Origin of the sequence: Oceanicaulis sp. MMSF_3324, from assembly GCF_030733545.1 — a bacterium.
Lineage (GTDB): Bacteria > Pseudomonadota > Alphaproteobacteria > Caulobacterales > Maricaulaceae > Oceanicaulis.
The window spans coordinates 57,035-168,826 of sequence record NZ_JASHIU010000001.1; the positions used below are offsets into that span (position 1 = coordinate 57,035).

At 64.1% G+C, this 111,792-nt stretch carries 112 protein-coding genes and 4 tRNA genes (2 of these 116 only partly in view); 58 read left to right on the forward strand and 58 right to left on the reverse strand.

Features of this window, described 5'->3' with window-relative positions:
* Positions 1 to 116, forward strand: partial view of a GNAT family N-acetyltransferase gene (locus RBA95_RS00260; protein WP_306014765.1) — the end only. The gene continues 340 nt to the left of window position 1, outside the view; only the last 116 of its 456 coding nucleotides appear in the window; the start codon falls outside the window, past its left edge; it ends in the stop codon at positions 114 to 116.
* Here the strand turns inward: RBA95_RS00260 and RBA95_RS00265 are convergent.
* The 5 genes from RBA95_RS00265 to hutI form a co-directional block, all read right to left on the reverse strand.
* Positions 105 to 1,460 (reverse strand): dicarboxylate/amino acid:cation symporter, encoded by a 1,356-nt coding sequence (locus RBA95_RS00265; protein WP_306014766.1) that lies wholly within the window; start codon positions 1,458 to 1,460, stop codon positions 105 to 107. The genes RBA95_RS00260 and RBA95_RS00265 overlap by 12 nt on opposite strands.
* 69 nt (positions 1,461 to 1,529) lie before the next feature.
* The gene (gene hutG, locus RBA95_RS00270) at positions 1,530 to 2,477 is read right to left on the reverse strand and encodes a formimidoylglutamase (RefSeq protein WP_306014767.1); all 948 of its coding nucleotides are present in this window, start codon (positions 2,475 to 2,477) and stop codon (positions 1,530 to 1,532) included.
* 9 nt (positions 2,478 to 2,486) lie between these two features.
* Complete coding sequence (gene hutU / locus RBA95_RS00275; protein WP_306014768.1) at positions 2,487 to 4,154, reverse strand: urocanate hydratase; 1,668 nt, start codon at positions 4,152 to 4,154, stop codon at positions 2,487 to 2,489.
* Positions 4,126 to 5,682, reverse strand: a complete 1,557-nt coding sequence (gene hutH / locus RBA95_RS00280) for a histidine ammonia-lyase (RefSeq protein WP_306014769.1) — start codon at positions 5,680 to 5,682, stop codon at positions 4,126 to 4,128. Before hutH ends, hutU begins: the two co-directional genes overlap by 29 nt.
* Positions 5,676 to 6,869, reverse strand: a complete 1,194-nt coding sequence (gene hutI, locus RBA95_RS00285) for an imidazolonepropionase (protein ID WP_306014770.1) — start codon at positions 6,867 to 6,869, stop codon at positions 5,676 to 5,678. Before hutI ends, hutH begins: the two co-directional genes overlap by 7 nt.
* Before the next feature lie 96 nt (positions 6,870 to 6,965).
* Between hutI and RBA95_RS00290 the strand changes: the two genes are divergently transcribed.
* Positions 6,966 to 7,658 carry a GntR family transcriptional regulator gene (locus tag RBA95_RS00290; RefSeq protein WP_306014771.1) on the forward strand — a complete coding sequence of 231 codons (693 nt, stop codon included), beginning with the start codon at positions 6,966 to 6,968 and terminating at the stop codon, positions 7,656 to 7,658.
* A 75-nt stretch (positions 7,659 to 7,733) separates the two neighbouring features.
* On the opposite strand, the gene RBA95_RS00295 is transcribed toward RBA95_RS00290, so the two are convergent.
* The 3 genes from RBA95_RS00295 to RBA95_RS00305 are packed head-to-tail and all read right to left on the reverse strand — an operon-like array spanning position 7,734 to position 13,615.
* A complete protein-coding gene (locus RBA95_RS00295; protein ID WP_306014772.1) occupies positions 7,734 to 9,149 on the reverse strand; it encodes an efflux transporter outer membrane subunit in 1,416 nt (471 codons plus the stop codon).
* The gene (locus RBA95_RS00300) at positions 9,146 to 12,379 is read right to left on the reverse strand and encodes an efflux RND transporter permease subunit (protein ID WP_306014773.1); all 3,234 of its coding nucleotides are present in this window, start codon (positions 12,377 to 12,379) and stop codon (positions 9,146 to 9,148) included. Before RBA95_RS00300 ends, RBA95_RS00295 begins: the two co-directional genes overlap by 4 nt.
* A 51-nt stretch (positions 12,380 to 12,430) precedes the next feature.
* Entirely contained in the window at positions 12,431 to 13,615 is a 1,185-nt protein-coding gene (locus tag RBA95_RS00305; RefSeq protein ID WP_306014774.1) for an efflux RND transporter periplasmic adaptor subunit, read from the reverse strand.
* Positions 13,616 to 13,743: 128 nt separating this feature from the next.
* Between RBA95_RS00305 and RBA95_RS00310 the strand changes: the two genes are divergently transcribed.
* The gene (locus RBA95_RS00310; protein WP_306014775.1) at positions 13,744 to 14,316 is read left to right on the forward strand and encodes a TetR/AcrR family transcriptional regulator; all 573 of its coding nucleotides are present in this window, start codon (positions 13,744 to 13,746) and stop codon (positions 14,314 to 14,316) included.
* 30 nt (positions 14,317 to 14,346) lie between these two features.
* On the opposite strand, the gene RBA95_RS00315 is transcribed toward RBA95_RS00310, so the two are convergent.
* From RBA95_RS00315 to RBA95_RS00325, 3 genes are all read right to left on the reverse strand, one after another.
* A complete protein-coding gene (locus RBA95_RS00315; protein WP_306014776.1) occupies positions 14,347 to 16,293 on the reverse strand; it encodes a BCCT family transporter in 1,947 nt (648 codons plus the stop codon).
* A gap of 15 nt (positions 16,294 to 16,308) precedes the next feature.
* Positions 16,309 to 18,333, reverse strand: a complete 2,025-nt coding sequence (locus RBA95_RS00320; protein ID WP_306014777.1) for a tetratricopeptide repeat-containing sulfotransferase family protein — start codon at positions 18,331 to 18,333, stop codon at positions 16,309 to 16,311.
* A 93-nt stretch (positions 18,334 to 18,426) separates the two neighbouring features.
* Positions 18,427 to 21,045, reverse strand: coding sequence for a TonB-dependent receptor (locus RBA95_RS00325; protein ID WP_306014778.1), 2,619 nt, complete (start codon positions 21,043 to 21,045; stop codon positions 18,427 to 18,429).
* 356 nt (positions 21,046 to 21,401) lie between these two features.
* Between RBA95_RS00325 and RBA95_RS00330 the strand changes: the two genes are divergently transcribed.
* The 5 genes from RBA95_RS00330 (at position 21,402) to RBA95_RS00350 (ending at position 27,802) form a co-directional block, all read left to right on the forward strand.
* Positions 21,402 to 22,340, forward strand: coding sequence for a rhodanese-related sulfurtransferase (locus tag RBA95_RS00330; RefSeq protein ID WP_306014779.1), 939 nt, complete (start codon positions 21,402 to 21,404; stop codon positions 22,338 to 22,340).
* Complete coding sequence (locus RBA95_RS00335; protein WP_306014780.1) at positions 22,333 to 22,965, forward strand: glutathione S-transferase; 633 nt, start codon at positions 22,333 to 22,335, stop codon at positions 22,963 to 22,965. The genes RBA95_RS00330 and RBA95_RS00335 overlap by 8 nt, the downstream gene beginning before the upstream one ends.
* 64 nt (positions 22,966 to 23,029) lie before the next feature.
* Complete coding sequence (locus RBA95_RS00340; RefSeq protein WP_306014781.1) at positions 23,030 to 23,233, forward strand: TIGR03643 family protein; 204 nt, start codon at positions 23,030 to 23,032, stop codon at positions 23,231 to 23,233.
* A gap of 79 nt (positions 23,234 to 23,312) precedes the next feature.
* Complete coding sequence (locus RBA95_RS00345; protein ID WP_306014782.1) at positions 23,313 to 23,492, forward strand: hypothetical protein; 180 nt, start codon at positions 23,313 to 23,315, stop codon at positions 23,490 to 23,492.
* A gap of 305 nt (positions 23,493 to 23,797) precedes the next feature.
* Positions 23,798 to 27,802, forward strand: coding sequence for a hypothetical protein (locus RBA95_RS00350; RefSeq protein ID WP_306014783.1), 4,005 nt, complete (start codon positions 23,798 to 23,800; stop codon positions 27,800 to 27,802).
* Positions 27,803 to 27,840: 38 nt separating this feature from the next.
* Here RBA95_RS00350 and RBA95_RS00355 read toward each other — a convergent pair whose 3' ends face one another.
* The 5 genes from RBA95_RS00355 to RBA95_RS00375 all read right to left on the reverse strand — a co-directional run bounded on the left by RBA95_RS00355 (position 27,841) and on the right by RBA95_RS00375 (position 32,863).
* The gene (locus tag RBA95_RS00355; protein WP_306014784.1) at positions 27,841 to 28,947 is read right to left on the reverse strand and encodes a lipocalin-like domain-containing protein; all 1,107 of its coding nucleotides are present in this window, start codon (positions 28,945 to 28,947) and stop codon (positions 27,841 to 27,843) included.
* Between the two features lie 2 nt (positions 28,948 to 28,949).
* Entirely contained in the window at positions 28,950 to 31,358 is a 2,409-nt protein-coding gene (locus tag RBA95_RS00360) for an ABC transporter permease (RefSeq protein ID WP_371933570.1), read from the reverse strand.
* Positions 31,358 to 32,014 carry an ABC transporter ATP-binding protein gene (locus tag RBA95_RS00365; protein WP_306014786.1) on the reverse strand — a complete coding sequence of 219 codons (657 nt, stop codon included), beginning with the start codon at positions 32,012 to 32,014 and terminating at the stop codon, positions 31,358 to 31,360. The genes RBA95_RS00360 and RBA95_RS00365 overlap by 1 nt, the downstream gene beginning before the upstream one ends.
* A gap of 63 nt (positions 32,015 to 32,077) precedes the next feature.
* Positions 32,078 to 32,596, reverse strand: coding sequence for an energy transducer TonB (locus tag RBA95_RS00370; protein WP_306014788.1), 519 nt, complete (start codon positions 32,594 to 32,596; stop codon positions 32,078 to 32,080).
* 177 nt (positions 32,597 to 32,773) lie between these two features.
* A tRNA-Ser gene (locus RBA95_RS00375) sits at positions 32,774 to 32,863 on the reverse strand.
* Positions 32,864 to 33,051: 188 nt separating this feature from the next.
* On the opposite strand from RBA95_RS00375, the gene RBA95_RS00380 reads away from it, so the two are divergent.
* Entirely contained in the window at positions 33,052 to 33,735 is a 684-nt protein-coding gene (locus RBA95_RS00380) for a tellurite resistance TerB family protein (protein ID WP_306014789.1), read from the forward strand.
* Here the strand turns inward: RBA95_RS00380 and RBA95_RS00385 are convergent.
* A complete protein-coding gene (locus tag RBA95_RS00385; RefSeq protein ID WP_306014790.1) occupies positions 33,732 to 34,601 on the reverse strand; it encodes a LysR substrate-binding domain-containing protein in 870 nt (289 codons plus the stop codon). The two genes, RBA95_RS00380 and RBA95_RS00385, sit on opposite strands and share 4 nt — an antisense overlap.
* Positions 34,602 to 34,741: 140 nt before the next feature.
* On the opposite strand from RBA95_RS00385, the gene RBA95_RS00390 reads away from it, so the two are divergent.
* Positions 34,742 to 36,229, forward strand: a complete 1,488-nt coding sequence (locus RBA95_RS00390) for an NADP-dependent isocitrate dehydrogenase (RefSeq protein ID WP_306014791.1) — start codon at positions 34,742 to 34,744, stop codon at positions 36,227 to 36,229.
* 72 nt (positions 36,230 to 36,301) lie between these two features.
* On the opposite strand, the gene RBA95_RS00395 is transcribed toward RBA95_RS00390, so the two are convergent.
* The 3 genes from RBA95_RS00395 to rlmN form a co-directional block, all read right to left on the reverse strand.
* Positions 36,302 to 37,633 (reverse strand): RsmB/NOP family class I SAM-dependent RNA methyltransferase, encoded by a 1,332-nt coding sequence (locus tag RBA95_RS00395; RefSeq protein WP_306014792.1) that lies wholly within the window; start codon positions 37,631 to 37,633, stop codon positions 36,302 to 36,304.
* Positions 37,634 to 37,692: 59 nt separating this feature from the next.
* Positions 37,693 to 38,433, reverse strand: coding sequence for a 2OG-Fe(II) oxygenase family protein (locus tag RBA95_RS00400; protein ID WP_306014793.1), 741 nt, complete (start codon positions 38,431 to 38,433; stop codon positions 37,693 to 37,695).
* 84 nt (positions 38,434 to 38,517) lie between these two features.
* Entirely contained in the window at positions 38,518 to 39,708 is a 1,191-nt protein-coding gene (gene rlmN / locus RBA95_RS00405; protein ID WP_306014794.1) for a 23S rRNA (adenine(2503)-C(2))-methyltransferase RlmN, read from the reverse strand.
* 50 nt (positions 39,709 to 39,758) lie between these two features.
* Between rlmN and RBA95_RS00410 the strand changes: the two genes are divergently transcribed.
* Positions 39,759 to 40,556, forward strand: a complete 798-nt coding sequence (locus RBA95_RS00410; RefSeq protein ID WP_306014795.1) for a DUF6065 family protein — start codon at positions 39,759 to 39,761, stop codon at positions 40,554 to 40,556.
* A gap of 3 nt (positions 40,557 to 40,559) precedes the next feature.
* On the opposite strand, the gene RBA95_RS00415 is transcribed toward RBA95_RS00410, so the two are convergent.
* Positions 40,560 to 41,354 (reverse strand): sterol desaturase family protein, encoded by a 795-nt coding sequence (locus tag RBA95_RS00415; protein WP_306014796.1) that lies wholly within the window; start codon positions 41,352 to 41,354, stop codon positions 40,560 to 40,562.
* 90 nt (positions 41,355 to 41,444) lie between these two features.
* Here RBA95_RS00415 and RBA95_RS00420 point away from each other — a divergent pair, with 90 nt between their 5' ends.
* The gene (locus RBA95_RS00420; protein WP_306014797.1) at positions 41,445 to 42,314 is read left to right on the forward strand and encodes a LysR family transcriptional regulator; all 870 of its coding nucleotides are present in this window, start codon (positions 41,445 to 41,447) and stop codon (positions 42,312 to 42,314) included.
* Here RBA95_RS00420 and RBA95_RS00425 read toward each other — a convergent pair.
* Complete coding sequence (locus RBA95_RS00425; protein WP_306014798.1) at positions 42,311 to 42,820, reverse strand: invasion associated locus B family protein; 510 nt, start codon at positions 42,818 to 42,820, stop codon at positions 42,311 to 42,313. The two genes, RBA95_RS00420 and RBA95_RS00425, sit on opposite strands and share 4 nt — an antisense overlap.
* Before the next feature lie 167 nt (positions 42,821 to 42,987).
* Here RBA95_RS00425 and RBA95_RS00430 point away from each other — a divergent pair, with 167 nt between their 5' ends.
* The 3 genes from RBA95_RS00430 to RBA95_RS00440 all read left to right on the forward strand — a co-directional run bounded on the left by RBA95_RS00430 (position 42,988) and on the right by RBA95_RS00440 (position 45,701).
* On the forward strand, positions 42,988 to 43,569 hold the full coding sequence (locus RBA95_RS00430) for a sigma-70 family RNA polymerase sigma factor (protein ID WP_306014799.1): 582 nt from the start codon (positions 42,988 to 42,990) through the stop codon (positions 43,567 to 43,569).
* Between the two features lie 103 nt (positions 43,570 to 43,672).
* Positions 43,673 to 44,371 carry a ChrR family anti-sigma-E factor gene (locus tag RBA95_RS00435; RefSeq protein ID WP_306014800.1) on the forward strand — a complete coding sequence of 233 codons (699 nt, stop codon included), beginning with the start codon at positions 43,673 to 43,675 and terminating at the stop codon, positions 44,369 to 44,371.
* A gap of 58 nt (positions 44,372 to 44,429) precedes the next feature.
* Positions 44,430 to 45,701, forward strand: coding sequence for a UbiH/UbiF/VisC/COQ6 family ubiquinone biosynthesis hydroxylase (locus RBA95_RS00440; protein WP_306014801.1), 1,272 nt, complete (start codon positions 44,430 to 44,432; stop codon positions 45,699 to 45,701).
* 19 nt (positions 45,702 to 45,720) lie between these two features.
* Here RBA95_RS00440 and RBA95_RS00445 read toward each other — a convergent pair whose 3' ends face one another.
* The 4 genes from RBA95_RS00445 to RBA95_RS00460 all read right to left on the reverse strand — a co-directional run bounded on the left by RBA95_RS00445 (position 45,721) and on the right by RBA95_RS00460 (position 47,364).
* Complete coding sequence (locus RBA95_RS00445) at positions 45,721 to 46,242, reverse strand: RNA methyltransferase (protein ID WP_306014802.1); 522 nt, start codon at positions 46,240 to 46,242, stop codon at positions 45,721 to 45,723.
* A gap of 106 nt (positions 46,243 to 46,348) precedes the next feature.
* Positions 46,349 to 46,582 (reverse strand): DUF1150 family protein, encoded by a 234-nt coding sequence (locus tag RBA95_RS00450; RefSeq protein WP_306014803.1) that lies wholly within the window; start codon positions 46,580 to 46,582, stop codon positions 46,349 to 46,351.
* Positions 46,583 to 46,708: 126 nt separating this feature from the next.
* A tRNA-Ala gene (locus RBA95_RS00455) sits at positions 46,709 to 46,784 on the reverse strand.
* Between the two features lie 124 nt (positions 46,785 to 46,908).
* Positions 46,909 to 47,364, reverse strand: a complete 456-nt coding sequence (locus RBA95_RS00460; protein WP_306014804.1) for a TIGR02300 family protein — start codon at positions 47,362 to 47,364, stop codon at positions 46,909 to 46,911.
* 118 nt (positions 47,365 to 47,482) lie between these two features.
* Between RBA95_RS00460 and aroA the strand changes: the two genes are divergently transcribed.
* The 11 genes from aroA to RBA95_RS00515 all read left to right on the forward strand — a co-directional run bounded on the left by aroA (position 47,483) and on the right by RBA95_RS00515 (position 58,114).
* Positions 47,483 to 48,832 (forward strand): 3-phosphoshikimate 1-carboxyvinyltransferase, encoded by a 1,350-nt coding sequence (aroA, locus tag RBA95_RS00465; RefSeq protein ID WP_306014805.1) that lies wholly within the window; start codon positions 47,483 to 47,485, stop codon positions 48,830 to 48,832.
* 333 nt (positions 48,833 to 49,165) lie between these two features.
* Positions 49,166 to 50,863, forward strand: coding sequence for a 30S ribosomal protein S1 (rpsA, locus tag RBA95_RS00470; RefSeq protein WP_306014806.1), 1,698 nt, complete (start codon positions 49,166 to 49,168; stop codon positions 50,861 to 50,863).
* 150 nt (positions 50,864 to 51,013) lie between these two features.
* Positions 51,014 to 51,298 (forward strand): integration host factor subunit beta, encoded by a 285-nt coding sequence (locus tag RBA95_RS00475; protein WP_306014807.1) that lies wholly within the window; start codon positions 51,014 to 51,016, stop codon positions 51,296 to 51,298.
* Positions 51,299 to 51,375: 77 nt separating this feature from the next.
* Positions 51,376 to 52,230, forward strand: coding sequence for a putative metalloprotease CJM1_0395 family protein (locus RBA95_RS00480; protein WP_306014808.1), 855 nt, complete (start codon positions 51,376 to 51,378; stop codon positions 52,228 to 52,230).
* Positions 52,231 to 52,285: 55 nt separating this feature from the next.
* Positions 52,286 to 52,936 (forward strand): phosphoribosylanthranilate isomerase, encoded by a 651-nt coding sequence (locus RBA95_RS00485; RefSeq protein ID WP_306014809.1) that lies wholly within the window; start codon positions 52,286 to 52,288, stop codon positions 52,934 to 52,936.
* A 100-nt stretch (positions 52,937 to 53,036) separates the two neighbouring features.
* Positions 53,037 to 54,248 (forward strand): tryptophan synthase subunit beta, encoded by a 1,212-nt coding sequence (gene trpB / locus RBA95_RS00490; RefSeq protein ID WP_306014810.1) that lies wholly within the window; start codon positions 53,037 to 53,039, stop codon positions 54,246 to 54,248.
* Complete coding sequence (locus RBA95_RS00495; RefSeq protein WP_306014811.1) at positions 54,245 to 54,682, forward strand: hypothetical protein; 438 nt, start codon at positions 54,245 to 54,247, stop codon at positions 54,680 to 54,682. The genes trpB and RBA95_RS00495 overlap by 4 nt, the downstream gene beginning before the upstream one ends.
* Positions 54,673 to 55,470, forward strand: coding sequence for a tryptophan synthase subunit alpha (gene trpA, locus RBA95_RS00500; protein ID WP_371933571.1), 798 nt, complete (start codon positions 54,673 to 54,675; stop codon positions 55,468 to 55,470). The genes RBA95_RS00495 and trpA overlap by 10 nt, the downstream gene beginning before the upstream one ends.
* A 53-nt stretch (positions 55,471 to 55,523) precedes the next feature.
* The gene (gene accD / locus RBA95_RS00505) at positions 55,524 to 56,402 is read left to right on the forward strand and encodes an acetyl-CoA carboxylase, carboxyltransferase subunit beta (protein WP_306014813.1); all 879 of its coding nucleotides are present in this window, start codon (positions 55,524 to 55,526) and stop codon (positions 56,400 to 56,402) included.
* 13 nt (positions 56,403 to 56,415) lie between these two features.
* Positions 56,416 to 57,738, forward strand: a complete 1,323-nt coding sequence (locus tag RBA95_RS00510) for a folylpolyglutamate synthase/dihydrofolate synthase family protein (protein ID WP_306014815.1) — start codon at positions 56,416 to 56,418, stop codon at positions 57,736 to 57,738.
* Between the two features lie 103 nt (positions 57,739 to 57,841).
* Positions 57,842 to 58,114, forward strand: a complete 273-nt coding sequence (locus RBA95_RS00515) for a DUF2061 domain-containing protein (RefSeq protein ID WP_306014816.1) — start codon at positions 57,842 to 57,844, stop codon at positions 58,112 to 58,114.
* Here the strand turns inward: RBA95_RS00515 and RBA95_RS00520 are convergent.
* From RBA95_RS00520 to RBA95_RS00530, 3 genes are all read right to left on the reverse strand, one after another.
* The gene (locus RBA95_RS00520) at positions 58,083 to 58,526 is read right to left on the reverse strand and encodes a thermonuclease family protein (protein WP_306014817.1); all 444 of its coding nucleotides are present in this window, start codon (positions 58,524 to 58,526) and stop codon (positions 58,083 to 58,085) included. The genes RBA95_RS00515 and RBA95_RS00520 overlap by 32 nt on opposite strands.
* Positions 58,527 to 58,633: 107 nt before the next feature.
* Positions 58,634 to 58,966: a hypothetical protein gene (locus RBA95_RS00525; RefSeq protein WP_306014818.1), complete on the reverse strand. Its 333-nt coding sequence runs from the start codon at positions 58,964 to 58,966 to the stop codon at positions 58,634 to 58,636.
* 50 nt (positions 58,967 to 59,016) lie between these two features.
* On the reverse strand, positions 59,017 to 59,220 hold the full coding sequence (locus RBA95_RS00530) for a DUF1674 domain-containing protein (RefSeq protein WP_306014819.1): 204 nt from the start codon (positions 59,218 to 59,220) through the stop codon (positions 59,017 to 59,019).
* A 76-nt stretch (positions 59,221 to 59,296) separates the two neighbouring features.
* On the opposite strand from RBA95_RS00530, the gene htpX reads away from it, so the two are divergent.
* From htpX to RBA95_RS00560, 6 genes are all read left to right on the forward strand, one after another.
* The gene (gene htpX, locus RBA95_RS00535; RefSeq protein WP_306014820.1) at positions 59,297 to 60,250 is read left to right on the forward strand and encodes a zinc metalloprotease HtpX; all 954 of its coding nucleotides are present in this window, start codon (positions 59,297 to 59,299) and stop codon (positions 60,248 to 60,250) included.
* A 75-nt stretch (positions 60,251 to 60,325) separates the two neighbouring features.
* Entirely contained in the window at positions 60,326 to 60,661 is a 336-nt protein-coding gene (locus RBA95_RS00540) for a hypothetical protein (RefSeq protein ID WP_306014821.1), read from the forward strand.
* Positions 60,658 to 62,118, forward strand: coding sequence for a methyl-accepting chemotaxis protein (locus RBA95_RS00545; RefSeq protein WP_306014822.1), 1,461 nt, complete (start codon positions 60,658 to 60,660; stop codon positions 62,116 to 62,118). The genes RBA95_RS00540 and RBA95_RS00545 overlap by 4 nt, the downstream gene beginning before the upstream one ends.
* 116 nt (positions 62,119 to 62,234) lie before the next feature.
* Positions 62,235 to 62,831, forward strand: coding sequence for a phage tail protein (locus RBA95_RS00550; protein ID WP_306014823.1), 597 nt, complete (start codon positions 62,235 to 62,237; stop codon positions 62,829 to 62,831).
* A gap of 18 nt (positions 62,832 to 62,849) precedes the next feature.
* Complete coding sequence (locus RBA95_RS00555; protein ID WP_306014824.1) at positions 62,850 to 63,131, forward strand: hypothetical protein; 282 nt, start codon at positions 62,850 to 62,852, stop codon at positions 63,129 to 63,131.
* 71 nt (positions 63,132 to 63,202) lie between these two features.
* Complete coding sequence (locus RBA95_RS00560; protein WP_306014825.1) at positions 63,203 to 63,769, forward strand: GNAT family N-acetyltransferase; 567 nt, start codon at positions 63,203 to 63,205, stop codon at positions 63,767 to 63,769.
* On the opposite strand, the gene RBA95_RS00565 is transcribed toward RBA95_RS00560, so the two are convergent.
* The 4 genes from RBA95_RS00565 to RBA95_RS00580 form a co-directional block, all read right to left on the reverse strand.
* A complete protein-coding gene (locus RBA95_RS00565) occupies positions 63,766 to 64,248 on the reverse strand; it encodes a hypothetical protein (protein WP_306014826.1) in 483 nt (160 codons plus the stop codon). The genes RBA95_RS00560 and RBA95_RS00565 overlap by 4 nt on opposite strands.
* A gap of 85 nt (positions 64,249 to 64,333) precedes the next feature.
* The gene (locus RBA95_RS00570; RefSeq protein ID WP_306014827.1) at positions 64,334 to 65,491 is read right to left on the reverse strand and encodes an SO2930 family diheme c-type cytochrome; all 1,158 of its coding nucleotides are present in this window, start codon (positions 65,489 to 65,491) and stop codon (positions 64,334 to 64,336) included.
* Positions 65,488 to 66,720 (reverse strand): parallel beta-helix domain-containing protein, encoded by a 1,233-nt coding sequence (locus RBA95_RS00575; RefSeq protein ID WP_306014828.1) that lies wholly within the window; start codon positions 66,718 to 66,720, stop codon positions 65,488 to 65,490. Before RBA95_RS00575 ends, RBA95_RS00570 begins: the two co-directional genes overlap by 4 nt.
* 20 nt (positions 66,721 to 66,740) lie before the next feature.
* Entirely contained in the window at positions 66,741 to 69,167 is a 2,427-nt protein-coding gene (locus RBA95_RS00580; RefSeq protein WP_306014829.1) for a TonB-dependent receptor, read from the reverse strand.
* 130 nt (positions 69,168 to 69,297) lie between these two features.
* Here RBA95_RS00580 and RBA95_RS00585 point away from each other — a divergent pair, with 130 nt between their 5' ends.
* Entirely contained in the window at positions 69,298 to 69,987 is a 690-nt protein-coding gene (locus tag RBA95_RS00585) for a TetR/AcrR family transcriptional regulator (protein ID WP_306014830.1), read from the forward strand.
* A gap of 6 nt (positions 69,988 to 69,993) precedes the next feature.
* Here the strand turns inward: RBA95_RS00585 and RBA95_RS00590 are convergent, their stop codons facing one another.
* Positions 69,994 to 70,659: a hypothetical protein gene (locus tag RBA95_RS00590; RefSeq protein ID WP_306014831.1), complete on the reverse strand. Its 666-nt coding sequence runs from the start codon at positions 70,657 to 70,659 to the stop codon at positions 69,994 to 69,996.
* Positions 70,660 to 70,786: 127 nt separating this feature from the next.
* On the reverse strand, positions 70,787 to 71,617 hold the full coding sequence (locus RBA95_RS00595; protein ID WP_306014832.1) for a LytTR family DNA-binding domain-containing protein: 831 nt from the start codon (positions 71,615 to 71,617) through the stop codon (positions 70,787 to 70,789).
* Between the two features lie 101 nt (positions 71,618 to 71,718).
* Here RBA95_RS00595 and RBA95_RS00600 point away from each other — a divergent pair, with 101 nt between their 5' ends.
* Positions 71,719 to 72,249, forward strand: a complete 531-nt coding sequence (locus RBA95_RS00600) for a DUF4440 domain-containing protein (protein ID WP_306014833.1) — start codon at positions 71,719 to 71,721, stop codon at positions 72,247 to 72,249.
* 13 nt (positions 72,250 to 72,262) lie between these two features.
* On the opposite strand, the gene acs is transcribed toward RBA95_RS00600, so the two are convergent.
* The gene (gene acs / locus RBA95_RS00605) at positions 72,263 to 74,212 is read right to left on the reverse strand and encodes an acetate--CoA ligase (RefSeq protein ID WP_306014834.1); all 1,950 of its coding nucleotides are present in this window, start codon (positions 74,210 to 74,212) and stop codon (positions 72,263 to 72,265) included.
* A 151-nt stretch (positions 74,213 to 74,363) separates the two neighbouring features.
* Here acs and RBA95_RS00610 point away from each other — a divergent pair, with 151 nt between their 5' ends.
* Together RBA95_RS00610 and RBA95_RS00615 are read left to right on the forward strand one after the other, a co-directional pair.
* Positions 74,364 to 75,101, forward strand: coding sequence for a creatininase family protein (locus RBA95_RS00610; protein WP_306014835.1), 738 nt, complete (start codon positions 74,364 to 74,366; stop codon positions 75,099 to 75,101).
* 94 nt (positions 75,102 to 75,195) lie between these two features.
* Positions 75,196 to 75,768, forward strand: coding sequence for a hypothetical protein (locus RBA95_RS00615; protein ID WP_306014836.1), 573 nt, complete (start codon positions 75,196 to 75,198; stop codon positions 75,766 to 75,768).
* Positions 75,769 to 75,783: 15 nt separating this feature from the next.
* On the opposite strand, the gene RBA95_RS00620 is transcribed toward RBA95_RS00615, so the two are convergent.
* From RBA95_RS00620 to tsaD, 4 genes are read right to left on the reverse strand one after another with little or no spacing between them, the layout of a single operon-like run.
* Entirely contained in the window at positions 75,784 to 76,134 is a 351-nt protein-coding gene (locus RBA95_RS00620; protein WP_306014837.1) for a Rieske (2Fe-2S) protein, read from the reverse strand.
* Positions 76,135 to 76,425 (reverse strand): YciI family protein, encoded by a 291-nt coding sequence (locus tag RBA95_RS00625; protein WP_306014838.1) that lies wholly within the window; start codon positions 76,423 to 76,425, stop codon positions 76,135 to 76,137.
* A gap of 15 nt (positions 76,426 to 76,440) precedes the next feature.
* Entirely contained in the window at positions 76,441 to 77,442 is a 1,002-nt protein-coding gene (locus tag RBA95_RS00630) for an NAD(P)H-dependent glycerol-3-phosphate dehydrogenase (protein WP_306014839.1), read from the reverse strand.
* Positions 77,443 to 77,463: 21 nt separating this feature from the next.
* Positions 77,464 to 78,558, reverse strand: a complete 1,095-nt coding sequence (gene tsaD, locus RBA95_RS00635) for a tRNA (adenosine(37)-N6)-threonylcarbamoyltransferase complex transferase subunit TsaD (protein ID WP_371933572.1) — start codon at positions 78,556 to 78,558, stop codon at positions 77,464 to 77,466.
* Between the two features lie 160 nt (positions 78,559 to 78,718).
* On the opposite strand from tsaD, the gene hemC reads away from it, so the two are divergent.
* From hemC to RBA95_RS00665, 6 genes are all read left to right on the forward strand, one after another.
* Complete coding sequence (gene hemC / locus RBA95_RS00640; protein ID WP_371933573.1) at positions 78,719 to 79,666, forward strand: hydroxymethylbilane synthase; 948 nt, start codon at positions 78,719 to 78,721, stop codon at positions 79,664 to 79,666.
* A gap of 3 nt (positions 79,667 to 79,669) precedes the next feature.
* Complete coding sequence (locus RBA95_RS00645) at positions 79,670 to 80,395, forward strand: uroporphyrinogen-III synthase (RefSeq protein WP_306014842.1); 726 nt, start codon at positions 79,670 to 79,672, stop codon at positions 80,393 to 80,395.
* 68 nt (positions 80,396 to 80,463) lie between these two features.
* Positions 80,464 to 81,720: a hypothetical protein gene (locus RBA95_RS00650; protein ID WP_306014843.1), complete on the forward strand. Its 1,257-nt coding sequence runs from the start codon at positions 80,464 to 80,466 to the stop codon at positions 81,718 to 81,720.
* A 3-nt stretch (positions 81,721 to 81,723) separates the two neighbouring features.
* Positions 81,724 to 83,187 carry a heme biosynthesis protein HemY gene (locus RBA95_RS00655; protein WP_306014844.1) on the forward strand — a complete coding sequence of 488 codons (1,464 nt, stop codon included), beginning with the start codon at positions 81,724 to 81,726 and terminating at the stop codon, positions 83,185 to 83,187.
* A gap of 15 nt (positions 83,188 to 83,202) precedes the next feature.
* The gene (gene udk / locus RBA95_RS00660; RefSeq protein ID WP_306014845.1) at positions 83,203 to 83,880 is read left to right on the forward strand and encodes a uridine kinase; all 678 of its coding nucleotides are present in this window, start codon (positions 83,203 to 83,205) and stop codon (positions 83,878 to 83,880) included.
* A gap of 90 nt (positions 83,881 to 83,970) precedes the next feature.
* Positions 83,971 to 84,046, forward strand: a tRNA-Thr gene (locus RBA95_RS00665).
* A 116-nt stretch (positions 84,047 to 84,162) separates the two neighbouring features.
* On the opposite strand, the gene RBA95_RS00670 is transcribed toward RBA95_RS00665, so the two are convergent.
* On the reverse strand, positions 84,163 to 86,220 hold the full coding sequence (locus RBA95_RS00670) for a GAF domain-containing hybrid sensor histidine kinase/response regulator (protein WP_306014846.1): 2,058 nt from the start codon (positions 86,218 to 86,220) through the stop codon (positions 84,163 to 84,165).
* Positions 86,221 to 86,410: 190 nt separating this feature from the next.
* Here RBA95_RS00670 and RBA95_RS00675 point away from each other — a divergent pair, with 190 nt between their 5' ends.
* The 6 genes from RBA95_RS00675 to RBA95_RS00700 all read left to right on the forward strand — a co-directional run bounded on the left by RBA95_RS00675 (position 86,411) and on the right by RBA95_RS00700 (position 91,928).
* Positions 86,411 to 87,172, forward strand: coding sequence for a cysteine hydrolase (locus tag RBA95_RS00675; protein WP_306014847.1), 762 nt, complete (start codon positions 86,411 to 86,413; stop codon positions 87,170 to 87,172).
* A gap of 116 nt (positions 87,173 to 87,288) precedes the next feature.
* The gene (locus tag RBA95_RS00680; RefSeq protein ID WP_306014848.1) at positions 87,289 to 87,699 is read left to right on the forward strand and encodes a nuclear transport factor 2 family protein; all 411 of its coding nucleotides are present in this window, start codon (positions 87,289 to 87,291) and stop codon (positions 87,697 to 87,699) included.
* Positions 87,700 to 87,728: 29 nt separating this feature from the next.
* Entirely contained in the window at positions 87,729 to 88,391 is a 663-nt protein-coding gene (locus tag RBA95_RS00685) for a hypothetical protein (RefSeq protein ID WP_306014849.1), read from the forward strand.
* A 19-nt stretch (positions 88,392 to 88,410) separates the two neighbouring features.
* A complete protein-coding gene (locus tag RBA95_RS00690; RefSeq protein WP_306014851.1) occupies positions 88,411 to 89,760 on the forward strand; it encodes an NAD(P)/FAD-dependent oxidoreductase in 1,350 nt (449 codons plus the stop codon).
* A 24-nt stretch (positions 89,761 to 89,784) separates the two neighbouring features.
* Positions 89,785 to 91,311 (forward strand): PAS domain S-box protein, encoded by a 1,527-nt coding sequence (locus tag RBA95_RS00695; RefSeq protein WP_306014852.1) that lies wholly within the window; start codon positions 89,785 to 89,787, stop codon positions 91,309 to 91,311.
* Positions 91,308 to 91,928, forward strand: coding sequence for a response regulator transcription factor (locus RBA95_RS00700; RefSeq protein ID WP_306014853.1), 621 nt, complete (start codon positions 91,308 to 91,310; stop codon positions 91,926 to 91,928). The genes RBA95_RS00695 and RBA95_RS00700 overlap by 4 nt, the downstream gene beginning before the upstream one ends.
* Position 91,929: 1 nt before the next feature.
* Here the strand turns inward: RBA95_RS00700 and RBA95_RS00705 are convergent, their stop codons facing one another.
* The 7 genes from RBA95_RS00705 to RBA95_RS00735 all read right to left on the reverse strand — a co-directional run bounded on the left by RBA95_RS00705 (position 91,930) and on the right by RBA95_RS00735 (position 96,414).
* On the reverse strand, positions 91,930 to 92,349 hold the full coding sequence (locus tag RBA95_RS00705; protein WP_306014854.1) for a DUF1330 domain-containing protein: 420 nt from the start codon (positions 92,347 to 92,349) through the stop codon (positions 91,930 to 91,932).
* Positions 92,350 to 92,411: 62 nt separating this feature from the next.
* Positions 92,412 to 93,167, reverse strand: coding sequence for an SDR family NAD(P)-dependent oxidoreductase (locus tag RBA95_RS00710; RefSeq protein WP_306014855.1), 756 nt, complete (start codon positions 93,165 to 93,167; stop codon positions 92,412 to 92,414).
* A 59-nt stretch (positions 93,168 to 93,226) separates the two neighbouring features.
* Positions 93,227 to 93,673, reverse strand: coding sequence for a response regulator (locus tag RBA95_RS00715; protein WP_306014856.1), 447 nt, complete (start codon positions 93,671 to 93,673; stop codon positions 93,227 to 93,229).
* A 50-nt stretch (positions 93,674 to 93,723) separates the two neighbouring features.
* A complete protein-coding gene (gene folD, locus RBA95_RS00720) occupies positions 93,724 to 94,656 on the reverse strand; it encodes a bifunctional methylenetetrahydrofolate dehydrogenase/methenyltetrahydrofolate cyclohydrolase FolD (RefSeq protein WP_306014857.1) in 933 nt (310 codons plus the stop codon).
* Positions 94,653 to 94,973 (reverse strand): DUF167 domain-containing protein, encoded by a 321-nt coding sequence (locus tag RBA95_RS00725; protein ID WP_306014858.1) that lies wholly within the window; start codon positions 94,971 to 94,973, stop codon positions 94,653 to 94,655. The genes folD and RBA95_RS00725 overlap by 4 nt, the downstream gene beginning before the upstream one ends.
* A 4-nt stretch (positions 94,974 to 94,977) precedes the next feature.
* Positions 94,978 to 95,292, reverse strand: coding sequence for a YggT family protein (locus RBA95_RS00730; RefSeq protein ID WP_306014859.1), 315 nt, complete (start codon positions 95,290 to 95,292; stop codon positions 94,978 to 94,980).
* An 87-nt stretch (positions 95,293 to 95,379) separates the two neighbouring features.
* Positions 95,380 to 96,414: an ATP-binding protein gene (locus RBA95_RS00735; protein ID WP_306014860.1), complete on the reverse strand. Its 1,035-nt coding sequence runs from the start codon at positions 96,412 to 96,414 to the stop codon at positions 95,380 to 95,382.
* A gap of 180 nt (positions 96,415 to 96,594) precedes the next feature.
* Here RBA95_RS00735 and RBA95_RS00740 point away from each other — a divergent pair.
* Positions 96,595 to 96,670, forward strand: a tRNA-Ala gene (locus tag RBA95_RS00740).
* 73 nt (positions 96,671 to 96,743) lie between these two features.
* Here the strand turns inward: RBA95_RS00740 and RBA95_RS00745 are convergent.
* Entirely contained in the window at positions 96,744 to 97,562 is an 819-nt protein-coding gene (locus RBA95_RS00745; RefSeq protein WP_306014861.1) for a MipA/OmpV family protein, read from the reverse strand.
* 104 nt (positions 97,563 to 97,666) lie between these two features.
* Between RBA95_RS00745 and RBA95_RS00750 the strand changes: the two genes are divergently transcribed.
* Positions 97,667 to 98,128, forward strand: coding sequence for a hypothetical protein (locus RBA95_RS00750; RefSeq protein WP_306014862.1), 462 nt, complete (start codon positions 97,667 to 97,669; stop codon positions 98,126 to 98,128).
* A gap of 10 nt (positions 98,129 to 98,138) precedes the next feature.
* Here RBA95_RS00750 and RBA95_RS00755 read toward each other — a convergent pair whose 3' ends face one another.
* Entirely contained in the window at positions 98,139 to 98,438 is a 300-nt protein-coding gene (locus RBA95_RS00755; RefSeq protein ID WP_371933563.1) for a 4a-hydroxytetrahydrobiopterin dehydratase, read from the reverse strand.
* A 132-nt stretch (positions 98,439 to 98,570) separates the two neighbouring features.
* Between RBA95_RS00755 and RBA95_RS00760 the strand changes: the two genes are divergently transcribed.
* A complete protein-coding gene (locus RBA95_RS00760; RefSeq protein ID WP_306014864.1) occupies positions 98,571 to 98,843 on the forward strand; it encodes a histidine kinase in 273 nt (90 codons plus the stop codon).
* Here the strand turns inward: RBA95_RS00760 and queG are convergent.
* The 3 genes from queG to RBA95_RS00775 are packed head-to-tail and all read right to left on the reverse strand — an operon-like array spanning position 98,840 to position 101,650.
* Entirely contained in the window at positions 98,840 to 99,958 is a 1,119-nt protein-coding gene (gene queG, locus RBA95_RS00765) for a tRNA epoxyqueuosine(34) reductase QueG (RefSeq protein WP_306014865.1), read from the reverse strand. The two genes, RBA95_RS00760 and queG, sit on opposite strands and share 4 nt — an antisense overlap.
* 2 nt (positions 99,959 to 99,960) lie before the next feature.
* A complete protein-coding gene (locus RBA95_RS00770; RefSeq protein ID WP_306014866.1) occupies positions 99,961 to 100,638 on the reverse strand; it encodes a glutathione S-transferase family protein in 678 nt (225 codons plus the stop codon).
* 31 nt (positions 100,639 to 100,669) lie between these two features.
* The gene (locus RBA95_RS00775; RefSeq protein WP_306014867.1) at positions 100,670 to 101,650 is read right to left on the reverse strand and encodes a cation diffusion facilitator family transporter; all 981 of its coding nucleotides are present in this window, start codon (positions 101,648 to 101,650) and stop codon (positions 100,670 to 100,672) included.
* A gap of 99 nt (positions 101,651 to 101,749) precedes the next feature.
* Here RBA95_RS00775 and RBA95_RS00780 point away from each other — a divergent pair, with 99 nt between their 5' ends.
* Positions 101,750 to 102,550 carry an undecaprenyl-diphosphate phosphatase gene (locus RBA95_RS00780; RefSeq protein ID WP_306014868.1) on the forward strand — a complete coding sequence of 267 codons (801 nt, stop codon included), beginning with the start codon at positions 101,750 to 101,752 and terminating at the stop codon, positions 102,548 to 102,550.
* A 3-nt stretch (positions 102,551 to 102,553) separates the two neighbouring features.
* Here the strand turns inward: RBA95_RS00780 and RBA95_RS00785 are convergent, their stop codons facing one another.
* Complete coding sequence (locus RBA95_RS00785; protein ID WP_306014869.1) at positions 102,554 to 103,297, reverse strand: outer-membrane lipoprotein carrier protein LolA; 744 nt, start codon at positions 103,295 to 103,297, stop codon at positions 102,554 to 102,556.
* 144 nt (positions 103,298 to 103,441) lie between these two features.
* On the opposite strand from RBA95_RS00785, the gene RBA95_RS00790 reads away from it, so the two are divergent.
* From RBA95_RS00790 to RBA95_RS00815, 6 genes are all read left to right on the forward strand, one after another.
* On the forward strand, positions 103,442 to 104,230 hold the full coding sequence (locus RBA95_RS00790; RefSeq protein ID WP_306014870.1) for a thioesterase family protein: 789 nt from the start codon (positions 103,442 to 103,444) through the stop codon (positions 104,228 to 104,230).
* A gap of 46 nt (positions 104,231 to 104,276) precedes the next feature.
* A complete protein-coding gene (locus RBA95_RS00795; protein WP_306014871.1) occupies positions 104,277 to 104,843 on the forward strand; it encodes a DUF2244 domain-containing protein in 567 nt (188 codons plus the stop codon).
* A gap of 22 nt (positions 104,844 to 104,865) precedes the next feature.
* Complete coding sequence (locus RBA95_RS00800; protein ID WP_306014872.1) at positions 104,866 to 105,738, forward strand: methylated-DNA--[protein]-cysteine S-methyltransferase; 873 nt, start codon at positions 104,866 to 104,868, stop codon at positions 105,736 to 105,738.
* Between the two features lie 9 nt (positions 105,739 to 105,747).
* On the forward strand, positions 105,748 to 106,305 hold the full coding sequence (locus RBA95_RS00805; RefSeq protein ID WP_306014873.1) for a hypothetical protein: 558 nt from the start codon (positions 105,748 to 105,750) through the stop codon (positions 106,303 to 106,305).
* A 20-nt stretch (positions 106,306 to 106,325) separates the two neighbouring features.
* On the forward strand, positions 106,326 to 106,790 hold the full coding sequence (locus RBA95_RS00810; protein WP_306014874.1) for a VOC family protein: 465 nt from the start codon (positions 106,326 to 106,328) through the stop codon (positions 106,788 to 106,790).
* 102 nt (positions 106,791 to 106,892) lie between these two features.
* Entirely contained in the window at positions 106,893 to 107,198 is a 306-nt protein-coding gene (locus RBA95_RS00815; RefSeq protein ID WP_306014875.1) for a hypothetical protein, read from the forward strand.
* Between the two features lie 2 nt (positions 107,199 to 107,200).
* Here RBA95_RS00815 and RBA95_RS00820 read toward each other — a convergent pair whose 3' ends face one another.
* The 4 genes from RBA95_RS00820 to dnaK form a co-directional block, all read right to left on the reverse strand.
* Positions 107,201 to 108,250, reverse strand: coding sequence for a hypothetical protein (locus RBA95_RS00820; RefSeq protein WP_306014876.1), 1,050 nt, complete (start codon positions 108,248 to 108,250; stop codon positions 107,201 to 107,203).
* Entirely contained in the window at positions 108,243 to 109,061 is an 819-nt protein-coding gene (gene dapB / locus RBA95_RS00825) for a 4-hydroxy-tetrahydrodipicolinate reductase (RefSeq protein ID WP_306014877.1), read from the reverse strand. Before dapB ends, RBA95_RS00820 begins: the two co-directional genes overlap by 8 nt.
* 77 nt (positions 109,062 to 109,138) lie before the next feature.
* Complete coding sequence (dnaJ, locus tag RBA95_RS00830) at positions 109,139 to 110,320, reverse strand: molecular chaperone DnaJ (protein ID WP_306014878.1); 1,182 nt, start codon at positions 110,318 to 110,320, stop codon at positions 109,139 to 109,141.
* A 91-nt stretch (positions 110,321 to 110,411) separates the two neighbouring features.
* Positions 110,412 to 111,792 carry the 3' portion of a molecular chaperone DnaK gene (gene dnaK, locus RBA95_RS00835; protein WP_306014879.1) on the reverse strand. The gene runs 536 nt beyond the window's last position, so the window shows 1,381 of its 1,917 coding nt (coding positions 537-1,917); its start codon lies beyond the right edge, outside the window — the gene reads right to left on this strand; its stop codon occupies positions 110,412 to 110,414.

Here is a 111,792-nt window from a genome sequence, read left to right on the forward strand (position 1 = left end):
CGCGAGGCTGCGAGCTCGTGCAGCTGACCTCGGACAAGAGCCGGTCTGACGCCCTGCGCTTTTATGAAAGCCTGGGCTTCGTCGCCAGCCATGAAGGCTTCAAGCTAGCCCTTTGAAGGCGTGTCCGTTTCAGGCACAGCCGCCAGCGTGTCCTGTTTCACATCGTCCAGCCAGCGATCCATCACCACGCAAGCGGTCAGATCGCCGGTGACGTTCACCGCCGTGCGGCACATGTCGAGAATCCGGTCAACGCCCAGCAGGATCGCCACGCCCGCCGCCGGAATGCCCATGCCCTGAAGGATGGTGGCCAGAATGATGATGCCGACGCCGGGGGTGGACGGACTGCCAATGCTGGCGCCCACCACCGTCACCACCAGAAGCGTGAACTGGGCAGTCGTCAGATCGACCCCGAACAGCTGGGCGATGAACAGCGCAGCCACCACCTGATACAGCGCGGTGCCATCCATGTTCACCGTCGCCCCCAGCGGAATGACGAAACGGGCGATCGGCGGGGCCACGGCGAGCCGGTCTTCGGCCACGCGCAGCGACAGCGGCATCGTGGCCGCCGAGCTGGAGGTGGAGAAGGCCAGCAATTGCGCCTCGATCACCTTGCCGGCGAAGGCGATCGGATTGCGCCGCCCCAGTATGAAGACGATCACCCAATAGCTGACCAGCAAGGCGCCCAGACCGAGGATGACGGACAGGATGTAGGCCGACAGGCCCACCAGCGCGTCAAAGCCCGCGCGCATGACAAAGTCGGAAATCAGTCCCAGCACGGCAAACGGGGCGAGCCGCATGGCCCAGCCGACGATCTTCATCGCCACTTCCTGCACGGTCTGCAACAGACGGCTCAGCGGCTCGGACCGGTCTGGCCCGATGATCGACATCGCCACCCCGATGAACAAGGCGTAGACCACGATCTGGAGCATGTTCCCCGTCAGCATCGCGTTATCGATATTGGCGGGCACCAGATTGGCGATCTGGTCTGGCACCGACGCCATGGCGGCCGGCGCCTCCACAAACTCTGCCCCTTCACCGCCCGTGGCAGCGGTGAAACGCGCCCCGTCGATGAACTGGCCCGGTTTTATGGTCGTTGCGACCAGCGCGCCCAGGAGCACCGCCAGGGTGGTCGTACCGATGAAATAGGGGGCAATCCGGAACCCCACCTTGCGCAGGAAGGCCGGATCCCCGGCCGAGGTCAGCCCGAGAATGATCGAGGTGACCACCAGCGGGATCACCACCATCTGGATGACATTGAGAAAAAGCTGTCCGGGCAGGCGCAACCAGTCCGCCCAATACTCGGCGGCCTCAGGGCTTAACGAAAGCGGACCATCCGTTTGCGGCGAGAGCATGAGGCCCAGCGCGACGCCGACCCCCATCGCCACCAGGATTTGCGCCCATAATCGGGATTCGATCAGTCCGCTGATATCGCGGACTCGCAGATTGCGCCGGACATTCATGGGCGAGCTCGCAAGACCAATATCGCCATAGAGCCGCGCCCGGCCGGACCTGACAAGACCCGAACGCGTCTAGGTCGGTGCGTCCGATGCGCTCATCAACACGCGCCGCGCCAGCACGGCGGCGGTCTTCGCCGTCACGCCATCGCGATCATGGGCGGGCGACAATTCCACAAGATCGGCCAAAGCCAGCTTGGTTCTTGCGCCGTCCAATGAGGTGAGGACGAAGCTCACAATCTGTTCGATCGTGGCGAAGGGCACGCCGCGGGCGGCCGGCGCGCTGACGCCCGGCGCCTGGAAATGGCTCATCACGTCGATGTCGATGGTGAGGTAGAGATAGTCATTGCGCATCATGAGATCGGAGATGGCGGCATGGGCCGCGTGCGGATCCGCAATCAACTCATGATCGCTGACCAGGCCCACATTCCAGTCCTGCGCCCGTGTCATCAGCGCCTGGGTGTTCGCCTCCTCGGCATAACCCACGCACAGATAGTCGAACCGCTCAGGGTCCAGCGCGCGGATCTGGGCGAAGGGCGTGCCCGACGAGCCGCCCGCCTCGCCTGGAAGCCGCAGATCAAGATGAGCGTCGAGATTGAGGATGCCGATCCGCGCCTGGGGGAAGGCTTTCCTGAGCCCTGCGTATGAAGCGAAGGCGGTTTCATGCCCGCCCCCCATCACCAGAAGGCGCTCATGATCGGCAAGCGCGTCGGCAATGGCGTTCGCCAGCGTCTCCTGGCCAGCCTCCAGCGCATCCCCCTCAACTGTCACATCCCCCAGATCCGAAAACGGCGGAGCATCAACAGGCGCAGAGAGATTGGCGAGCGCCTGACGCAAGGCGGCGGGGCCGTCCTTGGCGCCGATCCGGCCTTTATTGCGTTTCACCCCCGCATCACACGCAAAGCCGATCACGGCGCGTTTTGCGCCAGGCTGGACCCGCTGGTGCAGACGGATCGCCTCGGGCCCGTCTTCAGGGTCCACGCGTCCGGTCCAGTCCGGGGCAGGCGTGCGGGTAACGCTCATGGCTGGCTCCTAAAGGATGCCGGGCAGGTTGAGCCCGGTCTCACGCGCGCAGTCGAGGGCGATCTCGTATCCGGCGTCCGCATGGCGCATGACGCCGGTGGCGGGGTCATTCCACAGCACATTGGCGAGGCGCTTGTCGGCGGCCTCGCTGCCATCGCAGCAGATCACCATGCCCGAATGCTGGGAGAAACCCATGCCCACGCCACCGCCATGGTGCAGGCTGACCCAGGTCGCGCCGCTGGCGGTATTCAGAAGCGCGTTCAGAAGCGGCCAGTCGGACACGGCGTCCGAGCCATCCTTCATGGCTTCGGTTTCGCGGTTGGGCGAGGCGACAGAGCCGGAATCAAGATGGTCCCGTCCGATCACCACCGGCGCTTTCAGCTCGCCGGTGCGGACCATTTCATTGAAGGCGAGGCCCAGGCGATGGCGCTGGCCCAGCCCTACCCAGCAGATGCGCGCGGGCAGGCCCTGAAAGCTGATGCGCTCGCGCGCCATATCGAGCCATTGATGAAGATGAGGATCATCAGGGATCAGCTCCTTCACCTTGGCGTCGGTCTTGTAGATGTCCTCAGGATCGCCCGAGAGCGCCGCCCAGCGGAACGGGCCGACGCCGCGACAAAAGAGCGGGCGAATATAGGCCGGGACGAAGCCAGGAAAGTCAAAGGCGTTGGCAACGCCCTCTTCCAGCGCCACCTGGCGGATATTGTTGCCGTAATCGAGCGTGGGCACGCCGTCAGCATGAAAGGCCAGCATGGCTTCCACATGGGTTTTCATGCTGGCGCGCGCGGCCGCCTCGACCTTTTTCGGGTCACGTTCACGCGCATCGCGCCATTGCGCCACGCTCCAGCCGGCCGGCAAATAGCCATTGACCGGGTCATGGGCGCTGGTCTGGTCGGTCAACATGTCCGGACGCACGCCGCGGGCATAGAGCTCGGGAACGATCTCGGCGGCATTGCCCAGAAGGCCCACCGATTTGGCTTCCCCCGCCTGGGTCCAGCGCTCGATCATCGCGAGCGCCTCGTCCACAGAGGTCGCTTTCTCGTCCACATAACCGGTGCGCAGGCGGAAATCGATGCGGGTCTCGTCGCATTCGATCGCGAGACAACACGCCCCCGCCATCACGGCGGCCAGCGGCTGGGCGCCGCCCATCCCCCCGAGCCCCGCCGTCAAGATCCAGCGCCCCTTGAGGTCGCCGTCATAATGCTGGCGACCGGCCTCGACGAAGGTTTCGTACGTACCCTGAACAATGCCCTGGGTGCCGATATAGATCCACGAGCCCGCGGTCATCTGGCCGTACATGGCCAGGCCCTTCTTATCGAGCTCGTTGAAATGGTCCCAATTGGCCCAATGCGGCACCAGATTGGAGTTGGCGATCAATACGCGCGGCGCATTCTCATGGGTGCGGAACACCCCGACCGGCTTGCCGGATTGTACGAGCAAGGTCTCGTCATCGTTGAGCTTTTTCAGGCTCTCGACGATTTTGTCAAAGCTGTTCCAATCCCGCGCCGCACGGCCAATGCCGCCATAGACCACAAGCTCGTCCGGGTTCTCGGCCACATCTGGGTGAAGATTGTTCATCAGCATACGGAGCGGCGCCTCGGTCAGCCAGGATTTGGCGTTGAGCTCGGTCCCGACCGGGGGGCGGACTTCACGGGCATTCTGACGGCGATCGGTCATCACAGGCTCTCCAGTCTGACGTGTTCACCCCGGCGGCCTTGAGCAGCGCGTCGCCGCGCACGAGGCGCGCGGACGCTTCCAGATCGGGGGCGAGATAACGGTCTTGCAAAAGCGGTTTGATCTCGGCGTTGAAGACCTCGATCACTGCCCGCAGCGGGGCGCTGGTCTTCAGGGGCGCGCGGAAGCGCACGCCCTCGGCGGCGCAGAACAGCTCGATGCCGAGAATGTGGAACAGGTTTGCGGTCATCCGCATCAGGCGGCGCGCGCCATGGGCGGCCATGCTGACATGGTCTTCCTGATTGGCGGAGGTGGGCGTGGAATCCGTCGAACACGGATTGGCGAGATGCTTGTTCTCGCTCATCAACGCTGCGCTGGTCACTTCCGCGATCATGAGGCCGGAATTGAGCCCCGGATCCGCGGCCAGGAAGGGCGGCAGGTCAAAGCTGAGCGTGGGATCAACCAGAAGCGCAATGCGCCGCTGGGCGATGGCGCCGATTTCCGACACGGCGAGCGCGATCATGTCCGCCGCGAACGCCACCGGTTCGGCATGGAAATTCCCGCCCGACACGATCACGCCCTCATCCGCGAGCACCAACGGATTGTCGGTCGCGGCGTTGGCTTCGCGTTCGAGCATGCGGGCGGCATTGTCCAGCATGTCCATCGCCGCGCCCACCACTTGGGGCTGGCAGCGCATGCAATATGGATCCTGAACCCGCGGGTCGTCGGTGCGATGGGACTGACGGATCTCGCTGTCTTCGAGCAAGTTTCGCATCACCCGCGCCGCTGCGATCTGGCCCGGCTGGCCCCGCAGGGTATGGATTTCCTCCAGCAAGGGCGCGGTCGAGGCCATCGCCGCATCAATGCTGAGGGCACAGGTGACCAACGCCGTCCGAGCGGCCTGACGCGCTTCGAACAGGCCCGCCAACGCGTAGGCCGTCGAGAACTGGGTGCCATTGATCAGCGCCAGCCCTTCCTTGGGGCCCAGCACCACCGGGGTCAGTCCAGCCGTCTCAAGGGCCTTGGCCCCGGACAGCACTTCACCGCGATAGCGCGCCTGCCCCTCGCCGATCATCACCGCCGCCATATGCGCGAGCGGCGCCAGATCGCCCGACGCCCCGACCGAGCCTTGCGCCGGGACCACCGGCAGAACGCCCTTGCCCAGCATGGCTTCCAGAAGATCAATCAACTCTTCGCGCACACCCGAAGCGCCCCGGCCCAGCGAGATCAGCTTGAGGCTGATCATCAGGCGGACAATGGCGTCGGGCGTTTCTTCCCCTACCCCGCAGCAATGAGACAGGATCAGATTGCGTTGCAACGCAGCGGTGTCATCCGGCGCGATGCGGATCGAGGCGAGCTTGCCGAAGCCGGTATTGACGCCATAGACAGCCTCATCGCCCAGGGCGGCGGCTTTGACCTGCTCGGCGGAACGGCGCACGCCCTTCCGGGCTGTGGGATCAAGGCGGATATCGCCGCCTTCACGCCAGATATGTTCAAGTTCGTTGAGTGTGACAGAACCGGGCGTCAGCACGCTTCGCCTCCCAGATAACGGGCATGGAGCGGGGCATCGCCCATGCGATAGGTGAGTTCAGCCGGATCGGTGACATCCCATATGGCGAGATCCGCAAGGCAGCCCGGCGCCAAGCGACCGAGATCGTCCCGCGCCAGCGCTTTTGCGGCGTTCACGGTCACGCCCTTGAGCGCCTCTTCCGGGGTCAGCCCGAAGAAGGTCGCGCTCATATTCATCGCCAGCAGGAGCGAGGTCATGGGTGAGGAGCCGGGATTGGAGTCCGTCGACACCGCCATGGGCACGCCCGCACAGCGGAAGCCCTCGATCGGCGGCTTGCGAGTTTCCTTCAGGAAGTAGAATGCGCCTGGCAGCATGACCGCCACGCTGCCCGCCTTGGCCAGGGCGGCGATATCGTCGTCCGAAATATATTCCAGATGCTCGACAGACTTGGCGCCATAGCGCGCCGCCAGCGCGGCGCCGCCCTGATCGGAGAGCTGTTCGGCATGCAGTTTCACCGGCAGGCCCAGTTCGGTGGCCGCACCAAAGACCCGTTCGATCTGGGCAGGCGTGAAGGCGATGGATTCACAAAACCCGTCCACCATATCGACGAGCCCTTCAGAGGCGGCCTCTTTCAGGGTGGGGATGCAAACGGTGTCGATATAGGCATCCGCGTCCATGCCTTTGGGGATGGCGTGAGCGCCCAGAAAGCTCGTCACGATGCGCACCGGGCGCAGCTCGCCCAGACGACGCGAGACCCGCAATTGCTTGAGCTCGGTGTCGCGATCCAGGCCATAACCGGATTTGATCTCGACCGTGGTGACGCCGTCCGCGATCAGGCGATCAAGACGCACCAGCGCCTGCTCTATCAACGTCGCCTCGCTGGCTTCCCGCGTGGCTGCGACGGTCGAGACGATGCCGCCGCCCGCCTTTGAGATCTCGGCATAGCTGGCGCCCGACTGGCGCATCTCGAACTCGCGCGCCCGGCTGCCGCCATAGACCAGATGAGTGTGGCAATCGATGAGGCCCGGCGTGACAAGCCGTCCGCCCAGCGATGTCGGCTCCAGAGCCTGATGGCGCGCGGGCAGATCCGATTGCGGACCGGCATAGAGGATCTGGTCCCCCTCCAGCACCAGGGCGCCCCGAGCGATACGGCCATAGGGCGCAGGGGCGTCAAACCCGGCAAGCACAAGATCGGTCAGCAGTTTCATGGATCGCTCATTGTCAGCTTCAATATGTCTATACATATTAAGGGGCGGGATCAAGATGGGCTTTGCTGAAACGCGAACCCGTCATAAAAGGACGCCATGCATCCTTACGAATCCATCCGCACAGAGATGTTGCGCCGTATCAATGATCAGAGCTGGCCGGCGGGGTTCACCCTGCCGCGCGAAGAGGATCTGGCCGAGGAGTTCGGCGTCGCGCGCGGCACGATCCGGCGCGCCCTCGCCAGCCTGTCAGAGGCGGGTCTGATCGAGCGCAAACGCCGTGCGGGCACACGCGTCGTCGACCGGCGCGGTCATCGCTCCACACTGACCATCCCGATCGTGCGCCATGAAATCGAGGCCCGGGGCGGTCAGTATGGCTACCGGCTGATCTGTGTGGATGAGGCCGCCGCCTCGCCGCTGGACAAGACGCTGTTTGAAGGCGCGCCCCTGCGCCATGTGCGCTGCCTGCATTTGAGCGATGATAAGCCGTTCCAGCTTGAGGACCGCCTGATCAATCTGGACGCGGTGCCCGACGCCGCCGACGAAACCTTTGACACGATCAGCCCCAATGAATGGCTGGTCCAGCGCGCCCCCTATTCCTTCATCCGCACGGGCCTGCGCGCGGAACTGGCCCATCAGATCGATCAGGACCATCTGGGACTCAAGGCGGGCGCGCCGGTCTTCGTGATCGAGCGGCAGACCCGTTTCCGCGATGCGCCGCTGACCTCGGTCCGTCTGTCGAACCGCGCGGACGAGTTCGAGATCGTCACCGAATCCGGCGACCTGCTCTAGGCCCTGAATCAAGAAGGCCGCGCTCATGGGGGGACATCCAGCGCGGCCTTCGTCACGTTTTCAATGCGCCCGGACTTATTCGTCGCCGGTTTCAGTCCAGCGACCGCCCAGAGCCATGAAAACGTCCACTTCGGAACTCGCCGCCGCCGCATCGGAATTGGCCAGCGCCGTTTCCGCATTGGCGAGGGTCCGCTCCGCGTCCAGAACCGCGATATAGCTCTCCGACCCCGCCTGATAACGGATACGCGCGAGCCGGGCGGCTTCCGCTGCGGCGTCGCGCGCCACTTCCAGTGACTGGCGGCGCTGACGCTCCGCCGCAAATACCGTCAATGCGGTCTCGGTTTCCTGAAGCGCTTCGAGCACGGCCTGATCAAAGCCCGCAAGCGCGATTTGCGCACCGGCCTCGGCCTGACGCAAACGCGCCCGGGCGGCGGCCTGGTTGGGGAAGCTCCAGGAAATGAGCGGGCCGAGCGAGACGGACAGGCTGTCCTCATCGCCCAGATCGCCAAGCTCGAACGCCGTGCTGGTGATCGAACCGCCCAGCGTCACGGACGGATAGAGCTGGGCGACGGAGACGCCCACACGCGCGGATGCGGCGTCGAGCCGGGCTTCCGCCTCGCGCACATCGGGACGACGGGCCAGAAGGCTCGCCACATCCCCGACGGCGATCGGCCCGTCCAGGCGAGGCGCGGCGTCACACGCCGGAATCACGGCGCGCATTTCAGACGGCGTGCGCCCGGTCAGGGTCGCCAGGCGAAAGACGGCGGCGTCCCGGGACGCGCGCAAGGAGGGCAATTCGGCGCGGCTGGTTTCGAGCCGGCTTTGCGCCTGCACCACATCCAGCCGCAAACCACGGCCAGCGTCGTACAGCCGCTCGGTCAGGTCGAGCGATTGTTCGGCGAGGGCCACATTGTTCTCGCCCACACTGACCAGACGCGTGCCTGCACAATAATCCGCCCAGGCGCGTGCGGTTTCACCCGCCACCAGAATGGCGGCGGCGTCACGGGCGGCTTCGGCGGCGACCACATCCTGACGGGCGGCGCGGATGGCGTTGCGCACCCGGCCGAACAGATCGACCTGCCAGCTGGTGGAGAAGCCGGCGCTGTATTGTTCGCCGTCATATCCGCCCTGGTTTTGCGGCTGCTCCACATAGCCGCCCTGAGCCGACAGCTCGGTGGAGGGCAGACGAGCGGAACGCGCTTCGCCGAGGCTGGCGCGGACCTGGTCAAGGGAAGCGACGGCCTGCGCCAGGGAATTGTTGTTCTCCAGCGCGTCCGTGATCAGCCCGTCCAGTTCCGGGCTGTCATAGAGCCGCCACCACATCGCGTCAGGCTCGGCCTGAGCAAGGGACGGCTCATCAGACGCCGAGACCAGCCCGCCGCCCAGACGTCCGTCCAGAGTGGAATCAGACAGGTCGGGCTGCCCGGTCGTGGCGCACGCGGTCAGAACCAGCGTGCTCGTCATCATGAGGGTCAGGGTTTTCAAGGTCATGAGCGACCTCCTTCCTGATCGGCGCTTTCCGCGCCGGGATCATTGTCAGACAGCCAATAGTCCGGATCGGTGGAGCCACTGGGACCTTGGGGCATCAGCCCGGACAGCCAGCGCCCCACCACGTAGAAGACCGGCGTGAACATCAGGCCGAACACGGTCACCCCGATCATGCCGGAGAATACCGCGATCCCGAGCGCTTCGCGCATTTCCGAGCCCGCCCCGTGCGAGAACGCCAGAGGCGTCACGCCGAAGATGAACGCGAAGGAGGTCATCAGGATCGGACGCAACCGCACGCGGGCGCCGGCGACAGCCGCCTCCTGCGGGCCGTTCTGATCGCGGTCTTCAGCCTGCTTGGCGAACTCGACAAGCAGGATGGCGTTTTTCGCCGCCAGCGCGATCAGCACCACAAGGCCGACCTGGGTCAGGATATTGTTGTCAGACCCGGCCAGATTGACCCCGATCATCGCCGCCAGAACGCACATGGGCACGATGAAGATCACCGCCCAGGGCAGGGTGAAGGCTTCATACTGGGCCGCCAGCACCAGGAAGACGAAGACCACGGCGAGGCCAAAGATCATCAGGCCTGAATTGCCCGCCGCCTTCTGCTGATAAGCGAGTTCGGTCCACTCATAGCTGACGCCGTCGGGCAGAACCTGATCGGCCAGGGCCTCCATGGACGCCAGGGCCTGACCGGTGGACACGCCCGGCGCCGCCTGGCCCTGCAGCTCGATGGTCGGGAACAGGTTGTGACGCACGACGCGCACAGGCCCGGAGTTCTCCTGGATCTGGGCGATCGCGGAAATCGGCACCATGCCGCCCGACGCAGACCGCACGCGCAGCTGAGCGAGGTCGGAGACGTCATTGCGGAATTCCGCATCCGCCTGCGCCATCACCCGGAAGGTCCGCCCCACAAAGTTGAAGTCATTCACATAGGTCGAGCCCATATACGCCCCCAACGTCTCGTAGACATCGGCTGGCTGAACGCCGAGCTGGAAGGCCAGCTCGCGATCCACATTCACATCGATGCGCGGGGCATTGGTGTTGAAGCTCGTGTAGACCTGCGTGACGTTCGGGTTCTCCTGAGCCGCGCCCATCATGGCGAAGGTGGCGTTCTGAAGCTCGGCATAGCTTTGCCCTTCGCGCCCCTGGATCATCATCTTGAAGCCGCCGCCATTGCCCAGGCCCTGGACCGCCGGAGGCGCGATGATGAAGGCGCCGCCTTCGGGGATCGCCATGTTGATCGTGCCCGTCAGCTGCTGGCTGAGCTGGACCGCCGACATGCCCGGATGGTGCTCGCGCTCGGCGAAATCATCGAGCCGGATGAAGATGGTGCCTGCATTGGACGCCGGTGAGAAACTGGCGCCGTCCAGGCCCACAATGGCCGCGGTGGTGCTGACCCCGTCCGTGCTCAAAAGCACGTCCTGGGCCGCCTGCATCACGGTATCGGTGCGATCGAGCGACGCGCCAGGCGGAAGCTGGATAACGCCGATCAGGAAGCCCTGATCCTGTTCGGGAATGAACCCGGTCGGGGTTTCGGCAAGCCGCCACCCCGTCATGGCCAGGAGCCCGGCATAGGCGATCAGCATCACCGTCACCAGGCGCACCAGACGTCCGGTCAGACGACCATAGCGATCCGACAGCCAGTCGAACCCGGCATTGAACTTGTTCGCCGCAAAGCGCAGCGGCGCCAGCCAGCGCGGGCCCTGCTCGTCCTCCTTGTGCGGTTTGAGGATCAGGGCGGAGAGCGCGGGTGACAGGGTGAGCGAGATGATGAGCGAGATCACCGCCGAGGTGGCCACGGCCACTGCGAACTGGCGATAGAAGATGCCCGGAATGCCCGGCACCAGCGCGGTCGGTACGAACACCGACACCAGCACCAGCGTCATCGCGATCAGCGCGCCGCTGACCTCCTTCATGGACTGGTGGGCCGCTTTCCGGGGCGACAGCCCCTCGCGCATCAGGCGTTCGACGTTCTCCACCACGATGATGGCGTCATCGACCACGATGCCCACAGCCAGCACCAGCGCGAAGAGAGATAGCGAGTTGATCGAGAAGCCCAGCGCCAGCTGAACGGCGAACACGCCGATGATGGACACCGGGATCGCCACGATCGGGATCACCGCCGCGCGCCAGTTCTGCAGGAAGATCACGATGACCAGGACGACAAGGAAGACCGCCTCGATCAGCGTGCGCTGCACCGCGGAGACCGACGCCTCGACAAATTCGGTGGGGTTGTAGGGAATGAAGTATTCCATTCCCTCGGGGAAGTCGGCGGAGGCTTCGTCCAGCGCTTCCAGCGCCGCATTGGCGGCGTCCAGCGCATTGGCGCCCGGTTGCTGAATGATGGCCATGGCCACGCCCGGATCACCGCCGAAATAGCCCTTGATGGAATAGTCTTCCTCGGCCAGCTCGATCCGCGCCACATCGCGCAGATGGGTCAGCTGGCCATTCTCGCCGCGCTTGACGATGACATTGCCGAACTCTTCGGTATTCATCAGGCGGCCCTGAACGGAAATCGCCTGCTGAAACTCGGCCGGATTGTTCTCGTCAAACGGGGGTTGGCCCAGAGAGCCGCCCGCCGCCTGGATATTCTGGCGTTGAAGCGCGGCGACCACGTCACCGGCGGTCATGTCATGCGCGGCGGCCCGATCAGGGTCGATCCAGACACGCATGGCGTAATTGCCGCCGCCAAAGGTCTGCACATTGGAAATGCCTTCCAGGCGCAGCAGTCGATCACGCAGTGTGGTGTTGGCGTAGTTTCCGAGAAAAGTCTTGTCGAGGGAGTCATCAGGCGAGATCAGCGCCGCGATCAGCAAGAAGCCCTGCGATTGCTGGTTCACCTGAACCCCGCGCAGGCGCACCTGTTCGGGCAGGCGCGGTTCGGCGCGGTTCACACGGTTCTGCACCAGCACCTGGGCCGTATCGAGATCGGTGCCGGGCTGGAAGGTGACGGTCAGGCCGACCTGGCCCGACGCGGTGGCCGAGGAGGTCATGTACAACATGCCCTCGACCCCGTTGATTTCCTGCTCCAGCGGCGCGGCGACCTGTTCAGCCAGGTCTTCGGCCGTGGCCCCGGGATAACTCGCCTGCACCTCGATGGTGGGAGGGGCGATTTCGGGATACTGCGACAAGGGCAGCGACGGATAGGCGAACAGGCCGATCAGGGTGATGAACACCGCGATCACGAGCGAAAAGATCGGCCGCTCTATGAAGAAATGTGAAAGGCGCATGTGCGGTCTTTCCAGACTTAAAGGGGGATGGGACCTGACGGGGTGCGCGCGCTATTGCGCAATGCGCGCACTGCCCGCCGGCCGGGTTTGAAGCGTGGAACCGGACTGCGCCTGCACGGGCTCGTGAGCGATCTCAGCCCCCGGACGCACCTGGACCTGGGTCCCCGGACGCAGATTCTGCAGCCCGCTGACCAGCACCGGCGTCTGGGGCGTCAGACCATGGACCACCTGAAGATTGTCCACGGCCGGGCCCAGCGTCACCGATTGCTGGGCGGCGACATCGTCTTCGCCCAGCACGAACACATAGCGACGCGTGGCGTCAGAGAAGATCACGGTCTTGGGCACCAGAAGCGCCTCATAGGGAGCGGAGCCGCGCACCCGGATCGTGCCCAGCATGCCCGGGCGGATCAGACCGTCTTCATTGTCGAATTCGGCCCGCATCAGAATCGAACCCGTGCCCGCCTCGACCGCGTTGTCGATGAAGTTCAGCACGCCGTCATGGGTGAATTCGGTCTCGTCCTGCAAACGCACCTGGACCGGCGCGCCCAGACCAGCGCCCTCTTCACGCTGATAGCGCAGGAAAATGCTTTCAGACGCATAGAAGGGGAATTGAAGCGGGTCGGTCTGCACCACGGTGATCATGGGGTCGCCCGCCGCCGAGACGAGGTCGCCGGGATCCACTGTACGCTGGGACAGGCGCCCGGAAATGGGGGAGCGGATTTCGGTATATTCCAGCTCAAGCGCCGCCGATTGCGCGTCCGCCTGCGCCGCCGCATAGGCCGCCTGCGCGGTCGCGGAGGCGGTGCGGGCCTGCTCGAGTTCTTCCTCGGAAATGGCGTCCGCTTCGCGCAAGCGCTCTGCGCGGTTGAGATCGGCCTGGGCCTGGTCCCGCGTGGCGCGCGCCTGCAGGGCGCGCCCCCGCGCGGCGTTGGCCGTCGCCTGATACGGACGCTGGTCGAGCGTGAACAGAAGATCGCCCTCTTCCACAAGAGCGCCATCTTCCACATGCACGTCTTGCAGATAGCCGCTGACGCGCGCCCGTATGGTCACCTGTTGCGGGGACTCAAAACGACCCGTGAATTCATCCCAGTCCGCCACCTCAAGGCTGAGCGGCTGGGCCGTCTGAACCACCGGTGCGGGCGGTGCGTTGTTTTCCTCGGCGGGCGCTTCGGCGCAGGCTGAAATGAAAACGAGCGCCGCAATCGCGGCGCCAGGGAGGCCTAAACGAAATGACATGGGGGAGGACCTTCCGTTATGTGCGTATTACGTCTTTTGCTTTTGTCATCGGTTGATGACATATTGTGCAGCGCACACTAGATGTCAACAGCTGAAGACATGAGAACTGTTCTCAGAAAGGTCGGAATTTGAACTGCGGTCCCATCACCAAGAATCGTAACGCGACGGAAGCCAAGATCCTGGACGCGGCGCGGCGGCTCTTCGCGCATGACAGCTACGACAATGTCGGCATTCGCGATATCGCGTCCGAGGCGGGCGTGGATTCCGCTCTTATCGGGCGCTATTTCGGATCCAAGGAAGGCCTGTTCCTCGAAGCGCTTGAAAACGGGCGCAATCATCCTGAGTTTCTGCAGGACGGGCGATCAGGCATGGCCGCCCTCGCCGCGGACATGCTGACCGATGGACCGCAAGACGACGACAAGCTCGTCGATCTCTTGATCATGCTGAACTCGGCCAGTTCCAGCAACGCCGCCTGCGCGGTGCGCGATTCCATCGAGACCCGCTTTCACAAGCCGGTGGCGGGATTACTGGAAGGCGAGCAAAGCGATCTCAGGGCGCGCCTCTTCGGCAGCGTCCTCATGGGGCTGGCGATCAGCCGCACCATCATGGGCCCTTATGGCGTACCCGAAGCGGAAGCCGCCAAGCTCAAGGAGCGCATCAGCACCATTCTGGAAGACGCCCTGGCGCCCTTCCCTGACTAAGGGACAGGCGCCAGAGCCAATTGGCGAAAGCTAGTTCACATTCACCAGATGGTGGATCCACTGGCGGTGACGCTCGTAATGGCGGATCACGTCGCGGATCACCTGCGTCTTGGAATAGCCGAAGATGCAATAGTGCTGTCCGCCCTCGGCCAGGAACACCTCACCGCGTGAGTTCTGCTGGCTGACGCTGGAGCCCGGGATCGCGGTCTCCTCATAGCTCTTCAGCTCAATCCCATAGATGAAATTGGGCTGGCCGCCATGATCGATGACAAGCCAGATCTGGTCCTCATCCTCATCGGTCTCGATGTGCGAGGTCAGGCCCTGCTTGTCCATTTCCGGAATGATGTCGGTGAAGGCCGCCCGTACATCGGTGTTCATCCATTCGCGCACATCATCAGGCTTGGGCGTGGAGAACATCAGCTTCAGACGGGTTCGCCAGGGCACGGCCGCGCCTTCGACCGGCAGCTGGGGCGCCGCACGCGCGCCGGCGCGCCGGGCGGTTTCCATGGACCAGGCCCGCAGCAGACCGATAAAGGCCAGGAAGATCACCAGGGTGAAGGGCAGCGCCGCGGCGATCGTCGCCGATTGCAGCGCGGCCAGACCACCCGTCAGAAGCAGGACGGCGGCCACGACGCCTTCCAGCACCGCCCAGAAGAAGCGCTGCCAGAGCGGCGGCGTCAGCGAACCGCCCGAAGCCAGGGTCGCTTTCACCAGCGAGCCGGAATCCGAAGACGTCACGAAGAAGGTCGTCACCAGCAAGATCGCCAGCACCGAGGTAATGGCGCTGAAGGGCAAGGTGTCGAGGAAGGCGAACAGGACCAGCGGCGTATCCCCGTCGCTGACCAGCTGGAGGATCGGATCGGCCATGCCGTTCACCGCCTGCAGCAGCGCGGAATTGCCGTAGATCGTCATCCACAGGAAGGTGAACAGGGTCGGCCCGAACAGGACGCCGAAAATGAATTCGCGGATGGTGCGGCCGCGCGAGATGCGGGCGATGAACATGCCCACGAACGGCGACCAGGAAATCCACCAGCCCCAGTAGAACAAGGTCCAGTCATTGACCCAGACGCCATCGCCATAGGCGTCCACATTGAAGGTCATGACAGCCAGCTGGTCGATATAATCGCCGATATTCTGGACATAGGCGCCGATCAGGAAGAGCGACGGTCCGGCGATGAAGACAAACAGCATCAGGCCGATCGCGAGGAACAGATTCCATTCGCTCAGGCGCTTGATGCCGGCGTCCAGCCCGGCCAGCACCGATGTGGTGGCGAGCGCCGTGATGATGGTGATCAGGACCACCTGCACGCCCGGCGAGATCGGCAGGCCGAAGAGTGTGTTCAGGCCGGCATTGATCTGGTTCACGCCATAGCCCAGCGAGGTGGCCACGCCGAACAGGGTGCCCAGGATCGCAATGACGTCGACCAGATGGCCGATCGGGCCATAGATGCGGTCGCCAATGAGCGGATAGAGCGCCGAACGGATGGTCAGGGGCAGGTTATGACGGAAGGCGAAATAGGCCAGGCTCAGGCCCACGACGGCGTAAATCGCCCAGGCGTGGATGCCCCAGTGGAAGAAGGTCAGGACCATGGCCTGTTCGGCGGCCTCGACCGTTTCGGGATCGCCCATGGGCGCTGCGAGATAGTGGGTCAGCGGCTCTGCGACCGCAAAGAACATCAGGCCAATGCCCATGCCTGCGGAGAACAGCATGGCGAACCAGCCCAGAAAGCCGTATTCGGGCTCGGAATCATCCGGACCCAGCTTGATCTGTCCCCAGTCCGACAAGGCCACGAAGATTGCGGCCACGAGGAACACCCCGACGCCGACCGAATACAGCCAGCCCGCCTTCTCGGTGATCATCACACGCAAATTCATGAAGACGGCTTCAGCCTGATCCCCCGCCAGAACCGCGTAGGCCACCCCCGCAAAAATCAGGATGGCGGCCGGTATGAAGACGGCGGGTTCAAACTTCTTCATGGGGTGGTCCTCTCGTTATGAGCAGGCGGCGATGTCGAGCTTGGCGTCACGGCGCCAGTCGTCGAGTACGGGGCCGAGCGCCTCTCGAAGCGGGTCGAGCCAGGCGTCATACGCCTTCCACTGCTCGAGCCCCTTGGTGTTGATGGGCTGGCGCACCTGCTCGGAGCTGGCGGTGCGCACTTCGCGCTTGGTCTTGTGGAACTCGACGCATCCGGGTTCGAACTCCAGCCCGCAATAGTCAAGGATACGGCGGACCTGGCCTTCCAGATCACTCACCACATCCTCGTGGATAACGCGCAGGATCTGGCCCGGGATGACCGCATCCCAGTGATCCATCAGTTCGACATACCCGCGATAATAGGCGCCGATTTCCTCAAGGCCGTAGGTGAACTCCTGGCCTTCGGCAAACAGCTGTTTGAAGCCGGACACGCAGCACGCCATGGGATGACGGCGCGCATCGATGATCTTCGCGTTGGGCAGAATTTTCTTGATCAGACCGATATGGCGGAAATTGTTCGGCATCTTGTCTGTGAAGAGGGGCGCGCCCTTGCGATGGATCGCGGTTTCTTCCAGATAGCGCCGCCCCAGCTTGTCCAGCGTTTCGGCGTCCAGCTCTGAGAGGATGCGCGGATAGCGGGTCTTGTCGCTGGCGCGCTGGCGCCCTCTCAGGGAATGGCTGATCGAGATGATGTTGGGCAGCTCCAGCGTGCCGTCCACCTGGCTGTGCGACGCCAGGATCTGCTCGAGCAGGGTCGAGCCGGCGCGCGGCAGCCCCACAATGAAGATCGGGTCCGGGGCGGGATCGCCCTTCGGCGCGGCATCGGTGAACAGCTCGGCCGTGCAGTATTTCTTCTGGGCGTCAAACTCGCGCTCGATCTGATCGGTCGTATAGCGCGTCTGGCGCGTCTTCAGCGCATTGCCCGTGCGATAGTGTTCAAACGCGGCGGCGAAATCGCCTTCATCCTCGAACGCCTTGCCCAGCGCGAAATTGAGATTGATCCGGGTCTGAAGATTCTGTCCCGGGCGCGCATCTTCAGCCAGCATGGCGGCGCGCGCCTGCGCATCGAAGCGATAGGTCTTCAGATTGGCCAGCCCGTACCAGGCGTCGCCATGGGCGGGGTCCTGCTTGCAGGCCGCTTCATAGGAGGCGATGGCGTCTTCAGACCGCCCCCAGGTCTTCAGCGCATGCCCGCGCGAGGTCAGGGTCGCCGGATCGCCCGGCGCATGGCCGAGCACAGCGTCAAATAGCTCTACGGCGCGTTCATAATCGCCGGTCTGCATCCGCTCGATGGCGAGCTGGGACAAAAAGACCGGGTTCTTGGGATCGCGATCATAAAGCGCCTGGGCTTCCTCAAGCGCTTTTTCAAATTTCTGACGCTTGCGCAAAATGCGGATGTAATCCACGCGCAGGTCGGCATTGTCCGGCTCGAACGTGACCGCGCTTTCCAGCAGGAACTCCGCGTCTTCCAGAACTCCGAGCCGCGAGCCGATCTCGGCGAGAAGCCGCATGCCCGCAACGTCCTTGGGGTGCTTGGTCAGCCAGGAGCGGCAGAGATTTTCCGCCTTCAAAAGGCGGTTCTCGTGCAGATGGTTCATGGCCGCCTGCAGGGCGGGCGGCAGCGCCTTGATCTGTTCAGCCTGCGCCTGGGCCATGCGCGCCTCGTCGGCGCGTCCCTGTGCGGCGAGGATCTGGGCCTGGGTGCTCCAGGCGGCGTGCAGCGCGGGATTGGCGCGCACGGCGGCGCGATAACTGGCGAGCGCGCGGTCCATGTCGCCGGCATCGCGGAAGAAGTGTCCGTCTTCCTGCAAGCCGCGACCAAACTCCGGGGCGACGCGCAGAAGATGGTCGAGCGTTTCGCGCGCAGCCTGTGTCTGTTTGAGATAACGCTGACAGACGGCGCGCATGTAAAGCGCATCCACCAGATCCGGCTCGCTCGCAAGGGCCGGCTCAAGAGCTTGAAGCGCCTGATCAAAAGCGCCTGACCGCATATGCGACTCCGCCTCGCGGAGAGCCTTGTTCTGGGTATCGTCAGCGGACATCACGTCTCCATAAAACACGAACCGGCGCCCCATGTTAAATGGAGCGCCGCAATCGTGAAGACGCCCGGCCTGAAAAAGGCCGGGCGTTTCAGCTTAGTAGGAAATGCCGAAGCGAATTCCATACGTCCGCGGACGCATCACGGTGACGCGTTCACGGTCATTGATGTAGTTGTTGGCCAGCTCGGCGTTCTCGTTGGTCACGTTGTCCACGTAGAACTCCGCGCTCCAGTTTTCCGAGGTGAGACCGGTGCGCAGGCCCAGAGTCGCATAGCTGTCGACCTCGGCTGCGTTGATCTCGATGATGTCCGACCGGCTGTCGCTGGAATAGATCACCTGACCTTGCACGTGGGCGGTCCAGGTGTTTTCCAGCTGCCACTCATAACGCGCACGCGCATTGAGCTGCAGGTTCGGCGCGTAGGCCAGCTCCTCGCCCGCAACCACATCGTCGGTCGGGGTCAGAACTTCGGTGATCTCGGAATCAAGCACCGAGAACGCGCCGGACATGGTCAGGCCCGGCACATCAGCCGGCGCCCAGGTGACATCGCCCTCGATGCCCATGATCTCGGCGTCGGCGGCGTTATCAGAGAAGAACAGGTTCACGATCGACGGGTCGAAGATCGTGGTCTGCAGGTCTTCCAGCTCCACGAAGAACGCGTTGCCGTTAAAGCGCAGCTGGTCTTCGAACAGGTCCAGTTTCCAGCCAAGCTCATAGTTGGTGAGTTCGTCGGAATCGATCGCAAACGGAACGGTGTAGCCGTTCGGTCCCGGAGCGCCGCCCGGACGGTTCAGCAGACCCGGACGGAAGCCTTCCGAATAGGTCGCGTAGAACAGCGTGTTCGCGGTCGGGGTCCAGGTGCCGGTCAGCTTGAAGATCATGCCGTCGGTGGCCGCAACGTCAGGCGCACGCGCCGCGTTGAAGATCTGCTGGGCCTGAGCCGCGCTGAGCGCCGGGTCGATCGCCAGGATGTCTGCGATGGACTGGCTGTCGTTATAGGTGATGTGGCGGCTGGTGTCGCAGGTGCCGCGGAAGGTGTACTGGCCATCGCCGTTGTAAAGATCGGAGATGTCGGTGCCGAACGCATTGGCGTCGGTGCCGCCCGAGTTGCAGAACGAGGCGTTCGCGCTGCCGGCCAGATCCACTTCGATGTCGTAATAGCGGGCGCCCGCCGTCACGGAGAACACACCCGGCACGAGGTCGTAGCTGGCCTCGCCGAACAGACCGAGCTGTTCGTCGGTGCGCTTGACGTCGTTGCGGAAGATCACGCCCTCCGGGAACGGACCCGGATCAGAGGTGAAGCCCGTCTGGAACGGGAAGTTCGGCGCGAACGGACCAAACGGATCCGCCTCGATCATTCCGTAATAGGTGAAGTCGTTGCGCTCTTCGATCTCCGTCTTGGAGTAGAAGCCGCCAGCCGTCACGCGGAAGCGCTCGGACTGCGGGGTGTTGAAGCGCAGCTCGTGGCTTTCAACCGTGGTGTTGGTCGTGGAGTCCACGATCGACTGCGGGCTGTAGCAGGTGCCCGACGGCGCGGCGGAACCCGGATAGGTCACAGAGCCTTCGCAGGTGTAGTACGGGAAGTACTGACCCACGAACATGTATTCGGTGTAATCGATGACCTGCTCGGAATCGCGATCGGTGAACGCGCCGGTGTAGACCACGTCCAGCATCGCCACGCGACCTTCAAGGGTCCAGGCGGCGTTGACGAAATCGTCTTCGAGATATTCGTCGCTGTAGCGGCTGACGTCATAGTCTTCCAGATCAGGGTCCTGGAAGAACACGCCGTCGGTGTCGAGCTGCTGGCTCATGCCAGAAACGGTCAGGCGCCAGTCGGCGTTGAACTCGTAACGGCCGGTCAGGCGGAAGCCCGAATAGGTCGTGTCGTTGAAATCATCTTCGACCAGGGCGGAGTTGTCAGCGTCGATGAAGGTGACGGCGGACAGATCGGCGCCGGCCTGGAAGCCGCCGCGGTTCGCGTTCACCGGCACGCCGTTCGAACGCACGGTGCCGGCGGGGCGGAAGCGTGCGGACTCAGACGTGTTGACGGTGCCCTGGACGTTATCGATGTAACCGCCCTGCTGATCCCAGAAGCCCACCAGGCGCAGCGCGAAATCTTCGCTGACCGGCAGGTTGACCATGACATCGGTGGAATAGCTTTCCTCACCGCCCTCGGTGAAGGACAGGCCGAAGTTCGCGGCGGCTTCATACACGCCCAGAACCGGCTTGTTGGTGATCATCCGCACGGTGCCGGCCTGCGAGGACGCGCCGAAGAGCGTGCCTTGCGGCCCCGGCAGGACCTCCACGCGCTCAAGGTCGACGGCGTAAACGTCAAGGTTACGACCCGGCTGTGCGAGCGGCTGTTCGTCCAGATAGAAGGCCACGTTCGGAGCCAGACCCGCCACACCGGCGGTGGTCAGGTTCGGCGTGGTCGAGGCGATGCCGCGGATGTAGATGGTGTTCTGACCCGGGCCGCTGCCGCCGGCGGTCACGCCCGGCAGCTGGACCAGATAGTCGGCGAACACGTCCACATCGAGCTCTTCCAGATCATTGGCGCCAATCGCGGAGACGGCGACCGGAATGTCCTGGGAATCCTGTTCGGTCTTGGTGGCGGTGACCACAATGCGGTCAACCTGCGCCATTGCTGCACCGCCCATCGCAACGCCCATGGCGGCGGACAACATGGTGCTGGCGAGAACTCGTTTCTTGAGACTCATCTTGAAGCGCTCTCCAATTGATTATGATTATTCCGATGTAAACAAACCATTCGCCCGTGGCCAGTCATGCTTTCGCCACAAAACTTTTGCGGTGCACCAAAATCCCTGGCTGAACGCATATTGTTTCCTCTTAACACTTTTATTACAGTGACTTGCAGAAGTATGTTGTTCAAAAACAACACCTTCCGAGCGTTTCCAGAACCTCGCATCATGGCGCCCTGCGCCACATTTATCGTTCGAACCGAAACGAGTTTTAGCCAGCCGTTCTTGTGTGAAACTTTCGTACTCTGAATTTCCAGAATCCGGCCTGCTTTCCCCCAGTACACTTGAGGGCCAGCTTTTGGCATAAGACAGCCATGTCCCAGTTCCGCGTCGCCGCCCTTTACAAGTTCACGCCGCTGCAGGCCGACAAGGCCCTGCAGGCGCACCTTCTGGACGCCTGTCAGGCCAATGACGTCATGGGCACGCTGCTGATCGCTTCAGAGGGCATCAACGGGACGATCGCCGGGTCGCCGGATGGCATCGAGGCGGTGCTGGACACGATCCGCGCCCTGCCTGGCTGCGCGGATATCGAACACAAGGATTCCTACGCCAGCGAACAGCCCTTCCTGCGTCTCAAGGTGCGCCTTAAGAAGGAAATCGTGACCCTGGGCGTGGACGGCGTGGACCCGACCCGGGCCGTGGGCGCCTATGTGGACCCAGAAGACTGGAATGACCTGATCACCTCGCCCGACGTGGTCACCATCGACACCCGGAACGCCTATGAAGTGCGGATCGGCCAGTTCAAGGGCGCGGTCGATCCGCAGACCACGAGCTTTCGCGAATTTCCCGACTGGTTCCGCAAGTTCCGGGAAACCCGCCCCAATGCGCGTATCGCCATGTATTGCACGGGCGGCATTCGCTGCGAGAAGTCCACGGCCTTTGCCCTGACCGAAGGCCTGGACGAGGTCTATCACCTCAAGGGCGGCATCCTGAAATATCTCGAGACCGTGCCTGAGAACGAAAGTCTCTGGGAAGGCGATTGCTTCGTCTTTGATCGCCGGGTCGCTGTCGGTCACGGGCTGAAGGAAGGCGATTACACGACCTGCCACGCCTGCCGCGAACCGCTCGGCCCCGAAGACCTCAAATCGGACGCCTTCACCCCCGGCGTCAGCTGTCCGCATTGCCACGACGCCCGGTCAGAGGACCAGCGCCAGCGCTATGCGGAACGCCAGCGACAGGAAGCGGCGGCTGCGGCGCGCGGCGAGCGTCATGTGGGCGCCCGGCTCGAACCCCAGCCCTCGCCCGATGACTGAGGCGCGCCCCATCCTCTATTCGTTCCGCCGTTGCCCCTATGCGATGCGCGGACGCATGGCGCTGGATGTCGCCGGGATCGAGGTGGAGCACCGCGAGATCCTGCTCAAGGACAAGCCCGATGAAATGCTGGCGGCCTCCCCCAAGGGAACCGTGCCGGTCGTCGTCCTGCCCGACGGACGCGTGCTTGAGGAAAGCCTCGACGTCATGCTCTGGGCGCTCGATCAGAATGATCCGGAAGGCTGGCTATGGCCCAATCCCGAGGACAGGGCGGAGATTGACACGCTCATCACGGCCAATGACGGGCCGTTCAAGCATCATCTCGATCGCTATAAATACGCGACGCGTTATGACGGCGCCGTGTCCAGCGAACACCGCGAGGCGGCGGTCCACCATCTTGCGTACCTGGAAGAGCGCCTGTCGTGCTCATCCCAGCTTCTGGGCGACGCGCCCTGCCTGGCGGACATCGCGCTTTTCCCGTTCATTCGCCAGTTCGCCAACACGGATCGCGACTGGTTCGACGCCCAGCCCTGGCCGAACCTCCAGCGCTGGCTGGCCGGCCATCTGGGCTCGGAGCGCTTTAACCGGATCATGCGCAAGCACCCTCTGTTCAAATCGTCCGACTGAGCAGGCGTCCGGCTTTGATTGAGGCTTTATCGGCCTAGTTCGCCTCCAAATGAGGAGGTGCGCGATGACCCCGGCGCGGATCAGCGAAGTCATTGAAATGGCATGGGCCGATGATGTCAGCTTTGACGCCATCGAGCAGGGTCTGGGCCTGTGTGAGTCTGAGGTCATCGCCCTGATGCGGCGCGAGTTGCGCCCGTCCAGTTTTCGCCTGTGGCGCAAGCGCGTCTCCGGTCGCCGCACCAAGCATCAGGGCCTGTCCGCTTCTTGAATCTGGGACGACCCGTGGACAGATCCTGAAATGTATATACATTGTATAGCCGTTGCGCAGCTCTGAACGGAGGCCGCTCATGTCCGATGAGAAAAAGACCAAGAAGAAGAAGGACAGCCAGCTCGTCATCCGGCTCCACAAGGAGGAACGGGACCAGTTCATAGCGCTGTGCGACACGCTGGATACCAGCGCCGCCAGGGAAATTCGCCAGTTCATGAAGGGGTTTGTCAAAAAGCATGCCCCCAAGGCCGACGCATGACCCGAAAGCGCGCTTTTTCGGAAAGGAGACCCGTAATGGCGTCCAAGAAAGTCAAGGAACTCAAAGCGGAAATCAAAACCCGCAAGAAGAAGATCGAGAACCAGGAGGCCAAGCTGAAAAAGGCCAAGAAGGCGCTCAAGAAAGCCGCCTGAGCCCCAGATTCAGCCGATCAAAAAAGCCCGCCAGTCTCTGGCGGGCTTTTCTGTATGCGGACCAGAACCCTCACTTCGGTTGTGAGAATGTATGCGCCTTGTTAGGTTTGCGGCTTGCCAGGTCTTCATCAGCCACACATGGGGGGAGTTGCTATGGGACAGCGCAAAGAAGTGTTGAATCTGTGTCTTGCGGGATCCGTCGCCGGGATGATGCTGGCGGGATCCGCGCTGGCGCAATCAGCGCCCCAGCAATGCGAACCCATCGAAACGCCTGCGATCGCGCACTGCTCGCCAGACGCCATGCGCGCGGCGATGAGTGATGACATCCCGGCCGGGCTCTGGCGTGACCCCGATCGCATTGTCCAATCCGGCGCCACATTTCCCGGCGGCGCCACGCTGAGCCTGACCGGCCTCATCAATGACCGGGGCGCGGCCTGCGCCTCGCCTGTGAGCCAATTGACGGCGGAAGCCCTGCTGATGTCAGGCCAGATGGATCGTGAGGACGCGGTTCAGCAAGCGACGCAACGCGCCGAGGCCTTGCGCGAACAACTCCAGGACGCAGCCCGCGAGGGCGACAGGCGGTCGCGCATTGAAGCGCTGCGCCGGGCCACCGGCATGGGGCAAGACGGAACGAGCGGCGCCCTCGGCGCCTTGCTGGGCGAGAGCGGCCAAGACCGCGATGTGGTTCTGGAGATCTACAGCCCGACCGCCTGGGGCTTTGATAATGGCGGCCTCCTGCCGCCGCGCGGCCTTGAGCATGATGGCGCGACAGGCTGGATGCCGAACGCCGGCAGCGCCCTGGTGATCCAGTTGCCCGGCACATCGGCCGACGCACTGACGCCTGGCGAAACCTATGAGGCCGTGGCCTTCGCCCCCGATACGGAGACGCGCGAGATCGGCGACACTGTGCCAACGGGGGGCGGTTTCTATTCGCGATGGCAGGGGCGCTATCACGCCTATGTCCCGCAAAACGGCCAGTCTGGCCGGGATGCCCAGAGCCAGACCCTGCTGCGTGAGATCGACACGATGCTGTCGCGGTCGTCCGGCAATCGCAGCGAACTGGCCCGTCAGGCGGCCGCCGGCGAGGCCCAGGCCTTTGAAGGTCAGACCGAGCGCGTCTCGGGGCGGCTTGAAGGCGAAGTGCATATTGAAGCGATCACCGACGGCGCCGTTTATGGCCGGATTGCCCTGGAGGGGACGGCCCGCGTCACCACTGAAGTATTCGCTCTGACCCATGCCCCGGACGGCGCGATCCGAGGCGATGAGCGGGTGGAGACACGCGAACGATCCGGCCATCTGGCGATCGAGGGACGGTTCGAGGCGCCCAATGGCGGGCGCATGGCGCGCATGACGCACACCCCGACCGCTGTGACCGCACGGGGCGGAGCGCGCACGGAAATCCTGCGCGTGGTTGCCGAAGCGCCGGGCGATAACGCCCGCAATGTTGATCCCGATGGCGCCCGATTCGAACTGGTGTTTGACCGCATCCTTGACCCCGCCAGCATTGGTTCAGAGACGGTCTGGATCGAGTATCGCGCCTATGGCGGCGATATCCGGCGCATCGATACGCGGGTGCGGGTCGATCGCGACCGCCTGCTGATCGAACCAGTAAGCGCCCTGCCCGACGGCGCCTGGCATCGCTTGCGGATGGACGGGGGCGAACAGGGCCCCGAAGGCCGGGACGGGGCCCGTCTGGCGCTGCCCTTCAGCTCACGCTTTGCCACCTTGCCCGACGACATCGAAGTGGAGACCGAAGTCTATCAGGTCGTGCGCGACGCCCCTTTGATCGCCAACAAGACGACAGCCTCGCGTCTCTACGTGGAATGGGAGCCGCCTGTTGATGTGCATGAGGACTGGCTGGTGGAAGACATCCCGGTCAACGCCTGGGCCGAAGGCGATACGGGCAGCGCGCTTTACGCAGTCCGTGAGAACGTCTTCGCGCCCCATCGCGACATGGCCACGCAGGCGGAGGAGCGGACCGGCCGCAACACGGTCAATCTGTTCGGCTGGTCTCCCGCCTATCAGCAAACCGGTCGCGTCACCGGCGTCATAGAACCGGTCGACGCCTGTGGCGTTCCCTATGAAGAAGAGCGTGACGCGCAGGATGTGGACTGGAGCCCGCTGCAACGCCATTTCAGTTTTGACTACTTCCTCGCCCGGGTCGGCGAATGGGCGCATCGCATGCCCGAGGAGGGCCGGGAGATTGCCCGCCGGACCGTGCGCAGCAGCGAGGTCTACGCAACGCAATCCTTCCCCGTCACAGGGGTCAGTGGTCATTATGCCGGCGATTACGTCCCCTCCGAGGCCTGGCAGGAGACCTATGGCGACGCCCTGCTCGCCGGCGATGAGAATGCGCGTATCCGGCTGATGCTGGAAATCTATGATCGCGTCCCCCTCATCAACGGGCCGGACCAGACGGTGGTCTTCTTCCCGCCCAGCGTGATGTCGGGCGGCAGCTCCCTGCGCGGCTGGTATGATCTGGGATCAGAGGGCGAGAACAGCTGGTTCGATCTCTGGTCCGATGAGGGACGCGACGAGGACCGCATCTATTCGCTGGGGCTCAACCCGATGGTGGAGATCGTCACGATTGCGCGCGCCGCGGACACACCCGCCCTGACCCATGAATTCGGACACGGGCTGGGTCTGGAACACCTGCCCTATGTGGAGACCACGGTCGGTCGCTCAATGGTCTGCAACAGCCCCAGCCACGAACAGGTCAACGGCATCGACGGATACCGACTGGCGCTGAACGGAACGGGCGGCGCCACGAAATCGAGCGTGTACGGCAATGCCGAACATGCCTCGATCATGCGCAGCCTGATGTTTCCCTGTGCCGGCACGAAGGCGGAGCACTTCATCCATCCGGACCAGTATGCGGCTCTGATCGAACGGTTTTCCGAACCTGTCCTGTCGCGCAATGCGCCTCGCGGGGGGACCAAATCAGGGGGTGCGCAAACCCCGTCAGCCGAGGCGGACCGGTCCCCGGCCGAGCGCGTTTTCATCCTGGCGGGCGCCATCGAAGCGAACGGAACCGTCGCCAGTATCAGTCGCATGGCGGAAACCGGGTCCATGCCGGCGGGCAGTGCGCCAGACGGCGATTTCACGGCGATCGCGTACACAGCGGACGGATCCGAGCTGGCGCGCCAATCCTTCGGCACGGTCCTGTTGCAAGAGACTGACGGCCCGTACCGGATCGCCCTGACCGCCGCCGAAGCACCCGACCGCCTTGAAATCCGTCGCGGCGACACAGTGCTGACCACCCGTACGCGCTCTTCATCCACGCCGGTCATGGAGGCCTTCGAGATCAGCGAAGTGGATGACCAGACCGTGCAGCTGGACTGGGCAGCCTCTGATTCAGATAGCGACGCCTTACACCATTATGTCCTCTACCGCAGCGGACCCGAGGCGGTATGGCGCCCTGTCGTGCTGCGCACGACAGACACCTCGGCCACGATCCGTCGCGAAGCGCTGCCCACCGGCGAGGACCCTCTTTTCCGCCTGGTCTCTAGCGATGGGTTCAACGTCGTGGAGGCGGAGCTGGACGCTAGCGCCGCCAGCCTGGCCTGGCCCGAACCCCCCGTTGAAACGCAAGGGACGGACACCCCGGCCGCACCGGACGTAAGGGCGGGGCCGCCGCGCTTCAGCCCTGACGCGCCCGCAGATAACGGCGCTCCCGCACCGACCCCGCCAAGCTCTGAGATCGAGACCAGCGAGACTTCACCCGCTGGCGAGACGGGCGCGTCGCTCGCCGTCATGCAGGGACGGCTCAGCCTCGCCGGTCAGGTCCATGAACTCAGCGTTGACCGCTGTGAGGTCAATAATGGCAATGTCCAGTTCGGCGCCAGCGCTCAGACGCCCGATGGCGGCGGCCTGCGGATTGGCGGCAGCATGGTCGATATGGGCCCGCGCGCCTTTCAGATCGTGGAAGTCCGCTCACTGAACGCTGCGGGTGATGAGACGGGCCCGGTCTGGGTCGCGATCCGCAATGGCGCAAACGGCGAATGGGTGAACGGCTTTGACGCGCCAGCGGAGGGTCCGCTCCTCTCGACCCAGGGTGATCGCCTGGTGGCTCAGGGCGCGTTTCATGAGCGCAGCGGCACACCCACCCCGGCGGGTGAGGGCCATATGGAGCTGCGATGCGACAGGCCGCTTGAATGAGGGCGCACCGTCAGCGAGCTGCGCCCCTTCGGATTGGGTCAGGGCGCCGCCGTTTCAGATGATGCATCCGTCTCATAGCCGGTCATCTCCAGATAGCCCCGGCCGCCATGGCTGCCGCGGATGCGCACAGGCCCTTCCCAATAGGCGAAGCGGGTGTCCATCCAGCTTTGGGCGTTGATCGCCTCGACCTCCACATCAAGATCGCGGGCCGGCAGTTGCACGCGCCAGCGCACCGGAACCGCGCGGCCCGCGACACGGGCGGTTTCAAGCGCCGTCATGGTCAGCGCACCGTCTTCAAATGCAGTCAGCACGCCCTGCTCGGTGATCCAGCTTGCCGAGGTGTAAACCTCGCCATCGGTTTGACGCAGCTGGAAACCCATGAGTTTGGCGCCGCTATCGAGATGCAGCGATACCCAGTCCCAGCCCAGCTGGTTCTCCGACAGGGGTTGAGAGGAATACTCCCGATCGAGCCAGGCTTGACCGCTGACCGTGACCGGACCGGATGGCAGCTCGAGCACCCCTTCCACCTCATAAAAGGGCTGGGAATAGTAATAGCTCGCCTGACCCTCAGCGGACTTGACCGAGAACCCGTCGGCGCCGTGAAACACCAGAGGCCCGGTCGCGTTCAGCTCAAGCGCATAGGCAAACGCGTCGCCGCGGGCCCGAACATTCAGGGCGGACAATGCATCCTCGCCCTCGGACAGACGTTCCGGCGCGCTCTCCAGGCTCCATTCATCAATGAAGGCTGAGAAGGGCGCGGCCTCGACACCGGCGACGCCCACCCCGCCCCGGGCCAGACGTTCGTCTGCGTAATGGGTCTCGGGCGTGGTGAGACCCGCATGTCCCATCCACAATTGCGGGGTTTGCCAGCCTTCACCGTCATGGGGCTCCAAGGCATTTCGAAACAACGTCCATTGCACGCCATAGGGCGTCCCGTCCTCACCCTCGAGCACGGCAGTCAGGTACCACCATTCGATCCGGTAGGCGGGATGGGGGCCATGATCTGCGGGAAACACAAACACGGGATCGGGCGTCGGCGCCGCAAACCCGTCCGCAGACGTGCCCAAACCTGCAAAGCCCTGCGTATGGGCGGGCCCGACACACAGGCTCCAGAGGCAAACGAGAAGGAGGCCGACACGCACCATGGCTAACGCTCCTGGGCGAAGATCTGGAGGAATTCACGCGGCGGCTTTCGCACAAGCGCCCGCGCCGGGAGCAATGCTGCAATCAGGGCGGCGAGGATGGCCAGTGCGGCCAGCCGCAGCCAGTCCATGGGAAACAGATGCAAGGGCAAGCGCCAGCCAAAGGCCTCCACATTGACAACAGCGAGCAGGGCCCAGGCCAGCACCAGCCCCACCGGCAGGGCGGCGAGCCAGGTCAGCACCGCCAGAACCCCGGCGCGCAACAGCTCCAGCCGCGCCAGATGCGCCGCGGTCAGCCCCAACGCCCAGACCGGCGCCAGCTGGGGCAGGCGCATGGAGGCGAGCGTGGTGAGGCTGGCGAACATGGCGAATGCCGCCACCGACAGCGTCAGAACATTGAGCGCCCCGGTCACCGCGAACGTGCGCTCGAACACCGACAGGGAGAACGCCTTCACACTGGCCTGATCAATGACGCCGTCAGCGGGCAGGTCGAACTGCGCGCGCAGGGCTTCCGTCAACGCCTGCGCCTCGTCCGGGTCCACACGCACGCCATAACGCAGTCGGGAGACGGTCCCGGCATACCGGTCAACCAGCCCATCCAGACCGAGAATGGCCTGGGCGTTGGGATTGCCGTAATCGGAATAGACACCCACCAGCGGCAGGGTCGCGCCTTCACCCAGGGACACCGGCTCCCCGAGCGCCAATCCCGCCCGTCTCCAGCTCTGCTCGTTCACAAGCACACCCTCTCCCGCCGCAATCTGGTCCCAGGCGTCCGGCCTAGCCGTGATGAGAGGCCAGTTCTCGCGATAGGTGGCGTGATCGACCACGCCGAACACCTCGCCGGGCTGGCCGGCGATGTCGCTGTCCGCGCTCCAGATCGGCAGAACCGCATCCGCCCGGGCCTCGAGAAAATCCCTGACGGCATCCGATTGCGCGTCATCGCGGGTCGTCACGTACAGCTCGGCGGCCAGGCGCTGATCGAGCCAGCCCTCAAAGGTCAGGCGGAAGCTCGACACCATGGTCCCCACCCCGATATTGGCCGCCAGCGCCAGCATCAGCGCCATCAGGGCCATGGACAGGCCAGGCAATTGCTGGCGCGTATCGGCCAGGAACCATTCCGCCACCGCCCCGCGGACAAGGCGCGTTGCGATATTCAGCACGCCCGCGAGCAGCGCGGGCAGCCCGATCGCCGCGCCCAGTAGCAGGCTGGCGAGCAGCGCAAACCCGGCGAGGACGCCGGAGGCCAGCTGCGGGATCAGCGCCGCCAGCGCAAACAAGGCCAGGGCTATTCCGGCCTGAAGCAGATAGCGCCGTGTAGATGCAAGCGCCCAGGCGCGCATCTGACCAGATGCCAGAAGCGGCATGGTGGCCGCCCGGCGAACCGATTGAGCGGTGGCGCCCAGCGCCCCGAGTATGGCGATGGCGAAACCCGACAGCCACCAGTCCGGTCGGACCGACAACTCTCCCGAGACAGAAGCGCCATAGAGCCCCCGCAAGGTCGCCGCCACATCCGGCAACAAGGCGCTGGCCACGCCATAGCCGAGCAAGACGCCCACCGCCCCGGCGACAAGTGCGAAGGCGAACGCTTCGATCAACAAGCTTGCGACGATGACGCGAACCGGGGTCCCGAGGGCCCTCAAGGTCCGCAGGGTCGAGCGGCGCTGCTCGAACGCCAGCCCCACCGCCGCATAGACGATAAACAGGCCCACCGCGAAAGAGAGAAAGCCGAAGGCGCTCAGGTTGAGGTGAAAACTCCCGGTGAGACGCGACACCTCGCCTGTATCGGTTGTTTCAACGCGGTCCAGCTGGGGCGCCAGCACCGCCAGGGGGGTCAGGCCCTCCCGGGCATCGGGATTGATCACAATCTGATCGATCTGATCGCCGCGATCGAGAAGGCGCGCGGCTGTGGCGATATCCGTGAGCACCTGGCCTCGCGGCAGCTGGGCGCTGGCTTGCACGGGCGGCAGGTCTGCTTGATGCGCCGCGAGCCCTTCAACGGTTTCCGGCGCTGCAAGCAAGACGCCCGGCGCGGTCAGGAAAGCCGGCCCGACGCCCTCCCCGCCGCCGACCATAGCTTGAGACGTGCTGGCACTGAGCGGCTCGACCCCGATCAGCGCGAACACAGTGTCGGCCAGCACCAGCTCGCCCTCGATCCGGGGCGAGGCGTCCCAGCCATCCCGACGCAATTGCGCCCAGACAGACCGATGGATGCGCCCCTCAGGGGCGGTCAGGCTGATAACCGATCCGCCGCCCAGCGCAGCGCTGGCTTGATCATAGCTGGCGCGCGCTTCGGCATTGATCGCCTGCACGCTGGTCCACAGCGCGGTGGCCAGACTCAACCCTATGACAAGCGTCGCCAGCTGACCCGGCTTGCGCCGCCAGTGCGACACGAGCGTGGCGAGGGCGGTTCCGATCAAGACAGCCGCCCGCCGGTCAGATGGACGCGCCGGGACAGCCGGTCGGCGGCGATCCGGGAATGGGTCGCCATGATCAGTCCGGCACCGGCGTCAGCGCACAGCTCGAGCATGAGGTCGAGCACCTGATCGCTTGTCTCCTCGTCGAGATTGCCTGTGGGCTCATCGGCCAGCAGCAAGGCGGGTCGCGCCGCGAGCGCTCGGCCCACGGCCACACGCTGTTGCTGCCCGCCGGACAATTGTTCGGGGTAGCGCTGGCGAAACGCCGCCAGGCCCAACCGGTCCGCCAGGGTGTCGATCCACTCTGCATCATGCTGACCGGCAAGGCGCGCCTGAAGCGCCAGATTCCCCTCCACAGTGAGAGAGGGAACGAGGTTGAATTGCTGGAAGACAAGGCCGACCTGATGGCGCCGGCGCAAGGCGCGCCCGGCGTCATCCAGACCGGTGACGGTCTCGCCCTTAAGCCGGATCTCGCCAGCGTCCGGTGTATCAAGCAGGCCGATCAGATGCAGAAGCGTGCTTTTGCCGGAGCCGGATTCGCCCGTTACAGCCAGGCTGGCGCCGGGCTCCAACCCAAGGCTGACCCCACGCAAGACGGGCTGACGCTCCGCCCCCTGCCCGTAGGCTTTCTCCAGTCCGTCGACCTCAATCAGCATGCCGCCCCTCTTTGGTTGATCAAAGAGATAGCTCAGCCGCGCAAAAGGGAACAGGCCGCCTGTTCAACGGATCGACGACTTACCAGACGCGCCTTCACCATTGTCGACACGGGAGTCAGGTTGTTTGGCTGGCGGGCTGTCTTCCACAGGCGCGCTGGTGTCTGACGCGCCGGGTAGATTGTAGCTGATAGGCAGGGTGGTCCACGGACTCAGGGAGCCCTCGCCCGTCCAGGGCGTGAACCGCCAGTCCCGGATCGCATCCATGGTCGAACCGCTGAACATCTCCGGAGTGCATTCGAGCTGGATGTTGGCGGCATAGCCGTTGCGATCCACCTGGAAAGTGGCGTCGCATTGCCCCCCGATCCCTTCAGTCAAAGCGCGTCTGGGAAAGTCAGGCGTGGTCGACTCGATGACTTCAGGCGACCAGGATTCCGATCCTGATGGCTGACTTGAAGTCGCTGCGCCCCAGTCCGACTGAACAGTAGAGACCAGAACAGGCTGCAAGGCCGATTGTCCGCAAGCCAGCTGCGGCCCGCCCATGAGCGCCGCCACCAGTCCTGCAAAGCCCAGCCTGTACATCATCAACGCTCCCCAGCCCGATCAGGATTGAGCGTACTCAGCCAGACCGCCGACTGTAAAGTTTGCCCGCCAAACAGGCCGAAACCGGGATGTGTTGGATGTGTGATGTTCGGACAGGACAGCCCGTAGCCGACCCCGCGGCATCATCGCAAGGTCTAGATGGACTGATACTGGGGAAAATGGCGGTGAGAGAGGGATTCGAACCCTCGAGACGGTTGCCCGCCTACACGCGTTCCAGGCGTGCGCCTTCGACCACTCGGCCACCTCACCGTGAGGCGGCGGAAAGTACCCAATCGCTGGCGTCAGTCAAGCACCCAAGGCTGCTGGATGTGCGTGAAAAAGCGGTAACGGGTGCTTGCAGAGGAATAGGCGTAATCCCAATTACTTCTGACCTCCAGCCCGCGCCCAGACGGACGGTCAGTTCTGCGCTGCGCCAGCCTCTACTTGAAAGGTCCGCCATGTTTGACGTGAACAAGATCATCACCGCCCTTCAGACCGACCCGAACGCCCAGCGCACGGCGCTGGCGGGCGGGGGCGGAGTCGCCGCCGGTTTCGCCGCTTCCATGTTGATGGGCAAGAAAGGGCGCAAGATGATGGGCAAGGCCGCCAAGTACGGCGCGGTCGCCGCCATTGGCGGTCTCGCCTATCACGCCTGGCAGAAATCCCAGCAGAACAAGCAAGGTCAGGGCGCCGCCCCGGCTGGGCAGGCCGCGCCCCTGGATGCGGACTTCACGCCCGCGCCGGACAATTCCGCCTTCCTGCCTGCCCCGACGGACGAAGCGGCTGTGGATCAGCTGGGCAAGGCGCTGGTGCGCGCGATGATCGCGGCGGCCAAGGCCGACGGGAAAGTAGACGCCGAGGAGAAGTCGGCCATTTTCGAACGCCTGAACGCGATGGATCTGAGCCCGGAAGACAAGGCCTTCGTCTTTGACGAATTGTCCGCCCCGCTTGACATCAACGCGGTCGTCGCCGCCGCCGACACGCCCGAGCACGCCGCCGAGATCTACGCCGCCTCGCTCGTCGCCATCGAGATCGATACGCCCGCCGAGCAGGCCTATCTGCAAATGCTGGCCGCACGGCTCAATCTCGACGCCGACCTGGTCAATGAAATCCACAAGGCAGCGGACGCCCAAACCGCCTAGAATCGGGCCGGCTCATCCTCCAGCGCGTGCGCCAGGTGATCGGCCAGGCGTCGCGCTGCGAGTCCGGCGTCCGCTGTCGTCAGCAATACCGCTTCCGCGTCATCCAGCGGCGGCATGCGCTCGCCTTCATCAATGGCGAGGTCCTCGGGCGCGAAATCCCGCGGCAAGACCGCCACGCCCAGACCTGCCCGCACTGCCGCCAGCGCCCCGGCGAGCGAGCCGCAGACATAGGCGGGCCGCGAACGCCCTCCGGCCCGTCCCAGCGCCTCCACCGCCCGCTTGCGGTAAATGCAGGGTTCGGGACTGACCACAAGCGCTGTCACCTCGCTCTGGTCAAAGGCCTGTGCATCCGCGCCGACCCAGACCAGGGGCTCAGACCAGACGCGCTGGCCGTCCACGGCGGCGCTCGGTTCGCGCTTGACCAGCGCCACATCCAGCCGGCCCGCGTGATACATCTTCATCAGGTTGAGCGTCAGATCACAGGTCACCTCGAGCTGAATGCCCGGATGCGCGCGGGAAAATTCCGCCAGAGCCTTGGGCAGGTGCGCCGTGGCGATGTCCTCGGGCGTGCCCAGACGGACCAGCCCTGTGGCGCCGCCATCGCGAAACGCGGACAGGGCTTCGTCATGCAGGGCCAGCATACGCTCGGCATAGCCCATCAGCCGATCCCCGGCGGGGGTCAGCGTGACGCGGCGTGCGGTCCGGCTGAACAGACGCTCGCCGGTGATCTGCTCGAGTTTCCTGATCTGGAGCGAGATGGCGGACTGGCTTCGGAACAAGAGTTCGCCCGCCCGCGTGAAGCTCTGGGACTGGGCCACCGCCACGAAGGCGCGCAGAAGGTCGAGATCGAGACGGTCCGTTTGCATTGCATGAGTTTTTCAAATGCATGCACGCATGACAATCAATTTTTCAAATCGCGGTGCGAGCCGCTAAACAGCGCCCTCACAGGGTTTCGTCCACCCGGAACCCTGTCTCGAGATACTCACGCTGGAATGAGGAAACCCGAATGAACGTCCACGTCTCCGCCTCCAAGTCCGCTTCAAAGGCGACCCGCACGCCCACCCCGATCACGGTCGCTCATGGCGACGGCATCGGTCCGGAAATCATGAAAGCCAGCCTGAAAGTGCTGGAAGCTGCGGGCGCCGCCTTGAAACCCGAACCGATCGAGATCGGCGAGCAGGTCTATCTCAAAGGTGTGAGTGCGGGGATTGAGGACAGCGCGTGGGAGTCTCTGCGTCGCACCAAGGTTTTCTACAAGGCGCCGATCACCACGCCCCAGGGCGGCGGCTTCAAGTCGCTCAATGTGACCGTCCGCAAATCGCTGGGCCTGTTCGCCAATGTGCGCCCGTGCGCCGCACTCTCCCCGTTCGTCGCGACCCGTCATCCGGACATGGATGTGGTGATCGTGCGCGAGAACGAGGAAGACCTCTATGCCGGCATCGAGCACCGCCAGACCGATGAAGTGGTGCAATGCCTGAAACTGATCTCGCGCCCCGGCTGCGAACGGATCGTGCGCTACGCCTTCGATTACGCCCGCGCCAATGGCCGCAAGAAGGTCACCTGCCTGTCCAAGGACAACATCATGAAGCTGACCGATGGTCTGTTTCACGAGGTCTTTGACGAGATCGCCAAAGAGTATCCCGACATCAAGACCGATCACTGGATCATTGATATCGGCACCGCCAAGCTCGCCGATGCGCCTGAACAGTTTGATGTGATCGTCACCTCGAACCTTTATGGCGACATCATCTCCGACGTCGCCGCCGAGATCACCGGCTCGGTGGGCCTCGGAGGCTCAGCCAATATTGGCGAGCATTGCGCCATGTTCGAAGCCATTCATGGCTCCGCCCCGATGATCGCCGGCCAGGGCGTCGCCAACCCGTCCGGTCTGCTGCTGGCAGGCGTGCAGATGCTGGTGCATATCGGCCAGGCCGATGTGGCCGAAAAGGTCCACAACGCCTGGCTCAAGACCCTTGAAGACGGGGTTCACACCGTCGACATCGCCTCCAAGGACATGACCCAGCAACAGGTGGGCACGGACGCCTTCGCCGACGCCGTGATCGCGCGCCTGGGTCAGGAGCCGGCCCATTTCACGCCGGTGCGCTACAATGCCGAAGCTGGCGGGGTCGAAATCGCGCCGTATCAGCGCCGCGAACGCCAGACCAAGACGCTGGTGGGCGTGGACGTGTTCGTCGACATGCCGACCCAGAACCCGGATGAGCTTGCCGAAGCCCTGAACGCGGCGGCCGGCGACGCCAAGCTGAGCCTGAAGATGATCACCAATCGCGGTGTGAAAGTCTGGCCGCAGGGTCTGCCCGAAACCTTCAAGACCGACCATTGGCGCTGCCGTTTCATGAGCGATGCGATCAGCAAGAACACCGAAGTGGTCGACCTTCTCGGCCGCATCGAGGCCGCCGGCATCGACTTTGTGAAGACCGAGCAGCTTTACGAATTCGACGGCAAGCCCGGCTATTCACTGGGCCAAGGTCAGTAAGGCTCCAAAGGGCATTAAAAAACCCCGGTCCGCAAAGCGGATCGGGGTTTTTCATGCTCTCAAGCAAGGCGCTCAGCCCTTCACGATCCGGGCAATGTAAAAGCCATCCAGCCCGCCGCGCTCAGACCACATGTCCGGACGGGTGCGCACGGCGCCGTCTGTCGTGATCGCTTCCAGAAGGCCTGGCAATTCGTCCGCTGTGACAGGATCAAGGCGCGCTTCGGGCGTGCGCTTGAGGAAGGCTTCGATCTGATCTTCGCCTTCTTCGCGCTCCAGCGAACAGGTGCAGTAAACAAGGCGACCGCCCGATTTGAGCTGGTTGAAGCTCGCCTCGAGCAGGCGTTTCTGGATGTCCGCCAGATTGGCGATATCGCCGGGCTGCTTGGCCCAGGCCGCGTCGGGGCGACGGCGCAGCGTGCCGGTCGCTGAACAAGGCGCGTCGAGCAAGATGGCGTCAAGCGGTTCGGACGCTGTCCAGTCCGCCACGTCGGCCGCCACGATCTCGGCTTTGAGCTTCGTCCGTTCGAGATTTTCTTCCAGACGCTTCAAGCGCTTGGGCGAGGCGTCAACGGCGATGACAGATGCGCCGGTCGCAGCCAGTTGCAAGGTCTTGCCGCCGGGCGCGGCGCAGAGATCTGCAACGGCTTCCCCGGCTTTGACGCCCAGCAGTTTCGCCGGCAGGGCCGCCGCCGCGTCCTGCACCCACCAGTCGCCATTATCAAAGCCCGGCAGGCCGTCCACCGCGCCGATATCGGGACGCCGGATCGTTCCGGTTTCCAGCACGCGGGCGCCGATCTCGTCGGCGAAACCTTGCGCGTCAAAACCCGGCTTGGCGCTCAGATCGAGCGTTGGCGGGCCGGAACGGGCGATGGCAATGGCGCGCGCCGTGGGCTCGCCATAGGTCTCCACCCAGCGCTCGGCCAGCCAGTCAGGCAGGTCTTCCAGCGGGTCGGAATCGAGAAACGCCCCCTTGCCCTGATCGACAACGCGGCGCAGCACGGCGTTCGCCAGATTCTTGAAGCGCGCCGTGTGCCGGTCCTGGCCCATCAGACTGACCCAGGCGTCCACCGCGGCGTGGGCCGGGGTGTCCAGGATCAGTCGCTCGGCCGCGCCGCAGCGCAGGATGAGATGGGCCTTCACCTCTTCATCCGGCAGGGGCTTGTCGAGCACCTGCATCAGGGCGGCGTCCAGAGCGATGGGTCGGCGAATGACGGCTGACGCGATGGCGCGCGCGAAGGCGCGGTCCCGCGGCTCCATCCGCTTCCATTCGGGCCGTCCCGCCAGCGCGCCATCCAGTGGCGTCGCCTTGGCGAGCACGCCCTCGACCGCGCCCAACGCGACCGCGCGGGGCATGAGGTTCTTGGTGGAGGATTTGGGTTCGGGACGGCGGGGCCGTTTGCGCATCTCGGTCATCTCATGGCGGTAGCACGCCTGCGCGTACGGCAAAAGCGCATCCCGCACGGTCAGCCTTGAAGCAGCGGCTCCTCGCCACGGCGGAACCAGCCCGTAATGGCGAAGCGGGCGCCGCGAGCGAACGGGGAGATCACGCTCACAAGATGCGGTTGCGGCACCTTGAACAGGGTGAGCCGGTTAAAGGCCGGCGTCAGCCCGGCGCGGACATCGCCCTGCTCATCCAGGAGGTTCAGAACGCCGCCATAATCGGCGCACCAGTCCGGCGTGAGGTTGAGCACAAAGGCCGCACTCCGGTTCTTTCCCTCGACGCCATCATCATGCCGCGTCAGGAAATGCCCGGGCCGATAACGGGTCAGCTGGCAGTCTGCGAACGTGATGGCGTCATCCCCGGTCAGCTTGCGACCCAGAGCGATAAACGCCTCGCTGCGGGTCAGCTCGAACGCCGCCTTGAACAGCGGTTGGGTCAGGCGGTCCCGCATGCCGGCGTCATACAGCGGCACATTCTCGAACAGATAACCAAAGCCCGATTGGGCTTCGCGCCAGACCAGCTGATCGAACGGCGCGCGACGCGCCGGCTCAAGGCGATCCATTTCCGCGCCGATGAAATCGCGATGTTGGCCATCGATCAGGGCGACGAGGTTCCACTCCACCCACTCCGACGCGGCCTTGTACAGGCGTCTTGCGTCCGGTTTGACAAGGACATCATTCACCGCCGCATAGCCCTGTTCGGCAAAGCCGTGCGCGGCCGCAGACGGATCAAGGTCGGGGTTGAGTTTGATCGGTAAAACCATGACAGGGCGGTACGCGATCCGGGGCCGGCGCGCAAGGCGAGGCCGGTTTCCGGGATGTCAGGCCGCAGCCTGACATCCTGAGGTTCAGCTTTCGCTCGTTGCCGATTGAGCTTCCGCCTCACGTTCCAGACGCCGGCGTTCGCTGGCGCGGATTTTCTGGCTTTCGCTCTTGAGCTGGCCGCAAGCCGCAAAGATGTCCCGGCCGCGCGGCGTGCGGATCGGGCTGGCGTAACCCGCCCGGTTCACCACATCCGCGAAGGCTTCGATCTGATCCCAGTCCGAGCATTCATACGGGCTGTCGGGCCAGGGGTTGAACGGGATGAGGTTGATCTTGGCCGGCACGCCGCTGAGCAGTTTGACGAGCGCCCGCGCCTCGGCGAGGCTATCGTTCACGCCCTTCAGCATCACGTATTCAAACGTCACGCGCTTGGAGTTGGACAGGTCCGGATAGGCCCGGATCGCGTCCATCAGCTCGGCGATGGGGTATTTCTTGTTCAGAGGCACCAGCTCGTTGCGCAACTCATCGTTCGTCGCGTGCAGGCTGATCGCCAGCATGGAGCGGGTGCGCTCGCCCAGTTCAGGGATTTTCGGCACGACGCCAGACGTGGACACGGTGGTGCGGCGACGGCCGATGCCAATGCCCTCATGGTCGGAGATCACGTCGATCGAATCCGACACATGGTCGAGATTATAAAGCGGCTCGCCCATGCCCATATAGACGATATTGGTGATCTGGCGGTCCTCGTTCGAGGTCGGCCATTCGCCCAGATCGTCGCGCGCAATCATCACCTGGGCGACGATCTCGGCGCTTGTCAGATTGCGCACCAGCGGCTGGGTGCCGGTATGACAGAAGGTGCAGTTGAGCGTACAGCCCACCTGGGAGGACACGCACAGCGCGCCCGATCGGGCCACGGCGGGAATGAACACCGTCTCGACCTCGACACCCGACGCCATGCGAATGAGGTATTTGCGCGTGCCGTCGACACTGACGCGGCGCTCGGTGATTTCCGGGCGCGCCAGGGTGAACTTCGCCTCAAGCTGCTGACGCAGGCCCTTGGAGACGTTGGTCATCTGGTCGAACTCGGTGACGCCGTAATGGTAGATCCAGCGCCAGAGTTGTTCGGCGCGCATCTTGGCCTTCTTCTCATCCACCAGGCCATGGGAGACCAGCGCGTCACGCAATTGCGGACGGGTCATGCCGACCAGCGGAATGGGCCCGGTCGTTTCCGGTCGGTTGGAGAAGGACAGGTCGAGAGATTTCACAGGTGCGTTCATGGGCGCGTCATATAATGGAAAACTGAACAAAGTTCGAGGGGCGAGAACGCATGGCGGGGTTGCGTCGTCTGCACGCGGTCGCTCTCATGCCCGCCATGAAACTGATTTGCCATCCGCTGACCGCCTTCGACCCGCCCCTGCGACCGGCTTCATCCCGCCGCCAATGGATGGATGAAACGCCTCAGAGCCATGCCTATCGCTGCCTGCCGCTGGTTGTCGGCAATCAGCATGGCTGGGAAGTTTTCACGCCCTCCGGGTTCACCGCACGCTGGACGGGCGGCGACCGGGTCGAGGATGTAAGCGTGCATCCCGATGGACCCTCCGACCGGGCGCCGGCCAGCCCGATGAGCAATTTCGGCTCCGGCATCCTGACCTTCGAGATGGGTTTCCTGCTGCGCACGCCGCCGGGCTGGAACATCTGGGTTCAGGGCCCGGTGAACGGGATCAAGGATGGCGTCGCGCCCCTGTCCGGCGTCATCGAGACCGACTGGAGCCCATATAGCTTCACCATGAACTGGCGCTTCACCCGCCCGGGCGAGGTGCGCTTTGAAGCCGATGAGCCGATCGCCCACATCTTCCCGGTGCGGCGCGACCTCTTTGACCGCGTAACGCCCGAAATCAGGCCCATTCAGTCAGACCCCAAGACCGCACAGGCAATGGAAGAGTGGCGTTTGAGCCGCGCCGATTTCGCCGGCCGGCTTCGCGAACACGACGCGGACGCCTCCGAGGAAAAATGGCAAAAGGGCTATTATCGCGGCCTGATGCCCGATGGCGACAAGGGGTCGCCCAGTCACAAGACCAAGCTGCACGTCAAACCTTTCGCGCCGGCCAAGCCGAAAAAGCGCTGACCCCTATTTGCGGATCAGCGGCCAGAGCAGTTCCCGCCCGGCGCTGACCGGCTCCATGCCCTCAATGCCATAGGTTTCGGGATAGCGGCGCGTAATCTTCGCTGTCCCGAACAACACGTCCCAGAAGAACAGCAGATTGCCGTAATTGCCCTTGTAATGGGTGACCCCGTCCTCCTTGTGCAGGCCATGATGGGCGCTGTGCGTGGCGGGCGTGGAGATGACCCGCTCCAGCACCCACATCACAGGCGCGAAGGCCGGAACCTTGTAGAGCGCCTCATCCCAGCGCCAGGCCGAATGCGCGCCGAAGATCACCGTCATCTTCACCACCAGATAGACCGCATAGACCGGGTAGAAGCCCAGATGCACCAGCACGGCCGCAATCCACAGGCCCGGCATGAACAGGTAGTAGAACAGGTTGTTGCGATAGGCGGTGCGGATCGACAGATAGCCGCTCGAATGGTGCGCCCGGTGCAGGTTATACAGCACCGGGAAGGTATGGCTGGCGCGATGCCACCAGTACTGGGTCATGTCGTCAGCCACCAGAAGAATGGCGAGCATCGCCCACCAGGGCAGTCCCGCCAGCGCATTGGCGGATCCCGGACGTACGGCATCTACGAGCAGGGGCGCGACAGCGAAGATCAGCGGGACCGTGATCAGGACGATGGTCAGCGAGGACGCCGTTTCGATCACGATATCGCGTGTCGATCCCTTCTCCCTTTGAAGAAATCGGCCCGTGATCGCTTCCAGCACGATGAAGAGCGCGAAGATGGCTGGTACCAGGATTTTCTCGTTGATCATGACTGGGCCTCCCGAGTCCAGACTGAGTGAGGCTTGTCATAACTTCCAATACAAGTTTTACATGGCAGCATAACTACAGGTTATGCATCAATGCTCACACTTCGCACAGCCCGCCTCTTTGTCACCGCAGCAGAGACCGCCACGCTGACCGCCGCCGCAGAACAGCTTCATGTCAGTCAGCCGGCCGCCACCAAATCGCTGGCTCAGCTTGAAGCGGAGCTGGGCGGGCCCCTATTCGAGCGGTCGGGCCGCAAACTGGTCCTGACCCGCATGGGTGAAGCCTTGTTGCCTCGCGCCCGAGCGCTGCTCCAACAGGCCAATGACCTCAAAGCGGAAGCCGAACGCTGGCGCAGCGGCGAGGATGGGGTGCTCAATCTCGGCGCCGGTCCCAGCCTGACCTATCGCCTGCTGCCTGAAGCCGTCGCCCGGTATTATCGCGCGGGTCGCACGGTCCAGCTGACCATTCACGCGGGCGCCGCCGGCGCGCTGGTCGAGCAGGTGCGGCGCGGCGCCCTGGATCTGGTGGCGGCGGATATGGGGGAGGCCGATCTCGATCCGTCGCTGACAGTGCACCCCCTGCCTGAGGAAAGCGTCGCGGCCCTGGTCCGTCCCGGACACCCCGCCCTTGATGGCGCTTCGCCAAAGCATTTCCCCCTGGCGACCGCGACACCGCCCGAGCGATTGACCCGGCAACCCCTGCCCTGGGGTGGAGACCGTCCGGGGCTGGTTTGTGATGATTATACGGTTCTGGCGCTGGCTTGCGCCGCATCGGACCACGTTCTGGCCGCGCCGCGCTCGGTGATGGATCGTCTTACGGCCGAGCACGGGCTGGTCCCGCTGCCTGACAGCTCCGTGGAAATACGCTTGCGCCCCGCGCTCATCTATCGCGCTAACGCCCCGCACAGCGCTGCGCGCGATGATCTGTTCGCCTGTTTCGAAGCCGCCGCGCGGAACGCCTAGTCGCAGAGCGATTCCACCTGCTCCAGCGCCGCCGTCACGCCCAGAAGAGAGAAGGTGTAGGCGGTGGCGGTGCCCCGATTGCTGGTCGCCTCGACCCGCATGTCAGAACCGCGACGCATGGCGCGCACAAGCTGGTTTTCCTCACTGGTGTCTTCCAGGAAGCCTTCCTGCTCGGACGCGAACATCTGATAGCGATCAGAGCCAACCCGCACGCGCGGCGGGCTGTCTGGACGCAGGGCATAGCCGGCCAGGAAGCTCGGCTGCTCCTCCGCTGCGCCATTGGCCCAGCTGGCGACCAGGAAAAACACATCGCCATGATCGACATTGCTTGGCAGCGCTTCTTGCGGTCGGCTGAGCGCATAACAGACCTGGCTGTCGCCCTCGCCGCGCGTGAACACGCGCCAGTCACGGTGCGCGCCCTGAAACTCGGGCTCGCTCACCCCCTGCGCCAGGGCAGGCGTGAAGCTCGTCAGGGTCAGACACAGGCTGGCAATAAGCACGCGCATGGGGGATTTCCATTCAGATTTAGCGGTTTGGCGCTGGCAGATCAGCTGGCGCTGACCCGCGTCCCTGTTTAAAGCGGTCTCTGACGGCGGTTTCAAGGCAGGATCTTGGCTTGATCGTCATGTGCGTGAATGTGAAAGTGATCTGTATAGAGCTTCAAGGGTGAAACTTGCCTGACGCCCCCTTTTCCGCCGGCGCCACACCGGATCGAACGACCCTGAATTCGCTGGTTCTGGCCACCGCGCAGCGGGACCGACAGGCGTTTGCAGCCCTGTTCAATTTCTATGCGCCTCGGGTGAAAGCCTATCTGCTGCGCCTGAATGCGCATGACAGTCTGGCCGAGGAGCTGACCCAGGAGATCATGCTGACCGTCTGGCGCAAGGCCAGCCAGTTTGATCCCGATCAGGCGTCCGCCTCCACCTGGATTTTCCGCATTGCGCGCAATCGGCGCATTGATGCGGCCCGTCAGGCCAACAAGCCCGCGCTTGATGGCGAGGACCCGAGCCTGCGCCCGCCCGAGATCGAAACGCCCGATGACGCCGTGCATGCGAGTGATCGCGACGACCGGGTGCGTCAGGCCATGAATGGTCTGCCCGATGAACAGGTGGCGCTCTTGCGGCTCGCCTTCTTTGACGGATTGTCCCATCGCGACATCGCCGATCAGCTGGGCATGCCGCTGGGCACGGTTAAGTCCCGTTTGAGACTGGCTTTTGACAAGCTCAGGCGCGTGCTCGATTCCAACACCTTGTAAGCAAAGTTGGCCTGAACCTAAGAAAATGCCCTAATCGGCTTGACCTCAGGCCAATCTGATCAATATCCGCGACGCTGTAGCTGACGATACGTAGAACAAGACCATGACCAACCATCCGCTGGGTGACGAAATCTATACCGCTTACGCATCCGGCGCCTTGTCTGCCCCGATGCGCTTGCTGCTGGACGCTCAGGCCGCCGTCAACGCGGATGTGGCCCAGACGCTCGCAGCCGTCGAAGCCGTGGCGGGCGTCCTGCTGGAGCAGGAAACGCCCGCCTCCATGATGCCGGACGCCCTCGCCACCGTGTTTGACGTGATCGACAGCGAGGAAGCAGGGCTCGGCGAAGCGGGGCCGTCGCGCTTTGACGCCAAGGCCGGCTCTGAACATTCGCGCAAGGCGGCGGAAAAAGCCGGTCAGGCGATCGGCGAATTGCTGGATCTGCCCGATCCGGTTCGTGACCTGGCCCTGGATCAGGGCGGCTGGTCCTTCGCCGGACCCGGCGTGCGCAACATGACGCTGATGGATGAGGATGGCGCGAAAGCCGAGCTGATCCGCATCGAGCCGGGCCGCGGCGTGCCCCATCACGGCCATGACGGCACCGAATTCACACTGGTGCTGACCGGCGGCTTCTCCGATGGCCGCGCCAGCTATGGCCCCGGCGAAGTGTGCATGGCCAATCCCGACACGATCCACAAACCTGTCGCCGACGAGGGCGAGGTCTGCATCGTGCTTGCCGTGACCGACGGCCCCCTCGCCTTCACCGGCGCCCTGGGATGGATCCAGCGCGCGCTGAACCGCTAGGCGCCCCTGCGGCGCCGCGCCGCTTTCTTTCGGCCGGGGCATTGTTATCTTGAGCCCCATGAGCAAACCGATCTTCTCTGGCGATGTGGTGATTTCCGGCGGCGGGCTCGCCGGTCTCACCTTGGCGCTGGCCCTGCACAAAGCCGGGCTGGCTGTGGCTGTCGTGGATGCGATGGAGCTCTCCGAGCACGTCACGCCTGAATTTGACGGGCGCTCCTCCGCGCTGGCTTACACCTCCATGCGCATGCTCGATGCGGTGGGCGCGGGCCAGCATCTGCGCGAGCACGTCCAGCCAATTGAAGACATTCTGGTGGTCGATGGCCGCCCTTATGACGGTTTGAAGCCTGGCGGCCCCGGTCACGACCAGCTGCATTTTGATCGCCGGGAAATCTCGCCTGAAGATGACGGCGAGGCTCTCGGATACATGGCCGAGAACCGCTGGACGCGGGTGGCGCTGGCGAAAGCCGCCGATGAGGCGGGCCTGACCGTGTTCGCCCCCGAACGCGCCAGCCATATGGAAACCGATGCCACGCCTGGGAAGAACCGGCTGGTGCTGGAAAGCGGCGAGACGCTGGAAGCCCCTCTGATCGTGGGCTGCGACGGCAAGTTCTCCGGTCTGCGCCGTCAGGCCGGCGTACGCACGTTCGATCATGCCTATGACCAGAAGGCCGTGGTGCTGACCGTCGAGCACGAGTTCAGCCATGAGGGCGTGGCGTATGAGTTCTTCATGCCCACCGGGCCGTTCGCCATCCTGCCCCTGCCAAACAATCGCTCCAGCCTTGTCTGGTGTGAAAAACCCAAGGCGGCGGATGCCCTGAAAGACATGGACGATGAGGGGTTCCAAGAGGCGCTGGAAGCGCGCTTTGGCGATTTCCTTGGTTGGGTGAAACCGGTCAGCCCGCGCTGGACCTATCCGCTGACGCTGAAATTCTCCGAACGCTTCACCGATGACCGTCTGGCGCTGGTGGGCGACGCCGCGCGGGGCATCCACCCCATTGCGGGCCAAGGCTTCAATCTCGGGGTTCGCGATGCGGCGGTGCTGGCCGATGTGCTGGTGGACGCCAAGCGGGCGGGGCTTGATCTGGGCGCGCCCGCCACTTTGCAACGCTATGCGCGCTGGCGGCGCACCGATTCAGCGGCGGTCGGGATGGGCTCGCACCTGTTCACACTGCTGTTCTCCAATGATCACAGCCTGATCCGAACCGCGCGCGGACTGGGCCTGTCGATCGTGGACCAGATTCCCATGGCCCGGCGCTTCTTCATGCGGACCGCCGGCGGCGAAGTGGGCGATCTGCCCGCGCTTCTGCGCGGGGACAGCCTGCACCTTTAAGGCTCAAGCGATCAGATGATCAGGTGCGCTTTCTGGGCGCGCCCCAGATGTGCTGCTTGTCCTCCAGCGGGCCGCCGGGCATCACGGGGCGCTCGGGATAGCCGCCCAGGCACAGCGTGCGGTCATAAAGCGCAATGGCGGCCGCCACGGACAGGTTCACGCAGAATTTGGTCGGGATCTTCACCACATGCGCGCAGCGCGCGAGCATTTCCGGGCTGAGATCGCCGCGTTCCTTGCCCAGCACATAGGCCGCCATGCGCGGATGACGAAAGCTGGGCAACTCCACCGCATCATCGGTCAGCTCCACTCCGACGATCTGACAACCGCGCGGCAACAGCATGTCATCCACGGTCTCCCAGTCGTAATAGGGCAGATTCTCGGTGGTCTTGGCGGTATCGGTCTGAAACATCTCGCGCGCGCGATTGGCCGCGCCCACGGTGAACACGAAGCTGCCGCCAAAGGCGTGAGCGGTGCGCATGACCGCACCCAGATTGCGCGCCTTGGAAATGCCTTCGACGCCGACTGCGAAATAACCTCTCATGATCCTGCCTTTAGCCGCGCTCGGCGCGCCTGGCAAACCGGCACGCACATACAAGAACGCCCTCTGCGTCGCAGAGGGCGTCATGCATCTTCAATCAGACCTTGTGCTAGTGCACGCTGACCGGTTCCGCACCATGATCGCGGGCTGCAGCGAACGCCGCATCGCGATCAGAGAAGACCGCCATGCGCTGACCGTTCTCGTCATGAATGGCGTAAAGCGTCGCTTCGGAGTCGAGCTTGACCCCGGCGTCCGCCGCCTGATCCATGATCTCGGCTGCGTCGATGGTGCGGACATACACGGTCGGCGTCGTGTCCAGCATCAGTTCAGTATCGGTATCCATCCAAAGACCCATGCATTGCCTTGTGTGATGATGACATGGGTTTTCTTGTCAAAACGTTCAAGGCATGCGCCGGTGTAAACCAACGGCAAAGAAAAACCCCCGCGCGTCAGCGCAGGGGTTCTTTTTTGGTGGAGCCAGGCGGAATCGAACCGCCGACCTCTTGAATGCCATTCAAGCGCTCTCCCAACTGAGCTATGGCCCCGAAACTTTTTCAAAGCGTGCGGGGTTGGGCCCCGCCGTTTCGAGAGCGCGGAACCTAGCCGCGCGTTTGAGAGCAATCAAGCCTGTTTTTCAGCACCTGACGCCCTCAATGACAGCCGCCTGGATCAGACGTCGTCCTCGTCGTCATCCAGCGCGATGTTGTCGTCGATATCGTCGTCATCATCGTCCAGCAGGACGCTGTCATCGTCATCATCGTCGAGATCGGATTCATCGTCGGAGAAGCCGTCCAGATCGTCGTCGCCCGGCGTGGCGCGCTTGGCGACCGGCGCTTCGTCCTCATCGTCATCGCCGCCCAGATCAATCGGCTCTTCATCGAGCTCGGGAGCGTCGTCATCCTCGGCTTCATCGTCATCGGAGCTGTCCTCCGCTTCCGCCTCGGTATCCTCTTCCGCCTCTTTCTCAGGCTTCGGCGCCTTGCTGGAGACAGTGACTTCCTCGAAATACGACAGGGGATATTCCATGCCGGTGAACGGGGACACGATCGGGTCCTTGTTCAGGTCATAGAACTTCTTGCCGGTTTCCGGACAAACGCGCTTGGTCCCAAGTTCAGCTTTCGCCACGAGTCCATATCCTTTCACAGCGAAGGGCGATCAAATCGGCGCGCCAGTTGCCATGTTCTGACGCGGCTGTCAAAACCCGATTGAAGCCTTCTGTCATCTGCCGTTCCGCGGAGCCCGCATGTCACACGCCACGCCTACCCCGTCCCAGGCCGTAACCGGGCCTAAAACCGCCCGGCCTGTCAATGCCCTGAAAGGACGCCTTCAGGCGGCTGCGGATAAATCATGCTCGCACCGCGCGTTGATCTTTTCGGCGCTGGCGGACGGGGAAAGCCGGATCGAGGGCCTGCTTGAAAGCGAGGATGTGCTGGCCACCGGTCGCGCCGTCGCCGCGCTCGGCGCCCAGGTGAACCGTGAAGGCCCCGGCGCCTGGCGCGTCAAAGGCCAGGGCCAGTGGACCAGCCCGGCGCAGCCGCTGGATCTGGGCAATTCGGGCACAGGCGTGCGCCTGCTCATGGGCGCAGCCAGCCGGTTCGATCTCAAGGCGGATTTCGTCGGGGACAAGAGCCTGTCCTCGCGCCCCATGGCGCGCGTGCTCGACCCGCTGTCGCGCATGGGCGTAAAAAGCCAGTCCAGCGATGGCGGCCGACTGCCGGTGACGCTGCGCGGCTCGTCCGCCCTGAACGCCATTGATTACACCCCGCCTGTCGCCTCCGCCCAGGTCAAGAGCGCCATTCTGCTGGCCGGGCTGGGCGCGCAAGGCGAAACCATTGTGCGCGAACCGCACGCCACCCGCGACCACACCGAGATCATGGCTCCGGTCTATGGCGCAGATCTCAATGTGGAACGTCAGGGCGAAGGCCTTGTCGCGCGCGTGCGCGGGGGAAAGACATTGTCGCCGGCCAATGTCGCCATTCCCGGCGACCCCTCATCCGCCGCCTTCCCCGTGGCGGCCGCCCTTGTGACCCATGACAGCGCCATCACCGTGACCGGCGTGATGACCAACACGGCCCGGTTCGGCCTCTATGAAGTGCTCAAGATGATGGGCGCCGACCTTGAGATGACCCCGGCGGGCGAACGCTGCGGCGAACAGCTGGTGGACATCACGGTGCGCTCCGGCGCCCTCAAGGGCGTAATGGTGCCCGCATCCCTGGCGCCGTCCATGATTGATGAATATCCGATCCTGTCGGTCATCGCCGCCTTTGCTGACGGCGTGACGGAAATGACGGGCCTGGCCGAATTGCGCGCCAAGGAAAGCGACCGGCTCGCCGCCAGCGCCGCCTTGCTACAAGCCAATGGCGTGCCTATCGAGCTGGGCGAGGATTTTCTCATCGTTCACGGCTGTGGCCAGGACGGGGTGCCCGGTGGCGGGCTCGTGAAAACCCATCATGATCATCGTCTTGCCATGAGCGCACTGATCATGGGTCTGGGCGCGCAGGCCCCGGTGAGCGTAGATGATGTCAGCATGATCGCCACGAGCTACCCCGACTTCTTTGACCACATGTCGGCCCTCGGCGCGGAAATCGGCTAGAGGCGCGAGTCAGTTCGACGCCCCGGCAAGCCTTGCTCTCATAGTCATTTTGCGGTAAGTCCGCGCGCGATTGGCCTGTTGCATCTGCGGATGTGAACCGACCGATCATTCGCCGGGCGGGCGATGACCCGCGGCCAGGCGCGCCTTCATCTTGTTCGTCGGTTCTGACTTACGGCTCGATCGCGCCGCCTGCCGTTTCGCTCTGCTCATTTGGAACGCGTTATCCGGCCGTTCGCGGCTGAACTGGAGACTTCCAGCCGCCGCGTGCGGCAAGACCGCCGGAGACAACCGGCCGGCCGGAAACGACGACAACCCCTGGAGCCATCCTCTAACATGTCTGAAACCAACACCTCGGCCCCGAGCCGCGATGATTTCGCCTCAATGCTGGAAGCGTCCCTCGCCGGCCGCGACCTCATGGAAGGCACGGTGGTGCGCGGCACCGTCACGTCCGTCCTGCACGACACCGTTGTCATCGACGTCGGTCTGAAAACCGAAGGCCGCGTGGCCCTGCGTGAATTCACCGGCCCCGGCTCTGAAGCCCCGAAACTGGGCGATCAGGTCGACATCTACCTTGAGCGTATCGAGAACGCGATGGGTGAAGCGGTTCTGTCGCGCGACAAAGCCCGCCGCGAAGAAGCCTGGGACCGTCTGGAGAAGACGTTCGAATCCAAAGAGCCGGTCAACGGCGCGATCGTCGGCCGCGTCAAAGGCGGCTTCACCGTGGACCTGGGCGGCGCTTCGGCCTTCCTGCCGGGCTCCCAGGTGGACATCCGTCCGGTGCGCGACGTGGCCCCGCTCATGAACAAGGAACAGCCGTTCGCGATCCTGAAAATGGACCGTCCGCGCGGCAACATCGTGGTCTCCCGCCGCGCTGTCCTGGAAGAATCCCGCGCCGAGCAGCGCGCTGAGCTCGTCGGTCAGCTGGCCGAAGGCGAAGTGCGTGAAGGCGTTGTCAAGAACATCACCGATTACGGTGCGTTCGTGGATCTGGGCGGCATTGACGGCCTGCTGCACGTCACCGACATGAGCTGGTCGCGTGTGGGTCACCCGAGCGAAGTGGTCGAAGTTGGCCAGACCGTTCAGGTGCAGATCATCAAGATCAACAAAGACACCCAGCGTATCTCGCTCGGCATGAAGCAGCTGCAGTCCGACCCGTGGGACGGCGTGGCGCTGAAATACCCGAACGGCGCGATCTTCAAGGGCCGCGTGACGAACATCGCCGAATACGGCGCGTTCGTGGAGCTGGAGCCGGGCGTCGAAGGTCTGGTGCACGTCTCCGAGATGAGCTGGACCAAGAAGAACGTCCATCCGGGCAAAATCGTCTCCACCTCCCAGGAAGTGGACGTCATGGTGCTCGACGTGGATCCGGACAAGCGTCGCGTCTCGCTTGGCATCAAGCAGACCCAGCGCAATCCGTGGGAAGTCTTCGCGGAAGCACACCCGGTCGGCTCGGAAGTCGAAGGCGAAGTCAAGAACATCACCGAATTCGGTCTGTTCATCGGCGTCGACGAGGAAATCGACGGCATGGTGCACCTGTCCGATCTCGACTGGGATCGTTCGGGCGAAGACGCCATCCAGGACTACAAGAAAGGCGACTCCGTGCGCGCCAAGGTCCTGGACGTCGATGTCGAGAAAGAACGCGTCTCCCTGGGCGTCAAGCAACTGGGCGGCGATCCGATGGACGAAGGCGGCTTCAAGCGCGGCGAGACCGTGACCTGCACCGTCACCGAAGTCACCACCGGCGGCGTGGAAGTCAGCCTGGGCCCGGACAACCTGGTCAAGGCGTTCATCCGCAAGTCCGACATCTCGCGTGACCGCGCCGAGCAGCGCCCCGAGCGCTTCGCCGTCGGCGACAAGGTCGACGCGCGCGTCACCAATATCGACAAGGCCTCGCGCCGCGTTTCGGTGTCCATCAAGGCGCTGGAAATGGCGGAAGAGAAAGAAGCCGTCGAACAGTACGGGTCTTCGGACTCCGGCGCGTCCCTGGGCGATATCCTGGGCGCCGCTCTGAAGGGCCAAGACGAAGACTAATCGTCTGAACCCGGACTTTCTCCCCTAGCAGGGGAGTTGGAACCCCCGATGCCCGGCATCGGGGGTTCTTTTTTGGTCCGCGCCCCGGCTAACGCATTGACGGGTCAGTTCAGGTGTTCCTACACTGATGCCCTTCAAGGGGAGCGCACCATGATCAAATCCGAACTCATCGAGAAGCTCGCAGAAGACAATCCCCATCTGTACCAGAAGGATCTGGAGCGGGTGGTGAACACGGTGCTGGAAGAGATCACCCAGGCGCTCGAGCGCGGTGATCGCGTGGAGCTGCGCGGCTTCGGCGCATTTTCCGTTCGCAACCGCCCGCCGCGCCAGGGTCGCAATCCGCGCACCGGCGAACCTGTCTCCGTCAAGGAGAAGCACGTGCCGTTCTTCAAGACCGGTAAGGAATTGCGCGAACGGGTCGACGGCAAGGCCTAGCGCCTTAACCCCCGTTACCCAAACCTTAAGACTCTTGCGTCAGGCTCATCGGCAGGTTGCAACTGCCGGGAATGCGTATGGCGCTGACGCCACTCTTACCTGGCGGCGCAGAGCCGGCCTATCAAGCCGGGATCGGCGCAACGCCCCAGACGTCCGAGCTGCGCGCTCAGGCGAGCGGGACGATTCCGTCTTCAATTGACCCCTCTCTGGCCGATACTGCCCGGCGCGTCATCTCCGATCCGGTCAGTCTGTCTGCACAGGCGCGTCAGGCCGGCGCCGCGCAAGACGCCGCGCCCGCTTCCCAGTCCGCCAAGTCAGCCGCCGCGCCGAAATCGGCCAATGGCGATCCCTTGACCGAGGGCGAAGAGAAACAGATTGCAGAGCTGAAAAAGCGGGACCGCGAAGTGCGCCAGCACGAACAGGCGCACCAGGCCGCAGGCGGGCAATACGCCAGCGCACCATCCTACGAATACCAGAAGGGCCCGGACGGACAGCAATATGCCGTCGGCGGCGAGGTGCAGATCGACGCCAGCCCCATTCCTGGCGATCCCGAGGCCACCATCGAGAAGATGCGCATCGTCAAGGCCGCCGCGCTGGCCCCGGCCGAGCCTTCAGGTCAGGATCGCAAGGTCGCTGCTTCCGCCGACGCCGCCGCCCAGCAGGCGCGCGCCGAGCTGGCGGCGCAGGAACGCGAGGAACGTCAGGCAGCGCTGGAAGGCGATCGGGCTGAAGGTCCGAGCCAGCCCGGCCAGCCTCAACCCGCCAATGACGCCGCATCGCCATCTGATGCGGACGCCGATCAGCCCGAGATTGCAGCCTTTGGCTTCAGCGGCGACCCGCCCGCCCCCGCCGCCCTCAACCAGGCCAATGGCGCCTATGCCGCCACCACCCGCGCCCAGTCGGTCAATCTGACCAGCATCGCCTTCGCCTGACGCGATTTTGCAGCTGTGACTTGGCGACACGCGGCTTCAGCGCTAAGTCGGCGTCATGAACCGATCATCAGCCACCAAAATCAAGATATGCGGCCTCAATTCAGTTGAGGCGGTCGACGCCGCCATTGACGCAGGCGCGGACTATCTCGGTTTCATCCACTTTCCCAAGAGCCCGCGTCATGTCGCGCTGAACGAAATGCGCCAGCTTGCCGCCCGCAAGGGCGATGCGAAAACGGTGGCGGTGCTGGTCGACCCCGATGAAGCGCTGATGGGCGAGGTGTTGCGCGCCATGCGGCCCGATTATATCCAGCTTCATGGCGGGGAGAGCCCGATGCGGTGCCTGGATGCCCGCCATTATGCCGAGCGGGGCGTGTGGAAGGCCCTGGGCGTCTCCACCGCGCAAGACCTTGAAAAGGCGCGTGCCTATGAAGCCTATGTGGATGGCTTCGTGTTTGACGCCAAACCGCCAAAGAACGCCGACCGCCCCGGCGGACTGGGTCAGGCATGGGATTACAGCCTGCTCAAGGGCTTTGATCCCGGCCAGCCCTGGCTGCTCGCCGGTGGTTTGACCATCGACACGGTGGCAGACGCCATCGCGCAATCGGGCGCGCAAGGCGTCGATGTCGTGTCGGGCGTTGAAAGCGCGCCGGGCGTGAAATGTGTAGACAAAATCAAGGCCTTCATCACTGCCGTCAATACAGCCTGAAGGCTTGCGCCGCCGCCCTTTACCGGCTTCTCTGAGGCCGACCTTCTGGCCCTGTCAGGATGGTGGACCCCACCGCCCTGTCGTCGTGAAAGACTTCGTCATGACCCAACCCAACGCATTTTCCCAACAGCCTGATGCTGAAGGGCGTTTCGGACAGTTTGGCGGCCGCTATGTGGCCGAGACGCTGATGCCGAACATTCTGGCGCTGGAAGAGGCGTATGAGCACTACAAGAACGATCCCGATTTCATTGCCGAGTTCGAGGAATTCAGCCGTGATTTCGTGGGCCGTCCGAGCCCGCTCTATTTCGCCGAGCGCCTGACCGAGGAATTTGGCGGGGCGAAGATCTGGTTCAAGCGCGACGAGCTCAACCATACCGGCGCGCACAAGATCAATAACTGCCTCGGTCAGGTTCTGCTGGCCAAGCGCATGGGCAAGACCCGCATCATCGCCGAAACCGGCGCCGGCCAGCATGGCGTGGCGACGGCCACCGTGGCGGCCCGCTTCGGCCTGCCATGTGAAGTGTTCATGGGCGCGACCGATGTGAAGCGGCAGAAGCCGAACGTCTTCCGCATGAACCTTCTGGGCGCGAAGATCCACTCGGTCACGTCAGGTCGCGGCACGCTCAAGGACGCCATGAACGAGGCGCTGCGCGACTGGGTGACCTATCCCGATGAGACCTTCTACGTCATCGGCACAGTAGCGGGCCCGCACCCCTATCCGGCCATGGTGCGTGATTTCCAGTCCGTCATTGGCCGCGAAGCGCGCGAACAGATGCTCGAGCGCATCGGTCGCCTGCCCGACGCCGCCGTCGCCTGTATTGGCGGCGGATCGAACGCCATGGGCCTGTTCCACCCCTTCCTCGAAGACGAGGATGTGCGCCTGATCGGTGTGGAAGCCGCCGGCAAGGGTCTGGATACGCCCGACCACGCCGCGAGCCTCAATGGCGGCCGCCCGGGCATTCTGCACGGCAACAAGACCTATCTCTTGCAGGACGAGGACGGCCAGATCACCGAAGGCCATTCCATCTCCGCCGGTCTCGATTATCCCGGCATCGGCCCCGAACACGCCTTCCTGCACGATGTGGGACGGGCGGAATACCGCTCGGCGACGGATGCCGAAGCGCTGGAGATGTTCCAGCTGTGCTCGAAGAAAGAGGGCATCATTCCCGCCCTTGAGCCCGCCCACGCCCTCGCCCGCGTGCGCGACCTGGCGAAAGAGCTGGGCAAGGACGGCGTCATCTTGATGAATATGTGCGGCCGCGGCGACAAGGACGTGTTCTCCGTCGCCGAAGCGCTCGGTGTGGAGCTGTGATCGTTTCCCTGTTGGCCCTGCTCCAGATCACTAGTGATCCTAGGCTCGCAGACCTTTTTCCCTTCACTTCCTTGCCGGAAGTCAGTCTCCAGGCCGAATGCCAACTCTGGATTGATCCAGAAGATGGAAATCAGTCGAGCATGGAAGCCGACCTTCAACACTGGTCCGTGCTTTGCCTCGAAACGCCGATGAGCAATCTGCCGACGCTTGATGATTCATTCGAAGAGTTGCTGACCGCGCGTGGCTGGGAAATGACTGACGCAATGGGCTACACAGGCATTTACGGTCACCAAGATGATAGCCACTGCCCTCATATTTTGGCTGTAAGTCTCATGACAAAAGATGAGCCTGCATACAGCGATGACCGCCACAGCGCCGAGACTGCCGTTCTGCTTATTATGACCGCCAAAGAAGATTTGGACGCCTGCTCATGACCCGCCTCGCCCCCACCTTCGCCGCTTTGAAATCTGACAACCGCGCCGGGTTTGTCGCCTATGTCATGGCGGGTGATCCCGATGCGGACACCACGCTCAAGATGATGCAGGGCCTCGCCGACAAGGGCGCGGACGTGCTGGAACTCGGCGTGCCCTTCACCGATCCCATGGCGGACGGCCCGACCATTCAGCGCGCCGCGATCCGCGCGCTTGAGGGCGGCACGACGCTCAAGGGCGTGCTCGCGCTGGTCAAACGCTTCCGCGAGACCCATATGGACACCCCCGTCGTGCTGATGGGCTATGCCAACCCGTTCTTCGCCTATGGCTTTGAAGACTTCGCCCGTGACGCCGCCGCTGCGGGGGCTGACGGGGTGATCTGCGTGGACATTCCGCCCGAGGAAGACACCGAGCTCCGCTCGGCGCTGGAAGGCCAGGGTCTGTCCTTTGTGCGCCTCGCCGCGCCCACCACCGACGACAAGCGTCTGCCGCAAGTGGTCGCACATACCTCCGGATTTGTTTATTACGTATCCACGACGGGCGTGACCGGCGCTGGATCTGGCGCGACCGGGGATATCGAAGCGGCGGTCGCGCGGGTGCGTGCGGCCTCCGGATTGCCGGTGGCGGTGGGCTTTGGCGTGAAGACGCCCGAGCGCGCCACGGAGATCGGCAAGGTGGCTGACGCCGTCGTCGTGGGCTCCGCGATCGTGGACGCTCTGGCGACGGACGGTGTGGACCAGGCCTTGCATCTCGCCGGATCCCTGGCAGACGCCGCCCATTCCGCACGCTAGCGGAGCGGCCGACGCCGGTGCAGAACGAAGCGTTTGAAGAGGTGTGACGCGATATGAGCTGGCTTCAAAGACTGACCCCGCCGGGCGTCCAGAAAATGTTCGAAAAGCGCGACACGCCGGAAAATCTCTGGGTGAAGTGTCCGATTTCGGGCGAGATGGTCTTCAACAAGGACCTGGAAAGCTCCCAGCATGTCACGCCCGCCGGCCACCATATGCGTATCGGCCCGGCCCTGCGCTTCAAATACACCTTTGATGGCGACTACACCGAAGTGGCCCTGCCCGAGGTCGCCAAGGACCCGCTGAAATTCCGCGACGACAAGCCCTATACCAGCCGTATCGCCGCCGCTCGCAAGAAGACCGGGCGCGAGGACGCGATGGCCATCGGCGTCGGCGCGATCAAGAATATCGAGACCACGGTGCTCGTGCAGGACTTCTCCTTCATGGGCGGATCTTTGGGTATGGGCGCTGGCGAAGGCTTCCTGAAAGCCTGTGAAACCGCTGTCGAGCGTCGCACGCCGCTGATCGTGTTCACCGCCGCGGGCGGCGCGCGCATGCAGGAAGGCGCCCTGTCGCTGATGCAGATGCCGCGCACCACGCTGGGCGTGGAAATGCTCAAGGACGCCAAGCTGCCCTATATCGTCGTGCTGACCGACCCGACTACGGGCGGGGTCACCGCGTCCTACGCCATGCTGGGCGATGTGCACCTGGCCGAGCCGGGCGCGCTGATCGGCTTTGCGGGGCCGCGCGTGATCGAGCAGACCATTCGCGAAAAGCTGCCCGAAGGGTTCCAGCGTTCTGAATACCTGCTGGACAAGGGCATGGTGGACAAGGTTGTCCATCGTCATGAGCTGCGCAATGTGTTGGGCAACCTGATGCGGACAATGCTCAAGCGTCCGGCCTCTGCGGACAACACCCCGGCGCGCACCGAATAGCGGAGAGAGCATCTTGGCGACCGCTGAAACCATTGAGGCGGCGCTGCAACGCCTCTCGCGCCTGCATCCGAAAAAGATCGACCTGTCACTGGGCCGGATCGAGCGTCTTCTGGAGGCGCTCGGCCGTCCACAGGACCGCTTGCCGCCTGTCATTCACGTGGCCGGCACCAATGGCAAAGGGTCGACCTGCGCCTTTCTGAAAGCGATCTCGGAAGCGGCTGGCGAACGCTGCCATGTCTATACCTCGCCCCATCTGGTGCGCTTTAACGAGCGCATCGTGCTGGCGGGCGAAATCGTTGACGACGCCCGGCTGGAAGACGCCTTTGCCCGCTGTGAGGCCGCCAATGGCGACCATGAGATCACCTTTTTCGAGATCACCACGGCGGCGGCCTTCCTGCTCTTCTCCGAAACTCCCGCAGACCGGCTGATCCTGGAAACCGGGCTTGGCGGCCGCGTGGACGCCACCAACATCCTGCCAGCCCCCCAAGCCACGGTGATCACGCCGGTCAGTCTCGATCATCAGGCCTTCCTGGGCGACTCGATTGAATTGATTGCGGCGGAGAAGGCCGGGATCATCAAGCGCCATGTGCCTGTCATCGTCGGGCCGCAAACACCTGAAGCGGAAGCGGTAATCCGCAAGGCCGCGGATCGGCTGTCCGCGCCCCTATCGATCTGGGGACAGGACTTCCAAGCCTATACCGAACACGGACGGCTGGTGTTCGAAGCCGAGGATGAGTTGTGGGATCTCAACCCGCCCAGTCTTGCGGGCTCGCATCAGATCATCAATGCCGGGGTCGCCGCAGCGACGGCGCGCGCCTGTGGTTACTCACCCGAAGACGTCAGCGCCGGGCTTGAAACCACCCGCTGGCCCGCGCGCCTGCAACGTCTGACCGAGGGACCGCTGGCTGACATCGTCAAGCAGGGCGAAGGCGCGCTCTGGCTCGATGGCGGACATAATCTGTCGGCGGCGGAATCGCTCGCCGCCAGCCTGGGGGAGATGGAAGCGGGGCGCGAACGTCCGCTCGTGCTCGTCGCAGCCTTTTCCAACAACAAGGACGCGTCCGGCTTCCTGGCCTATTTCGAAGGCCTCGCCGCCCGGGTCATCGCCATTGATTTTCAGGGCGGGCGAGAGGGCGCACAAAGCCCGGGCGAGGTCGCTGAAGCCGCGCGGACCGCGGGGCTGCCGGCTCAGACCGCGTCCAGCCTGACTGAGGCGGTGCGAGACGCCATCAGCGATTATCCCGGCGGCCGCATCGTGATTTGCGGCTCGCTATACCTGGCCGGCGAAGTGCTGGCGATGAGCGAGGGCGAGGCCGTCCAGTCGACCCCGGGCTAATCCATCGATCAACTCGATAGAGTTCATCAAAACCATTCATGTGACAAATATCCAGTTGCTCCCTATCTTCCTCTTGCGAATTGTTCGCATGAGGAGCCTGTCCATGACCGCGATCCTGAACGCCATCCCGAGCACGGCCCTGCCGTTCGACCTGCCGGCCCGGTTGCCGATCCGAGCTTTCAAGCCCGTCACCTACGGCTTGATGCACCTGGTGGTCGCCATCTCTGTGGCGTTTGCGCTGACAGGAAGCTGGACGGCTGCACTGGCGATCGGCCTCATCGAGCCGGCGGTGCAGACCGTCGCCTACACCCTGCACGAACGGGCCTGGAACAGGACCGTATCGTCTAGCGCGGGCGCGATTGCGACGGTGCGCTAGACGGAGCCGTCGCGCTCGTCTGACACCAGGGTCCCTCTTCGCCGTACACGCTGGCGAGCCCCGCTTCGAGCAGAGCGTCTGACAGGCTTTCTTCAGTGTCTGACGCCTTCAGCTCCGCAATGACGCGTCCTGCAAAACTGCCCAGGCGAACCTGATGCAGGCTGACCGCCTCATGGTTCGAAAGCCAGCTGCGCGTAAATTCGGTCGCCCGGTATCCGGCTACACGCTCGGCCTCACACGCGGGCCGACGGGTTTCGGGCGTATCCACGCCATCAAGCCGGACTCGCGTCTGCACGATATGCCCGGGCCAGATATGCGCCTGCACAGCAATCGTATCGCCGTCGATCACCTCGACCACGTCCACGGCGACAGGCCCAGCAATCGGGGCCGCACCCTGAAGATGCATTGCCATAATAGCGCTCGCGGTAAGGGAACATAATCCGACCATTCGAGCAGTTTAGGAAAATTATCAGTTTTGGGAAAGCGACACTGGCGCTTCAGATCCAAGCCGAATCTGGTTTAGCGCCACCGATAATGGGTATGGCCGTTCTGGCGCACGACGATGATACGGGGCGGATCATCGCCGACACCGCCCGTCAGCGGTCCGTAAAAGAAGCCATCACTCAGCTGGACGGGATCGCCCGCTTGCACGGATCTGCGGGGTGCAGAGGTCACAGTCCCAGCATAGCCGCCAAAGCGAGACCGCTCATAAGCCCCTTCAGCGCGATAGGTCTCGTGCTCATAAGCATAGACGACAGCGCCCTGGCTTGGCGCTTTGCGCACATCATCCGGTCCGCCCAGCAGTGGAGCCGGGTCGGCAGCGATCAGGGCAAGGGCGAAAAACGCGATCATTGTTTCATTATAGCACAGTCGCGACGCAGCAGAAGCGATAGCGGGCGCGCCTAGAAATCGTAGGTGATGCCCTTTTTCTCCCAATCGCCAAAGCGCGTGGGTTCGGGGCCTTTGGGACCGCCCAGCTCCTTTTCACGCGCCGCCTCTTCCTCCGCTTTGCGGCGGCGCTCTTCGGCTTCGGCCAGGGCGCGTTTCGCCGCCTCACTCAGGGGTTTGCGGGGCTCGTCCGGTTCGGGCGCTTGTTCATCACTCATCACTTGCGGTCCTTTTGTCTCGCGCCCATTTACCTAAGTCGCGGAGCGCGCTCCGCCAAGACAGGTGACCGCAACAATGACCGCAAACACGCTTCGGACTTTCATCCTTCTCGCCGCCCTGACCGGCCTGTTCATGGCCGTGGGCTATATGATTGGCGGGACCGGCGGCGCGCTGATCGCGCTGGTGCTGGCGGGGGGCATGAACCTGTTCGCCTACTGGAATGCGGACAAGATGGTGCTGCGCATGCATGGCGCGCGCGAGATCACGCCCGATGAACGCAATCCGGCACTGCGTCAGTTCGCTTCCGATACGGTCGGCATGGCCGATCGGGCCGGCATGCCCTATCCAAGGGTCTATGTGATTGAAAGCGACCAGCCGAACGCGTTCGCCACCGGCCGCGATCCCAATCACGCCGCCGTCGCCGCGACCACCGGACTTCTGGCGACGCTGAACCGGCAGGAAGTGATGGGCGTGATGGCCCATGAGCTGGCCCATGTGCGCCACCGCGACACGCTGACCATGACCGTCACCGCGACGCTGGCCGGCGCGATCGGCTTCCTGGCGAACTTCGCCCTGTTTTTCGGGGGCGGTCGGGATCGGGGTGGTTTCCTCGGCGCTCTGGCGCTGGCGATCCTCGCCCCGTTGGCGGCTGGTCTGGTGCAAATGGCGATTTCACGGGCCCGCGAATACGACGCCGACAAGGGCGGCGCCGAGATTTGCGGCGACCCGCTCTGGCTCGCCTCGGCGCTGGAAAAGATCGAACGCGGCGCGCGTCAGACCGTCAATGACGCCGCCGAGCGCAATCCGGCCACCGCCCATATGTTCATCATAAACCCGTTGAACGGCCAGGGCGCGGACAATCTGTTCTCCACCCACCCCGCGACGGCGAATCGAATCAGCCGCTTGCGGCGCATGGGGGGCGCCGCGCCCGCATCCAATAGCGGTCCGTGGGGGGAGCTAGGCCCTTGGACCGCAAAAGATTCAGGCGAATCATCGTCAGGCGGGAACTATGGGGGACCCTGGGGTTGAATGTATAAATTGCTCAACTAGCAGTTAACACATTTGTCTCATACCTGAATGAAAGTATTCACGGAATGAGATCAAATGGCGTCTCGCCTGCCTCAAATCTGTCTTGGCCTGATGGTGGCGCTGATCACCACGGTCCCGGTGACGGGCGCCATCATGGATGCGCCCGACCAGGGACAGGCGGCTGTCCTTCTGGACCCGCGCCTGAGCCGCACCGAGCAATTGCAACGCGTTGCAGAGGCGGGCGCTGAGCTGGTCCGCTTTGGCGCGGCGCCCGGCACCCTGATCGTCAACATGACCGACATCTCCAGCCCCGAGGCGCTGCGCGCCGCCGGGGCGTGGATTATCGCTGATCCCATCATTCTGGGCGGATGCTCCGTGGATGGATCGCAATCGAGGGGAATACCCGCATGACCCGTCTTGAAGCCCTGCAGTCCAAAGCCATGATGGTTCTGGTGATGATCCAGGTCGCCGCCATACCGGTCTACCTGGCCAAAGCGCTCTTCATGGATATGGGCAAGGCGCTCTTCGGCGCCGTCCTGCTCGGCCTCGTGGCCGGCCTGTCCGCCTTTGTGTGGAAAACCGCGCCGCGCCAGACGTCCAGTCGCATGGTCGTCGGGGCCGGCATGATCGGCCTGCCCGCCGCGCTGACCTACATGATGGGCGGTCAGGCCTGGCAGATCGACATGCACATGACCTTCTTCGCCGCCCTGGCGATGGTCACCCTGCTATGTGACTGGCGCGCCCTGGTGGCGGCCGCCGGCGTCACGGCTCTTCATCATTTGGGCCTGAACTTTCTTCTCCCCTCTGCGGTCTTTCCCGGCGGCGGCGACTTCCTGCGCGTGGTGTTCCACGCCGTTGTAGTGGTCGCAGAGACCGCTGTTCTGATCTGGCTGGCCCACGCCGTGGCCCAGGCCCTGACAGACGCCGACCAGGCCGTCACCGAAGCCGAGGCCGCCAACATCCAGGCCAAACAATTGTTTGAAGCGGACAAGGAACGTCAGGCTCAAAGCGAGAAGTCCCGCAAGAAAATCTCTGAAATCGCCAACGCCTTCGAGCAAACCGTGGCAGGCCTTTTGAACAAGCTGCAAGATGCATCCTCCGGGCTGAGCGAGCTGGCAACGCAATTGCGTTCGGATTCCAGCGCAACCGCCAGCAGCGCCGGGTCCGCGTCTGATCAGGCTTATCAGACCAGCGGCCACGTGGAAGCCGTGGCCTCGGCGGCCCAGGAACTGGCCGCGTCCATTGCGGAAGTGACGCGCACCCTGACCACGGCCGACGAGATCTCCGTACGGGCTGAATCTGAGGCCGGCCGCGCAGACGGCTCCATGAAGGAGTTGCACGAAGCCGCCCGCGAGATCGAGGACATCGCCAAGCTGGTCAGCGATATCGCGGAGCAGACGAACCTGCTGGCGCTCAACGCCACCATCGAGGCCGCGCGTGCCGGCGAAGCCGGCAAGGGCTTCGCCGTTGTCGCGAGCGAGGTCAAGGAGCTGGCCAACCAGACCGGCAAGGCCACCGAGGATATTCACCACAAGATCAACGCCATGCGGGAGGCCGCCGAAGCCGCCAGCTCCGCGCTCACCCAGATCGGCAGCACGATTGGGGATATCCGTGACGCCTCTTCCAGCGCGCGGGACGCCTTCACCCAGCAAGCCAGCGCGACCGATGAAATCGCCCGTCTCGCCGCTGACGCCGCCCAGTCCACAAGCCGGGTCAGCGACGAGGTCACAGCGGTGAACGGCGCCGCCGAGCGCGCCACGGAAGCCGCCGGCCAATTTGATGAAGCCGCGGCAGGGCTGAAAACCTCCGCCCAGACCCTGTCCGAGGAGCTCGCGAAATTCCGCGCCGACCTCGACAGCGCCGCATAGGCTTCGCACGCGCAACAAAAGAAAACTGAACAAGAATTTCCCTCATATGGGGAAATTCTTGTTGCGGGCGAAATTCTGTCTGTCACTCTCCCCGGACTAGTAACAGGGAGGGACAGATGGAAGCATTCATGTCCATGATCACCCCATACGGGTGTAATTTCGTCATTCGCAATTGGGGCGCCTGCTGGGGCGGATTGATCTCGATCGCCCAGTACAACGCGCTGTTCTCATTGCTCGGCACCAATTTTGGCGGCGATGGACGCACCAGCTTCGGACTGCCCGATCTGCGTGGACGGTCGCCGGCCGGCTATGGCAATGGTCCGGGTCTGAACAACATGATCCTGGGCCAGAAAGGCGGGCAGGAATATTCCACCATCACCACCATCAATCTTCCGCCCCACAGCCACACCTTCAATGTCAGCGGCGCAACCGATCCGGCAAGCACCGAGTTGCCCGTATCCACGGATCCCGCCATCGGCAGCGATCCGGACGGCAACTATCTGGGCACTACGAGCGGCTCCGTGCGCCCTTACAGCTCGACCCTGTCGAGCCCTCCGGGCACGATGGGACCGATCCCGCTTCCGGGTCAGAACTTTGCGGTCTCTGGCACCACCTACAATACCGGGGGCGGCCAATCCCTCTATGTTCAATCCCCGTATCAGGCATTGAACTACCAGATCTGCATGTACGGCATCTATCCGAGCCGTAGCTAGGCCAGAGGAGAACCACCCATGAAACCCACTGAAAACCTGACCGCGGACGATTTCAAACCGCTGGTCGGCCAGAACTTCACGCTGGCGAACAACCACACGCTGGTTCTCAAGGAAGTCGAAACGCAGGACTCCCATCATTCCGACTTTCGTGCGCCTTTCAGCCTGGTCTTTACCGGCCCTGAAGAACTGAAGCTGGCCGATGTCGTGCCGCTCGAACATGACTCCATTGGCGAACATCACGTGATGGTGCACCGGATCGTGTCGCATCCGGACGCCCAATTCGAGGTCGTGTTCAGCTAGACCGATGCGCTCCGCCCCGGATCAGATGATCCGGGGCGGTTCCCTTTATCAAGACCAACCGAAACAGATCCATGATCCAGACTGACGCTCGACCCGCCAATTCAGCTGACGTGAACCCGCTGGACCTTCATTTGCGCCCCGCCGCCGCCAAGGATGAAGCCTTCCTCAAATCCGTCCATGACGCCGGTCGCGCCTGGGAATTCGTGGCCCTCAAGGGGCAGGTGGATGATGCGGTGATCGAGTCGATTTATAAGCAGCAGTACAGCGCTCAGCATGACGTCTATTTCAACGCCTTCACCCTGGCCCAGTATGCCGTGATCGAATGGTGCGGACAGCCGATCGGGCGTCTTTACGCCGACTTCCGCGACCACGAAATCCGCTTGCTCGACATCAATATCCTGCCGCCCTATCGCGGTAAGAAGATTGGCGAAATCCTGATCCGGAGCCTGTGCTCGCAGGCCGCAGCCCAGCGCATGCCGGTCACCTTGCAAGTGCATCCCATGAATCCGGCGCGCCAGCTCTACAAACGGCTGGGTTTCAGGGAGCTGGGCGTCCGTGCGGACAATTCACCCGGCGCAGGCACATTCATCGAGATGGATTGGCGTGATCTGATGACCACGCCCGCACGCACGGCCTAGCTTCCCGGCGTCGCGAAGGTCGCCAGGCAGGCGTCGGACAGACGCCAGCCCTCCGCCGTCTCTTCATAGCGGCAGGCAATGTGGTCCAGTCCCGCACGACCGCGCTCCAGCCCTTCAAGCTCGGGGTTCTGCAGAGCAGCGAACCGGGCCTGCGGGAAGACATAGCTGATCCGGGCTCCGTCGCTGGCTGCGCCATCCACCACGCACAAGGGCGGTTGCATCAGAACAGTGCGCACGGCGGCATCGCCCATGCGCTGGCCGAAGACCTGCGCTTCGATCCGCGGATCCAGTCTGCGCACCTCTTCCGCCGCCGGGCCCTGCGCCATCAATTGCGACAGACGCGCCTCATCATGCGCGACGACAGCGCCGAAAGCGGCCCGCTCGGCCATGTCCGCCGGACGGCACACCGGTTCGGACGTCGCGCATGCCCCCAGGGCGACAGCAGCGACGGCGCAAACGGATATCGATCGAACGAACATGCAATTCTCCGCGGCGGGACAGGTCTGAACAGAGCTGCAGTGTGCCCAAACCCGCCCCGTCCGCCAAGCACTAAACCATGACGGTTTAACCGCAACCGCCGCTCATCGCGTCGATCCAGGCGGCGATGAGCGCAACGCCCTCATCGTGCTGAAGCGCCCGTCCCAGCTCCGGCATCATCACATCGGCCTCAACGCTGGCCAGCCGATAGGTGAAGATGGAGTCCTCGGAAGCCCCCGGCACAATGTCGTAGCGCCGATTCCCGGTCCCCCGCCCCGCAGCGATCGGCAGCTTGCAAATGCCCAGATGCGGACCGGTCGGCTCATGTGCTTCGAGATACAGTCCCGACGTGTCCGCCGGCCCGGTGCGGGAATGGCAATGTGAGCAGTTGATGTCGAGATAGGCGCGCGCCGCACGGTCCAGCGCCTCGCCCGCCAGAGGCAATTCGCCCCGCCAGGCCACATTGCGCGGCGCGGCCTCGGCGGCAGGTGCGTCCGCCAGCAGCCCCTGCTCGGACCAATGGTCGATCTGGTTCGCCACACCGTCGAAATACTCAAAATCGGTGTTCATGTGCCGCGCCCGCGGTCCAATGGGCCGGACGCCCAGGCCGTCAGTGGTGTCGGTCTCGTGACAGCCGGCGCACTGGTTCACATTGGGCACCACATAGCCCAGCGCCTCTTCGCCCGCTTCTGACACCAGGATCATGTCCACGAAGCCGCCTGCGCGGGCGAGAGTGGCTTCGGTCTGTTCGGCGTTCCAGATATAGGGCAGCGCCTCCCATCCAGCCTCACGGCGGACTAGGACGCGAGTCTCGACCAGGCGCACCGCCTCAAGATCCAGTCGGCGCTCGTCAAAATGCGCCATCCCGTCGCCATCCACCCGGGCCACATAGCCGGGCCCGCCCGCAGCGCGCGGGTAATAGAAGGTCTTGGTGATCACCGTCCCGACCGGAAAGTCAAAGGCGCCCTCCGGGTCGTAACCCGCCGGCCCCGCCTCAACTGGAATCCAGACCGTACGCAATTTCTGGGCATAGTCGGTGAACAACCCCGTGGCGAGCTGGTAGGGCGTCACGGCATCGCCGAGCACCAGCTCGCCGCCCCCCACGGCCAGCTGTCCCCAATCTGACAGGCTGACCGGTCGGCCTTCGGCGATAAAGGTCGGCTGCGGCGGCTCGGGCGGCGCCTCCTGCGCGCAGGCGCACAGGAGGGCACTCACAAACAGGCTGGCAATCAGGCTGCGGATCACAGATCAAGCTCCACCGCGGGGCGCGGCTCATGCGTGCAGTCAAACAGGGCGGCGTCGGCCAGTTGCGGGCTGGAGAACCCGTTCGGCGCATCGGCGTTGAGCACTTCGGCGTCGGTCACGCACAGGCGCAGATCGTCCGGCAAGGCGCCGTCCACCATCTTGTCCTCATCCATATACCCGTCCCACAAGACGCCCGGCAGGCGTCCGGTCGGGCCGAACAGCGCGACGCGCAGGGCCTGAAGCTCCAGACCGTCCGGATTGCCGCCGCCGCCCTCATACTGGTTGTCGTGGATGTAGATGGTTTCGGGATAGGGATCGAAATCCTCGGTCACGCCCAGATCTTCATAGCCCGACGTGTACAGCGACGAGATGATCACATGAGCCGTGCGATTGTCGCGCAAGCGGTTGTTGAAGATCTCCACATCGTCGTTGGAATTGATCAAGATCCCCGAACCCGCCGGCACGCTGGCCACCGGAGTGCCGGCATGGCCGAAATTGCCCGTGTTGTTCTCGTACACATCATTGTCGAACACGCGCGTACCCGCGCCCGGACGCGGCAGGTTGGGCATGTTGAAGATCAGGATGCCGCCGGTGTTGTTGGTCGCGACATTGCCGTAGACATCGGCATTGTTGCAGTTCTCGATCTCGATGCCCGCCACATTGTATTCGGCGCGTGAATTGCGCACGATCACGTTCTCGGACTGGCCCACATAGATGCCCGCATCAGACGCGCCGATCGCCACCGCGCCCTCGATGAGGACATTGGTGGACTGGACCGGATAGAGGCCGTAGGCGCCATTGTCTGTGGACGGACCATTCGTCCATTCCACGCGCACATCGCGGATCACGACATCTGTGGAATCCGAGATCTTCACCGAATCCCCGACCGTGTCTTCAAACGCCAAATTCTCGAGAGTGAAGCCCTCGACCCCGGACACCAGAAGCCCTTCCGCGCCTTGTCGCTGCTCGGCGAAGGACAGGATGGTCTCGTCCATGCCCGCCCCGCGCAGGGTGACGTCATCCACCGTCAGCGACAGGCCCCGTTCAAAGATGAACTCGCCGGCCGGGATCTCGATCACATCGCCGGGCTGAGCATCGAGCAGGGCGTTCATCAGGGTGTTCTGATACTCCCGGTCAAAGCCGGAGACATCACGGCTCTCCTCCGGGCCGCCACACGCGGCCAGGGCGAACAGGCTGGCGCCCATGAGCGCAATCTTAAAATGTTTCATTGGTTTCTCCTCCCCGGGGATCAGTACCGGACTCGCAGGTCCACGCCCCACATGCGCGGCGGTGTGATCTGGGCATGCACGGTTCCGAAGGTATCCGCCGTCAGCGTGCCCACGCCGTCGATATATTGCTCATCAAAGACATTGTTGACGTAGGCGCCAAGCTGGAACCGGTCATTGCTGTCCCGCCAATAGGCGCGCAGGTCGAGGCGATGGGTCGCCTCTCCGTTCTGCACGCCGCCGATGACGGCGCAGCCCAGCTGCTGGCGGCTTTCGTCATTACAGCGGCGCGCGCTGTTATAGGCGTAGACGCCCAGCACCTCGAACTCGGAGCCATTGGACAGGGCCCAGGTCTGGCTGGCGCCGGTCGAGATCGACCATTCGGGCGTCCCTGTGGGCTGGCCCGACAGGTCCGCGCCCGCACGGGTGATCCGCTCGTCGAACGTCACATCGATATATTGCAGGTTCAGATAGGTCTCGAACCCGGCCAGCGGCGCCCAGTCCACCTGGAAGTCCACACCGGTCCCGGTCTCGTCAGAGGTCTCGACCACATATTGCGGCACGCCAGACCCGCCGACATTGCCGACAAGCCGCACCGCCTGCTTGTCCTTGTACAGGTAATGAAAGAGCGAGGCCGCGACCCGCATGGTGTTATCCGGCGCCGTCCATTTCAGGCCGGCTTCGAAATTGTCCACATCCTCGTTCTCGAACCGGGAGCCGACCTCGACCGAATTGTACCCGCCTGCCTTGTAGCCCTGGGTATAGGACGCAAAGAGCAGCAGATTGTCCATGGCGCGGTAGTTCGCGACGAGGCGCGGGCTGATGTCATTCCAGCTGTCGGAGCGCTCGCACACAACGCCCTCGGCGACGGTCACGCCGTTATCGCAGGCGAGCCCGGCCGCGCTTGAAAGATCGAACACCACGTCAAAATCAAAGGCGGCGGGGCTGACGCCCGCCAGGGCCAGCACGCCCAGCGCATCCAGCTCCGCCAGCGCCTGATCGAGCTCGGGCGCCTGGCGCGGCCCGTTGAGCCAGCTGAAGGTCTTTTCATCGCGGGTATAGCGCGCCCCACCGATCAGGGAGAAGCGGTCGGAGATGCGCCATTCCACGTCCGCAAACGCAGCGAAGGCGGAGAAACCCCCGCGATTATGCATGGACTCATCCCAGCTCAGCCCCAGAAGGCGCTGCGGCAAGCCGAAGGGGATGAGCAGGCCGTTCTGAAGATCCGAAAACGGGGTTCCCGCCCCGAGATTGAACAGAACCGTCTCGATGGAGTCGGTGAAGGCGTCGGTTTCGCTGACCTGAGTGGCGTTCTCGTCGTAATAGCTCACGCCTGCGACCCAGTCGAAACGGTCATTGGCGCCGGAAAGACGAAACTCCTGATACCAGCTCTGGTTCTGTTCGATATTGTTGGTGTCGAAATACAGATCGATCCGGTTCGTGCCGTCCTCATCCTGACGATTGGAGGTCTCGAAATAGCGAAAGGCCGAGATCGATTGCAGGGTGAATGCCCCGAAATCATGAGTGACGTGCAAGGACGCCTCATCCAGGTCGCGCTGTTCGATATTGCGCGTCACATCATTGGTGATGGGCGTGTCGAACGGATTGAGCAAGGTGGACGGGTCCACCGGCAGGGCCGGCCGCGCAGGCGCGGCGGGTAAGGGCGTGATGCCGATCGCCGGACGCGCATCTTCATCCAGCTTCTCGCGCGTATAGCGGAACACCACATCGGTCAGCGCCGTCGGCTCCCAGCCAACCGCGCCCCGTACGGCCCAGTTATCCTGGCGGTCATAGTCCTCGCCCGTGGCCGCATCGGTCAGAAGTCCGTCGCGCTGGTTCACCACCATGTTCATGCGCAATGCGAAGGTTTCGGCGAAGGGAATGTTCAGCAGGCCTTCGAACCGGCGCAGATTGTTCTCGCCCACGCGCAGGGCCAGCTCGGCTTCCACATCATCCACATTGGGATCGTTGGAAGTGACCGAGATTGCGCCCGCCGCCGAATTGCGGCCGAACAGCGTGCCCTGCGGCCCCTTGATCACTTCCACGCGGCTGACGTCATTGAACGCCAGAAGCGAGGCGCCGGAGCGAGCGGCATAGATGCCGTCCACATAAACCCCGACCGCCGGATCGGTGCCGACGCCGAAATCCGACGTCGAGACGCCGCGGATGGAAAAGCGCGGCTGGGTCGGACTGCCGCCGCTGACATCCAGCCCCGGCACGAACTGATCAAGATCGCTGAGACTGGTCGCGGCGATGGCGTCGATATTGTCCGCCGTGACGACTTCGATGGCCAACGGCACATCCTGAATGCTTTGCGTGCGTCGCTGCGCCGTGACGGTGATGGTGTCCACGCCTGTATTGGACACGCCTTCCTGAGCCACGACCGTCGCGTGTGGCGCGGCCAGGGCCAGCACCCCCGCCGAAACGCCGATAAAGAGCGCCTGTTTCATACTGTTTTCTCCCCCAGAGACCGGCGGGGATTTGTCCCTCTGTCCGGTTTTAGAAACAGAATACTATTCTCATTTTGCAAAATGGATCAAGCCGCACTAGTTAAACCGTGAGGACAGCAAGGACTTCATTGTGCCCGGAACACCCGCCAACGACACAGCGCCGCGGCAATCGCGCCTGCGCGACAAGCCCCAGCAACGCCGGGCCCGCCAGCGTCTCGACGCCATCCTGAACGCCGCCGAAGCGCTGGTGGAGGAGCTGGAGGCGGAGGCGATCACCACCAATCTGATCGCGGAACGCGCAGGCGTGCCCGTCAGCTCGGTCTATCGCTATTTCAAGAATGTCTCGGCGGTGTTCGCCTATCTGTTCGAGGATCTCAACGAAGAGATCATCGCCGTGATCGAGGAATGCCTCGCCAATTCCCAGCCCGGCTGGGATGACTGGCGCGAGGTGACCGGCGCGATCATCACCCGGCTGCATCTCTTCCTGGTGGACAATCCGGGCTATTGGAAACTGCTGCTGGTCATGCAGACCAGCCAGGACTTGCGTGCGGCCAAGGCCGACATGATCGGCCAGGTGGCGGACATGCTCAGCGCACGCTGGCGACAGGGCTATGACGGGTTCGCCGGCGGCGATCCGGATCTGGTGGCCCGGTTCACCGTCGAGATCTTCATGTCGATCGAAACCCGCTGCGCCCAGATCCAGGACCCCAAGACCCTCAGCGAAATGTTCGCCGAACTGGTCAAGGCGCTCGAGGCCTATCTGTCGCTTTATCTCAACAAGGTTTCCCCCGAAGATCTTGGCAACGGCTCCCCGGACTGAACCGGACTAGCCCGAGGCCAGAACCAGCAAGACATAGAAGACAAAGGGCAGGGCCAGGAAGGCGGGGATCACCAGGACGGAGAACCCGAACAGCGCCACCAGCACGCCCATCAGAAGCGCCAGATTCAACAGCAGCATCGGCACGCCGCGATGGGGGTCGCGCCCCGCCTCACGCAGCAGGCCGCCGAGGATCGGCACATACAGAAGCGCCCGGCCCAGCCCCATCACGAGGGCGTCCAGCCATTCACCCGGCCGCACATGCAGCACCGCCGAGCGGGTGGGACGCCGCGCGGCGACCATGACGCCCGCCATCACCAGACCGCCCAGCCCGACCGCCAGCGCCGTCATCCAGCCCTCGCCGGCGGTGTTGAGAAACACCACGGCCAGTATGGACATCACCACGGTCAGCGGCGGCATGGCCCGCTGCACCCAGCGCGCCGGCCCCCAGACCGGCAGGACTTCGCCTGCCTGTCCGCTCATGGAATTGGCCACAAAGCCCAGGCCCGCAATGTAGTGAAACAACACCAGCGGCAAGGAGACCGCCACCAGAGCCGCCGTCAGCGGGGAGTCCGTAATGCCGGGCTTGTCGCCCGGAAACGCCAGGAACATCCCGGCCCAGAGCACGAAGGGCAGCAGCATGAAGCCACCGACCCAATAGGGGAGGTATCGCATGGGATCGTCCAACATCTGTTCTTGTTGGCGATCTGAGTACAAGCGGCGCGCGCGGCGGGGAATGCGACCCCGGCGCGCTTACAAAAAGTGGGGATTTGTAAGCGTGAACGCCGCCTCACAGATAAATTTAGGTGGAGGCTTCGCACTCAAGGGACCGCACCCGGTCCAGCCATCCCCGGGCGCGAACCCCATCAAGGCGCGAGCGCGCAACAGGCGCCTGTTCACCAGTCGACAAGACCAGCTTGTAATCGCGCCCGTCCCGGATTGCATGAGACACGGCGCGGTCTGCGACCCACCAGGATCGGTGAACCTGCAGCCCCGGTTCGTCGTTCAGGCGCTCTATCCAGTCCGCCAGACGGTCCCGCCGGAAATGCCGGCCATGATCGGTGATGATTTCAAGATAATGGTCGCGCGCCCTCACCCATAAGACGCCGGTTTCGAAGGCGGTGGCGCGTGAAGGCCGGTGAGGATCAGCGCGCGCCGTGTCTGCGGGATCCTGCCCACTCAAAAAGGCGCGCTCCCACATCAGGCGCAGCGCAAACGTAAACCCGCCGATCGCCAACACTGGCGGCGCGACGAACGGGATGAACTCGACCCATGGATCGGGCGCTTTTGGCAGGATCGGCGTGAACTTCAGTGCGTGCAGCTCAACCGCGATGACCGGAATGCTGATCAGGATCGCCAGCGCTTTGCCCGCCCAGCGACCCAATTGCGTATCAGGGAGCACGCGCGCCAAGACCAGTTCGAGCCCGATAGGCTGAAACACCATCAACGCACTCACCACCAGCCAGAGCCCGAGCCGGTGCGCAAGCCCCAGATCATCGGTGTCAAACGCGCCTGAAAGCGTCAACACAACCGCCAGGAACACGCTCAGCATCGTCAGCAAAACGATATTGCGATGCCAGGGGTTCGCGCTCCAGTCGGGCACGCTGCGACCGTTCACGTCTATCGCGGACATTTCACGACAAGCTCCTGTTCTTACAGCGTTAGGCGCGGCATCGACCGGTCATCGCCTGCGTTCTGGCGATCAGTGATGACAGACTTTTTTGGAGACAAGCAATGAAAAACCCCGTGACCGTGACCGCAATCGCCCTGTGTGCGCTGATCGCGTCCACCCCCATGGCGCAGGCCCAGGAACGGCGCGAGATCCCGGCCTACCGGGAGGTGGGGCTGGCCGAGAACACCGCCGCCCGCCGCGCCCTCGCAGAGTGGTTTGACGCCTTTCGCGACGCCTGGGCGCGCGAGGACAGCGCAGGCCTAGCGGCGCTGCACACCGCCGACACCGAATGGATCAACGCCTATGCCCGCCTGTTCCAGGATGCGGGGTCTCTCGAACAGTTTCTCGAGGATCGCCTGTTCCCGCAGTTTGACCCGCAGGTTTCCGCCACCGAAGCCGCCAACATGCAGCTGGTTTCCATGCGCCTCCTGGGCGACGACGCCGCAGTGATCCATGTCTACACCGACGGCAATCGCGGCCTGTCGCGCAATTCAGGCGAAACCGCACGCCGCACGCATATTCATTTGGTGCTCACGCTGACGGTAGACGGCTGGAAAGCGGCGCACACAGCCATCATGGATGCACGCCGCTAAGCCAGACGGCCTGTTACTGACCGGTCGCGATCTTGTGGCCCTCGATGAGATCCTCCACCACGCCGGGATCGGCGAGGGTGGAGGTATCTCCGAGCTTGTCGTACTCGCCCTCGGCGATTTTCCGGAGAATGCGGCGCATGATCTTGCCCGAGCGGGTCTTGGGAAGGCCCGGCGCGAACTGGATGATGTCCGGCGTCGCCACCGGCCCGATATCGGTGCGCACATGCGCCTTGAGGGTCTTCTCGGTGTCTTCGGTCGGCTCCAGCCCCGCCACGAGCGTGACATAGCAATAGATGCCCTGCCCCTTGAGATCGTGGGGGTAGCCCACCACGGCGGCTTCCGCGACCAGCTCATGGGCCACCAGCGCGCTCTCGATCTCGGCGGTGCCCAGCCGGTGGCCGGACACGTTCAGGACGTCATCCACCCGGCCCGTGATCCACCAATAGCCATCTTCATCCCGACGTGCGCCGTCGCCGGTGAAGTACATGTTTTCATAGGTGGAGAAATAGGTCTCCACAAAGCGCTGATGGTCGCCATAGACCGTGCGCATCTGCCCCGGCCAGCTGCCCAGCAGAACGAGATTGCCTTCCTGCGCGCCATCATCGGGCAGGCGATTGCCTTCCGCATCCATCAGGGCGGGCTGGACGCCGAACATGGGAAAGCTGGCAGAGCCGGGCTTGAGGTCATGGGCGCCCGGCAGCGGCGTGATCAGATGGCCGCCTGTCTCGGTCTGCCACCAGGTGTCCACGATCGGGCACCGCTTGTCGCCCACCACTTCATGATACCAGCGCCAGGCCTCGGGATTGATCGGCTCGCCCACCGATCCCAGAAGCCGCAGCGAGGAGCGATCATGCTTGCTGACCGGCTCGTCGCCCTCGCGCATCAGGGCGCGAATGGCGGTGGGCGCGGTGTAGATGGTCGTCACCTTGTGCTTGGCGACGATGCGCCAGCAGCGGTCCGGACCCGGCCAGGTGGGCACGCCCTCATACATCAGGGTCGTCGCGCCGTTGGCGAGCGGGCCATAGACGATGTAGGTGTGGCCCGTAACCCAACCCACATCGGCCGTGCACCAGAACACATCGTCCTCGCGATGATCGAACGTGTATTCATGGGTCATGGACGCCCAGACAAGATAGCCGCCCGTGGTGTGCAGCACGCCCTTGGGTTTGCCCGTCGAGCCCGACGTGTAGAGGATGAAGAGCGGGTCTTCCGCCTTCATGGGCTCGGGTTCGCACTTGGCGTCCACTTCCAGCGCCAGGTCGTGGTGCCAGAAATCGCGACCCTCGACCCAGGGCACCTGGGCGCCGGTATGGCGGATGCACAGCACCGCCTTCACGCCCGGCGCATGCTCGATCGCCTTGTCCACATTGGCCTTGAGCGGCACGCCCTTGTTTCCGCGCACGCCCTGGTCGGCGGTGACGATGAATTCGGACTGGCAGTCATTGATCCGGCCCGCGAGCGCTTCAGGGCTGAAGCCGCCAAACACCACCGAATGCACCGCGCCAATGCGCGTACAGGCCAGCATGGCGTAGGCCGCCTCGGGGATCATCGGCATGTACAGCGTGACCCGGTCACCCTTCTTCACCCCGATCTTCTTCAGCTCGTTGGCGAAACGGCAGACATGGTTGTGCAGCTGGGCGTAGGTGATCGAATGGTGGAAGGCGGGATTATCGCCTTCCCAGATCAGCGCGACCTTGTTGGCGCGCTCGGGCAGGTGGCGATCAATGCAGTTATGGCTGACATTCAGGACGCCATCCTCGAACCAGCGGATGTGCAGATCATCCTTGGCGAAGGACACGTCGGAGATCTTCGTCGGCTCGGTATACCAATCCAGGCGCTTGGCTTCATCGGCCCAGAATCCGTCCGGATCCTTGATGGAGCGCTCGTACATCTGCTTGTAACGCTCAAGGGTGATCTCGGCGTCGGCAAAGCTTTTCGGAACCGGAACAACGGTCTCGGACATGGTCGCTTTCCTCCCTCGGAAGTCTTCTTTGGTCTAGATGTGCGTCACCCGCCGGGCCATCGCAAGGCAGACGAACGTGTTACGCCCCCTTGTGAAGCGCGTCGGTCTGGTATCCAGTCTCGCCCTATCTTGATGGTTGGAGTGATCATTCATGCTGCTGCACACTGCCGCCTGGCCCGAAGTCGAAGCCTATCTCAAGACCCAGAAGGGCATCATCATCCCGATTGGCTCGACCGAGCAGCATGGTCCGAACGGATTGGTGGGCACCGACGCGATCTGTCCCGAAGTCATCGCCCGTGAAGCCGGCGCCGAGGCCGGCATCCTGGTGGGCCCCACCTTCAATGTGGGTGTCGCCCAGCACCATCTGGGCTTTCCCGGCTCCATGACCCTGCGTCCGACCACGATGATCGCGGCGCTCAATGACTGGATCGACTCCCTGGCCCGGCACGGGTTCGAGAAGATCTACTTCCTCAACGGTCATGGCGGGAATATCGCCACCATCGCCGCCGCGTTCGCCGAGAGCTACGCCAACTGGTCCTTCGACGCCGAGGCCTGCCCCTATGAGCTCAAGCAGATGAACTGGTGGGAGCTTCCCGGCGTGATGGATGTGTGCCGCTCACTCTTCCCCGTCGGCGATGGCAGTCACGCCACCGCATCGGAAGTGGCGGTGACCTATTACGCCTATCCCGAACACGTCAAAACCGTCAAAATGGATCCCAAGATCGCGCCGAATGGCCGGTTCACGGATGCGGACAATTACCGCAAGACCTTCCCTGATGGCCGGATCGGCTCCGACCCCGCCCAGGCCACGCCGGAAAAGGGCGAAACCATCGTCGCCGCCGCCCGGAAGGCATTGATCAGCGACGCGAAGACCTTCTTCAGCCGCTAGAGCTTGAAGCTTCAGCGACAGGGCGTGTTTTCACTCCCGCCGTGCAAAAGGCTGGGCTAGATTTTGGCCCGGCCTTTTCATCTGGAGACGTCTCATGAACCCTTTGCGTTTTCTCAGCGTGTCCGCTCTCGCCCTGATGATCGTCGCCTGCGGCGAGCCCCAGGAGCCGGACCTGTCGCCCTATGCCGGACAATCAGATGCGGCGACGCAAACCGACTCTGATCTCGCCGAAGAAGCGGGCGAGGATGCGAGCGAAGCGGAAACGGATGACGACGAGGTCGAACTGCGTCCCACCGACCAGAAGGCGCGTGAGCTGTGCAATGCGGTGGAGGGCGACTTCGCCGAAAGGCTCGATCCGGGCACGGCCTTCGCCGCACGCGGCGGGGATGGCCGGGTCTTTGTGGGCTGGAATTATGACGGCGCAGTCGAACAGCATGTGGTCTTCACGCCGGATGTGGACGTGGACGCCCGCCTGCCCTTCGATCTGGCGGTGGGCGATTTCCAGCGCTGGAACATGGAGCGAGACGCCCCGAACCGCGATCTCACCGGCGCTGACCGCAGACGTGACGGCGGCTTGTGCGTGCTTCAGACCGAACGCGACGCCATCGACCCGCTGATTTCGGCCTGGCGTACGTTGGCGCCTCAGCTCGAAGACGCGTCAGAATAAGCCACGGTGGCGGCCTCAGGCCCCCACCACCTGCCCGTTCTCGACCTTGACCGGCACGGCTTTCAGCACCGCGCTGCCAGCCGGACCGCCGACGCAGGCGCCCGATTTGACGTCAAAGCTCGCCCCGTGAAACGGGCAGACGAGATACTGGCCTTCGCTGACCAGTGTCTTGCCCGACGGCAAGGAAAACGGCCGACCCGCATGCGGGCAGACATTGAGGTACGCCGTCACCGTCTCGCCCGATCGCAGCACCACAATGGGGGTCGGCTCGAAATCGGCGGGCAGGCCGCCCGGATCGGGAATGTCGGCGAGGGTTTTGAGCACCGTGCCCGGCTCGGGCATGACGGTTTCGGTCTCCTCTGACATCTACAGCCCCTCCGGCGCCTTCACCGTCCATTTGAACGGAATCCAGAACACGTCCGAGAACAGGTCCGCCTTGGCGTAGGGATCGGTGGCAAGGATCTCGCGCAGCGCCGCTTCATCCTCAGCCTCAACCACCAGAAGCGAGCCGACCGGTTCGCCTTCGCCCCCCAGCAAGGGCCCCGCCATCTTGACCGGCGAGCTCTCATCAGACGCCCACAGAAGGTGTTCGGAACGGTGTTGCAGGCGCACATCCAGCGCGCCCTGGCGGTCAGTACAGGTGACGGCAAACAGCATGGGAATTCCTGTCGTCTAGTAGGTTTCAGGTCCGAACGGACGGGTCAGAAGCGCCGTGATCGCCTGATCCACGCTCATTCGGCCCGCCAGCACCGCATCAACGGCGGCGCAGATCGGCATTTCGACATTGTGTTGTTTCGCCAAGGCGACCACGGCGGGCGCTGTGGCGACCCCTTCGGTGACCGCCTTGCGCGCGCCCAGCACCGCGTCCAGCGTCTGGCCCTGCCCCAGCGCCAGTCCGCAGGACATGTTGCGCGATTGCGGCGAGGAACAGGTCAGCACCAGATCCCCCAGCCCGCACAGGCCGGTCAGGGTTTCGCGCTGCGCGCCCAGGGCCAGGCCGAGCCGGGTCATCTCCGCAAAGCCGCGCGCGATCAGCGCCGCATGAGCCGACTTGCCCAGTTCGCGGCCTTCCACGATGCCGGCGGCGATGGCGAGCACATTCTTGATCGAGCCGCCCACTTCCGCGCCGACAAGGTCACTGGACCAGTACGGGCGGAAGGTTGGTGACCCGACCGCCTCCATGAGCGCCTCGCCCATCTCCGGGTCTTCACACGCCAGGGTCACGGCGGTGGGCAGGCCCTTGGCCACATCAATCGCGAAGCTTGGGCCGGACAGGACCGCAGGGACGGCGTGCGGCACGGTTTCGCGCAGAACATCAGTCATCAAGGCCAGGCTCTCGCGCTCAAAACCCTTGGCGCACAGAAGGACCGGGACGCCCTGGGCGATATGCGGAGCAAACTGGGTGAGGATGGACCGCGCATGCTGGGCGGGCGCCACCATCAGAACCGCATCGCAGCCAGACAGGTCCGCCGGATCGGAGCTGGCGGTGATGGCCGGGTTCAGGGGCGCGCCGGGCAGGAAGACCGTGTTCTCGTTCTGGGCGTTGATCGCCTCGACCACTTCGGCCTCATACGCCCAGAGCGTCACCTTGCGGCCCGCCTGGGCGGCGGACTGGGCGAGCGCCGTGCCCCAGGCGCCGGCGCCAATCACGCCAATGGATTGATACTCCGCCATATCCTCCCCTTCCGGCCGGGCTTACGCCTTCGGCCCCTTGCGCCCGGACCCGCTGGCGGGGTCCTGGGCGGCGGCGTCCTGATCCAGCGGCCAGCGCGGCCGGGCGGCGGCGTCCAGACCATCGGTCTGGCCCAGCGCCAGTCGTTCCACGCCCGCCAATGCGATCATCGCCGCATTATCGGTGCAGTATTTCAAGGGCGGCGCAATCAGCTCGAAGCCATGCGCCTGCGCTTCGGACTGGAGCGCCTGGCGCACCGCCGTATTGGCCGCCACCCCGCCCGCGGCGACCAGCGGCAAGGGCCCTTCAAGTTCGGCGAAGCGATCGCGGAAAATCTCCATCGCCCGCCCGGCGCGCTGCGCCAGATGGCGCGCAATCGCGCTTTGCATGGACGCGGCGAGGTCAGCGCGGTCCTGATCATTGGGCGCCGCAAGGCTGTCCCAATGCCGCCGCGCCGCGGTCTTCAGACCCGCGAACGAGAAATTGCACGACTTGTCGCGCGCCAGCATCAAGGGCAGCGCGAAGCGTTTGGGGTCTTGGGCGTCCTGGGCATGGCGCTCCACCGCCGGGCCGCCAGGAAAGCCCAGCCCCATGACCTTGGCGGTCTTGTCGAACGCCTCGCCCGCCGCATCGTCGATGGTGGAGCCCAAACGCGTCATCCGGCCCACGCCCTCCACGATCACGAGCTGGGTGTGCCCGCCGGACACCAGCAGCAGCAGATAGGGAAAGGCCAGCTTATGGGTCAGGCGCGGTGACAGGGCGTGGCCTTCAAGGTGGTTCACCGCCACCAGCGGAATGTCCGCGCCCAAAGCAATGCCCTTGGCGGTCATCAGCGCCGCCATCACGCCGCCAATCAGGCCCGGCCCCGCGGTCGCGGCGACAGCATCCAGATCAGCCGACTTCAACCCGGCCTCCTTGAGCACGCCTTCGGCCAGCGCATCCATGCGCTCGGCATGGGCGCGGGCGGCAATCTCGGGCACCACGCCGCCAAAGGGCGCATGGGCGCTATTCTGTCCCATCACCGCTTCGGCGAGAATCTCCACCTGCCCGTCGCCATGGCGACGCAGCACAGCGGCGGCTGTATCATCGCAGCTCGATTCAAGACCGAGCACGGTCAGAGCGCCCTGCGGCGCCGCGCCCGGTTGCGGGTGGACTTGATCATGGGATAACGCCATGACCTTGCAGTACCCTCGCTGGCGTTTCGGCGCAATCTTCAGCCTCTGCTGGCGAGACCTTGAAAGCGCGTGAAGGAGTGCGTCTGTCGTGAACCTGTTCAATATGCCGATTGCGACCCGCACCTCGCCCCTGGCCATGGCGCAGACGCTGGATGTCCAGGCGCGCCTCGCCCAGGCCCATGGCGAACCGGAGCCCGATGAGAGCTTTCCCATCATGGGGATGACCACCACGGGCGACCGCATCACCGACCGGGCGCTGCTGCTGGCCGGCGGCAAGGGCCTGTTCACGAAAGAGCTTGAACGCGCGCTTCTGGACGGGAAGGCCCGCTTCGCCGTGCACTCCATGAAGGATGTGCCCACCGCCCTGCCCGACGGCCTGGAAATCGCCTGCGTTCTCGAACGCGAGGATCCGCGCGACACGCTGCTGACCCGCGACGGGATCAGCCGCATCGAGGATTTGCCTGAGGGCGCGACACTGGGCACGGCCTCGATCCGCCGTCAGTCCCAGGCGCTGGCGCTGCGCCCCGACCTCAATGTGGTGCTGTTGCGCGGCAATGTGGACACCCGGCTTGAAAAGCTGAATTCGGGCGAGGTGGACGCCACCTTCCTGGCCCGCGCCGGCTTGCGGCGCCTGGGCCGTGAACAGGGCGAATTGCCGCCGCTGGAACTGAGCGCCGTCATCCCCGCCCCCGCCCAGGGCGCAGTGGGGATCGAGATCCGCTCGGACGATGTCGAGGCGCGCAAGGCGCTGGAACCGCTCAACCATTTGCCGACCCGCATCTGCATCGCCGCCGAGCGCGGCTTCCTGCAAGCGCTCGACGGCTCATGCCGCACCCCGATCGCGGCGCACGCGACCCTGGACGGCGCCGAAGTGCATTTGCGCGGCGAAGCGTTGATGCCCGACGGCTCCAAACGCTGGGGCAATGAAACCCGCGCGCAACTGCCCGAGTTGGACCCCGATGCGGCCCGCCTGCTGGGCTATGAACTGGGCCTTGAGGTGAAACGCGCCGGCGGGGACACGCTGGCGCGCATCGTGGCGGAAACCGGCTGATCCATGAGCTCGATCCTGCGCCCCAAAGTGCTTGTAACCCGCGCCGAACCCGGCGCGACGCGGACCTGCACGGCGCTGTCAGATCGGGGGTTTGACGCCCTGAACGCCGCCACAGCGATCCTCAGGGCCAGACCTGTCACGCTGTCGCTTGAAGGCGTGGGGCTGATCGCGGTCACCAGCCCGTTTGGAGCCAGCTGTCTGGCGCACGCCACGACAGAGCGCCGCCTGCCCGTCATTGCGGTGGGCGATGTCACCGCCAACCGGTTGCGAGAGGCCGGTTTCGAGCGGGTCAACAACGCCAGCGGGGATGCACGGGACTTGTTGGCGATGATCCGCGAGCGGGCGCCCGAAGGCGCGGTCCTGCATGTGCGCGGCGTCGATCAGACCGGCGATCTCAGCGCCGAGCTCAACGCCCATGGCGTTCGCGCCCGGTCCGAAATTCTCTATGCCGCCGAGCCGGTTCCGGCCCTGCCAGACCCGGTCTGGGCCGCCTTGTCAGAGGGCGCTTGCGTCCTGATCCACTCCGCCAAGGGCGCGGAGCGGTTTGCAGACCTGGCCAAAGCCGCCGGACAGGTCGCAGCCCTGCGGGCGGCGCCCCTCATCGCCATCTCAGAGACGGCCGCCGAACCTTTGAAGAGCCTGGGCGTTGCAAGGCTGACGATCGCCAAGCGCCCGGATGAAGCGGCGCTGTTTGACGCACTCGAAAACCGCCCCTCAGCCCGTGCTTGAGGTGGCGCTGCGCTGCAACGCAGCCTAGACTCGCACCCGATGCTTTGGCCCTGCGCCCCGAGGACAGTATGAGCGCCGACAAATCCCGCCCTGACGCCGCCGAACCCGTGGACGCCGAGTTCGAACCCGCGCCCGATAGCGGCGGATCAACCGCCAAGTCGAAATCGAAAAAGTCCAAGCCCAGCACAAAGGGCAAGGGCGGGACGCCCGTCCTGGCCTTTATCGGCCTGACCGTTCTGGCGGCAGGCGTGGGCGGCGGCGCCGGCTGGCTGATCGGCCATTATACGCCCTCATCCGGCGACACGGCGCCCAATGCCGAGCTTGTCAATCGGATCGAAGCGCTGGAAAACCAGACAGTCACTACCGATCAGCTGAACGCCCTTCAGGCCCGTCTGGAAGCGGTCGAGGACACCACCGCGGGCGCCCCGTTGCGCACCGATGCGTTTGAACAGCTGATCCGCGACGTGGCCGATCTGCGCAATGATCTTGAAGCGATCGAGACCAGCGGCGGCTCGACTGAGCTGTCCGCCGTCACCACGCGGTTGTCCACCATCGAACGACGGCTGGACACCATCGCCAGCGACGCCGAGACCGCGCTCGCCACGGCGGAGACCACGCAATCCGCGCTTCAGCAGATGCGCAATCAGTCGGCATCCGGTTCCAATGACACAAGCGCCAGCCTGCCGTCCGACCAGATTTCGTCCCTAAGACGGGACATCGCGAGCATGCAGGCCGATATCCGCGCCCTGCAAGACGGTCAGGGAGATCTGGATAGCCTGACCTCGCGTCTTGCAGCACTTGAAGCTGTGGTTTCAGGTCTGCCCGCCGAGACGGGCGCCGCCGCTTCACCGGCCGCCTCGACAAGTCTTGCCCGACAGGCTCTGGCGTTTTCCGATCTGGCCCAGGCTGCGGCGCACTCCCAGCCCTTCGCCATGGAGTACGCCATGCTGAGCCAGGTCTGGCCCGATCGCCGTGAGATCAATGCCCTGACCGAAGCGGCCCGCACCGGCGCGCCAACCCTGGATGATCTCGCCGACAGCTTCCCCGCTCAGCAGGTCCGCGAGGCCCTGGGCCAGACCCAGCGCCTTTGGGGCGTGATCGAGGTGCGGCGCACCGGTGATGATCAGGGAATCGCCGACCAGATCCTCACCCATCTCGAACAGGGCGAGCTGAGCGCCGCGATCAATCTCGCGGACAGCATTGACGCCGACGCCGGGCTCGCGCCCTGGCTCGTGGATGCCCGCAAACGCGAAGCGCTGGACGCCGCACTAGAAGACATGCGCCAGACGCTGGCGCGTCAGGCTGACGCCAATGGGGAGCGCTAGACCATGATCCGCCTCATCCTCGCCGTCATCGCCTGCGTCTTCACCGCCACCCTGGCCGTGTTCCTGACCCTCAATCCCGGCCTGGTGACCATTGAGTTCCTGGGCCAAACGCTGGAAGCGCCTTTTGCGCTGGCCATGGGCGCTTTGATCCTCGCCGCCTTCGTGCTGGTGGTCGCCTGGTGGGTCATCGCCAAGCTCTGGTCCGCGCCGGATGCCTGGAAACGCTTTTCCCTGCGCCGGCGCCGTGATCAGGGCTTTGACGCGCTCGAACGCGCGCTGATCGCTTCGGCCGCCGGACAGGGCGATCTCGCCGTCCGTCAGGCCGCCCGCGCAGAAGCCCTTCTGGACCGTCCAGCTTTGTCGCGCCTTTTGGCGGCGCGCGCCGCCGAGGCCGCTGGTGATCTGGAAAGCGCGCAAATCCATTATGAAGCCATGCTGGCGGACGCCAAGACGCGACTGGTGGCCCAGCGCGGGCTCGTGGGTATTGCGCAATCGCGCTCGGACTCGCCCTCGCTGCTGACCCATGCCTCGGACGCCTTTGATCAGGCCGGTCAAGCCCGCTGGGCGTTTGACGCGCTCTTCGAGGCTCAGGTGAACGCCGCCCAATGGGCGAAAGCCGAGGCCACTCTCACCGAGGGCGAGCGACGCGGTCATGTGGATCGGGCCGTGTCCGCCCGCATGCGCGGCGTCCTCCTGACGGCCGAAGCTCGGCGCCTGGAAAACACCGACCCCGAAACCGCCGCGAAACTCGCGGACCGCGCCGCTTCGGCGTCGCCCGCCTTCGCCCCGGCCGCCGAGCTGGCCGGACGTCTGCTCGCTGAACAGCGTCGCCATCGCCGGGCGGTCGACATACTGGAAGACGCCTGGAAGACCGCGCCTCACCCGGCGCTCGCACGCGCTTTCGCGACCTTGCGGCGCTCAGACACCAAGGCCAAGCGGGCCGAACGGCTGCGCGGTCTGGCGGCGCTCAACCCCGATCATCGCGAGAGTCGCTTGCTGCTGGTGGAAACGGCGCTGGAGCAAGGCAATCGCGAAGCCGCGCACGCAGCCCTGAACCCGGTTCTCGATACCAGCCCGGTGTCCGCCCGCGCCTGCGCGCTCGCGGCGCGCCTCGCCCGGCTGGAGGATCGGCCCGAAGACGCCCAGCGCTGGATGGCGCGTGCCTCCCATGCCCCGGCCGAGGCGGACTGGTCGGATATCGACGAGGGCGGACAGGCATTCAATTACACCGATGCAGACTGGAAACGCATGGTGGACAGCTGGGGCCGGGACGCGGTCCTGATCCATCCGCGCCATGAGCGGTATGAAGTCGCCGCCGCCGCTGCGCCCGAAACCGTCCTGATCGATGCGCGCCCCACTGCAGAGCGATCCGCCAAGCGCAGTGAAGCGGGCGACAAACAGGGCCCGAACTTTTATGTACCCGGGCCGGCGCCGGATGATCCGGGCGCCTCTGATCCCGACACCTAGCCTTGTTCGCGCCCCATGACCGCATCTGATACCGCTCGCCCCCGTCTCATCATCGGCGTCACCGGCGGCTCCGCCTCCGGCAAGACCGAGATTGCCCGATCGGCGGCTCGCGCCGCTGCGCCCCTGAGCGCGCTGGTCCTGTCCGAAGACGACTATTATGCGGACCATGGCTCGAAACCGGACTTTGATCCGTCCGACTTCAATTTCGACCATCCCCAATCGCGCGACCACGCGCTGCTGGCCAAGCATCTGGCGGCCCTCAAAACCGGCAAGACGATCAAGGGCCCGATCTATGACTTCACGATCCACCGCCGGCGCAGCGACACACGCTCCATCGCGCCCGCCGACGTGATCATCGTGGAGGGCATCCACCTGTTCTGTGACGAACGGGTGCGCGATTGTCTTGATCTGAAAGTCTATGTCTCAGCGCCCGATGACATCCGGCTGGCCCGCCGCCTGTTGCGCGATGTGAACGAACGCGGCCGGACCTCTCATTCGGTGGTGCACCAGTATCTGCGCACCGTGCGGCCCATGCACCATGAGTGGACCTCGCCGAACAAGGAATACGCCGATATCCTGATCCGCAATGATGCCGCCGCGGCGCGCCCGGCGGATCATCTGAGCAATTTCTTCGACGCCCTGGCCGCCCCGATCGTGGACAAGGTCAAAGCCTTCGGCCAGGTTCAGCCCTGACGCAGGTGAGCTGGCAAAACCGTCTTGCCCCCGTCGCCGTTCGAGGCTAGTTTCCGCGCCCTCCGAGGCAGGCTTCCGCCTGCTCCGAGCGCCGCTTTAGCTCAGCTGGTAGAGCAACGCATTCGTAATGCGTAGGTCGCGTGTTCGAGTCACGCAAGCGGCACCATTTCTTCTCTCATTTTATTGTTCTCCCTCGCCTCCGCTCGGTCGATCCTCGCTGTCGCTGCGGGCGCGCAGTTGCGCTTGCGGACCTGTGGTCCGGCGCCTGTTCTCACAAATCGCTCAGGCGGTTTTGCGTTGATGCTTTTTCAGGGTGCGCTCACACGTGTCCAACAGCTCGGCTTCATCAATGGGTTTGGCGATATAGTCGTCCATCCCCATGGCCAGGAAGCGCGCCCGCTCCCCCGCGCCGGCATGCGCCGTCACCGCAATGACCGGGGTGTTGGCGCCAGCGTCGTTCAGCGCACGCAATCGTTTAAGCGTCTCCTCGCCCGACATGACCGGCATGCTGGCGTCCAGAAGCACCAGATCAAAGCTCTGCTCTTCAAACACGGACAGAGCCTGCGCGCCGGACTCTGCTTCCGTGACGGCCGCTCCTTCAGGTTCGAGCATGTAGCGGGCGACCATGCGATTGATGGCGTTGTCATCCACCAGGAGGACGCGGGCGCCGGACAAACGCCCGTGCTCGGCGTGAACCGTTTCTGGCGCAGACGCCGAAATCGCGCCGCCATTCGTCAGACGCGCCACAACGCTCAAGGTGAAGTGCGAGCCTTCCCCGGGTGCGCTTTTCACCGCGACATCACCCCCCATGCGGCGCGCCAGCTCCCGGGTAATGACAAGCCCAAGGCCAGAGCCGCTCTTGCCCACGGCGCCCATGGCGCCGCCCTGCTCGTAGCGGTGAAACAATTTGTCGAGCTGGTCTTTTGTCATGCCGGGCCCGGTGTCGGACACCGTGACATTGAGCGTGCAGGCGGCGGAATTGAGACGTTCAACTCCGGCTTCAAGCCGGACAGACCCGGTGTCGGTAAACTTGATCGCATTGGACAACAGGTTGGACACGCACTGGCGCAGACGGGTCGCATCGATCTCGACCTGAGCGGGCAATTCCGAAAACGCCTCTTCAAGCGCCAATCCCTTTTCCTCGGCATTAGCGTGGAACAGAAGACAGGTCTCCGTCAGCAGGCGCGCCGGATCCACAGTTTCAGGCTGGAGCTGGAACCGCCCCGCTTCCAGCTTTGATAGGTCGAGCAAGTCATTGAGAAGGCTCATCAACTGATCGCTCGCCACTTTCAGCAGCGCAACCTGTTCATTCAGGGGCGCTTCAAGCTCGGCCTCGGACAGCAGACGAACCAGGCCCAGCATGCCGTTCAGCGGGGTGCGCAGTTCATGGCTCACATTGGCGACAAATTCCGTCTTGGCTTCATTGGTGCGCTCAGCAACCGCCTGGGCGTCGCGGGCGCTCTGGGTCAGCTTGCGCGCATTGAGAACCAGCTCGGCGACCACGATGTAATTGGCCAGCGCGTAGATCAGAGACAGCTCTTCCGGGGTCCAGACATGAAGCTCGCCCCCTTTGTAGACGCTCAGCACCCCACTCACGCTGTCCTGCTGCACCACCGGCGCGGCCAATAACGCGCCCGATTGCGCGGCATGAAGCGCCCCGCCCAGACGGCGCTCGACAGATCCGGCGCTGCGCAGATCACTGACTTCGACGAAGCCGCCCTTGATCACAAAGTCGAACGCGTCCGGCGCACCCAATTGGGTGACCGGCTCGCGCTTAAGCCGTTCGCCTTCGGACCGCGACCAGGCGCATTGAAGCTGCAAGGCTGTGCGATCCTGGGTGAACAGCCACAGGCACGCTTCATCCGCATCCAGAGACGCCACCAGGCGTTCCACGACCTTGCGCGTCATCAGGTCGTAATCCCATCCATTGTTGAGATGGTCCTGGGCCAGCTCGCGCTTGAGCTGGTTGAGCTGGCGAGAGCGCTCCAGCGTCTGCAGCAGGGTCTGCTCGGCGGTTTCCCGAGCCCGCACCTCCGCATCGACCCGGCGCAACATCGGCAGCCAGCGGAAGAAGCCCACACTGATCAGGAACACACCGATGGCATCGCCGATATAGGAAATCGCCTCGATCAGGTCGTGGGTCGGCTCGAGCTGGCCCGGTTCGTAGGGCACGAAACCATTGCTGGAATCGATCAGGGCCGACACGCCGATCACCACCAGCCCGCTGACCACGAAGCGACTGCCCTTCCGCAGCCGGGTCGTGTGACGCAGGTTGAGATACAGAACCAGACCGGCCGTCAAACTGGTCAGGGCGATCAGAATTTCAAAAAGACCGCTCAAGCCGCCCCCCTTTGAACCCGTTCATCAAAGCGCAGTTGGGTAAAGATCAGGTTGTCGAAAGCGCATCATAGGGGTTTCCCCTTAGGCACAAAAACGAATTATCCCGGCTCGCTTGCTTGCGTATCTGTCGTTCCAGAGCAGTCACCGCCTCCCCCCGGCGCTCCTTGCTCACAGAACAAAGGATACGACCATGCGTGCTTTTAAAACCGTCTCCCGCTCCGTGCTTCTCGGCGCCGCCGCCGGCGTGGCGCTGTTCAGCGGCCAGGCCCTGGCGCAGCTGCCCGATCCGGGCATGCAGATCGAGCCCGGCATCACCGCTCTCGTCGTCACCGACCCGCAAAACGACTTTCTCAGCCCCGATGGCGTGACCTGGGGCGTTGTCGGTGAAAACGTCACCGAGAACGGCACGGTCGAGAATATCGGCCGCCTGTTCGAAACCGCCCATGATGTGGGCATGCCGGTGTTCGTGTCCCCGCACTATTATTTCGAGCACGACCATGAATGGCGGTTCGAGGGCGCCCTGGAGGCGCTGATGCACCAGATCGGCATGTTCGATCGCGCCGGCCCGCTGAACCTTGAAGGCTTTGAAGGCTCCGGTGCGGACTGGCTGGAAGAGTACCGTCCGCATATCGAGCACGACCACACCGTCGTCACCTCCCCGCACAAGGTCTATGGCCCCGAGACCAATGATCTCGTCCTGCAATTGCGCAAGCAGAATGTGGACCGCGTGATCCTGGCGGGCATGTCGGCGAACCTGTGCACCGAATCCCATATGCGCGAGCTGATCGAGCAGGGGTTTGAAGTGCTGGTGGTCACAGACGCCACCGCCGCCGCCCAGGTGCCCGGCTATGACGGCTACGCCGCCGCCATGACCAATTTCCGCATGATCGCAAACCATGTGGGCGACACCGACGAGACCGTCGCCGCCATGACCGCGGCCTACAGCCGCTAACCCACCCCGCACCCGTGTTGTCTGCCCCTCCACACGGGTCGGGTCACCTGAGGGTCCGGCGGTTCGCCCCCATCTCCGCCGGACCCTCTTTCAGCTTCAAGAACAACAAGAAAATGATGACCCCGAAACTCGTCCCCCCGTTCACGGCGGAAACCGCGCGCGCCAAGGTCCAGTTCGCAGAAGACGCCTGGAACAGCCGTGATCCCGAGCGCGTGGCGCTCGCCTATTCCGAAGACTCCGAATGGCGCAATCGCGACCAGTTCTTCAAGGGTCGCGAGGCCATCAAGGCCTTCCTGCGCCACAAATGGGCCCGCGAAGCCGACTACAAGCTCAAGAAGCATTTGTGGGCCTTCACCGGAAACCGGATCTCCGTCGCCTTTTTCTATGAATGGCAGGACGCCTCGAGCGGTCAGTGGTTCCGCTCCCATGGCAATGAACAATGGGAATTCGATCGCGACGGGCTGATGGCGCGCCGCGAATCCAGCGTCAACGACATACCGATCAAGGAGGAGGAGCGGCGGCTCTAGTCCCGTCGCCTCCCTCTGGGAGCCCCGTCATGCCCCGTCCCGCACAGCCCGCAGATCTCCGGTTTGAACGCGCCTATCGGCGCTGGATGCTGTTGCACGCCCTGACCCTGCCTGCAGCCCTTGTGGTCTATGCCCTGTTGGTCGTGGCGCTGCTCGCCCTGGGCCAGGAAGTGCGCGCTGCAGTACTGATCGCGGCGGGGGCGAGCGCGCTTGTCCTGGCGCTGAGCGAGGGCGCGGTCTGGCTGGAAACCCATACCGGGCTCGACCGCCTGTTCCGACGCGTGAACATGCGCGCCTCGATCGCAGCCGAGCGTCTGGCGCGTGATGAAGACCAGTACGTCATTGAAGGCGTCAAGGACGTGGTCTTTGAATGGCGCCATGTGGAAGTCATTCAGCGCGACCGGGACTGGGCCGGCCTCTCGCTGGCGGCCCTGACGCTGGTCAGTCTGGCTGCGGGACTTGTGCTGAGCGCACTCGTGATCCGGTTCTGGGGGTGGAATTTCGCAGCGCCCCTGAGCCTGCTCACCCTGGCCTCGGCCGCGATCGGCTTCGCGCTGGCGCGGTCGGTCATGCGCTATCACTGCTTCACCGATCGCAATTTCGATCCCACCGACATTCTTCAGAACCGGCTTCTGGACCTGCTTTCAGAAGTCAAAGCCCTGCGTCGCGCCGGTGTGCGCAGCTCGGCCTGATCTTCCCCTGGAGCCCCTCATGACCCATCACTCCGATCTTCTTGTTCTGGGCACCGGCAATGCCGGCATGGCCGCCGCTGGCGTCGCCCAGCGCGCCGGCCAATCCGTCACCCTGGTGGAATCTGGCGATGTAGGCGGCACCTGCGCCATTCGCGGCTGCGTGCCCAAGAAAGTGCTGGTCGCCGCCGCAGCCAATCTGGACGCCATCGCGCGAGCCAGCGATCACGCCATTTCCGTCGGCGAGGTCAAGCTGGACTGGCCTGCGCTGATCAAGCGCGAGCGGACCTTTGTGGAGGGCGTGCCCGACATGTTTCGCTCCTCCATCACCAGTCGCGGGATGACGCTGGTGACGGGCGAAGCGGTCTTCACTGGCGCCAACTCGGTGTCCGTTGATGGCGAAACCTACACCGCCGACAAGATCGTCATCGCCACCGGCTCCAGACCCGCCCAGCTTCCGATTGAGGGCTGGGCGCTCACGGCCACCAGCGATGATCTTCTGACCCTGGAACACCTGCCTGAAGAAGTCGTGTTCGTAGGCGGCGGCGTGATTGCGCTCGAATTCGCCCATGTCATGGTGCGCGCGGGCGCCAAGGTCACCATTCTCGAAGCCGCGCCGCGGGTTCTGCCGCGTCTCGACCCGGACATGGTGGACACGCTCATCGCGTATACGCGCTCGCTCGGCGTCACCATCCATACCGGCGTCAACGTCAAGGCGATCCGCGAAGAAGGCCCGCACCGCACTGTGGACGTCGTCATCAATGGCGAGACCCTGTCGCTGAGCGCCGATCTGGTCGTGAACGGCGCCGGGCGCCGCCCTGCGGTGGAGGCTCTGAATCTGGATGCCGCCGGCATCCGGGCCGAACGCGGTCATATTGACGTGGACGTGACCTTGCGCAGCCTGACCAATCCTTGCGTCTATGTGGCCGGGGACGCGCTGGCGGCTTCACCGCAACTCAGCCCGGTGGCGAGCTATGAAGGCCGCATCGTCGGCGAGAACGCCATCCATGACGCCCAGCAAAGCCCGGACTATTCCTCCATCCCCTCTGCGGTCTACACCGTGCCCGCCATCGCCAGCGTCGGCCTGGATGAAGCCGGCGCCAAAGCGGCGGGTCTGGAGCCGGTGGTGAAGGTCAATGACTTGCGCGACTGGCGGTCGGCGAAGACCTATGCCGAGCAGGTCGCGTTCGCCAAGGTGTTGATCGATCCTGAGACCGATCGCATTCTGGGCGCTCATCTGGCGGGCCACGGCGCAGAGGAAGTCATCCATCTGTTTACGCTGGCGATGAAGACCCAGCTGACCGCAACCGAGCTGGCCACCATGACTTACGCCTATCCCACCTTCTCCTCTGACCTTAAGTTTCTGGTGTGAGACGCACGATGAGGGGGCGCATTCATGTCTGAAGCAGGGACCGGCCAGAACGCTGATCCGGCGGATGTGTTCCGCCGGCAGCGTGATCTGATCCTGATGGCGTCCGGCGACGGCATTTACGGGATCAACTGCCAGGGCATTTCCACCTTCGTGAACCCGGCCGCAGCCCGCATGTCGGGATACACGGTCGAGGAGATGGTGGGCCGTGACCTGCATAAGCTGGTGCATCATTCGCGCCCGGACGGCTCCCATTTCCCCGGCACGGAATGCCCCATTCACGAAGCCACGCGCGACGGCAAGGTGCACCGCATTTATGACGATGTGTTCTGGCGCAAGGACGGCACCAGCTTTCCGGTCGAATACGTCTCCACGCCCATCTGGGATGGCGGCAAGATTGCGGGCGCTGTGGTCTCCTTCCGCGACATCACCGAACGCAAGCGCGCCGAGCAGGATTTGCGCGATAGCGAGCAACGCTATCGCGCGATGTTCGATGGCTCGAACGCGGCCGGTTTCCTGATTGATGCGGAAACCTGTTACGTCCTGGATGAAAACAAGCGCACCTGCGCGCTCTTTGGCTATGACGAAGTGCAATTGCGACGTTTGCGCGCCGAGGACCTGTTTATCGGCGCGCCCGGCGAAATCCCCGCCTTCTGGGACAAGGTCCAGCGCGAAGGCGCGGCGGAAACCGAAACCTCCTACGCCATCACCGCCACCGGAGAACGCATTCCGGTCCGGCTGTCGGCCAGCCGTATCCGGTATGCAGACCGCACGGGTCTTCTGGTGCTGGCGACCGATTTGCGCGTGCGTCGCGAAATGGAGGCGCGCACCCGCGCCCTGCAGAGCGAGCTGCACCATGTCTCCCGGGTCAGCGCCATGGGAGAGATGGCGTCCGCCATGGCCCATGAGCTGAACCAGCCCCTGTCAGCGGTGATGAATTATCTGGGCGCGGCCCGGCGCCTGTCCAAGACCGAGTTCGAAGGCGAGTCCCGCACCGTGCAGATGGTTGAAAAGGCCATGTCCCAGGCGGCGCGGGCCGGCGAGATCATTCGCAGCCTGCGCACCTTCCTGGACAAGGGCGAATCCGAAACCGAGTTCGCCAGCCCCTATGACGTCATTCACGACACCTTGCCGCTGATCGAGCCGGCCGTCTCGGCGGCGGGCCTGTCCTTGTCCTGCGAGCTCGATCCGGATGTGCCTCACACCCTGCTGCAGCGGGTGAACATCCAGCAGGTGCTGCTCAACCTGATCCGCAATGCGGCGGAAGCCATGAGCGAGCATGGCGGCGGCGCGATCAATGTGGCGTGCTGGAGCAGCCAGGAGCAGATCTGGGTCGAGGTGGCCGATCAGGGGCCGGGCCTGTCAGACACCCAGCAGGCGCGCCTGTTTCAGCCCTTCAATACGAGCAAGTCCGACGGCATGGGGGTCGGACTGTCCATCTGTCATTCCATCATTTCAGACCATGACGGCGCGATCACCGCGGAAAACCGCCCGGACGGCGGCGCGGTGTTCCGGTTTTCCCTGCCCGTCATTACGCCAGGAGACAAGGCATGAGCGAGATTTCAACCATGGTGTACGTCGTTGACGATGATGCGGCGGCGCGGGAATCCCTTGAGGCCCTGCTGCTGTCGGCGGGCCATGATGTTCAGACCTTCGAGAATGGCGAAACGTTTCTGGAGGCCTACTCCCCCGACTGGGCGGGTTGCGCGGTGCTGGATGTCAGAATGCCCGGCCTGTCAGGCCTGCAAGTCCAGGAAGAACTTGTGAACCGCCAGTCGACCCTGCCGGTCATCATTGTCACCGGTCATGGCGATCTGCCCATGGCGGTCCGGGCCATGCAGGCCGGCGCCCTCGACTTCATCGAGAAGCCCTATGACGAGGAGCGCCTGTTCGAAAGCGTCGAGCTGGCGGTCCAGACCGGCCAGCAACAGGCTGAAGCCAGCCAGGCGCTCACAGCCCTGAAGGAGCGCTTTGATCAATTGACGCCGCGCGAACGCGAAGTCCTGGTCGAAGTGGCCTATGGCCACCCCAACAAGGTCGTCGCCCACAAGCTGGGGATCAGCGCCCGGACGGTCGAAATCCATCGCGCCCGGGTGGTGGAGAAGATGCAGGCGCGCAGCCTCTCTCACCTTGTGCGCATGGCGATCCAGCTGGGATTGCTGAGCGAATAGATCAGCTGAATTCGGAAATCAGATCAAGCGGCGTGTGCCGGATCAGGCGGCTGTCGAGCACGGCGGCCTGACGGTGCGGCACCGCCTCGTTCTGATAGACCGGGTCGGTGACCATTTCGAGAAAGGCGGCCGCGCTGGGATAGGCGGCGACAAAGGACAGGTGCCAGTTTTCCTCGGACGGACCGATCAGGGTCAACTTGGGCGCGCCGCGCCAGACAATGGTCCCGCCCACGCGTTTGAACACCGGCCCCGACGTCTGGCCATAGGTCTTGTACGCTTCAAATCCACTCACATCACGGCCGTCAGGATAGGCAGCCTTCTCGCGCAGACGCAGAAGATTGAGCATTTGTATGGGCTCGTCGCGCGGCAGTTCCTTGAACAGCTTGAAGGCTTCGCGTTCGGGATCGATATGGCCGGTCATGAGTGTCCTCCCTGAGTCATTTGTCAGGCAGGAAAACGCTTCAGACGCAAAAGCTCAAGCCCTTAAGGATCGATAATCTCGCCCGCCCAGTCAAAAACGCATCCGCTCTGCTCGGGCCGCACCTGGTCGATCACATCGAGCAGGCGTTCAGCGCTATAGGCCGGCGTGAAGAGCTTGCCCTCGGGCACATTGCCCTGAAACGGCTCTGACAGCCCCGTGTCCACCGTGCCCGGATGCAGCCCGATGCACGCCGCATGCGGGCGTTTGCGCGCCAGTTCGATGGCGCAGGTCTTCAGGATCTGGTTGAGGGCCGCCTTGGAGGCGCGATAGCTGTGCCAGCCGCCCAGACGGTTATCCGAGATCGAGCCCACCCGCGCCGACAACGCTGCGAAGACCGCTTTCTCCGGCGTTTCCTTGTTCCCGCGCGCCAAAGCGTCCAGAGCATGACCCGCAATCAGCGCCGGACCGATCGTATTGATCCGGAAAAGCTCGGACATGTACGCAGCGTCGATATGCCGCCAGGTCTTTTCCGGGCCTCGGCCCGCCTCGTCCACAAGCACGCCGGTGGCCACGACCACAAGATGCAGGGGCCCGGTCTCTGACGCGGCGGCGACCGCATCCTTGATGGAATCGGGCGCATCGAAATCCAGCTTCAGGGCGTGCGCGCCTGTGATGGAGACCGCGGACCGGCTGGCCGCGTACACGGCGCCGGAGCGCGGGTCATCCACAAGCTGCTCGGTCAGCGCGCGGCCCACACCGCCGGACGCGCCAACGATCAGGGCGCGATAGCCTTCGGGAAAAGTCGATAAACTTGCCATATACGCGCAGATAGGCTGCGCCAGAGGACTGGCCAGTCTTTAGAAGGACATGCGCACCATCAGATCTTGAAGGTGCCTGTCATGTCGTCAAGAACGACGCCGTCTGACGGGGCGCTGCCGGCGGCGCTTTGCACCCAGAACAGCAATTCGCGACTTTTTTCGTCGAGACCCTTCTGGAAATAGTCGTTCTTGTCCAGAAACTTGACGGCTTCTCCCGCCCAGTCGGGCTGCACATTGGCCGCCCCGGTCAGCACCAGGATCGGCGTGCCCTTGGCCTGTCGCTCCAACAGCCCAACAGTGTCCTTGGGCTGGGTGGAATCGGGCAGGCGCAAATCCGCGATGATCAGGTCATAGGACTGGCGGGACAGCTTCTGACGCGCGTCATGAAGCGTGCGCACCACCTGCAGATCCATGTCATAGCCCCCGGCGTCGCAGAGCGCATGCTGGAGCAACATCGCGTCCGCGAAGTCATCTTCAACATGAAGGACAGACAGGGGTTGCGGCATGGTCCTCTCCAGATGGGCACTAAACTACCGGATGTATGCTTAATCAGGTTTTAACCCGGCAAAACATCACCGACGGATGCGGGCACCGGCAAGCTAGCACGCCGTGCAGCCGCCGCAACCGTGTTGGCGAGCAACATGGCGATTGTCATGGGGCCGACCCCTCCGGGGACCGGCGTGACAAAACCTGCGATTTCAATTGCCTGGTCAAAATCAACATCACCGACCAGACGGCCCTTGCCGGTCTCGCTCTCGACCCGGTTGATTCCCACATCGATGACGCACGCGCCCGGCTTGATCCAATCGCCCTTAACGAGGTTTGGACGGCCCACGGCGGCGATGATGATATCCGCCTCGCGACAGACCGCTGGCAGATCGCGCGTGCGCGAGTGCGCCAGCGTGACCGTGCAGTTTTCCGCCAGGAAGAGCAGTGCGGCCGGCTTGCCCACCAGAATGGAGCGTCCGATCACCACGACGGATTTGCCCGACAGATCGCCCAGAGCCTGTTTGGCCAGGAACACGCTGCCCGACGGCGTGCAGGGCCGCATGCCCGGCGCGCCCAGCACCAGGGCGCCGGCGCTTTGCGCGGTCAGCCCGTCCACATCCTTGTCGGGACGAATGGTCTGGACCACTTCGGTTTCATCCAGGCCCTTGGGAAGCGGCAATTGGACGAGAATGCCGTCCACGCCGTCATCTTCATTGAGCCCGCGCACCAAAGCGAGCAGGTCGGCCTGGCTGACATCGGCGGGCAGGATATGCTCAACCGAACGCATGCCCGCCGCTTCGGTCCGGCGCACCTTGTTGCGCACATAGACCTGGCTTGCAGGGTCCTCGCCCACCAGAACAACGGCCAGGCAAGGCGCGCGGCCCAGTTGCGGTTCAAGCTGACGCGCGCCATCAGCGGCGGCGGCGTCAACAGCGGCGGCGGCGGCCTTGCCGTCAATCAGCTTGGCGGTCGCACGGGAGGGCGTGATGATGTCGGTCATGAGCCGGGGTGATGGAGCAAGCCCGAGACCACGTCAAGCAGCGGATTTGTCGCGGCTGTGCGCACCAGAAGGGTTTTCTCCCGCTGGGTCGCGCCCGCAATGACGCTGACGGTGGATTTGGGCACGCCCAGCGCCTTGGCGATGAGCGCGCACAGCTCGGTATTGGCTGCGCCCTTGTCCGGCGCCGATCGGACTTTGGCGACCAGCCGCACCCGGCCATCAGCCCCTTCGCGCCCGCCGCCGAGATGAGCGCGCGCAGCCTTGGGCTGGACCCTGACGAACAGGCGCAAACCGTCCTCGACCGTCTGCGCCGGCATGGTGTCAGCCCAGCCGGGGGAAGATCTGTCCGAGGATCAGCCAGTTACGAACGAACATGATCACCAGAAGCAGAACCAGGGGCGACAGGTCCAGACCGCCCAGGGGCGGCAGAATATTACGGATCGGCCGCAGCAAGGGCTCGGTGATCGTGCCGGTGAGACGCCAGATCGTGCTGACAAGCTGATTGTTCGGATTAACAACGTTAAACGAGATCAGCCAGCTCAGGATCACCCCGACAAAGATGACATAGACCAGCAATTGCAGGGGGATCAGGATGAACAGGTACACAAGGACCTGCGCCAGAGACATGTATTCCATGGGTGTCAGCGCTCTCGTTCGAAACTCTTCTCACTCATGCTGGTCTAGCCCTCACCGGCCCGGGCTGACAAGCAGCTTCGCTCACGCTCAGGGCGCTGCCGGCAGCGTCATCACGAAGCGGGCTCCGTTTTCATATCCCGTATCGAGCCAGATCCGGCCGCCATCCGCCTCTATTATGTGCTTGCACAAGGCCAGGCCCAGCCCCACGCCCTCGACCGGTCCGGTGGACATGCGGAACAGCACGTCAAAGATCATCTCGCTCTGGCGCGGATCGATGCCGGGCCCGTCATCCTCCACCACGATCTCCACCCAGCCGTCCTCGACGCCGCGCGCATAGATCCGCACAACAGGAACGTCCTTGGAGAATTTAAGCGCGTTATCGAGCAGATGACTGAAGACCAGGGTCATCAAGCGCTCATCCGCCCAGACCACCGGCAGGGGGGCGATCTCGATCTGCGCGCCCTGGCTGTCGATCTCGACCTTCATCGCATCCCGGACGGTCTTGAGAACCGCCTTCAGATCGAGCCGGACAGGATCATGATCCGCACTGATGGCGCGCACATATTCAACCAGCGCGCTGGTCAGGTCCTGCATCCGCTCCACCGACCCGTTCAGGCGTTCAAGATAATCGCGGCCAGTGGGGCTGAGCGTGTCGGCTTCCTCGCGTTCAATCAGGCCGGCGAACACCGAAATATGGCGCAAGGGCGCGCGCAGATCGTGGGATGCGGCGGTGGCGAAGCGCTGCAGCCCGGCATGGGTGTTCTCGATCTTCTTCTGGAGCGCCTGATAATCCTCGCGCTTGACCGTGTTTACGGGCGTCAGACGTCGTTCCTGCGCCATGGCCAGCATTTGCGGCATCCAGTACCAGAGCAGGATCGCGCCGCAGAGGCCGAAGGCCGCGCTGGTCAGATAGACCATGCCGTCTATGACCGGGTGGGGCGTGTTGATCGAGACAAGCCGCGCCAGATGCGCGATCGCCGCCAGGGCGGCAAGCACCGTGATGGACCGCACCATCTTCAGACGCAGGAGGGATTTGTTGCAGCGCATCTGCCAGATCAGCGTGCCGGCGATCAGCGCATAGGCCAGGAAGATCAGGCTATGGGACAGCATCTGGAAAAACACGCTCTGCGCGTGTTCTCCCATGCCGAACAGATGGAGGTGTGTCCCCTCCGTATGCCCTGACCCCTCATCCATGCGCATGTTTTATAACGAAGCGCAGTTTACGCAAACGTCAATCATATGTCGGTGGCGTCCATGCTTGACAATCGCGGACGTGATACGTACCTCCCCAGTCTCTGGAACGGGGCCGTAGCTCAGTTGGGAGAGCGCGTCGTTCGCAATGACGAGGTCAGGGGTTCGATTCCCCTCGGCTCCACCAGATCCTCTTTGATTTCAGCAACAAACGACAACGCCGCCCGAAGGCGGCGCGTCCAGTTCGTCATCTCAAAACCCTAGAAACGGCGACCGATCGCGAGCCCGAGAAAGACCTGATCCTCGCTGCCGCGTTCGGCAACGATGGGGCTGTCCGCGTAATCGCCCAGAAGGCGCGAATACCCCGCAACGCCGGTCACCGACCAGCTCCGGCTCACCGCCACATCCAGTATGGCCGTCACGCCCACATCGCGCACGCCGCCCTCGGCGGTGTAGAGCGACAGGCCGGTCGCGGCGGCGTCAACGGCATCCACAGAAAACAAGGTGTCGGCATAATCGTCTGAAAACCCGCTCACAGAGGCGGACAGCGCCGCGAAGACGCCGCGGGAGACCATGACGCCGTAATCGGCCGAGGCGCTCCAGGCGATGCCGTCGAAATTACCCAGCGCATCAAGGCCTGCATCCACACCAATGCCGAACCGATCGCGCTCCGCCAGCACGTTCTCGGCCAAGGTCAGATCTACATAACCGCCCGTGATGAGGGAGGAATCCACATCCCGCATACGGTCGACGATCTCATCCTCCACGTCGTCTCGACCGCCGGACCAGCGCACATAGGCGCCCAGTTCCCACGGACCGGTTTCGTAAAGCGTGGCCGCCAGACCCGGTCCGTTGGTGCGGAAGGAGACGCCGCCCAGTTCAAAGCGCGCCGCGCCGAACGGAATGACGCGGTAATCGTCTGATCCGGCATAGTCAGGCAGCATGGCCGCGCCGCCTGCGACATAATTGCGCGGCACAGGGCTGGATTGAGAGCCCTCGGCGATCTGAGCGTGGGCCGCGCCCTGTCCCGCAATCATGGCGGCGCAGAAAACCGATGTCGCCAGAAGAACTTGTTTCATTCCATACCCCCTCAAGGTCACAAGCCCTCAATGCTAGATCACACAAGGCCGAGAGCAAGCGTGTTCATACGATTTCTTTACCTCGACAGCGTAGTCTGAGCGCTATGAAAACCTTGCGTCACATTCTGGGTCTGGGACTCACATGCGCCCTTCTGGGCGCGGCTCCGGCATGGGCTCTGGGCGGGGGCGGCGGCAGTGCGCCTCCGGCGGAAGAAGCGCCCGAAGAATCCATGGGCCGCACCCTGAGCCACGCCAACAGCTATGTCCGCATGGAACCGGTACGCGCCTCGGTGCAAGCCGATTTCCGCATGCGGGGCCTGTTGCAGGTGGGCCTGGCGCTGGATGCGCCGCACAGCCGCACGCGCCAGGTGATCGCCGAGCGCCAGATCTGGCTGCGCGACGCCTATTCGCAGGCCATGCTGCTCTATTCGGGCCGGATGTATCGCTGGGGCCAGATCCCGGATGCGGACATCATCGCGCGCCTGTTGCAGGAAGAGACCGATCGTGTGATCGGACCGGGCCAGGCGACGGTGGTGCTCGATACGGTGATCGTTCACGCCACCTGACCCCAAGGGCCTAGCTCTTGTTCAGGACCGCCGCGCGTTCTTCGATGAATTGCGCCAGCTCAAGGTCCAGCTGGGTCACTCCGCCCGCATCATGGGTGGAGAGCGTCACATCCACAGTGTTGTAGACATTGAACCATTCAGGGTGATGGTCCATCTGCTCGGCCTTCATCGCCACCTGCGTCATCAGGGCGAAAGCGCTCTTGAAGTCGTCAAACTTGAAGACCTTGCGCACCGCATCCCGTTTTTCGACGGCTTCCCAGCCGGCAAGCTGATCGATCAGGGTCTGTGCGCCAATTTTATCCGCCATCATGTCCTCCTTGGTGTCTGGCCTGAAAGCTGGCCGCAAACCGCTTGCGCTTCAAGGCCACCCCCCTGCGTTTACTAAAAATGAGGGGGTGTTGGGGCAGACTTCAGGCTCTGATTGTAAATCACGGAGGCGGCCATGACCCGCTATCTGGTGTCTGAAGAAAACCCGACCGGTCGCAAGCTGGAAGACATCCTGATCGAATTGCGCGCGGATGTGCTGATCCGCTGCACCAAGATCTCCAATGATCTGCGTCCCGAGGCGCTGCATGTGCTGGCCAATAACGTCAAAGTGCTCGAGCACCTGACCGAAGCGGTCGAGCTGGCGCAGGACAGTACGAATCTGCTCAATCGCGCCTTTGGCCCCAGCCAGGCCGACCAGGGCGGCCCGCCGCGCATCGGCGAAGCCTAGGCGCTCCGCCATTCAAGACGCACGTCCGGGCTGGCCTCGATGCCGGCCCGTTGCGTCTTCTCGGCGTCAAACCGCACCCGGTCCAGCTGCGCCAGCGCCCAGATCGCCGCGCCGCGCACAAGCTCTGAAGGGTCATCCAGCAAGGCGACCGCCTTGTCCGCCAACGCGCGGTCATCGCTATTGCCCAGCGCGATCAGAACATTTCTGACAAACCGGTCCCGGCCCACCCGCTTGATGGGCGAGCCGCGAAAGAATTCGCGAAACGCCGCATCATCCAGCGTCGCCAGCTCGGCCAGCTTGGGCCCGGTCAGCGCTTCGCGCGGGTGAAACGCCGCTTCTGAACTGGCTTGCGCGAACTTGTTCCACGGACACACCGCCAGACAGTCATCACAGCCATAGATCCGGTTGCCCATCGGCTTACGGAACTCGAGCGGGATCGGGCCCTTGTTCTCGATGGTCAGATACGAGATGCAGCGCCGCGCATCGATCTGGTAGGGCGCGGGAAAGGCGTTGGTCGGGCAGATATCCAGACAGGCCCGGCACGAGCCGCAATGGTCGGTTTCGGGCGCATCGGGCGCCAGCTCCGCCGCGGTCAGCATCACCCCCAGAAACAGCCAGCTGCCATGGGTGCGACTGACGAGATTGGTGTGCTTGCCCTGCCAGCCGAGGCCCGATTTGTGCGCCAGCGGCTTTTCCATCAGGGGCGCGGTGTCGACGAACACCTTCACCTCGGCCCCGGTTTCGCGGTGAAACGCGCCCGCAAAACGCTTGAGGCGCTTTTTCAGGACGTCGTGATAGTCCTTGTTCTGGGCATAGACGCTGATGGCGGCTTCATCGCGCCGGTCCAGGATCTCCAGCGGATCGTGCTCGGGCCCGTAATCGAGCCCCACCACCACCGCCGATTTCGCATCCGGCCACATATGGGTGGGGTGAGCGCGGCGCTCCAGCGTGTCTTCCATCCACGCCATATCGCCATGCCGGCCCTCGCCGACAAAGCGCTTGAGCCGTTCTCCGGCCTCCCACGGCTCATCGGCGCGAGTGACGCGCACGACGGAAAAGCCGGCCTCCAGCGCCAGCGCCTTGACCCGCTCGGCCTGCTCGTCCGGCGTCGTCATGTCTAGAAATCCAGATCCTGATAGCCATCCACGGGCGGGCAGCCCGGCAGGCGATCGGCCAGAATGCCTCGGAAGGACGGGCGGCACTTGATGCGCTGGTACCAGGCCTTCGCCGCCGGGAAATCATCCCACGGCATATCGCCCAGATAATCGACACAGGACAGGTGCGCCGCAGCGACAAGATCGGCCAGCGTGAATCGCGGCCCGGCCAGACCGTCGCGCTGATCAAGCAGCCCGCACATATAGTCGAGATGCCAGCGCAGCATGTCGCGGCCGATCCGGATCGCCTCCATGTCCGGCGCGCCGAGCGACTGCACCCGCTTTTCCAGCTTTTCATGGAGCAGATAGGCGTTCACTTCGGCGTTGAACTTCACATCGAACCAGGCCGCCAGCCGCCTCGCCTCGGCGCGGTCCGCCGCGCCGCCCGGCAACAGCGCGGGGTCGGGATGGGTCTCTTCCAGATATTCCAGGATCGCCCGGGTCTCGCACAGGGCCGTTCGCCCCTTGTCGGTCTCTTCAACCAGGACCGGGGGCAGACCGGTGGGATTGAGCGCGACCAGATCATCCGGCAAATCCCAGAAACGCTGATACTCGGCCTCGAAATCGAGCTTCTTCTCGGCGAGCGCGAGGCGGACCTGTCGGGACCAGGGATCGAGGGGCCAATGGTGCAAGATACGCATGGCCCCACCCTAACCGTTATCGGCCCATGGCTTAAGCCGGATCATCCGCTGGACCTGCACTCGACGCGCCGTCCCGGCCGAAATAGGCATTGCCATGCGGGGCCGCACGCCCCTTGGGATCGGGGTGAATGAGCACGTCAGCCGCCGGATAGGCCGCCATCACCCGCGCTTCGGCCGCCACCAGTATGGCGTGGGCCTGGGTCAGGGTCAGCTCGGGCTCCAGCTCCATATGCATCTGGATATGGATGAACGGCCCCGAGGCGCGCGTACGCAGCTGGTGCACGCCCAGGACCCGCGGATCGTCCGCGGCCAGCGCCTTGATCTGCTCGCGCTCTTCATCGGGCAGCTCCCGGTCCATCAGGGCGGAGATCGCCTCACGCCCCACCGTGAAGGCTGTCCAGAACAGCCACAGCACCACGATGAAGCCCATGATCGGGTCGGCGCGCTCGATTCCCACCAGCGCCAGCACGAGGCCGACCACGACTACCATGTTCGAGCTGAGATCGGCGAAATAGTGCGCCCGGTCACCCGTCACAGCGAGCGAACCGGTCTGCTTCACCGCGCGCGTCTGCGCCCAGACCAGCCCCAGCGTCAGGGCGATGGACAGCCCCATGACCGATAACGCGATCGCGCCTGCATCCAGAGGCTGGGGGTCAACGAACCGGTTCCAGGATTCATGGATCAGATAGCCTGCGGAGAGGGCCACCAGCAGGGCTTGCAGCAGGCTGGCCAGCGCTTCCGCCTTGCCATGGCCGTAACGATGCTCGGCATCCGCCGGGGTCGCTGCATAGCGCACCGCGAAAAACGTCGTCAGAGACGCCACCAGGTCCAGCGAGGAATCCGCCAGCGACGCCAGCATGGCGATGGAGCCTGAGAGGATCCAGGCGATCAGCTTGGCGATGACCAGCGTCGCGGCCACCATCACCGACAGCCGGGTGACATGACCGGTGATCTTGCGGGCCTCCGCGGGGGCGAGCTTGCCCGGACCGGCTTCAAGCGCGTCGTGCGGCATGGCGTTCTTTCATTATGTGTTGTCCAGACGGTATTGGCTCTTGGCGATCGCAGCAATCCCGCGCACTCTGCCGCCGAACCAGCGGGGGAAAGTGACGCCATGGGCCTTCTTCATCTCATTATTCTGGCGATCGTCCAAGGGATCACCGAGTTTCTCCCCATTTCCTCCTCGGCCCACCTGATCCTTGCGCCGCAAGTGCTGGGCGATGCGGATCAGGGCCCGCTGATCGATGTGATGGCGCATCTGGGCACGCTGTTCGCCGTGCTGGTCTATTTTCGCGCTGACGTGGTGAATGTGGCGACCGGCAAGCTGGCGCTGTTACAGGGCCGGATCACGCCGGGCGGAAAGCTGGCGCTGCTGATCGCCGTCGCCACCCCGCCCGTGCTGATCGCTGGCGGCGGACTCTATCTGTCAGGGATGGCGGATGCGCTGCGGTCGCCGCTGGTGATCGCCTGGGCGACGCTGATCCTGGCCCTGCCGCTCTGGCTGGCGGACCATTTCGGCAAGCAGACCGTAACCACCGAGACCCTGAGCTGGCGCAGCGCCATCCTGATCGGACTGGCGCAGATGTTCGCGCTGATCCCCGGATCCTCGCGGTCGGGCGTGACCATGACGGCGGCGCGTGCGCTCGGCATGGCGCGCAGCGAGGCGGCGCGCTTTTCCATGCTGATGTCCGTGCCGGTCCTGGCCGCGTTCGGGCTTCTGGCGGTGATCGAGCTGGCGCGCGGCGCAGACACCGCCCACTCGCTGACCGACGGCCTGATCGTCGCCGCCCTGTCCTTTGTCGCCGCCCTCGCCTCGATCGCCGTGCTGATGCGCGTGGTGGACCGTCTGGGCTTCCTGCCCTTCGTGATCTACCGGCTGGGCCTGGCGGCGCTGTTGTTCTGGTGGGCGCTTTAGCGCCTAGCGACCGCGACGACGGCGATCCCCGCCCATCACGTCCTCATCATCGAGGATGAACTGGCGCGGACTGATCCGCACGCCGGTCTCGACCTCTGACAGGCTCACCTCGGTCAGGCCACCCATGGCGTCCACCGTGTACCAGCCTGCGAGGGTCATGGAATCCGGCGCGGCGTCCGGATCGGCATCGTCGAACACCAGCGTCAGGCGCCCCTGGACCTCGCCCTCAGGGTCTTCCAGCGTCACATAGAGTCGGCCGTCATACCGGCCCGCATCCACAACGGCGCCGGACTCCGCCAGATCCAGATCCGCCTCCAGCAAAAAGCGCAGCGGCGTCGCGCCAATGGGCGCGCGGTCAATGGTTTCAAGATCGAAATCGGCGATGGCGACAGTCGAGCCGTCCGCCACGACCAGCACCGGATTGGGATCGTCATAGTCGAACCGCGCCCGGCCCGGACGGTCGATCTCCAGAACACCGGCGGTTTCGGAATTGTCCGCTGCAACCTGCTGGAACCGGGCGCGCAGCGTGTCGAGCCCGTTCAGCCAGGCTTCCGCCCGCTCCGCACCCGCTTCAGGCGTGATCTGGCCCGGCGCCGCCTCGACCGGCTGGGCCTCGGGCAGAGCCTCTTCAATGACGCGCGAGGCGTTCGCGGCCGGCTCGGCCGGAGCCTGCGCAGGCGTTTCGGTTTGCTGGGCGCCGGAGATCAGCGTCAGCGCGGCGGAGAGGAGAAAAGCTGTCGTGTTCATGGGTCCTGTCTAGACCGGGAATTGGGCGTGAGAAAGGCCGACCCGTTCATCTTCGTGACAGGCTTCAGTGGGCGATGCTTGCCCTGATGGGCCGGTTCGGGCTTGATGCCGCACACCTGTCCGCCTCCCAGCCTGTGAGTCCCCATGTCCATCGCCCAGCTGCTCGCGCACCACGATTTCTCGGCCACGACCTTCACGCTGGATGTCCCGGATCAGTGGAAACAGGGCCGCACCGTTTACGGCGGCCTGTCCGCCGGGTTGTGCTTGCAAGCCGCCTTGCCACACGCGCAGGATCGCCCCCTGCGCAGCGCCATGATCAGCTTTGTCGGCCCCAGCGCCGGGCGCCTCAGCGTGGACGCGGAAAAACTGCGCGAAGGCCGCACGGCCTGTTCGGTGCGCGCGCGTCTGAGCGGCGAGGCGGGCATCGGCGTGGAAACCGTGTTCACCTTCGCCGGGGAACGGGAGTCCGCCTATCTGATGGAGCCCGCCCCCATGCCCGAACGGGCCCGGGCGCCCGAGGCGGACGCCGAAACGCTGCAGTTTCCAGAGGGCGCGCCGGTCTTCACCCGCAATTTCGAGTTCATCTGGGCGGGCGGCGGCGTGCCGTTCACCCAGAGCGACAAACCCGTCATCCGCATGTGGGTCCGCCATGCCGACCCCGACGCCCGTGACATGCCGATCGCCTTGATGACGCTGGGTGATGCGCTGGCTCCCGCCCTGGCGCCGCTATTGAGCACCCCGACCCCGCTCTCATCCATGACCTGGATGGTGGATCTTCTGACCGACCACCCCCGAACCCGGGATGGCTGGTGGCTTCTGGAAAGCCGGGCGGATCATGTGCGTGGCGGCTTCTCGACCCAGGACATGACCATCTGGAACACGGACGGCGCTTGCGTGGCCAAGGGCCGCCAGATGGTGACCGTGTTCGGATAGACGCCTGAACTGGCCAAGGCCTGATCCGCGCCCTATTTTGCCGCTCATGGAACGACGTCGGCTGATAGAGACCTGGCCTTCAGACCATGCCGCCCCGCCTCTGGCGGAGGGCGAACAGCTTTATATGGACGCCCAGGTCCGCCCCAATCGCTCCTTGCCCAATCCCGGTTTCATCGCCCTGATGATCGCCATGGGCGTTATCAGCTTTTCCGCTGGGATCGCCTTCATGGTCATGGGCGCCTGGCCGGTGATGGGCTTTTTCGGGCTCGATGTCCTGTTGATCTGGCTGGGCTTCAGGCTGTCCTACCGGGACGGGCGGCGCATGGAATCCATCAAGATCACGAGCCGGGAAATTCGTGTCATCCGCCGCTTCCCCACCGGCCATCTGACCCAGTTCATCCTGCCCAGCGCCTGGACCCGGGTCATTGTCGAGGGCGAAGGCGAGCCCGATGTGCAGGCCAGGCTGACCGCCATGGGCAAGAGCCTGATCGTGGGCAGCTGGCTGTCCCCGAAAGAACGCGAAAGCCTGGCCGATGCGATCCGCGCTGCGCTGGACGACGCCCGCCGCGGGCGCGGACCGCAGCTGGCGCAAGAATCAGGTGGCGAAGCCTGACCGGGCGCGGCACGCTGCGCCCATGACCGCTGATTTAAACACCCTTTCCTCGCCCGACCGGCTGAAACTTCGCTCCGAAGATTATGACCGCGTGGTCTCTGCGCTGGACTATCTGTCCGAGCACTGGCGCGAACAGCCCGATCTCGCTTCTGCGGCGCAGGCGGCGGGTCTGTCCCCGCATCATTTCCAGCGCGTCTTCACCCGCTGGACCGGCGCCAGCCCGAAAAAACTGGTGCAGGCCCTGACCCATGCCAGCGCCCGCAAGCTGCTGGTGGATGGGGCGAGCGTTCTGGACGCGGCGCTGGAGAGCGGCCTGTCCGGCCCATCCCGCCTGCATGACATCTTCATCGCCGAAGAGGCGACGACGCCGGGCGACGTGAAAGCGGGCGGATCCGGGCTCGACTTCCGGTACGGGTTCGCCCCCTCTCCCTTTGGCGTGGCGGTTTTCGTCATCGCGCCACGCGGGCTGTCCGGCCTCGCCTTTTGCAATCGGGGCGAGGAAGAGGAAGCCTTTGGCGATCTCGCCCGGCGTTTCCCGCAGGCGCGGTATGAGCGCGATGATTCCCTGGCGGCCGATTGGGCCGGGCGGGTCTTTGACGCCAATGCTGGAGACACGACCTTGCCGCTGGCGCTTTATGGCGCCCCTTTCCGGCGCCAGGTCTGGAGGGCCCTGCTCAGCATTCCGTCAGCGCGCACCGTCAGCTATGGCGATATCGCCGCAGCCGCCGGCAAGACCGGCGCCGCCCGCGCGACCGGCGCCGCGGTGGGCGCGAACCCGATCAGCTGGCTCATTCCCTGTCACCGCGTGCTCGCGGCGGACGGGCGACTGACCGGGTATCACTGGGGGCTGGATCGTAAGCGCGCAATGCTCGCCTATGAGGCCGCAACGGGTTAAAAGCCCCCTATGTTCGATCTGTCTCTTTTCATCCTCGGGGGCGTCTTCGTCCTCTTCATCCTGGCGTGCCTGGCGCGATGGACCATCGCCGTGCGGGGGTTGTCCCGGGAAGCCCACGCCGAATACCAGACCCGGCAGGCGGAAAAGCCCGCCACCATCAAGGGTGTCAGCGAGGCGGAATTCGTCCGCCTGTATGTGACGAGCTTTCAGCCGCGCTGGACGCTCTATGCCGCCGCCGCCGCCGGGGCCGCCATTCTCATCAGCCCGGTCGCCCTGTTGGCGGTGCCTGCCCTGTATGACGTGATCTGGCGCATGAATGGCGCGCCCGATTGGGGCGGCCGGACAGGCTATGTCTTCATGTTCGCCCTGTTCTTCGGCGTCGTGTTCATCTGGGCGGCTTTCGCGGCGGTCATCGCACGCCTACATCATCTGCGTGCGCCGGAACCGTTCAACCATGCCCTCGCCCGCGCCCGCGGCGAGCCCATTGAGGATACAGGCTGGCGACCGCGTCCCAAATGGGCGCGCAAGATCAAGATCGATACCGCCTCGTCCAACTCTGACAGCTGAGCCCTGACAAGGAGCGTTACATGCACTTTCTGCACACCATGGTGCGCGTCACCGATATTGACGCGTCGCTGAAATTCTATTGCGACGGCCTGGGCCTGAAAGAAGTGCGCCGCACCGAGAATGAAGAGGGGCGCTTCACCCTGATTTTCCTGGCGAGCCGGGAAGACATGGCCAAGTCCGGCGTGATCGGGGAATCCAAGATCCTGCCCAAGGGCGCGCCCATGATCGAGCTGACCTATAACTGGGATCCGGAAACCTATTCCACCGGCCGCAATTTCGGCCATATCGCCTATGAAGTGCAGGACGTGTACGCACTGTGCGGGCGTCTGGCCGCCATGGGCTATGTCATTCACCGTCCGCCGCGCGATGGCCGCATGGCGTTTGTCAAAAGCCCCGATGGCATTTCCATCGAGCTTCTGCAGGAAGGCGAGGCCCTCGAGCCGGCCGAGCCCTGGCTCAGCATGGAAAACACCGGCAGTTGGTAAAATCACCAACCCTCGAAGGCCCGCCCGCAAGGCGGGCCTTTTTGAAACTGCCTTGACGAGAACAGATGTTCCGTTTATGTTCCACCCTGTAAGGAGTGGAACATGGCCTATGCAACCAAATCTGCCGGATATGCCCGAAACGCTGGCAAGCGCTGGCGTGGCGAGGATGTGAAGCTGCTCAAGGCGCTGGCCCGCCAGGGCGCGAGCTTGCGCTTGATAAGCCTGAAGCTGGGGCGTCCTGATAGCGCCATTCGCGCCAAGGCCACGACTTTGGGCCTGACCCTGAACGCCCCTTCCCCGGTTGTCGCTCCGCCGCCCAGCCGCACGCTCTCGCGGTTGCGGCGCCCGGCCCAGCGCACCGATTTTGAAAGCCTGACCCGTCAGCCCGACCTGTTCGGCCACGCCTGAGTTTATGTGAAGCGGTTGAGCACCAGCTCCGCCGCCGCCGAGCCGAACCAGGCCAGCACCGGGATCAGGCCGTACAGCGCCAGGCGCCGAGTGACCGGCGCCGAAATCGGCCAGACCGGCAATTTCTCCAGCCAGCTTTCATATGCGACCAGCTCGGAAACCGGCGTTGCTGAGGCTTCGCCGTTCACTGCGGCGGTTCCGTTTCGCGTGATCTGTTCGCGGACCGCCTGCAAGGCGCCATCGCGCACGCCGGCGCATTTGCGCACGACAGGCCCGATGGTGGACGCGAACGCATACCCGGCCGATATCAGGGCGAACACCAGAGCTGTCGCTGAAATGAAGACAGGTGTTGAATCCACAAAGAACAGCAAGATTACTGCCGTCATGACCAGCCAGGCCAAGGCGCCCCTCAAGGCCAGACGTCCAAAAATTTGGTTGCGCTCAAGATGCGCCAGATCAATCTGAAGATGGTCTTCCACCAGCGCCCGCATCTCTTGATCCTCGTAGCGCACCATATAGCCGCCACGGGTCGCCAGTCCGAACACCACTGAATTCATGAACGCGAAATAGGGTGAGATCGAAGTCCAATAGTCCTGCCAAGACAGGGTTGATGGATTGAGCAGCCACGCATTGAGAAGGAGCCCGCCAGCCGCTCCTATGGCGAATGCGATCAAGGAGCGCCGCGATTGACGGCGCGTCGGACCGACCGCGATCGCCTCCGCCTTCAGCCGCCCCGGTTTGTCGAGCACCGCGTACAGCTCTGAAAGCGAGGCCCGCCATTGCCGCTGCGTGATGGCAGGCATGGTGGTCGCCACCCCAAAGATCAAGGAGATGACCAATGCGGCCCATGCCGCGCTATTGAAACGAGCCCCCGTGGACGACGCCTCGACAATGGGCTGGCCGACTTGAACAGAGATGAACAGATAGAGACTGTAGACCAGAACTGTGACCAGAACGCCGTTCAGGACGGGCGGCAATGGCGACTTATCATGAAGCCAGACTTCCAGATAAGGGCCGCGCCGCTCTGAAGGCTCTCCAGCGACTTCAGCCACTCAGGACGTCCTGCATGGTGTACAGCCCCGGCGCGCGTCCCTTGATCCAGCGCGCCGCGGCAAGCGCGCCCTGGGCGAAGATGAACCGGTCATAGGCCTTGTGCGATATGCTGACTTCTTCAAAGGCGGAGAGGAAGCGCGCCTCATGCTCGCCCACGACGCCGCCGCCGCGGATCGCGCTGAAACCGATGGCGCCCACCGGGCGATGGCCCTCATGGCGGGGACGCTCGAACTGGGCGACTTCATCGAGCTCGACGCCTCGCGCCTTGGCCGCCGCCTTGCCCAAGCTCAACGCCGTGCCTGACGGAGCGTCTGCTTTACGCTTGTGATGGGTTTCCACGATCTCGAGATCGAAATGGTCATCGCTGAGCGCCTTGGCGGCCTGGCTCACAAGACGCTCCACCAGCGCCACACCCAGCGAGAAATTGCTCGCCTGGAGCACCGGAATGGTTTCAGACGCCTGGTCCAGCGCGGCCTGTTGTTCAGCATCCAGCCCGGTCACGCCCGTTACAAGCGCCCGGTTGCCCATCGCGGCGAGCCGCGGCGCGATGGCGCCGGTCACCTTGGGCAGGGACGCGTCAATCAGGACATCCGCCTGGTCCGCCGCCTGTTCCAGCGCAACCACGGTCTCGATGCCCAGAAAGCCCGACGCGCACAATTCGCCCAGGTCCACGCCCAGATTGGCGGAGTCCGAACTGACCATCCCGCCAACCAGCGACAGATCGCCAGCGCGGATGATTTCCGTGGCGATTGTGCGGCCCAGCCGGCCAGAAATGCCTGTAACGGCGATATGAATGCTCGAACCCGACATGACGCCCCTCGCAACCTGACACACTGTCATCGCGCGTTTAGGTGAAAAAAGCGTAAGTCCGGCCGTGAACCGCCGTGTCAGGCGTCCGGGCGCGGCCCATGTTCATCATCGCCGCTGATATCATCCCAGAAGCGCTTGACCTTGTTGAAGAAGCCATCGCTTTCGGGATTGCAGCCCGCGCCGGAAATCTCGCAGAACTCGCGCAGGATTTCCTTCTGACGATCGGTCATCTTGCGGGGCGTCTCGACAAAGAGCTCCACATACATGTCGCCGCGGGCGCCGCCGCCATTGAGCTTGACCATGCCCTTGTTGCGCAAGCGCATGCGCTCGCCCGTCTGGGCGCCTTCGGGGATGCGGATCTTGACCTTGCCGCCATCAATCGTCGGCGCATCAATCTCGCCGCCCAGCGCCGCCGTCACCATGGAGACGGGCGCCCGGCAGTACAGATTGGGGCCATCGCGTTCGAACAGGTCGTGATGCCCCACCGAGACGAAGATATACAGATCGCCCTTGGGACCGCCGCGTGCGCCTGCTTCGCCTTCGCCGGCGAGACGAATGCGCATGCCGTCCTCAACCCCGGCCGGGATCTGGACCCGCAGGTCGCGCGTCTTGCGGACCCGTCCGGCGCCATCGCATTCCTGGCACGGCGTCTCCACATAGGAGCCGCGCCCGCCACAGGTCGGGCAGGTCTGCTCCATGGTGAAGAAGCCCTGGGTGCGTCGGATACGGCCGGCGCCCGCGCAGGTTTCACAGGTGGTGACGCCCGTGCCAGGCTCGGCCCCGTCGCCTTCGCAGCGTTCGCAATTGACCGTGGTGGGCACGCGGATGCTGGCATCCTTGCCGTGATAGGCCTCTTCCAGGCTGATCTGCATGTCATAGCGCAGATCCGAGCCGCGGGCCGGACCATTGCGACGCCCGCCGCGACGACCGCCGCCCATGCCGAAAGCATCGCCGAATACCTGTTCAAAGATGTCCGCGAAGTCGGCTGCGCCCGCGCCGCCGCCAAAGGGTCCGCCGGCGCCACCCCCGCCTTGTTGAAAGGCGGCATGGCCCATGCGGTCATAGGCGGCGCGCTTGTCTGCGTCTGACAGGATGGCGTACGCCTCGCCGACTTCCTTGAACTTGGTCTCGGCTTCGGCGTCATCAGGGTTCTGGTCGGGGTGGTATTTCATCGCCAGCTTGCGGTAGGCGGATTTGATCGCCTTCGCGTCGGCATCCTTGGCGACGCCCAGAACCTCATAATAATCGCGTTTGCTCATGCGTGCGGTCCGGTGTTTGGAGTGACAGGCTGAAGCAATGCGGCCCCGCCCCTGGTGCGGGACGGGGCCGCATGCCTCGTCTGATTAAGCCTTAGGCGCTTTTCTTGTCGTCATCGTCGTCGTTCACCTCGGTGAACTCGGCGTCGACCACGCCTTCCTCGGCTTCGGAGTCCGCTTTGGCAGCCGCTTCGCCGCCATCAGCCTGTTGCGCGGCGTACATCGCCTCGCCCAGCTTCATGGCCGCCTGCATCAACGCTTGGGTTTTCTGCTGGATGGCTTCAGGGTCTTCACCCTCTTTCACGCTTTCCAGCTCCTTGATCGCGTCCTCGATGGCGGACTTGTCTTCCGCGGAGACCTTGTCGCCGAACTCCTCGACTTGTTTCTGGGTCTGGTGGATCAGCGCTTCGGCATTGTTCTTCGCGTCAACAAGCTCACGGCGCTTCTTGTCCGCATCCGCATTGGACTCGGCATCCTTGACCATCTGCTCGATATCGCTGTCGGACAGACCGCCAGAAGCCTGAATGCGGATCGCCTGCTCCTTGCCGGTGGCCTGGTCCTTGGCGGACACGTTCACAAGGCCGTTGGCGTCGATGTCGAAAGTCACCTCGATCTGCGGCATGCCGCGCGGCGCCGGCGGGATGCCGACCAGATCGAACTGACCCAGCAGCTTGTTGTCGGCCGCCATCTCGCGCTCGCCCTGGAAGACCCGGATCGTCACGGCGGTCTGGTTGTCGTCCGCGGTGGAGAAGGTCTGGGACTTCTTGGTCGGGATCGTGGTGTTGCGATCGATCAGACGGGTGAACACGCCGCCCAGGGTCTCGATGCCCAGGCTCAGCGGGGTCACGTCCAGCAGCAGCACGTCTTTCACATCGCCCTGCAGCACGCCGGCCTGGATGGCGGCGCCCATGGCGACCACTTCGTCCGGGTTCACGCCCTTGTGCGGCTCACGCCCGAAGAAGCCTTTCACCGCTTCCTGGACCTTCGGCATGCGGGTCATGCCGCCGACCAGCACCACGTCATCGATCTCGGACGCAGACACGCCCGCATCCTTGAGCGCGTTCTTGCACGGCTCGATGGTGCGCTTGATCAGGTCTTCCACAAGGCTTTCCAGCTTGGCGCGGGAGAGCTTCATGTTCAGGTGTTTCGGGCCGGACGCGTCCGCCGTGATGAAGGGCAGGTTCACTTCATAGGACGAGGCGGAGGAGAGCTCTTTCTTGGCTTTCTCCGCTTCCTCTTTCAGACGCTGCAGGGCCAGCTTGTCCTGGCGCAGGTCGATGGAGGATTCCTTTTTGAACTCGTCGGCAAGGTATTCGACGATGCGCAGGTCAAAGTCTTCGCCGCCCAGGAAGGTGTCGCCATTGGTGGCCTTCACCTCGAATACGCCGTCGCCGATCTCCAGCACGGAGACGTCGAAGGTGCCGCCGCCCAGGTCATAGACCACGATGGTGCGGTTATCGCCCTTGTCGAGACCA

Bases quoted from the DNA above. Each gene is read 5' to 3' on its own strand.
- RBA95_RS00330 (WP_306014779.1), top strand. From the start codon at position 21,402: ATGTCCCAGTTCCGCGTCGCCGCCCTTTACAAGTTCACGCCGCTGCAG.
- RBA95_RS00780 (WP_306014868.1), top strand. From the start codon at position 101,750: ATGGGCCTTCTTCATCTCATTATTCTGGCGATCGTCCAAGGGATCACC.
- dnaJ (WP_306014878.1), bottom strand. From the start codon at position 110,320: ATGAGCAAACGCGATTATTATGAGGTTCTGGGCGTCGCCAAGGATGCC.
- RBA95_RS00680 (WP_306014848.1), top strand. From the start codon at position 87,289: ATGACCCCGAAACTCGTCCCCCCGTTCACGGCGGAAACCGCGCGCGCC.
- RBA95_RS00650 (WP_306014843.1), top strand. From the start codon at position 80,464: ATGAGCGCCGACAAATCCCGCCCTGACGCCGCCGAACCCGTGGACGCC.
- RBA95_RS00560 (WP_306014825.1), top strand. From the start codon at position 63,203: ATGATCCAGACTGACGCTCGACCCGCCAATTCAGCTGACGTGAACCCG.
- RBA95_RS00400 (WP_306014793.1), bottom strand. From the start codon at position 38,433: ATGGTTTTACCGATCAAACTCAACCCCGACCTTGATCCGTCTGCGGCC.
- RBA95_RS00595 (WP_306014832.1), bottom strand. From the start codon at position 71,617: ATGTCCGCGATAGACGTGAACGGTCGCAGCGTGCCCGACTGGAGCGCG.
- folD (WP_306014857.1), bottom strand. From the start codon at position 94,656: ATGACCGACATCATCACGCCCTCCCGTGCGACCGCCAAGCTGATTGAC.
- RBA95_RS00390 (WP_306014791.1), top strand. From the start codon at position 34,742: ATGAACGTCCACGTCTCCGCCTCCAAGTCCGCTTCAAAGGCGACCCGC.
- RBA95_RS00450 (WP_306014803.1), bottom strand. From the start codon at position 46,582: ATGGATACCGATACTGAACTGATGCTGGACACGACGCCGACCGTGTAT.
- RBA95_RS00785 (WP_306014869.1), bottom strand. From the start codon at position 103,297: ATGAACACGACAGCTTTTCTCCTCTCCGCCGCGCTGACGCTGATCTCC.
- RBA95_RS00600 (WP_306014833.1), top strand. From the start codon at position 71,719: ATGAAAAACCCCGTGACCGTGACCGCAATCGCCCTGTGTGCGCTGATC.
- rpsA (WP_306014806.1), top strand. From the start codon at position 49,166: ATGTCTGAAACCAACACCTCGGCCCCGAGCCGCGATGATTTCGCCTCA.
- RBA95_RS00340 (WP_306014781.1), top strand. From the start codon at position 23,030: ATGACCCCGGCGCGGATCAGCGAAGTCATTGAAATGGCATGGGCCGAT.
- rlmN (WP_306014794.1), bottom strand. From the start codon at position 39,708: ATGAACGCACCTGTGAAATCTCTCGACCTGTCCTTCTCCAACCGACCG.
- RBA95_RS00385 (WP_306014790.1), bottom strand. From the start codon at position 34,601: ATGCAAACGGACCGTCTCGATCTCGACCTTCTGCGCGCCTTCGTGGCG.
- RBA95_RS00610 (WP_306014835.1), top strand. From the start codon at position 74,364: ATGCTGCTGCACACTGCCGCCTGGCCCGAAGTCGAAGCCTATCTCAAG.
- RBA95_RS00425 (WP_306014798.1), bottom strand. From the start codon at position 42,820: ATGCGCGTGCTTATTGCCAGCCTGTGTCTGACCCTGACGAGCTTCACG.
- RBA95_RS00350 (WP_306014783.1), top strand. From the start codon at position 23,798: ATGGGACAGCGCAAAGAAGTGTTGAATCTGTGTCTTGCGGGATCCGTC.
- RBA95_RS00530 (WP_306014819.1), bottom strand. From the start codon at position 59,220: ATGAGTGATGAACAAGCGCCCGAACCGGACGAGCCCCGCAAACCCCTG.
- RBA95_RS00790 (WP_306014870.1), top strand. From the start codon at position 103,442: ATGTCCATCGCCCAGCTGCTCGCGCACCACGATTTCTCGGCCACGACC.
- RBA95_RS00685 (WP_306014849.1), top strand. From the start codon at position 87,729: ATGCCCCGTCCCGCACAGCCCGCAGATCTCCGGTTTGAACGCGCCTAT.
- RBA95_RS00815 (WP_306014875.1), top strand. From the start codon at position 106,893: ATGGCCTATGCAACCAAATCTGCCGGATATGCCCGAAACGCTGGCAAG.
- queG (WP_306014865.1), bottom strand. From the start codon at position 99,958: ATGACGACGCCGGACGAGCAGGCCGAGCGGGTCAAGGCGCTGGCGCTG.
- RBA95_RS00655 (WP_306014844.1), top strand. From the start codon at position 81,724: ATGATCCGCCTCATCCTCGCCGTCATCGCCTGCGTCTTCACCGCCACC.
- RBA95_RS00575 (WP_306014828.1), bottom strand. From the start codon at position 66,720: ATGAAACATTTTAAGATTGCGCTCATGGGCGCCAGCCTGTTCGCCCTG.
- RBA95_RS00555 (WP_306014824.1), top strand. From the start codon at position 62,850: ATGAAACCCACTGAAAACCTGACCGCGGACGATTTCAAACCGCTGGTC.
- RBA95_RS00770 (WP_306014866.1), bottom strand. From the start codon at position 100,638: ATGCGTATCTTGCACCATTGGCCCCTCGATCCCTGGTCCCGACAGGTC.
- RBA95_RS00295 (WP_306014772.1), bottom strand. From the start codon at position 9,149: ATGACCTTGAAAACCCTGACCCTCATGATGACGAGCACGCTGGTTCTG.
- RBA95_RS00725 (WP_306014858.1), bottom strand. From the start codon at position 94,973: ATGCCGGCGCAGACGGTCGAGGACGGTTTGCGCCTGTTCGTCAGGGTC.
- hutG (WP_306014767.1), bottom strand. From the start codon at position 2,477: ATGAGCGTTACCCGCACGCCTGCCCCGGACTGGACCGGACGCGTGGAC.
- RBA95_RS00690 (WP_306014851.1), top strand. From the start codon at position 88,411: ATGACCCATCACTCCGATCTTCTTGTTCTGGGCACCGGCAATGCCGGC.
- RBA95_RS00325 (WP_306014778.1), bottom strand. From the start codon at position 21,045: ATGAGTCTCAAGAAACGAGTTCTCGCCAGCACCATGTTGTCCGCCGCC.
- RBA95_RS00700 (WP_306014853.1), top strand. From the start codon at position 91,308: ATGAGCGAGATTTCAACCATGGTGTACGTCGTTGACGATGATGCGGCG.
- RBA95_RS00365 (WP_306014786.1), bottom strand. From the start codon at position 32,014: ATGCTGATTGAGGTCGACGGACTGGAGAAAGCCTACGGGCAGGGGGCG.
- RBA95_RS00395 (WP_306014792.1), bottom strand. From the start codon at position 37,633: ATGCGCAAACGGCCCCGCCGTCCCGAACCCAAATCCTCCACCAAGAAC.
- RBA95_RS00290 (WP_306014771.1), top strand. From the start codon at position 6,966: ATGCATCCTTACGAATCCATCCGCACAGAGATGTTGCGCCGTATCAAT.
- RBA95_RS00440 (WP_306014801.1), top strand. From the start codon at position 44,430: ATGAGCAAACCGATCTTCTCTGGCGATGTGGTGATTTCCGGCGGCGGG.
- RBA95_RS00730 (WP_306014859.1), bottom strand. From the start codon at position 95,292: ATGGAATACATGTCTCTGGCGCAGGTCCTTGTGTACCTGTTCATCCTG.
- RBA95_RS00480 (WP_306014808.1), top strand. From the start codon at position 51,376: ATGGCGCTGACGCCACTCTTACCTGGCGGCGCAGAGCCGGCCTATCAA.
- RBA95_RS00565 (WP_306014826.1), bottom strand. From the start codon at position 64,248: ATGTTCGTTCGATCGATATCCGTTTGCGCCGTCGCTGCTGTCGCCCTG.
- RBA95_RS00755 (WP_371933563.1), bottom strand. From the start codon at position 98,438: ATGATGGCGGATAAAATTGGCGCACAGACCCTGATCGATCAGCTTGCC.
- RBA95_RS00345 (WP_306014782.1), top strand. From the start codon at position 23,313: ATGTCCGATGAGAAAAAGACCAAGAAGAAGAAGGACAGCCAGCTCGTC.
- RBA95_RS00320 (WP_306014777.1), bottom strand. From the start codon at position 18,333: ATGTCCGCTGACGATACCCAGAACAAGGCTCTCCGCGAGGCGGAGTCG.
- RBA95_RS00775 (WP_306014867.1), bottom strand. From the start codon at position 101,650: ATGCCGCACGACGCGCTTGAAGCCGGTCCGGGCAAGCTCGCCCCCGCG.
- RBA95_RS00580 (WP_306014829.1), bottom strand. From the start codon at position 69,167: ATGAAACAGGCGCTCTTTATCGGCGTTTCGGCGGGGGTGCTGGCCCTG.
- RBA95_RS00540 (WP_306014821.1), top strand. From the start codon at position 60,326: ATGGCGTCTCGCCTGCCTCAAATCTGTCTTGGCCTGATGGTGGCGCTG.
- RBA95_RS00695 (WP_306014852.1), top strand. From the start codon at position 89,785: ATGTCTGAAGCAGGGACCGGCCAGAACGCTGATCCGGCGGATGTGTTC.
- RBA95_RS00710 (WP_306014855.1), bottom strand. From the start codon at position 93,167: ATGGCAAGTTTATCGACTTTTCCCGAAGGCTATCGCGCCCTGATCGTT.
- RBA95_RS00810 (WP_306014874.1), top strand. From the start codon at position 106,326: ATGCACTTTCTGCACACCATGGTGCGCGTCACCGATATTGACGCGTCG.
- RBA95_RS00335 (WP_306014780.1), top strand. From the start codon at position 22,333: ATGACTGAGGCGCGCCCCATCCTCTATTCGTTCCGCCGTTGCCCCTAT.
- RBA95_RS00415 (WP_306014796.1), bottom strand. From the start codon at position 41,354: ATGATCAACGAGAAAATCCTGGTACCAGCCATCTTCGCGCTCTTCATC.
- RBA95_RS00485 (WP_306014809.1), top strand. From the start codon at position 52,286: ATGAACCGATCATCAGCCACCAAAATCAAGATATGCGGCCTCAATTCA.
- RBA95_RS00645 (WP_306014842.1), top strand. From the start codon at position 79,670: ATGAGCTCGATCCTGCGCCCCAAAGTGCTTGTAACCCGCGCCGAACCC.
- RBA95_RS00370 (WP_306014788.1), bottom strand. From the start codon at position 32,596: ATGATGTACAGGCTGGGCTTTGCAGGACTGGTGGCGGCGCTCATGGGC.
- hutI (WP_306014770.1), bottom strand. From the start codon at position 6,869: ATGAAACTGCTGACCGATCTTGTGCTTGCCGGGTTTGACGCCCCTGCG.
- RBA95_RS00705 (WP_306014854.1), bottom strand. From the start codon at position 92,349: ATGACCGGCCATATCGATCCCGAACGCGAAGCCTTCAAGCTGTTCAAG.
- RBA95_RS00355 (WP_306014784.1), bottom strand. From the start codon at position 28,947: ATGGTGCGTGTCGGCCTCCTTCTCGTTTGCCTCTGGAGCCTGTGTGTC.
- dapB (WP_306014877.1), bottom strand. From the start codon at position 109,061: ATGTCGGGTTCGAGCATTCATATCGCCGTTACAGGCATTTCTGGCCGG.
- RBA95_RS00620 (WP_306014837.1), bottom strand. From the start codon at position 76,134: ATGTCAGAGGAGACCGAAACCGTCATGCCCGAGCCGGGCACGGTGCTC.
- htpX (WP_306014820.1), top strand. From the start codon at position 59,297: ATGACCGCAAACACGCTTCGGACTTTCATCCTTCTCGCCGCCCTGACC.
- RBA95_RS00805 (WP_306014873.1), top strand. From the start codon at position 105,748: ATGTTCGATCTGTCTCTTTTCATCCTCGGGGGCGTCTTCGTCCTCTTC.
- RBA95_RS00420 (WP_306014797.1), top strand. From the start codon at position 41,445: ATGCTCACACTTCGCACAGCCCGCCTCTTTGTCACCGCAGCAGAGACC.
- RBA95_RS00745 (WP_306014861.1), bottom strand. From the start codon at position 97,562: ATGAAACAAGTTCTTCTGGCGACATCGGTTTTCTGCGCCGCCATGATT.
- RBA95_RS00750 (WP_306014862.1), top strand. From the start codon at position 97,667: ATGAAAACCTTGCGTCACATTCTGGGTCTGGGACTCACATGCGCCCTT.
- RBA95_RS00265 (WP_306014766.1), bottom strand. From the start codon at position 1,460: ATGAATGTCCGGCGCAATCTGCGAGTCCGCGATATCAGCGGACTGATC.
- RBA95_RS00715 (WP_306014856.1), bottom strand. From the start codon at position 93,673: ATGCCGCAACCCCTGTCTGTCCTTCATGTTGAAGATGACTTCGCGGAC.
- RBA95_RS00675 (WP_306014847.1), top strand. From the start codon at position 86,411: ATGCGTGCTTTTAAAACCGTCTCCCGCTCCGTGCTTCTCGGCGCCGCC.
- RBA95_RS00515 (WP_306014816.1), top strand. From the start codon at position 57,842: ATGACCGCGATCCTGAACGCCATCCCGAGCACGGCCCTGCCGTTCGAC.
- trpB (WP_306014810.1), top strand. From the start codon at position 53,037: ATGACCCAACCCAACGCATTTTCCCAACAGCCTGATGCTGAAGGGCGT.
- RBA95_RS00795 (WP_306014871.1), top strand. From the start codon at position 104,277: ATGGAACGACGTCGGCTGATAGAGACCTGGCCTTCAGACCATGCCGCC.
- hemC (WP_371933573.1), top strand. From the start codon at position 78,719: ATGCCGATTGCGACCCGCACCTCGCCCCTGGCCATGGCGCAGACGCTG.
- RBA95_RS00300 (WP_306014773.1), bottom strand. From the start codon at position 12,379: ATGCGCCTTTCACATTTCTTCATAGAGCGGCCGATCTTTTCGCTCGTG.
- RBA95_RS00545 (WP_306014822.1), top strand. From the start codon at position 60,658: ATGACCCGTCTTGAAGCCCTGCAGTCCAAAGCCATGATGGTTCTGGTG.
- RBA95_RS00615 (WP_306014836.1), top strand. From the start codon at position 75,196: ATGAACCCTTTGCGTTTTCTCAGCGTGTCCGCTCTCGCCCTGATGATC.
- hutU (WP_306014768.1), bottom strand. From the start codon at position 4,154: ATGACCGATCGCCGTCAGAATGCCCGTGAAGTCCGCCCCCCGGTCGGG.
- RBA95_RS00475 (WP_306014807.1), top strand. From the start codon at position 51,014: ATGATCAAATCCGAACTCATCGAGAAGCTCGCAGAAGACAATCCCCAT.
- RBA95_RS00525 (WP_306014818.1), bottom strand. From the start codon at position 58,966: ATGATCGCGTTTTTCGCCCTTGCCCTGATCGCTGCCGACCCGGCTCCA.
- acs (WP_306014834.1), bottom strand. From the start codon at position 74,212: ATGTCCGAGACCGTTGTTCCGGTTCCGAAAAGCTTTGCCGACGCCGAG.
- RBA95_RS00445 (WP_306014802.1), bottom strand. From the start codon at position 46,242: ATGAGAGGTTATTTCGCAGTCGGCGTCGAAGGCATTTCCAAGGCGCGC.
- RBA95_RS00315 (WP_306014776.1), bottom strand. From the start codon at position 16,293: ATGAAGAAGTTTGAACCCGCCGTCTTCATACCGGCCGCCATCCTGATT.
- RBA95_RS00305 (WP_306014774.1), bottom strand. From the start codon at position 13,615: ATGTCATTTCGTTTAGGCCTCCCTGGCGCCGCGATTGCGGCGCTCGTT.
- RBA95_RS00550 (WP_306014823.1), top strand. From the start codon at position 62,235: ATGGAAGCATTCATGTCCATGATCACCCCATACGGGTGTAATTTCGTC.
- RBA95_RS00410 (WP_306014795.1), top strand. From the start codon at position 39,759: ATGGCGGGGTTGCGTCGTCTGCACGCGGTCGCTCTCATGCCCGCCATG.
- RBA95_RS00520 (WP_306014817.1), bottom strand. From the start codon at position 58,526: ATGGCAATGCATCTTCAGGGTGCGGCCCCGATTGCTGGGCCTGTCGCC.
- RBA95_RS00760 (WP_306014864.1), top strand. From the start codon at position 98,571: ATGACCCGCTATCTGGTGTCTGAAGAAAACCCGACCGGTCGCAAGCTG.
- RBA95_RS00380 (WP_306014789.1), top strand. From the start codon at position 33,052: ATGTTTGACGTGAACAAGATCATCACCGCCCTTCAGACCGACCCGAAC.
- RBA95_RS00590 (WP_306014831.1), bottom strand. From the start codon at position 70,659: ATGCGATACCTCCCCTATTGGGTCGGTGGCTTCATGCTGCTGCCCTTC.
- RBA95_RS00630 (WP_306014839.1), bottom strand. From the start codon at position 77,442: ATGGCGGAGTATCAATCCATTGGCGTGATTGGCGCCGGCGCCTGGGGC.
- accD (WP_306014813.1), top strand. From the start codon at position 55,524: ATGAGCTGGCTTCAAAGACTGACCCCGCCGGGCGTCCAGAAAATGTTC.
- RBA95_RS00800 (WP_306014872.1), top strand. From the start codon at position 104,866: ATGACCGCTGATTTAAACACCCTTTCCTCGCCCGACCGGCTGAAACTT.
- RBA95_RS00625 (WP_306014838.1), bottom strand. From the start codon at position 76,425: ATGCTGTTTGCCGTCACCTGTACTGACCGCCAGGGCGCGCTGGATGTG.
- aroA (WP_306014805.1), top strand. From the start codon at position 47,483: ATGTCACACGCCACGCCTACCCCGTCCCAGGCCGTAACCGGGCCTAAA.
- RBA95_RS00435 (WP_306014800.1), top strand. From the start codon at position 43,673: ATGACCAACCATCCGCTGGGTGACGAAATCTATACCGCTTACGCATCC.
- udk (WP_306014845.1), top strand. From the start codon at position 83,203: ATGACCGCATCTGATACCGCTCGCCCCCGTCTCATCATCGGCGTCACC.